The organism is Variovorax sp. FW301-JW7 (assembly GCF_058788795.1).
On record NZ_JBYTBC010000005.1, the window covers coordinates 1 to 113005 of the forward strand.

The window sequence follows — 113005 nt, forward strand, 5'->3', positions numbered from 1 at the left end:
TCGCCTTTCTTTTGCCTACGTTTCTTTGGCGAAGCAAAGAAAAGTAGGTCGCCTGCCGGGGCGAGACCCGGCCTCGGAACTCAAGACGATCAGCGCGCGTGCGTAACGCCCCCGTCCACCACAAGCGTAGACCCCATCACATAGTCCCCAGCCCGAGAGGCCAGGTAGATAGCGGCACCAGCCATGTCCTCAGGCGTACCAATGCGCCCAGCAGGAATCCGTCCTTTGACCTCATCCCCATGATCCCGCGCATCCTTATTCATATCTGAAGCAAACGCCCCAGGAGCAATCGCACTCACCACGATCCGATCCTGCGCCAACCGCAGCGCCATCCGCCGCGTCAACTGAATCAACCCCGCCTTGCTCGCCGCATACGAATAAGTCTCCTGCGGATTCACAGAAATCCCGTCGATAGAAGCAATGTTGATCACCTTCGACAGATGATCCGTAGCAGCCTTCTTGAGCATCGGCGTCAACGCCTTCGTCAGGAAGAACGGCGTCTTCAAGTTCAGGTCGACCACCTTGTCCCACCCACTCTCAGGAAACTCCTCATACGGCGCCCCCCAGGCAGCCCCAGCGTTGTTGACCAGGATATCCAGCGACCCTTCATGCTTCGCATAAGCATCGACCAGCGCCTGAGCGCCTTCCACAGTAGAAACATCCGCCGGCAGCGACACGCAATGCCCAAACGCCGACAGCTCCTTCGCCGTCTGGTCGCAAGCCGCCGCCTTGCGCGCCGAGATGTACACGCGCGCCCCCTGCGCCAGGAAGCCTTCGGCAATCATGCGGCCGATGCCGCGCGAGCCGCCGGTGATCAAGGCGCTGCGGCCCTTCAGTGAGAAGAGTTGGGTGGTGTCCATGTGCGTTTGTCTCCTGAGTGGTGGAAGAGAGGAAGTTCAATTCCCGTCAGGAGAAAGCTTAGTCCGCGACGCGCCCGCGCCGCGTCACCTAGGCGGCAGCAGGAGCAGAAGGCAGCGCCAACCGGCGCGGGCTCTCGAAGGTGCGCAAGGCGCCGTTCAGCGGGTCGATGAAAGACAGCGACCGCGCCAGCAGCTGCAGCGGCCTGTCGAAGTCGTCATTCCCCGCAGGCTGCAGCGTGGGATAGAACGGATCGTTCACGATCGGCAAACCCAGCGCCTGGCAGTGCACGCGCAATTGGTGCTTGCGGCCGGTGACAGGCGAGAGTTCCAGCAGCGCATGGCCGTCGCGCGCCTCGCGCAGCACGATGCGGGTCTCGGAATTCGGCTCGCCGGGCGCTTCGCGCATGCGCATGAAGTGGTCGTCGTCCACCAGCCGGCTGCGGTACACGGCGGGCACCGACGACACGCCCTCGTGCCACGGCACGACGGCCTCGTAGTGCTTGTCGATGCGCCGCTCGGGAAACATCGCCTGGTAGGCGCCGCGCGTCTCGCGGCGCACCGAGAACAGCACCAAGCCCGAGGTGTTGCGGTCGATGCGATGCAGCGGCACGAGGTCGTCCAGGCCGAGCTTGCGCTTCAGGCGCACCAGCAGGCTCTGCTGCACGTACTTGCCGGTGGGCGTGACGGGCACGAAGGGCGGCTTGTCGACCACCACGAGGTCGTCGTCCTGGTGCAGCACCAACTCTTCGAAAGGGATGGGCGTCTCGGCGTCGAGCGCGCGGTAGTAGTACACGCGCAGCGGCGACTCGTAACGCCGCGTGGCGGTGATGGGCACGCCGTGCTCGTCGCACACGTCGTTCGCTTCGATGCGCGAGAGCCAGGCTTCGCGCGAGATGGCGGGAAAGCGCTCGACCAGAAACCCGGCGATGGTGGGCCAGGGGCCGTAAGGCAGCGAGACACAACTCGGGCTCACGCCGTCGCGCGTGGGCATCGGAACGGGGAAGCGGGGGCGCGTCATGGCGCGGCGGCGTCCAGCACCGACAGCACCTCGGCGAACAACGGCCGTGCCGCGACCTCGGGCTGCAGGCAGCGCGCCGCGAGCGTGGTCAGGGGCGAAGAAGACGCCGCATCGTCACAGCGCTCCGCCAGCTCTTCGAGCAGGCAGCCGAAGGCGCGCATTTCCACGCCCTGCAGGGCCTTCGCCAGTGCCGGGTCGAGCGCGCCGGTCATCCAGCCCGCGCCGAAGTCGCCGAGCCGCCCGCCGTCCTGCGCGTGCCACAGGATGTTGTGGGCATACAGGTCGCCATGCAGCAGGCCGCGCGCATGCAGGTGCGCCATGGCCGCCGCGATGTCGCGCGCAATGCGCAGGGCGGTGCGAGTGGTCCAGCGCGCATCGTCGGCGTAGACGTCGCGGGTGCACGAGGCCAGGCTCGGCGGGCCCGCCAGCGTGCGGAACGAGGGCGGCACCAGCGCCATCACCAGGCCTTCGGTGCCGTCGGGGTGGCCGTCGATGCGGCCCTGCGCGGCGATCAGCGTCGGGTGCGCGCCGGCCGCGATGCAGGCCGCCATCTCGCTGTGCGGCCAGCCGTCGCTGGTGACGGCGCCCTTGAACAGCTTCACCGCCACGGGCAGCGCGGCGTCGTCCGGCGTGGCCAGCGTGGCGCGGTGGATCACGCCCGAGGCGCCTTCACCGAGCTTCGGGCCGAGCGTCAGGTCGCGCCAGTCGACGTGCGGCACGGTGGGGGCGTCGATGGCCGCGTCTTCGGTCGGCGCATCGAACGGGTTGCCCGCGCAGGCCAGCCAGGCCAGGCGCGGCAACGTGTGCAGCCAGTCGGGCAGCGCCTCGAAGCGGTTGGCCGACAGGCGCAGCAGCTCGAGCTGGCGGCAGCGGGCCACCGACGGCGGCAGGGCGCGCAGGCGGTTGCCGGCCAGCATCAGCTTCTGCATGCGGGTGCAGTCGCCGAGGGTGTCGGGCAATTCTTCGATGGCGTTGTCGGTCAGGATCAGCCAGCGCAGCGAGGGCGGCAGCGCTTCGGCGGGCACATGGACGATGCGGTTGGCCTTGAAGCCCACGATGTCGAGCTGGCGGCACTGGCCGATGGACGCCGGCAGTTCGGTGAAGCGGTTGTCGGAGCCGAACAGCACGCGCAGCTTGTGCAGGCGGCCGAGGTCGTCGGGCAGCGCGCTGAGCGCATTGCCCGTGAGGTTCAGCGTTTCGAGGGTGTCGGCGAGCGCAAAAATCTCGCGCGGGAACTCGGTGAGTCCGCACGAGAGGTCCAGTCGTCGTGCGCCAGCCAGCCGGCCGGCGCGCAGCTCAGCCAGCGTGTTCGACATTGTCATTCCCAGAGTCTATGCGGCCGCCGCCGGGCCGCCCCAAGGCGAGCCGTGCCTCCCCCTCGGGGGGTGGAGTTACACGCAGCGAAGCGAAGTGAAAAGCCGGGGGGGGCCTCAGGCTGCGCCGAAGCGGTAGATGCCGTCGGCGTCCAGCGTGCGCTTCACCTGCCCCGAGAACCACAGCAGGTGCAGGTGGGCCACGGTCTCGCCCATGGCGAAGGTGATCTGGTGCAGGTCGAGCTCGCGCTTGAACAGGATCGGCAGGCCTTCCGACGCCGTGATCGGGCGCGCGAGGCAGGCTTCGAGCAGTTCGGCCAGGCGGTCGCGGTGGTGCTCCTGCAGCTGGTCGACGCGGCGGTGGATGCCGGTGAAGGGCTTGCCGTGCGAGGGCAGGCCCAGCGTGTCGGCCGGCAGGGCCTTGAACTTGTCGATGCTGTCCAGGAACAGGCGCAGCGAATTGGCCTCGGGCTCACCCGCGTGCACGCTCACGTTGGTCGAGATGCGCGGCAGCATCATGTCGCCGCCCAGCAGCAGCTTCGGCTCGGCGCAGTACAGCGCGATGTGCTCGGGGGCGTGGCCGTAGCCGCTGATGCAGCGCCAGTCGCGTCCGCCGATGCGGACGATGTCGCCGTCCATCATGCGCACGTAGCGGGCGGGCACGCTGGGCACCATGTTGGTGTAGTAGCTGGTGCGCGCGCGGATCTTGGCGATCGACTCGGGGTTGGTGAGGCCGTGCGAGGCGAAGAAGTCGGCCGCCGCGTCGCCGCCCGCGAGCGTGTCGCCGGCGCTGCACAGCACGCGCGCCACGTGGTAGTCGGTGGCGCTGATCCACAGCGGCGCGTTCCAGCGCTGGCACAGCCAGTCGGCCAGGCCGATGTGGTCGGGGTGCATGTGGGTCACGATCACGCGCAGGATCGGCAGGCCCTGCAGCTGGGTCTCGAAAATCTGCTCCCACTGCGCGCGGGCCTCGTCGTGCGCGATGCAGCAGTCGACCACCGTCCAGCCCTCGACGCCGTCGATCGTGTCGCGCAGCAGCCAGAGGTTGATGTGGTCCAGCGCAAAGGGCAGCCGCATACGGATCCAGCGCACGCCGGGCGCGACTTCCAGTGCTTCGCCGGCGGCGGGCAGGGTGTCGCCCAGGGGGTAGTGGAGTTCGCGTTCGAGGAGGTTCATGTATGATTGACGTTTACGTAAACGTCATGGGTTGAGGCATCATTGTAGAGAATGCGCCGCCAACCTGCTGTCGCCCCCGCAACCCTTGCCGCCCATGCCCGCGCAGACCTTCACCATCAGCCAGCTCGCCAAGGAGTTCGATCTCACGACGCGCGCCATCCGCTTCTATGAAGACATGGGCCTGCTGTCGCCGGAGCGGGCCGGCCTGCAGCGCGTGTACAGCGCGCGCGACCGGGCGCGGCTCACGCTCACGCTGCGCGCCAAGCGCCTGGGCCTGACGCTGGTCGAGGCGAAAGACATCCTGGACATGTACGACAGCCCGCGCGACACCGTGCCGCAGCTGGAAAAATTCCTCGGCGTGCTCGGTACCCACCGCGCGCAGCTCGAGGCGCAGCTGGCCGAGCTGCAGGCCAACCTGGCCGAAGTGCGAGAACACGAGAAGAAAGGCCGCGCCACCCTGGTCAGGGCGCAGAAGGCCGCCAAGGGAGGGCCGAGCGCCCTGGGTACCGAGCCCGCAACCACTCACCGACAATAGATCACCATGTCCTCAGACAATCTCGACGACCTCTTTGCCCACAACCGTGCCTGGTCCGCCCAGATGGAGCGTGACCGGCCCGGCTTCTTCACCGGCCTTGTCAAGCAGCAGACGCCGCGCTACATGTGGATCGGCTGTTCCGACAGCCGCGTGCCCGCCAATCAGATCACCGGCCTGGAGCCGGGTGAAGTGTTCGTGCACCGCAACGTCGCCAACATCGTGGTGCACTCCGACCTCAACGCGCTCTCGGCGATCCAGTTCGCGGTCGAGCACCTGAAGGTCGAGCACATCATGGTGGTCGGCCACTACGGCTGCGCCGGCGTCAAGGCCGCGCTCAGCGGCAAGCGAATCGGCCTGGCCGACAACTGGATCCGCCACATCCAGGACGTGCGCGACCGCCACAGCGTGATGCTCGACAGTCTGCCCGAAGACGTGCGCGTCGATGCGCTGTGCGAACTCAACGTGGCCGAGCAGGTGGTCAACGTGGCCGTCAGCACCGTCATGGTCGACGCCTGGGCGCGCGGCCAGAAGGTGCGCATCCACGGCTGGACCTTCGGCGTGCACGACGGCCTGCTGCAAGACCTCGGCCTGAGCGCCGACGGCGACAAGCCGCTGGACGCCATCTACAAGGCCGCTGTGCAGCGCATCCGCTACAAGTGGAGCAAGCCGGCCGGCGCCTCGCCGTCGGCGCAGGCGGGTGCCGACGGCACCGAAGGCAACGAGACCCCGCCAGCCGCCTGAGCGAACCCGTCGCTGCCATCGCCGGTACCGTCGCCATGTTCCCGCAGCGCCTCGATTCCCCGCTGGCCTACGACATCGCGAAGGCGATGATCGACGGGTTCAACCGGCACTACCGGCTGTTCCGGGCCGAATCGGCGCGCGCCAAGCACCGCTTCGAGACCGCCGACTGGCACGGCCAGCAACGCGCGCAACGCGAGCGCATCGAGTTCTACGACCTGCGCGTGAACGAGGCCGTGGCCCGGCTCGAAAAAGAGTTCAAGGCCGGCGACCAGCCCATGGAGGTCTGGCACCAGGTCAAGCTGCACTTCATCGGCCTGCTGGTGAACCACCACCAGCCCGAGCTGGCCGAGAGTTTCTTCAACTCGGTCACCACGAAGATCCTGCACCGGGCCTACTTCCAGAACGACTTCATCTTCGTGCGCCCGGCCATCAGCACCGAGTACATCGAGCCGCGCGGCGCACCCACCTACCGGCCGTACTACCCGTCGCAGGCCACGCTGCCCGACATCATCGAGCAGATGCTCGACGACTTCGCGCTGCAGGGCAGCTACGCCAACAAGCGGCGCGACGCCGAGCGCGTGGCGCACGTCATCCTGAACCGCTTTCACCAGGTCAAGCTGCGCGCCAACTTCCAGCTGCAGGTGCTGTCGGGCCTGTTCTACCGGAACAAGGGCGCCTACGTGGTCGGCAAGATCATGAACGGCTTCACCGAGATCCCGTTCTCGCTGCCCATCCTGCACGACACCCACGGCAAGTTCTACATCGACGCGGCGCTGTTTGGCGAAGACGACCTGCAGATGCTGTTCAGCTTTGCGCGCGCCTACTTCATGGTCGACATGGAAGTGCCCTCGGCCTGGGTGCAGTTTTTGCGCTCGCTCATGCCGCGCAAGCCGCGCGCCGAAATCTACAACGCGCTCGGCCTGGCCAAGCAGGGCAAGACGCTGTTCTACCGCGACTTTCTTTCGCACCTGAACTACTCGAGCGACCGCTTTCGCATTGCGCCCGGCATCAAGGGCATGGTCATGCTGGTGTTCGACCTGCCCTCGTTCCCCTTCGTGTTCAAGGTCATCAAGGACTTCTATCCGCCGCAGAAGGACACCACACGCGAGCAGATCAAGGGCAAGTACATGCTCGTGAAGCAGCACGACCGCGTGGGCCGCATGGCCGACACGCTCGAGTACAGCAACGTGGGCTTTCCGCTCGACCGCTTCGAGCCCGAGCTCATCGAAGAGATCCGCAAGTTCGCGCCCAGCCAGCTCGAGATCGGCGACCGCGACGGCAACGGGGAGATGGAAGTCGTGCTCAAGCACGTCTACATCGAGCGCCGCATGATCCCGCTGAACATCTACCTGCAGGAAGCCTTCGACACGCTGGCCCACCCCGAGAGCCCGGCCCAGGCCCGGCGCGCCAAGGACCAGCTGGAGCACGCGGTCATCGAGTACGGCAACGCCATCAAGGACATGGTGGCCGCCAACATCTTCCCCGGCGACATGCTGTGGAAGAACTTCGGCGTCACGCGCGGCGGCAAGGTCGTGTTCTACGACTACGACGAAATCGAATACGTCACCGACTGCAAGTTCCGCAAGGTGCCCACGCCGCGCAACGAAGAAGACGAGATGAGCGGCGAGGTCTGGTACTCGGTCGGCCCGAAAGACGTGTTCCCCGAGACCTTCGAGCCCTTTCTGCTCGGCAACAAGGACGTGCGCGCCGCCTTCATGGCGCACCACGCCGACCTGCTCGACGCCGCCTTCTGGCAGCACCACAAGGAACGCATCCAGGCCGGCCAGATGCTCGATGTGTTCCCGTACGAAGAGTCGCAACGCTTCCAGCACGAAGGCCACGCGACGCATTTCTGACCGCCCGTTTCCGATTTCCGTTTCGTTTTGTCTTTGATTTCACTTTCACATCATTGAAGGAGACCTCCATGTCCGAATCCATCGTCATCGTCGGCGCCGCCCGCACCCCCATGGGTGGCTTCCAGGGCGATTTCTCGTCCCTCTCCGCGCACGACCTGGGCGGCGCGGCCATCAAGGCGGCCGTCGAGCGCGCCGGCATCGCGCCCGAGAGCGTGGGTGAAGTGCTGTTCGGCAACTGCCTCATGGCCGGCCAGGGCCAGGCCCCGGCGCGCCAGGCGGCCTACAAGGGCGGCCTGCCCGATAGCGCGGGCGCCGTCACGCTCAGCAAGATGTGCGGCTCGGCCATGAAGGCCGCGATGCTCGCGCACGACCTGCTGCTGGCCGGCACGCACGACGTCATCGTGGCGGGCGGCATGGAAAGCATGACCAACGCACCCTACCTCATGCTCAAGGGCCGCGGCGGCTACCGCATGGGCCACGACAAGATCTATGACCACATGATGCTCGACGGCCTCGAAGACGCCTACCAGCCGGGCCGCTCCATGGGCACCTTCGGCGAAGACTGCGCCGCCAAGTACAACTTCACGCGCGAGCAGCAAGACGCCTTCGCCATCGCCAGCGTGCAGCGCGCCAAGGCCGCCACCGAATCGGGCGCCTTCAAGGACGAGATCACGCCCGTCACCGTCAAGGGCCGCGGCGGCGACACCGTCATCTCCATCGACGAAGGCCCGGGCAAGGTCAAGCTCGACAAGATCCCCACGCTCAAGCCCGCGTTCAAGAAAGAAAACGGCACCATCACCGCCGCCTCGAGCTCGTCGATCAACGACGGCGCCGCCGCGCTGGTCATGATGACCGAGTCGCATGCCAGGAAGATCGGCGCCAAGCCGCTGGCGCGCATCGTCGGCCACGCCACGCACGCGCAGCAGCCCGAGTGGTTCTCCACCGCGCCGGTCGGCGCCGTGCAGAAGCTCTTCGCCAAGACCGGCTGGAGCGTGAAGGACGTCGACCTGTGGGAAGTGAACGAAGCCTTCGCCGTCGTGCCCATGGCCCTCATGCACGAGCTCGACGTGTCGCACGACATCGTCAACGTGAACGGCGGCGCCTGCGCGCTGGGCCACCCCATCGGCGCCAGCGGCGCGCGCATCATGGTTACGCTGCTGCACGCGCTGAAGGCGCGCGGCAAGAAGCGCGGCGTCGCCACGCTGTGCATCGGCGGCGGCGAAGGCACCGCGGTCGCGCTCGAATTGCTATAACGCCAGGAGCCGCCGGCGCCCGGGAGAGGGCGCCGGCCGGTTTCCACCCCGGACAGTTCAAACAAAACCATGCGTAGAGCAGGAGATTTCATGCGCCCATCCATTCACCGTACCGCCGTTGCCGCCGTGCTCGCTACCGCCTTCGTGGCAGGTGGCGCCTGGGCCCAGAAACGCGACAACGTGCTGTTCCAGGCCGCCACCGACGAGCAGCCGGCGGTGATCAAGACGCTCGAGAAGCTCGTCAACATCGAGACCGGCACCGGTGACGCCGAAGGCATGGCCGCCGCCGGCGCGTACCTCGAAGGCGAGCTGAAGAACCTCGGCTTCACCGTCACGCGCAGCAAGTCGGCCGGCCTCGTGGTCGGCGACAACATCGTCGGCAAGCTCAAGGGCCGCGGCGGCAAGAACCTGCTGCTCATGTCGCACATGGACACCGTGTACACCAAGGGCACGCTCGCCAAGGCGCCGTTCCGCATCGAAGGCGACAAGGCCTACGGCCCCGGCATCGCCGACGACAAGGGCGGCAACGCCGTCATCCTGCACACGCTCAAGCTGCTGAAAGACTACGGCGTGCGCGACTACGGCACCATCACCGTGCTGTTCAACACCGACGAAGAAAAAGGCTCCTTCGGCTCGCGCGACCTGATCCAGGAAGAAGCCAAGCTGGCCGACTACGTGCTCTCGTTCGAGCCCACCAGCGCCGGCGACGAAAAGATGTCGCTCGGCACCTCGGGCATCGCCTACGTGCAGGTCAACATCACCGGCAAGGCCTCGCACGCGGGCGCCGCGCCCGAGCTGGGCGTGAACGCGCTGGTCGAGGCCTCTGACCTCGTGCTGCGCACCATGAGCATCGACGACAAGTCGAAGAACCTGCGCTTCAACTGGACCATCGCCAAGGCCGGCAACGTGTCGAACATCATCCCGGCCAGCGCCACGCTGAACGCCGATGTGCGCTACGCACGCAACGAAGACTTCGACGCCGCCATGAAGACCCTCGAAGAAAAGGCGCAGCAGAAAAAACTGCCCGAAGCCGACGTCAAGGTGCTCGTCACGCGCGGCCGTCCGGCCTTCAACGCGGGCGAGGGCGGCAAGAAGCTGGTCGACAAGGCCGTGGTCTTCTACAAGGAAGCCGGCGGCAGCGTGGGCGTCGAAGAGCGCACCGGCGGCGGCACCGACGCAGCCTACGCGGCGCTCTCGGGCAAGCCCGTGATCGAAAGCCTGGGCCTGCCCGGCTTCGGCTACCACAGCGACAAGGCCGAGTACGTCGACATCAGCGCCATTCCGCGCCGCCTGTACATGGCCGCGCGTCTCATCATGGACCTGGGCGCCGGCAAGTAAGCCTCGCACCCACCGACAAGAAAGAACTGGAGACAACGCCATGCTGCTCAGCGCAGACCAGGAAGCCATCCGCGACGCCGTGCGCGATTTCTCGCAGGCCGAGCTCTGGCCCAACGCCCCGAAGTGGGACCGCGACCACAGCTTTCCGAAGGAAGTGCACCAGGGCCTGGCCGCGCTGGGCGCCTACGGCATCTGCGTGCCCGAGGAGCATGGCGGTGCGGGCCTCGACTACCTCACGCTCGCACTCGTGCTCGAGGAAATCGCGGCCGGCGACGGCGGCACCAGCACCGCCATCAGCGTGACCAACTGCCCCGTCAACGCCATCCTCATGCGCTATGGCAACGCGCAGCAGAAGAAGAAGTGGCTCGAGCCGCTGGCCCAGGGCCAGATGCTCGGCGCCTTCTGCCTCACCGAACCGCAGGCCGGCAGCGACGCCTCGAGCCTGCGCACCACCGCACGCAAGGACGGCGACGGCTACGTGATCGACGGCGTCAAGCAGTTCATCACCAGCGGCAAGAACGGCCAGGTCGCCATCGTCATCGCGGTGACCGACAAGGGCGCCGGCAAGCGCGGCATGAGCGCGTTCATCGTGCCCACCGACGCGCCCGGCTACAACGTCGCGCGCTTGGAAGACAAGCTCGGCCAGCACAGCAGCGACACCGCGCAGATCAACTTCGACAGCTGCCGTATTCCGGTCGAGAACCTCATCGGCGCCGAAGGCGAGGGCTACAAGATCGCCCTCGGCGCACTCGAAGGCGGGCGCATCGGCATCGCCGCGCAGAGCGTGGGCATGGCCCGCAGCGCCTTCGACGTGGCCGTGGCCTACGCCAAGGAACGTCAGGCCTTCGGCGGCGCCATCTTCGACCAGCAGGCCGTGGGCTTTCGCCTGGCCGAATGCGCCACGCAGATCGAAGCCGCGCGCCAGCTCATCTGGCACGCCGCCAGCCTGCGCGACGCCGGTCGGCCCTGCCTGAAAGAAGCCGCCATGGCCAAGCTCTTCGCCAGCGAGATGGCCGAGCGCGTGTGCAGCGCCGCCATCCAGACCCTGGGCGGCTACGGCTACGTGAACGACTTCCCGCTGGAGCGCATCTACCGCGACGTGCGCGTGTGCCAGATCTATGAAGGCACGTCGGACATCCAGAAGCTGTTGATTCAACGCGCGCTCGCCTGAGATCGTCTGATCACGTGAACCAACGCCGCGACCTGGGTGGGTGATGTTTCGGGTGGGGCGGTGCGTTCCAGTCGCTGACGCTTGACGGGCGTCCGAGCGACCGCGTACATTGCTTTTGCCTCGTGATGAGCGAGGCCGGGATTGGCGTCCCGCTGACATCCTGCGACGAAAGCCGCAGTTACCGCACAAGGTCTGCGGCTTTTTCATTCGCGCTTCTTTTTTAGGCGGCTCGAATGGGAGGGCTCGCGCCCTGCCGGTTTCCGCAAGGATGTCCCGGTACGCCAACCCGTTCGAGCTGCCGCCCCCGATTGGCGTCGGGTGCGTCGGTTGTTGCAAATCGACATCCTTGGAGGCCTATGGCCCATGCTTCAAACGCTCGCACTGACGCCGGTTGCCCTTGTGCGTCCGATCGACCCACTGCCTTGTTCAAGCCCTTCGAATGGGTTGAAGGCGAAGGGCTCTCTTCTTCACTGCAAAGCCATGCTGCGTTCCTCAACGATGCGCGCGATGTAGTGCAGGGCGCTCAGACGTTGGTAGAGCTGCTCGGCTGGGACGAGGATCGGCGCGACGCCGCTTCTTCTGATGCGAGCGCCGCTCCGCTTTTCGATGCATGCCAGCGCAGTTCGTTGCAGCGGTTTCTTGCGGTCTCGCTGGGGCTGCTTCATGCGCGGATTGAAGCGCAGTGCGAGGTTTTGACTGAGTAGGAGCATGACGCGAGGGCGTTCTTCTCGTTTCAGAAGACGTGGGCCTGGGCACTCTTTCGTTGCCCTGCTTGTGGCCTGGAGCGGGCATCCAAGTGTGTGAATCCGTTTGGGTCGCAAAGCCACCCAAACAGGTCGGATGCGCCGCAAGACTTCATTCGGACTTCATCAAGCTCGAACCCACCCGCGATAGCCTGCGGCAGCAATGTCGCTCTTCGTACGTAGGCTCAAACCAAATGGCACAAGCTCGGCAAGTTGAGGGCAACCGAACGCCGATCTTGGCACGCCTGCTGGAGCTCCTTTGCGTGGCGATTTCTTGGTTCGCTCTGATCCTCGCGGCACCGATTTTTTTCATCGCGTGTTTTGATGCCACGCACCTGACGCATCGAATCAGCCCCTCCGAGCAAGATCACATCGAAATCGTTTCCCGTTACGCACGGACTTTCATCGATCAGAACAAAAGGCTCCCGGACCACGACGAGTACCGAAATTGGGTGGTCGCCACCGACAAACAGCAAGGGACGCATCTCGATGGGCTCGGGTACTCCTTGCACACGGAATGCGCGAAAGAGATCGGGGACTTCTGTGTGGGCTTCTTGGCCGACGATGTCTGGGTGACCTACAGGTCAGGGCAGGCAAGCCTTGCGGAGGTGGCGATCGATGGCCGTCTGGGCGAGGCATGGCTCGAAGGAGTTGCCCTTGCAGGATTGCTGGCCATCGCCGTCGTCTTCAGGTGGGCAGCTAGTATCAAGCGGAGGTCTTCGCAAATTGAATGATTTCTTCAGAGGTGCTGCGATGTCTCTTGTAAGCCCGAAGCCGAAGTTCATTTTGCTCCGAATCTCAACGAATGAAAAAATGCACGCGTCGTGAGATGGAACTCGGGTTGAACTTACTCGAGCGCCATCGTTGGCGGCCGTAATGCGGGCACGGTTTGAGTGCACAACAGCAACCCGTTTTTTCCTGTCCAATGGGAAGCATGGCTTACTTCTTCGCTAACCAAGGTTCGTCCTTTGAATTCCTTCGAGATGAGGGGTACATGTTCACCACGTACCTTGATCGCGACGGCGCGCCAACACCGAATGTGCCGCCGCTGGAAAACATGGAGCCGGGTGACACGGTCATCATTAACCTTGACGGCCTCGTCGGCGTAGCCAAGGTCATCTCCAAGGTGCCTGACTTCCCGATGACAAAAGAATTCGCCTTCGCGACCAACAAGCTCGAAGGCAGGTTTCGAAGGCCCGAATCAGCGCAGTGGATGGCAGGCATGAAGGGGCTGCGTGTGAATGCCGCGTATGAGCCGCTCCCGTCCAAAATCAGGTACCAAGATTTCGTCCCGCAGATCCTAAAAGCACAAGCCGAATCCCCAAACTCGCGGCAACCATTCGACGTCAACGGCAACGCCAATCAAGGGACCTTCTACTGGCTCGACATGCCGCTGGCGCGTGTGCTTCTGGAGATTATTGGTCGGCCTCTGCCGACGATTCCTGGACCGCCGCCATTGCCTCCAGAGGCGCCTGGTCCTTACGTGGCGAAGTTCGCTTCGCGCGAGATTCGTCCGGAGCAGAGCGCTTTTCGCGATCTCATGTTGAAGATCTGGAAAAAATGCCCAGTGACGGGGATCCAGAACCCGGCTCTCCTTGATGCCGCGCACTTCGAGGATTGGCGCCAGCACAACGGCGAGAGCGCCGGGATGCTGCTCAATCCACTGATTCATCGTGCAGTGGATCGCGAGATCATGGAGATTCAGCTCGATCCGTCATGCAAAAAATGGCGTATTCGTGTGCTCGTGAAGGACGATCCGTACATCAACAAGTTTGATCGGATGGAGTTTCCAAATCCGCTGGCGTTGTAGGCGACTCGCTCGATAGCTGCCCCGCTTCCAATGACTGCTCCTGGCCGGTTGCAGGCAGACAAACCTATTGCGCGTGAACTCTAAATCCCAAGTAGAGAAAAAACGCCACAACCGCCCCGACGATGGCAAGCCCAATCGACCACGGAATGTCCATGTCACTGCGCTCGCGACGCGAGACGCCATCCATACGGGTCAGCATCGTGCGTCGCTGGTCTGGCGTGTTGATGAGGAACTTGACGACGCCTGCAATGCCGCAAAGGGCAACGGCGCCCCCGATGATCATCAATCCCCAAACTTCCATATTGAACGTGATGGGAAATGCACCATCGGCGCTTGCGACAAAGGGTTCGCGTCCCCGTCGCGTGACAACGATTTGTCCGGCGCGCCATGCGTTGAATCCGTGCAGAAAGGCGAAGACGCCCAAGGAGAGGGTCGCAGCGAGCAGGAAGAACAGCTTGAGGAATCGCAAAAGCATGCTTTGGTGTTCAGCTTGAAGGAACGAAACGCCAGACGACTGTAGCGACACAAGCCATTGGCGCAAGAGGCCCCGGCGCCTTTGGCCCCGGCAGGTCCTCGCAAAGCGGGCATGCCCGGAAGCCCCCCTTCAGCCCCCACCGCGCCAAGTGTTCCAATAGACCCCTTCATGAGCGCCACCGACCCCACTCCCGGCCCCTGCCCCTGCGGCCGTACCGACCGTCGCGACAAGCCCATCGGCTACGCCCTGTGCTGTGGGCGCTACCTCGACGATTTCGAGAACACGCCGGCGCCCGACGCCGAATCGCTGATGCGTTCGCGCTACTCGGCCTTCGTGCTGGCGCGAGCCGACTACCTGCTCGCCACCTGGCATGCGTCGAAGCGGCCAGCCTCGGTCGAGTTCGAGCCGGGCGTCAAATGGCTGGGGCTGGACATCCGATCGCGTTCGGTGCTCGACGCCGACCACGCCGAGGTCGAGTTCGTCGCCCGCCAGCGCGGCGCGACGGGCGTGGCGTTCCGCCTGCACGAGCGCAGCCGCTTCGTGCGCGAGAACGAGCGCTGGTTCTACGTCGACGGCGACCTGCACCAGCCCCCGGGTTGACGGCGGCGGGCTTCGGCCCGCACAATCGGCCCCGCTCCGGGGTGCACACACGTGGTGTGCTGAGATGGCAAAGCTGCCGACCCGCGAACTTGATCCGGGTCATACCGGCGTAAGAAGAGCTGCACTCCCTGACTTCGGTCCGTCACTCCCTTTTCTGGTGGCGGGCCTCCCGAGGTCCACTGAGCGATTGCGGAGCACCCTTTCTCTCAACAAGGAGTGCCTCCGATGAATGCCCCCGACAAGTTCACCTCGCTGCTGTCGCTGACGCGCGAACCCTTTCCTGCCTCGCACAAGTGCGTCATTCCGGGCAGCCGGCCCGACCTGTTCGTGCCCGTGCGCGACGTGGCGCTGACCAACGGCGAAACCGTCTCCCTGTACGACACCTCGGGCCCCTACACCGACCCGAAGGTCGAGATCGACGTGCGCCGCGGCCTGCCCGACGTGCGCAGCGCCTGGGTCATCGAGCGTGGCGACACCGAAAGCTACGAAGGCCGCACGCACCACGCGCTGGACGACGGCGCCAAGAACGAAGACCGCGACGCGCAGCGCCTGGCCGAACTGCGCGCCGGTGCCTCGGCACTGCAGCGCACGCCGCGCCGCGCCAAGTCGGGCGCCAACGTCACGCAGATGCACTACGCGCGCCGCGGCATCGTCACGCCCGAGATGGAGTACGTGGCGCTGCGCGAGAACGGCAAGCGCGAGTGGATGGCCGAGTACCTGGCCAACGAGGAGCGCGCCAAGCGCGTGGCGGGCAACCCGATGGGCGCGAGCATTCCGCGCATCATCACGCCCGAGTTCGTGCGCGACGAAGTGGCCCGTGGCCGCGCGATCATTCCCGCGAACATCAACCACCCCGAGGTCGAGCCGATGGCCATCGGGCGCAACTTCAAGGTGAAGATCAACGCCAACATCGGCAACTCGGCCGTCACCTCGAGCATCGAGGAAGAGGTCGAAAAGCTGGTGTGGGCCATCCGCTGGGGCGCCGACAACGTGATGGACCTGTCGACCGGCAAGAACATCCACACCACGCGCGACTGGATCGTGCGCAACTCGCCGGTGCCCATCGGCACGGTGCCGATCTACCAGGCGCTCGAAAAGGTGGGCGGCGTGGCCGAGGACCTCACCTGGGAAATCTACCGCGACACGCTCATCGAGCAGGCGGAGCAGGGCGTCGACTACTTCACCATCCACGCGGGCCTGCGCCTGCCGTTCATCCATCTCACGGCCGACCGCATGACGGGCATCGTGTCGCGCGGCGGCTCGATCATGGCCAAGTGGTGCATCGCGCACCACAAGGAGAGCTTCCTCTACACGCACTTCGAGGACATCTGCGACATCATGAAGGCCTACGACGTGAGCTTCTCGCTCGGCGACGGCCTGCGCCCCGGCTCGGGTGCCGACGCGAACGACGAGGCCCAGTTTGCCGAGCTGCGCACGCTGGGCGAACTCACGCAGATCGCCTGGAAGCACGACGTGCAGACCATGATCGAAGGCCCGGGCCACGTGCCGATGCACATGATCCAGGCCAACATGGACGAGCAGATCAAGCACTGCCACGAGGCGCCGTTCTACACGCTCGGCCCGCTGACCATCGACATCGCACCGGGCTACGACCACATCTCCAGCGCCATCGGCGCCGCCATGATCGGCTGGGCCGGCACGGCGATGCTCTGCTACGTGACGCCCAAGGAGCACCTGGGCCTGCCCGACCGCGACGACGTGAAGCAGGGGATCATTGCCTACAAGATCGCCGCGCACGCGGCCGACGTGGCTAAGGGCCATCCGGGCGCGCGCTCGCGCGACGACGCGCTGAGCAAGGCACGCTTCGAGTTCCGCTGGCAAGACCAGTTCAACCTGGGCCTGGACCCCGACACGGCGCGCGAATTCCACGACGAGACGCTGCCGAAAGACTCGAGCAAGGTGGCGCACTTCTGTTCGATGTGCGGCCCCAAGTTCTGCTCGATGAAGATCACGCAGGAAGTGCGCGAGTACGCGGCCAAGAAGGGCGTGGCCGAGACGGCTGCCATGGCCGAGGGCATGGAAGAGAAGTCGAAAGAATTCATGGCCGGTGGCGGCGAGATCTACATCCCGATCCGCCCCGTGGCCTGAGATGACCCGATAGCTTGAGTCTCCCCGTGCGGAAAGGGGGCGTTGCTACCATGGGGCCAGACCCCTGAACTCCTGCCTCGCAATGACCCCTTTCCCCTTTTCCGCCGTTCTCTTCGATTGCGACGGCGTGCTCGTCGATTCCGAACCCATCACCAACCGCGTGCTCGCCGACATGCTCGGCGAGCTCGGCTGGCAGCTCACGGCCGAGGAATCGATGAACATCTTCACCGGCAAGGCCGTGAAGGACGAGACGGCGCTCATCGAGGCCAAGACGGGCTTCAAGATCACCGACGACTGGCTGCGCGGTTTCCGCGCCCGCCGCAACGAGGCGCTGGACCGCGACCTCGTCGCCATTCCCCATGCGCCCGCCGCCATCCGCGAGATCCATGCGCGGCTCAAGGGCCGCATCGCCTGTGCCTCGGGTGCCGACCGCCACAAGGTCGAGCTGCAGCTGGCCAAGGTCGGCCTGCTCGACTGCTTCGAGGGCCGCATCTTCAGCGGCCACGAGATGCCGCGCTCCAAGCCGCATCCCGACGTGTACCTGGCCGCGGCGGAAGCGCTCGGTGTCGACCCGAAGCGCTGCGCGGTGGTCGAAGACACGGTCACCGGCGCGATGGCCGGCGTGGCCGCGGGTGCCACGGTGTTCGGCTACAGCACGGGCGAGTCGGGCCACAGCGGCCCGGGCGCGCTGCGCGCCGCGGGCGCCGTGGCCGTGTTCAGCGACATGACCGGGCTGCCCGCATTGCTGGCTGGCTACGGCCTGCAGGCGGCCTGAGTTTCTGGTGCAATGACGCCCGTCAGCGTGTGGTGCGCCCGTCGCCTTCACGCGCTCCTTCCCACGAATTCGCAAGGACCCAGCCCATGACCTCCGAGTACCAGACCGAGCAACCCGACCGCAGCGAGATCGACGCGCTCCAGGGCCCGGCCGTGGTGGAGTTCGGCACCAACTGGTGCGGCATCTGCAAGGCCGCGCAGCCGAACATTGCCGAGGCCTTTGCCCGGTACCCGAACGTGCGCCGCATCAAGGTGGAAGACGGCAGCGGCCGCCCGCTGGGACGCTCGTTCAACGTGCGGCTGTGGCCCACGCTGGTGTTCATGCGCGACGGGCAACAGGTCGCGAAGCTGGTGCGGCCGGAAGACAGCCAGTCGATCGCCGATGCGCTGGCGTTGATCGATTCGCCGGCCTGAAGTCCGGCGTTCAGGGCGCGCGCCCTGAACAAGCGCCCTACAACCCCAGCTGCCGGAAATCCCGGGGCGCGTGCCCCGTCCACTGCAGGAACGCACGCGAAAAGCTCTTCTCGTTGCGAAAGCCCACCGCCAGCGCCACCTGCTTGATCGGCCGCGTGGTCCGGCGCAGTTGCTCCACCGCGAGCTCGTGCCTCACCTCGTTCTTCAGCACCTGCAGCGAGGTTCCCTCTTCATGCAGCTGCCGGTGCAGCGTGCGCCCCGACACATTCAGCAGCCCCGCCAACGCCTCCGCCGTGGTGGCCTCGCCGGCGCGCGCGCGCAGCAGTTCGCGCACGCGCTGGCCCAGCAGGCGGTCGCGGCGGTACTGCAGCACCGTGAGTGGCAGGGCGCGCTTGAGCATGGTGCGCAGCGCGCGCTCGTCGCGCAGCAGCGGCAGCGCGAGATAACGCTCGTCGAAGCTGATGCTGGCCTGCGGCGCGTCGAAGTGCACGTCGGGCGTGAACATCAGCGGGTAGGCGTCGCGGTGCGGCGGCGCCGCGAACGGAAAGGTGGCCTGGCGCAGCGAGATGCGCGAGTCGATGGCCCAGCACACGTACCCGTGCATGAAGCGCAGGCTGGTCACCAGGCAGAACTCGCGGAACGTGGGGTCGAGCGGGCGGTTCTCGGTGATGCGCAGCGTGGCCACGCCGCCGGTCACTTCCAGGGCGAGCGTGATGTCCTCGGTCAGCAGGCGGTGGTGGCGGCACCAGCGCTTGATGGCCACGCCCAGGTCGGGCGAGGTGAGCGAGGCGCGGCACAGCATGCCGTAGCTGCCCCAGGGCAGGCGGCGCGAGAACCAGCCCAGCGCCTCGTCGTCCAGCTCCTGCATCGCGTGGCCCGACAGCGCCTCGAACTGCGCGGCCGTCACCCGCGCGCCGGGGCGGGCCAGTTCGCGCGGCGCGATCTGTGCCGCCTGCAGGGCCTGCGCCGGGTCCTTGCCGTAGCGGGCATACCCTTGCACGATGGCTCGCACGAAGGCCATCGGCGTGACGGCGCGGGCGGGTCGCAGGAAGGCGGGGGACGACGTGGTGGAGGGCATCGGTCGTGGCGCAATTTGCAACCATTGTGGCGCCAATTGCGGCGCCACGAGGCGTAAGCTGCGTTTTTTCAAGCGCCATCCGCGCGGGCAGCCCTGCGCGCCGACCCCTTCAGAGGAGACAAGACTCATGCACGATTTCGGCCTCAACTTCGACCTGGGCGACGACATCGACGCGCTGCGCAGCGCGATCCAGGACTTCGCCGCCAACGAAATCGCGCCCCGCGCCGCCGAGATCGACCGCGACAACCTGTTCCCGCACGACCTGTGGCAAAAGCTCGGCGAGCTGGGCCTGCACGGCATGACGGTGAAGGAAGAGTTCGGCGGCACCGAGCTGGGCTACCTGGCCCACATCGTGGCCATGGAAGAAGTCTCGCGCGCCTCGGCCTCGGTGGGCCTGTCGTACGGTGCGCACTCCAACCTGTGCGTGAACCAGATCCACCGCAACGGCAGCGAAGCGCAGAAGAAGAAATACCTGCCCAAGCTGGTGAGCGGCGAGCACGTGGGCGCACTGGCCATGAGCGAGCCCAACGCCGGCTCCGACGTGGTGAGCATGAAGCTCAAGGCCGACAAGAAGGACGGCTACTACGTGCTCAACGGCGGCAAGATGTGGATCACCAACGGCGGCGACGCCGACACGCTGGTCATCTACGCCAAGACCGAACCCGAGATGGGCGCGCGCGGCATGACGGCCTTCATCGTCGAGAAGAACTTCAAGGGCTTCTCGGCCGGCACCAAGCTCGACAAGCTCGGCATGCGCGGCTCCAACACCTTCCCCCTGTTCTTCGACAACTGCGAAGTGCCCGAAGAGAACGTGCTCGGCGGCGAAGGCATGGGCGCCAAGGTGCTGATGAGCGGCCTGGACTACGAGCGCGCCGTGCTCTCGGGCGGCCCGCTGGGCATCATGGCCGCCTGCATGGACGCCGTGATTCCCTACATCCACGAGCGCCAGCAGTTCGGCCAGAGCATCGGCGAGTTCCAGCTGATGCAGGGCAAGATCGCCGACATGTACTCGACCTGGCAGGCCACCCGCGCCTACGTGTACGCCGTGGGCAAGGCCTGCGATCGCAACGACCATGCGCGCACCTTCCGCAAGGACGCGGCCGGCGCCATCCTGTACTCGGCCGAGAAGGCGACCTGGATGGCCGGCGAGGCGATCCAGACGCTGGGCGGCGTGGGCTACACCAAGGACTTCCCGGTCGAGCGGCTGTGGCGCGACGCGAAGCTGTACGAGATCGGCGCGGGCACGAGCGAAGTGCGGCGCATGCTCATCGGGCGCGAGCTGTTCAGCGAAACGGCGTAAGTTGTTTTTCTCCCTCCCCCGCCGGGGGAGGGCAGGGGTGGGGGCAAGCGGCGTTCGATGAAGCACTGCGCCAAGCAAGCGTCGCCTGCCCCCATCCCAACCTTCCCCCAGCGGGGGAAGGAGCCAGACAAGGAGACAAGGAAGGAAATGAACATGACCGCTTCGTTGACCGAGAGCTACGGCCAAGGCGCCACGGACGTCCCCCTCATCGAGCAAGCCATCGGCGACTTCTTCGACGACATGGTCGAGAAGCAGCCTGAACGCGAAGCCCTCGTCAGCCGCCACGAAGGCCAGCGCTTCACCTACCGCGAGCTGCAGACCGCGTCGAACAAGCTGGCCAGCGCGCTGCTGAACCTGGGGCTCGTGCCCGGCGACCGCGTGGGCATCTGGTCGCACAACAACGTGCCCTGGGTGCTGATGCAGATCGCCACCGCCAAGGTCGGCCTGATCCTCGTGAACATCAACCCCGCCTACCGCACCTCGGAGCTCGAGTACGCGCTCAACAAGGTCGGCTGCAAGGCGCTGGTGACGATGGCGCAGTTCAAGACCAGCGACTACCTGGGCATGCTGCGCGAGCTGGGCCCGGCCAAGCTGCCGCTGCTGCAGCACACCTTCTGGATCGACAAGCCCGGCCAGGGCGACGAGCAGCCCGGCATGCGCCGCTTCAGCGAACTGCTGGCCGGCGGCGATGCGGCCGACGCGCGCGTGGCCGCCACGCAGAAGACGCTGAAGGCCACCGACCCGATCAACATCCAGTTCACCAGCGGCACCACGGGCTTTCCCAAGGGCGCGACGCTCACGCACCGCAACATCCTGAACAACGGCTTCTTCATCGGCGAGTGCATGAAGCTCACGCCAGCCGACCGCCTGTGCATTCCGGTGCCGCTGTACCACTGCTTCGGCATGGTGCTGGGCAACCTGGCCTGCCTCACGCACGGCTCGGCCATCGTGTACCCGAACGACGGCTTCGACCCGCTCACGGTGCTCGAGACCGTGCAGGCCGAGAAGTGCACGGGCCTGCACGGCGTGCCCACGATGTTCATCGCCGAGCTGGACCATCCGCGCTTCAAGGAGTTCGACCTGTCCACGCTGCGCACCGGCATCATGGCCGGCTCGCCGTGCCCCATCGAGGTGATGAAGCGCGTGGTGAACGAGATGCACCTGGGCGAGATCACCATCGCCTACGGCATGACCGAGACCAGCCCCGTGAGCTGCCAGAGCAGCACCGACACGCCGCTCGACCGCCGCGTGTCGACCGTGGGCACCGTGCAGCCGCACCTCGAGGTGAAGATCATCGACCCCGAGACCGGCGCGATCATGCCGCCGGGCCAGTCGGGCGAGCTGTGCACGCGCGGCTACTCGGTGATGCACGGCTACTGGGAAGACGAGCCCAGGACGCGCGAAGCCATCGACGCCGAGCGCTGGATGCACACCGGCGACCTCGCCACCATGGACGCCGAGGGCTACGTGAACATCGTCGGGCGCATCAAGGACCTGGTGATCCGCGGCGGCGAGAACATCTACCCGCGCGAGATCGAAGAATTTTTGTACCGCCACCCGAAGGTGCAGGACGTGCAGGTGGTCGGCCTGCCCGACAAGAAGTACGGCGAAGAGCTGTGCGCCTGGATCATCGTCAAGCCCGGCCAGACGGCCACCGACACCGAGATCCGCGATTTCTGCAAGGGCCAGATCGCGCACTACAAGGTGCCCAAGTACATCCAGTTCGTCTCCGAGTTCCCGATGACGGTGACCGGCAAGATCCAGAAATTCAAGATCCGCGACGCCATGACCGAGCAGCTCGGTCTCAGCCAAGAAAAGACAGCATGAGCAAACTCGAAACCAAACTCAACGCACGGTCGGCCGACTTCCAGGCGAATGCGGCCGCGATGCGCGCGCTGGTCGACGACCTGCAGCAGCAGTTCGCGAAGGTGGAGCAGGGCGGCGGCGAGGCCGCGCGCGCCAAGCACACGGCGCGCGGCAAGTTGCTGCCGCGCGACCGCGTGGCCGAACTGCTCGACCCGGGCACGCCCTTCCTCGAGATCGCGCCGCTGGCCGCGCATGCGATGTACCTCGACGGCAAGGGGGCCGAGTCGGCACCGGGCGCCGGCATCATCACCGGCATCGGCCGCGTGAACGGTGTCGACTGCATGATCGTGTGCAACGACGCGACCGTGAAGGGCGGCACCTACTACCCGCTGACCGTCAAGAAGCACCTGCGCGCGCAAGAGATCGCCGAGCAGAACCGCCTGCCCTGCATCTACCTCGTCGACTCGGGCGGCGCCAACCTGCCGAACCAGGACGAGGTGTTTCCCGACCGCGAGCACTTCGGCCGCATCTTCTACAACCAGGCCAACATGAGCGCCCAGGGCATTCCGCAGATCGCGGTGGTCATGGGCTCGTGCACGGCCGGCGGCGCGTACGTGCCGGCGATGAGCGACGAATCGATCATCGTGAAGAACCAGGGCACCATCTTCCTGGGCGGCCCGCCGCTCGTGAAGGCGGCCACCGGCGAGGTCGTGTCGGCCGAAGACCTGGGTGGCGGCGACGTGCACACGCGCCTGTCGGGCGTGGTCGATCACCTGGCGCAGAACGACCTGCACGCGCTGGCGCTCGCGCGCTCGGCGGTGGCCAACCTGAATGCGAAGTCGGCCGAGAAGCCGGAAGGCGCCGCGGTGCGCGCGCCCGATTTCCCGCGCGAAGAGCTGTACGGCGTGATCCCCACCGACACGCGCAAGCCCTTCGACGTGCGCGAGATCATTGCGCGCATCGTCGACGGCAGCGAGTTCCACGAGTTCAAGGCCCGCTTCGGCGCCACGCTGGTCTGCGGCTTTGCCGAGATCGAGGGCATGCCGGTCGGCATCATCGCCAACAACGGCATCCTGTTCAGCGAGTCGGCGCAGAAGGGCGCGCACTTCATCGAGCTGTGCTGCCAGCGCAAGATCCCGCTGGTGTTCCTGCAGAACATCACCGGCTTCATGGTCGGCCGCAAGTACGAGAACGAAGGCATTGCGCGCCACGGCGCCAAGATGGTGACGGCCGTGGCCACCGCCAACGTGCCCAAGTTCACGATCATCATCGGCGGCAGCTTCGGCGCCGGCAACTACGGCATGTGCGGCCGCGCGTACAGCCCACGCTTCCTCTGGATGTGGCCCAACGCACGCATCAGCGTGATGGGCGGCGAGCAGGCCGCGAGCGTGCTGGCCACCGTGAAGCGCGACGGTATCGAACTGAAGGGCGGCAGCTGGAGCGCCGACGAAGAAGAAGCCTTCAAGGCCCCGATCCGCCAGCAGTACGAAGACCAGGGCCACCCCTACTACGCCACCGCGCGCCTGTGGGACGACGGCATCATCGACCCAGCCGACACGCGCCGCGTGCTGGCACTGGGCCTGGCCGCCTCGCGCAACGCGCCCATTCCCGAGCCGAAGTTCGGCATCTTCCGCATGTGACCAGGGGCACCGCATGAGCAGCACCTTCACCAAGCTGAACCTCGCCATCGACGGCGCGGTGGCACGCATCTGGCTCGACCAGCCCGACGCGCGCAACGCCTTCGACGACGTCGTGATCGCCGAGCTGACGCAGGCCTTTCTCGAAGCCGGCGGCGCGCCGCAGGTCAAGGCCGTCGTGCTCGGCGCGAACGGCCCGGCCTTCTGCGCGGGCGCCAACCTGAACTGGATGCGCCGCATGGCCGACTACACCCGCGACGAGAACCTCGCCGACGCGGGCAAGCTGGCCGACATGCTGCGCACCATCGCCGAGTGCCCCAAGCCCACCATCGCGCGCGTGCAGGGCGACGTGTACGCGGGCGGCATGGGGCTGGTCGCGGCCTGCGACATGGCCGTGAGCGTCGACACCGCGTGGTACTGCCTCAGCGAAGTGAAGATCGGCCTCGTGCCCGCGACCATCAGCCCCTACGTGCTGCGTGCGATGGGCCCGCGAGCCTCGCAACGCTACTTCCTCACAGCCGAGCGCTTCACCGCCGCCGAGGCGCACCGCATCGGCTTCGTGCATGAAGTGGTGGCCGCCGACGCGCTCGACGCCAAGGTCGACGAGCTGCTGAAGGCCCTCACCGGCGCCAGCCCCGCCGCCGTGCGCGCCTGCAAGCAGCTGATCGCCGACGTGGCCGGCCGCGAGATCGACAGCGCGCTCATCGCGAAGACGGTCGAAGGCATCGCGGACATCCGCGCCAGCGACGAGGGCCGCGAGGGCGTGCAGGCCTTCCTGCAGAAGCGCAAGCCGTCCTGGCTCGCCGGCTGACAGCCCACCAAGGACCGCCATGAACGCACTCGACATGCCGCAACTGCTCGCACTGGCCGCCGCCATCGGCTGGGCCAGCGGCGTGCGTCTGTACCTCGTCGTGCTGCTGACCGGCCTGGTCGGCTACTTCGGCTGGGTGCCGCTGCCTGCGGGGCTGCAGATGCTCGCGCATCCGATCGTGCTCGCGGTCAGCGGCTTCATGGTGTTCGTCGAGTTCTTCGCCGACAAGATCCCGGGCCTGGACTCGCTGTGGGACGTGGTGCACACCGCCATCCGCATCCCCGCCGGCGCGGCGCTCGCGGCCAGCGTGTTCGGTGCCGACCATGGCGCCATGGCCGTCGTTGCGGCGCTGCTGGGCGGCGGCTTCGCGGCCACGGCGCATGCGGCCAAGGCCACCACGCGCGCGGCCATCAACACCTCGCCCGAGCCGTTCTCGAACGTCGGTGCGTCGCTGGTCGAAGACTCGATGGTGCCGGCCGGGCTGTGGCTCGCGGTGGCGCATCCGCTGGTCTTTCTGGTGCTGTTCGTCTTCGTGCTCGTGCTCAGCGTGTGGCTCATCCGCAAGAGCTGGCGTTTTCTGCGCGCGCTGTTCAGCCGCGTGGCACGCATCTTCAGTGGCCGGCCCGATCCGGGCGTCACGTCCGCCTTTCAACTGAAAAAGAATCCTCCGGGAGACACTCCGAATGTTTAAGAAGATCCTGATCGCCAATCGCGGTGAAATTGCTTGCCGCGTTGCGGCCACTGCACGCCGCATGGCGGTTCGCACCGTCGCCGTGTACTCCGATGCCGACGCGCACGCCAACCATGTGCGCGCCTGCGACGAGTCGGTGTACCTCGGCGGCAGCGCCCCGAAGGACAGCTACCTGCGCTGGGAAAAGATCCTCGAGGCCGCCAAGGCCACGGGCGCCGAAGCGGTGCATCCGGGCTACGGCTTCCTCAGCGAGAACGAAGAGTTCGCACAGGCCTGCGCCGACGCCGGCCTGGCCTTCATCGGCCCGCCGCCCTCGGCGATCAAGGCCATGGGCCTGAAGGCCGAGTCGAAGCAGCTGATGGAAAAGGCCGGCGTGCCGCTGGTGCCCGGCTACCACGGTGCCGACCAGGACCCGGCGCTGCTGCAGCGCGAAGCCGACCGCATCGGCTATCCGGTGCTCATCAAGGCCAGCGCCGGCGGCGGCGGCAAGGGCATGCGCGCGGTCGACAAGGCCGCCGACTTCGAGGCCGCGCTGGCCTCGTGCAAGCGCGAAGCCATCAACAGCTTCGGCGACGACGCGGTGCTGATCGAGAAGTACGTGCAGCGCCCGCGCCACATCGAGATCCAGGTGTTCGGCGACACGCAGGGCAACTACGTCTACCTGTTCGAGCGCGACTGCTCGGTGCAGCGGCGCCACCAGAAGGTGCTCGAGGAAGCGCCCGCGCCCGGCATGACCGAGGCGATGCGCAAGCAGATGGGCGATGCGGCCGTGGCTGCCGCTCGTGCTGTGAACTACGTCGGTGCAGGTACTGTCGAGTTCATCGTCGAGCAGCGCGAAGGCGGCGAGATGAACTTCTTCTTCATGGAGATGAACACGCGCCTGCAGGTGGAGCACCCAGTGACCGAAGCGATCACCGGCCTCGACCTCGTCGAATGGCAGCTGCGCGTGGCCTCGGGCGAGCCGCTGCCCGCCAAGCAATCGGAACTGCAGATCCACGGCCACGCCATCGAGGCGCGCATCTGCGCCGAGAACCCCGACAACAACTTCCTGCCCGCCACCGGCACCTTGCGCGTGTACCGCAAGCCGCAAGCCACGGCCTTCCAGCGCAGCCGCGTGCGCATCGACGACGGCGTGCGCGAGGGCGGCGAGATCTCGCCCTTCTACGACTCGATGCTCGCCAAGCTCATCGTGCACGGCAGCACGCGCGCCGAGGCGCTGGCCCGGCTCGATGCCGCGCTGGCTCAGGTGCAGATCGTGGGCGTGTCGACCAACGTGCAGTTCCTGCGCGGCATCCTGGCGACCGAGTCGTTCTCGAAGGCCAACCTCGACACCGCGCTCATCGAGCGCGAGCGCGCCGTGCTGTTCGACCGCGAGCCGCTGGGCCTGCCGTTGGCCGCAGCCGCCGCCATCACGCGCACGCTGGTCACCGAGTGGCCGACGCAGCTGCCCGACCCCTTCGAGCGCCGCGACGGCTGGCGCGCGCACGGCGAGTACAAGCGCCGCTTCGACTTCGAGTTCCGCGGCGCCGAGCACAGCGCACTGCTGACCTACCGCCGCGACGGCGGCCTGAACCTCGCCGTGGGCGGTGTCGAAGGCCCGCTCACCATCGGGCGCTTTCCCACGGGCGAGTTCGAGCTCGAGTTTGCCGGCACGCGCCAGACCCTCGACGTGCACTTGGACGGCGCCACCGCCCACGTGTTCGCGGCCAAGGGCGCCACGCGCCTCACGGCCATCGACCGCCTCGCCCACGCGGGCGACACCCACGCCGAAGGCGGCCGCCTCACGGCGCCGATGCCCGGCAAGGTCGTGTCCTTCGCGGTCAAGGCCGGCGACAAGGTCAGCCGCGGCCAGCCGCTGGCCGTGATGGAAGCCATGAAGATGGAGCACACCATCGCCGCGCCGGCCGACGGCACGGTGGAGGAACTGATGTTCTCGCCGGGCGAGCAGGTGGCGGAAGGCGACGAATTGTTGCGAATGGCGGCGGCCGCTTAACCCCGATCCGGGCGCTCGCCCGTATCAGCGGTGGTAGTCATTCTTTTCAAGGAGTCCTGATGATCCGCCGCACCCTTTCCCTGTCGACACCCCGCGCCGCCGTGCGCCACCGCGCGGGCGCTGTCCTGCTGGCCCTGGCGGCTGCCCTGTCGCTGGCCGGCTGTGGCCGCGAGCGCGGCGCCGAGTCGGTCGCGCCGGCCTCCGCGCCTGCGCCCATGCAGGCCCCGCCGATGGGCTATGGCGGCGGCATGGCCATGAAGGAGCAGCAGAGGGCGCGTGCGCCGCAGGCCGAGATCGCCGCGTCGCAGTCCGACGAGGCGCGGGGCGGCAGCGGCGAGACCGCGCTGCAGCGCTTCCTGGCCGTGCGGCAGGACCTGAACGTCGAAGTGCCGGCCGAGCAGCTGGCCGATGCCTGGGGCAAGGTGCGCGACCTGTGCGGCACGCTGAAGTGCGAGCTGCTGTCGTCTTCGCTGCTGCGCGAGACGCCGCAGCAGCCGGGCAACGCCCTGCTCGAGATGCGTGTGGAACCCGCCGACGTCGACAAGCTGCTCGGCGGCCTGGCCGGCGTGGCGAACGTGGTCTCGCACACCACCACCAGCGAGGACAAGACCTCCGAGGTGATCGACGTCGAGGCCCGCATCAAGAACCGCACCGAGTTCCGCGACAGCCTGCGCGTGATGCTGCGCGACACCGTCACCAAGCGCACCATGGCCGACCTGCTGGCGATCCAGCGCACGCTGTCGGACACGCAGGCTGAGCTCGACGCCATCGCCACCCAGCGCAAGGTGCTGGCGCAGCAGACCAGCAAGCAGCATATCCAGATCCAGTTCACGCCCAAGCGCGCGTTGGTCAGCGGCAGCGACGGCTACAGCCCGATGGCGCACGCGCTGCGCAACGCCGGCGACGTGCTGGCCGAAAGCGTGGGCGCGCTCATCACCTTCGTGGCCGCGGCGCTGCCGTGGCTGCTGCTGGTGGTGCTGCCCGTGGGGTGGCTGGTGCGGGTGCTGTGGCGTCGTCGCCGCCCTAAGATCGCGTAAGGGCCGCAACCGGGTCCGCCGCCATCCCCAGGAGCCTTCCGCGATGCAAGACCCGATACGCCTGTACGTCGATGCCCAGTTCGCCAGCCCTTACGCCCTGTCGGTGTTCGTGGCGCTGCATGAAAAGCAGCTGGACTTCGAGATGACACCGCTCGACCTCGCCGCCCGGGAGAACCGGGCCGCCGGTTTCTCGCAGCTGTCGCTCACGCAGCGCGTGCCGACGCTGGTGCATGGCGACTTCGCGCTGTCGGAATCGTCCGCGATCACCGAGTACCTCGACGAGGTGTTTCCGGGAACACCGCTGTATCCCAGGGACGCGCGCAGCAAGGCCCGGGCCCGCCAGGTGCAGGCCTGGCTGCGCAGCGACCTGATGCCGATCCGGCAGGAGCGTTCGACCGAGGTGGTGTTCTACGGGCCCACGCACGCGCCGTTGTCCGCGGCGGCGCAGGCGTCGGCCCGCTCACTGTTCGATGCGGCCGAAGCGCTGCTGCCCGTGGGGTCGGAAGACCTGTTCGGGGCTTGGTCGATCGCCGATGTCGACCTCGCGCTGATGCTGAACCGGCTGGTGCTGAACGGGGATGCGGTGCCGCAGCGGCTGGCATCCTATGCAAAGCGGCAATGGCAGCGGCCCTCGGTGCAGCGTTGGGTTCGGCAAGCGCGACCGCCGCTGATGGCATGATTTCGGCCGGCTGCCAAGGGGCGGTGCGGCGGAGGTGGGGCATGGGGCGATTTCGAGAATTCCCTGCACGCACATCCGTCGATAGCCGATACGGGCGACGCAACCACAACGAGGGCGCTGCAAGACAATGACCGATCTCAAGATATCTGAAGGCAGATGCCAGTTTTGCCATCGTGTTGCGAGCGACGTACCTCGCTTGATCGCCGGGGATTCGGCCTTCATTTGCAGTGACTGCGTGGAATCCTGCAGCGCGCTGCTGAACCCGAAGGAAGGCGTTGCGGAAGACAGCCAGTTGGCGGAGTACTACCTGTTCGAACGTCTGGCGCGACACTTCGCCCCGTTGCGGCCACAGGAACTCATCGCGACATCGCGTACGTACCCCTTGCGCCAGCAGGCCGACCTTCAAATGGCCCTGGACGACATCTTTGGCGAGCGGCGCATCCCCGAGAACTTCATCGGCATCCACCAGCAATATCGGCATGAGGTGCTGGGTTTTTCCAAGGTACTGGAACAAGGGCGCGGCGCGGTGGAAGCTGCGCCCGCGCAGTACGAAGAGGTCGACATCGGCCGGGGCGAAACCGTTCGCTGTCTCAAGAACGGTTTGTGGCTGATGCGCGATGGCGGCGAAGCCTTCGCCGTGCTTCTTGCGCAGCACCACGATTACGGGGGCAGTGGCGACACCAACATCGAAATCATGGCGGCCCCCGGTGAACACGGCGCGGCCCTGTGCACCCGTGTGTTCGATGCCCTGGAATTGCGATTGTCCAAGGGGAGTTGCTACCGCGGCCGCGTGCTCTCGCTGGAGCGGCAGGACCAATATTCGGGGCATGCACCGCGCATCTTCGTGCACGAATTGGAAACGGTGTCGCGAGGGGACGTGATCCTGCCGGAGGCCACCCTGGCGGCCGTGGAGCGAAATGTGCTCGGCTTTGCCGGGCAGCGGCAGGCGCTGCGCGCGCTGGGCCTGTCCACGCAGAAGGGCCTGCTGTTTCACGGCACGCCAGGAACAGGCAAGACGCATTGCATTCGCTATGTGGCAGGGCGCTTGCCGGATCACACGACCCTGCTGATCACCGCTGAAGGCGCGGGACTGTTGCCGCAGTACATGGCGTTGGCGCGGCTGCTTCAGCCGGCGCTGGTTGTCATCGAGGATGCGGACCTTATCGCCCGCGATCGGAGCGAGCGTGCCGACGCCTGCGATGAAGTCATGCTCAACCGACTGCTCAACGAGATGGACGGTTTACGCGAGCGTGCCGACGTGTTCTTCATCCTGACGACCAACAGGCCAGAAACGCTGGAACCAGCACTGGCCAGCCGGCCGGGGCGCATCGATCAGACCATCGAGTTTCCCCTTCCCAATGGGGACTTGCGAAAGCGATTGATCGCCTTGTACGCAAAGACCTTGCCGGTGCCCGCTGCGCTGGTGGAAGAACTCGCGCGGCGAACGGATGGCGCCAGCCCGGCGTTCATCAAGGAATTGCTCAGGCGCATCGCCCAACATCACCTGGAGGTTGCGCAAGGCGGCGACGTGGCTCACGACACGGCCGAGGCCGCCCTGCATGAGATGCTGTTTTCGGGGGGCGCCCTCAATGCGCGTTTGCTGGGCGGCGCTGTACCGGAGGCGCCCAACTGAGACGCCTCCCTATGGAGTTCGGCAGCGAGCAACGCCCGCGTGTTCGCTACCCCACCACCACTTCGCTGATCTGCATCACCGGCGCGATGTCGGTGTAGTTCTTCACGTCGCCCATGATCTCCTTCATGTGCGGGCCGAAGGCCTTCTGGAAGGACTCGACCGATTCGGCGAACACGTGGCACATGCCGACATACGTGGGCGGCGAACCCGGTGCGCCGCCGCCCAGGCCCTTGTCGATGGTGTACGAGAGGCAGGCGTCGCCCATGCGGGCCTTGAGCATCGGCATGTGCTGGTCGCGGTAGTAGTCGTGGTCGAACCGCGCGCCGGGAGTGTGGGGGTACATCACGCTGACTTTGATCATTCGAGGGGTCTCCTTGGTGGCTGAATGCGGTCGAGCATAGGAGATGGCGCGCGACGCAACAAGCCGGTGCCTTCTAAGATGGCGCCCATGCGAATCTCCGTCTACCTCACCGACAACCGTCCCGATCCCTGGATCGATGGCCTGAAGGCCGAACTCCCCGACGCCACCATCGAAGCCTGGACGCCCGGCGCGCCGCAGGCCGACCACGGCGTGGTGTGGGCACCACCCCAGCAGTTCCTCGACGAGCAGCCGAACCTGCGCGGCCTGTTCAACATCGGCGCGGGCGTCGATGCGCTGCTCAAGCTCAAGGTGCCGGCGCACACGCGCATCGTGCGCCTGGACGACGCGGGCATGTCGGTGCAGATGGCCGAGTACGTGTGCCACACGCTCATTCGCCACTTCCGCGAATTCGACGTGTACGAGGCCGATGCGCGCGAAGGCAAGTGGAGTTACCGCAAGCCGAAGCTGCGGCGCGACTTCCCGGTCGGCATCATGGGCCTGGGCGTGCTCGGCGAGCGCGTGGCCAAGGCCGTGGCGCAGTTCGAGTTTCCGGTGCTCGGCTGGAGCCGTTCGCCCAAGGCGCTCGACGGCGTGCAGGTGTTCAGCGGCGAGGCGCAGTTCGAGGAGTTCCTGGCGTCCACGCGCGTGCTGGTCAACCTGCTGCCGCTGACCGAGTCCACGCGCGGCATCCTGAACCGCACCACGCTGGGCAAGCTCAAGCCCGAGGGCTACCTCATCAGCATCGCGCGCGGCGGCCACCTGGTCGAAGACGACCTGATCCCGATGCTCGACGCCGGCCAGCTCGCGGGTGCGACGCTCGACGTGTTCCAGGTCGAGCCGCTGCCGGCCGACCACGCCTTCTGGCGCCACCCGAAGATCACCGTCACGCCGCATGGCTCGGCGCGCACGCTGCGCGAGGAGTCCATCGCCCAGATCGCCGGGAAGATCCGCGCGATGGAGCAGGGGCTGCCGATCGCCGGCATCGTCGATCCCGTCCGGGGCTACTGACGCCCCGGCGCCGACGACGATCCGGCCGGAACGCGGCCGGCGGGGGAAAACCCCGACGCTTTTGTTTTTCACATACGAGAAAATTTCTTCATGGTTGTGAAAACGGCATTCCGCGTGATCGAGATCGTCGAGCTCTTTGCCCGGGAGAAGCAGCCGCTGGCCCTGTCCGAGATGGCGCGGCTGCTCGACATGCCGGTGTCCAGCTGCCTGGGCCTGATCCGCACGCTCGAAGAGCAGGGCTACATGTACGAGACCGGCCGCCGCCAGGGCTACTACCCGACGGGCCGGCTGCTGGCCATGGCGCAGGTCATCGCCGCGCACGACCCGGTGCTCGACCGGGTGAAGGCCACGCTCGAGGAACTGCGCGACGCCGCCTGCGAAACGGTGGTGTTCGGCAAGTTCCGCGATGCCGAGCACGTCGTCTACCTCGATGTGCTGAGCGCGCCGCAGCGCATCCGTTACACGGCCGAATCGGGCGAAACGCGCCCCGCGTACGCCAACTCGCTGGGCCGCGCGCTGCTGTCCACGCTCGCGCCCGAGGCGCGCCGCAAGCTGCTCGAGGGCATGACGCTCGCGCCGCTCACCGACGCCACGCTCACCACCGCCGATGCCATCGAAGCCGAGCTGCAGCGCGGCGCCGCGCGCGGCTGGTACGGCAACCTCGGCGAAAGCATTCCCGACCTGATCGGCCTGGCCTGGCCGCTGCGCATCGGCGGCGAGGCCTACGCGATCTCGGTGGCCGGCCCGCGCTACCGCATGGAGCCGCGCATCGAGGAGATCGCGGCGATGCTGCGCTCGGCGTGCCTCGCGATCGAACCCAAGACAGAAAGCCCCCGATGACTGCCACCGCTGCACGCTACTTCGTCCGCGAGGACGAGATCACCGGCTACCACCCCGCCAACCACACCGGCACGCTGAACAAGCGCCTGATCGGTCCCGAGACGGTGGGTGCGAAGCAGCTCGAGGTGCTGGTGGGCCACATCCAGAAGGGCAAGGGCGCGCTGCCGCATGCGCACCCGGGCATCGAACAGGTCTGCTACATGCTCGAAGGCCGCGCGGTCGCCGAGGTGGGCGGCCAGCGGCAGGAGCTGCACCCTGGCGACAGCTGCTTTTTTCCGGCCGACGCGATGCACACCTTCACGGTGGTGAGCGACGAGCCGGTGCGCGTGCTGGTGATCTACAGCCCGCCGTACGAGGAATCGCCGGAGCGCGTGATCCGGCCCTGAACGACAACCCCGGAGACACAACCATGCAGACGAAGAACGCGACAGAAACAGTCGCGGTGGAAAGCCGCCGCCGTTTCATTTCCATCGGTGCTGCGGCGGGCCTCGTGGGCGCCGCGCCCTGGGCCTTCGCGCAGGACGGCGGCTACCCGAAGCAGCCGATCAAGCTCATCGTGCCCTTCGCCGCTGGCAGCGGCACCGACGCGGTGGCGCGCATCACCGCGCAGATGCTGGGCGAGGCGCTCAAGGCCTCGGTGATCGTCGACAACCGGGCCGGCGCCAGCGGCGTGATCGCGGCCGAGTTGGTGGCCAAGGCGCCGCCCGACGGCTACACGCTCTTCATGACGACCAACACCACGCACTCGGCCAACCCGAGCCTGATGAAGTCGCTGCCCTACGACCCGGTGAAAGACTTCGCGCCCGTCAGCCGCATGGGCAACCTGCCGTTCATGCTGGTGGTGAACAACGACCTGCCCGTGAAGAGCATCGCCGAGCTGCTGGCCTGGGGCCGCGCGCATCCGGGCAAGCTGACCTACGCCAGCGGCAACAGCACCGGCATCGTGAGCGGCGCCACGCTGTCGCGCATGAGCGGCATCCCGATGCTGCACGTGCCCTACAAGAGCACGCCGCCGGCCATCGCCGACCTGATCGGCGGACAGGTGTCGATGATGGTGGTCGACCTCGCCGCGGGGCTCGCCACGGTCAAGGCCGGCAAGATGCGCGCCATTGCGGTCACCACGCAGGAGCGCACCAAGCTCTTTCCCGAACTGCCGCCGCTGGCCGACACGCCCGAGCTCAAGGGTTTCGACATCACCTCGTGGAACGGCGTGTTCGCGCCGGCCGGCACGCCGCGCGATGTCGTGCTGAAGCTCAACAAGGCGCTCGCGGAGATGGCGAACGGCACGGTCTTTCGCGAGCGCGTGAGCAGGCTGGGCTTCGATGCGTTCGGCAGCACGCCGGAAGAACTCGGGGCGTTCACCGTGACGGAGCTGGCGAAGTGGAAAAAGCTGATCCAGGCTGCGGGCATTCAACCGGAATGAGCGCTGAACCGACTTTCTCCCTCCCCTTCCGGGGGAGGGCCGGGGTGGGGGCACGCGGCGTATCCATCGGGCGCTCTGCCTGCCCCCATCCCAACCTTCCCCCGGAAGGGGAAGGAGCCAAGACATGAACACCACGGGACCACTTCACGGCATCCGCATCCTCGACCTCACGGCTGTGGTGATGGGCCCGTACGCCACGCAGACCCTCGGCGACCTCGGCGCCGACGTCATCAAGGTCGAGCCGCCGTCGGGCGACAACCTGCGCGCCGTCGGCCCGATGCGCCATGCGGGCATGGGCGCGATGGCGATGCACCTGAACCGCAACAAGCGCTCCATCGTGCTCGACCTCAAGCAGCCCGAAGGCCGCGAGGCCTGCCTGCGGCTCGCGGCGGGCTGCGATGCGCTCATTTACAACACACGCCCGCAGGCGATGGCGCGGCTGGGGCTCGGCTACGAGGCCGTGGCCGCGGTCAATCCGAAGATCGTGTACCTCGGCGCCTTCGGCTACGGCGAAGAAGGCCCGTACGCCGGCAAGCCCGCGTACGACGACCTGATCCAGGGCGCGGCCGGCGTCGCCTCGCTCTTCGCGCAGCAAAGCGGCGGTGCGCCGCGCTACGCGCCCGTCACGCTGGCCGACCGCGCCGTGGGGCTGCAGGCCGCCATCGCGCTGCTCGCCGCCGTGCTCAGCGCGCAGCGCACCGGCAAAGGCCAGGCGGTGGAAGTGCCGATGTTCGAGGCGCTCTCGCAGTTCGTCATGGGCGACCACCTCGGCGGCCACAGCTTCGAGCCGCCGCTCGGGCCCACCGGCTACGCGCGCCTGCTCGCGGAGCACCGCAAGCCCTACGCCACGGCCGACGGTTACCTCGGCGTGCTCATCTACAACGACAAGCACTGGCAGGCCTTCTTCGACGTGATCGGCCGGCCCGAGCTGCGCAGCTCGCCGATGTTCGGCACGCACACGGCGCGCGCCGCGAACATCGGCGCGGTCTATGCGTTCGTGGCCGAGGTGATGGCCACGCGCGGCAGCGACGAATGGATGGCGCTGCTCGAAGCCGCCGACATCCCGGTCGCGCGCCTGCACACCACCGAAAGCCTGCTCGACGACCCGCACCTGCGCGCCGTCGATTTCTTCCCCGAGTTCGACCACCCGAGCGAAGGCCGCATCCGCACGCTCGCGCCCGTCGGCCGCTACAGCGCCACGCCCGCGGCCATCCGCCGGCCCGCGCCGCGCATCGGCGAGCAGAGCGTCGAGCTGCTGCGCGAAGCGGGTTACGCGGACGACGCCATCGACCGCCTGCTCGCGCGCGGCGTCACGCTGCAGCCGGAACCCATGAAAGACAGCAGCAAATGAATTTCTCCCTGAACGAAGACCAGCGCTCGCTCGTCGCGGCCATCGAGCGCCTGTGCGAAGACTTCCCCATCGACTACTGGCGCGACCACGACGACCGCGCCGTGTTCCCGCACGAATTCCACCGCGCCGTCGCCGACAGCGGCTGGCTCGGCATCGCGATGCCCGAGGCGCAGGGCGGCGCGGGGCTGGGCATCACCGAGGCGGCGCTGATGATGCGTGCCATCAGCGCGTCGGGCGCGGGCATGTCGGGCGCGTCGTCGGTGCACATGAACATCTTCGGCCTCAACCCGGTGGTGGTTTTCGGCACCGAGGCGCAGCGCCAGCGCTTTTTGCCGCCGCTGATCGCGGGCACCGAGAAGGCCTGCTTCGCCGTGACCGAGCCCGATGCGGGGCTCGACACCACCAGCCTCAAGACGCAGGCGGTGCGCCAGCCGCATGGCGGGTACCTGCTGCACGGCCGCAAGATCTGGATATCGACCGCGCAGGTGGCCGATCGCATGCTGATCCTCACGCGCACGACACCGCTCGACCAGGTGAAGAAGCCCACGCAGGGCCTCACGCTGTTCTATACGCCGCTGGACCGCAGCAAGGTCGAGGTGCGCGAGATCCACAAGCTGGGCCGCGCGGCGGTCGACTCCAACATGCTCTTCATCGACGGCCTCGAAGTGCCCGAAGAAGACCGCATCGGCGAGGAGGGCCGGGGCTTCGAATACATCCTGCACGGCCTGAACCCCGAGCGCATATTGATCGCCGCCGAAGCCATCGGCATCGGCCGCGCCGCGCTGCGCATCGCTTCGCAGTACGCGCAGGAGCGCGTGGTCTTCGGCCGCCCCATCGGCCAGAACCAGGGCGTGGCGCACCCGCTCGCGCGCGCCTGGGCCAACCTGGAAGCGGCCGACCTGATGATGCTCAAGGCCGCCACGCTGTACGACGCGGGCGAGCCTTGCGGCATCGAGGCCAATGCCGCCAAGTACCTCGCGGCCGAGGCGGCGCACGATGCTTGCCAGAACGCCGTGCTCACACTGGGCGGCATGGGCTACGCGAAGGAATACCATGTCGAGCGCCTGCTGCGCGAGAGCTACATCCCGCGCATCGCGCCGGTCAGCCCGCAGATGATCCTGAACTTCATCGCCGAAAAGGCACTGGGGCTGCCGAAGTCGTACTGACCCACTTTCCATGAACGCCCACGCCACCATCACCCGCCACCTCGTCGTCCACGGCCTCGTGCAGGGCGTGGGCTATCGCTGGTCGATGGTGCAGGCCGCGCAGCGGCTCGGCGTGCGCGGCTGGGTGCGCAACCGGCGCGACGGCAGGGTCGAAGCGCTCGTGGCCGGCGAGGCCGATGCGGTCGAGGCGCTGGTGCACTGGGCGCGCCAGGGGCCGGCCGGTGCGCGCGTGGCGGCGGTCGATGTGAGCGAGGCCGACGCCACGAGCGATCTGCCCGACGGCTTCACGCAACGCGAAACCGTCTAGCGGCCGTTTTCCTGCAGGGCCGACCGGTTGGCACCATTTGCAACCCCGCAGGCGCGCATTGCTACCTTCCGCGACTTGTGTACCCAGCAGGGCATTGCCATGTGTCGGACAATCGAAGCCGGTTTTTCATCCTTCCGCGACAGCGACACAAGAGACACCCCATGAAACTCCCCACCCGCGTCAAGCTCGTCGACGTCGGCCCGCGCGACGGCCTCCAGAACGAAAAGCAACCCGTGTCCGCCGAGGTCAAGATCGGCCTCGTGCACCGCCTGCAGGACGCCGGCCTGAAGGAGATCGAGGTCACCAGCTTCGTCTCGCCCAAGTGGGTGCCGCAGATGGCCGACAACGCCGAAGTGATGCACGGCATCGTGCGCAAGCCGGGCGTTCTCTACTCGGTGCTCACGCCCAACATGAAGGGCTTCGAGGCCGCCATTGCCGCGCCGCGCGAAGAGTGGCCCGACGAGATCGTGGTGTTCGGCGCCGCGAGCGAGGCCTTCAGCCAGAAGAACATCAACTGCTCGATCGCCGAGAGCATCGAGCGCTTCGCGCCCGTGGTCGAGGCCGCGCGCGCCAAGGGCATCGCCGTGCGCGGCGCCATGTCGTGCACCGTGGGCTGCCCCTACGAAGGCGAGATCGCGCCGGCCAAGGTCGGCTACCTCGCGCAACTGATGAAGGGCATCGGCGTGCAGCGCGTGGACGTGGCCGACACCATCGGCGTGGGCACGCCGCGCAAGGTGCAGGCGGCCATGGAGGCCACGCTGGCGCACTTCGAGGTCGACGCCATTTCCGGCCACTTCCACGACACCTACGGGCAGGCACTCGTCAACACGCTGGCGGCGCTCGAACTCGGCGTGTGGAACTTCCAGTCGTCCTCGGCCGGCCTGGGCGGCTGCCCCTACGCCAAGGGCGCGACGGGCAACGTCGCGACCGAGGACGTGGTCTACATGCTGCACGGCATGGGCATTGAAACCGGCATCGACCTGGACAAACTGATCGACGCAGGCGTGTACATCAGCGAAGCGCTGGGCCGCGAGCCGAACTCGCGCGCCTCGACGGCCATCCGCACCAAGCGGGCCGGCTGAAACATACAACCGCACAGGCGTTTTCATGGACCTGCATCTCTGGCTCGCGTTTCTGGTGGCCAGTTGCGTCATCGCGGTGTCGCCCGGTTCGGGCGCGGTGCTCAGCATGAGCCACGGGCTCAGCTACGGCGTGCGGCGCACCACGGCGACCATCGTCGGCCTGCAGCTGGGGCTGGCCGTGATCCTGCTGGTGGCGGGCCTGGGCGTGGGCGCGGTGCTCACCGCCTCGGCCACCGCGTTCACGGCGATCAAGGTGGTGGGCGCGTGCTACCTGCTGTGGCTGGGCTGGCGCCAGTGGCGCGCGCCGGTCGCCAAGGTCGAGGGCGACACACCGGAAGCCGCCGGCGAACCCGACCTCACGGCGCGGCAGCGCGTGCTGCGCGGCTTCCTGACCAACGTGACCAACCCCAAGGGCATCGTCTTCATGGCCGCGGTGCTGCCGCAGTTCATCCAGCCGACGCGCCCGCTGTGGCTGCAGCTGCTGGTGCTGCTGGCCACGACGGTGGCGGTCGACGTGACCGTGATGCACGGCTACGCCTGGCTGGCCGCGCGGCTGCAGGGCGTGCTGCGCAGCGTGCGTGCACGTCGCGCGCAGAACCGCGTCTTCGGCGGCGTGCTGATGGCGATGGGCGCGTTCCTGTTCATGTTCAAGCGCAACGCCTGATGGGGGGCGGTCCGCGGCCTGATAGATTCGAATGCATGTGCGGCTCTGAACTCCACTCCCTCCCCGAAGGCGTCCAACGCGTCTCCCGCGTGCTCCAGGACGCCGGCCATCCCCATGCGCCCCGCATGCTCGACGACGCCTGCCGCACCGCGCAGCAGGCCGCCGACGCGCTCGGCATCTCGGTCGGGCAGATCGCCAAGAGCATCATCTTCCGCCGCAAGAGCGACGAGGCGGCGGTGCTGGTCATCACCTCGGGCGACAAGCGCGTGGACGAGAAGAAGGTCGATGCCATCGTCGGCAAGACCGGCCGTGCCGACGCCGAGTTCGTGAAGGCGCGCACCGGCTTCACCATCGGCGGCGTGTCGCCGGTGGGCCATGTGACCAAGCCCGTGGTGCTGATCGACCGCGAGCTGTTCCGCTTCGAGGAGATCTGGGCCGCCGCGGGCCATCCGCACGCCGTGTTCCAGCTGCACCCAAGCGATTTAGAGAAGCTCACCGGCGCGCCGGTGGCCGACGTGGTGTGAACTTCGACGAAGCGCAGGCGCTCGCCGAGCGCGCCACCGCCGTGCAGCGCACGGACGGCGAGGTGCCTTCGCCGTGCTCGTCGGTGTGCCGCATGGACCGCCTGAGCGGCTTCTGCGAAGGGTGCCTGCGCACCATCCCCGAGATCGCGGGCTGGAGCAAGATGGAAGACGACAGCCGCCGCCAGGTGTGGCGCGCGATCGAACTGCGCGCCCAGGCCGGCATCTGGCGCGTGCCCGAAGCCACCACCGGAGACCACGACGCATGAAGCACATCGACTTTTATCTCGACTTCATCTCGCCCTACGCGCACCTCGCGTTCGAGCACCTGCCCGAGGCGCTCGAAGGCCTGAGCGTGAGCGTGGCCTACAAGCCCGTGCTGCTGGGCGCGCTGCTCAAGCACCACGGCCAGCTCGGGCCGGCCGAGATTCCTTCCAAGCGCAGCTGGACCTACCGCCACGTGCTGTGGCTGGGCCAGGCGCACGGCATCCCCATCGAGATGCCGGCCTCGCACCCCTACAACCCGCTGCCGCACCTGCGCCTGGCCGTGGCCACGGGCGACGACGGCAGCATCAATCGCCTCGCAGCCGAAACCCTCTTTCGCCACGTGTGGCGCGGCGGCGAAGAAGCGGGCGACGCCACGCGGCTGGCCGCGCTCACGGCGCAGCTTCAACCGAAGCGCGACGTGAACGGCGACGACAACAAGGCCCTCCTCAAGCGCAACACCGACGAGGCCGTGGCGCAGGGCGTGTTCGGCGTGCCTTGCTATGTGGTCGACGGGCGCCTGTTCTGGGGCTTCGACGGCCTGGCGATGCTGCGCGCCTACCTGCAGGGCGATGCCTGGTTCGACGGTCCGCAATGGACCGGCGCCGACCAGCGCCCCTCCTTGCTGCGCAGCAGCAAGAGCTGAGGTCTTTTGCTGCCTTGCAGCAAGGACCGAGGACAAACCCGCACAGGGTCCTTGTTTCTTACAAGCTGAAACGTGCGGCGCGGGTTTCACCCTAAACCGTAAGCGCCCGTTCAGTTTCGCGAAAGCCTCGGGTCAGTCGCGCCTCCAAGAATGCCTCCACGGTCCCGAATGCCGGGCACCGATGGACGCATACATACACACCAGGAGACGACGATGGCAGCCACGCTAGATTCAAGGGGAGTGCCGCATCCGGCCCCCCGGCCCATGTCCGCGGAGGAGAAGAAGGTCATCTTCGCCTCCTCGCTCGGCACTGTGTTCGAGTGGTACGACTTCTATCTGTACGGTTCGCTCGCCGCGATCATCGCGAAGCAGTTCTTCAGCGGCCTGGATGCGGGCGCGGCCTTCATCTTCGCGCTGCTGGCGTTTGCCGCCGGCTTCCTGGTGCGTCCGTTCGGCGCCATCGTGTTCGGCCGCCTGGGCGACATGATCGGTCGCAAGTACACCTTCCTGGTGACGATCCTGATCATGGGCCTGTCGACCTTCATCGTCGGCCTGCTGCCCAGCTACGCGACCATCGGCGTCGCGGCGCCGGTGATCCTGATCGCGCTGCGCATGCTGCAGGGCCTGGCGCTCGGCGGCGAGTACGGCGGTGCCGCCACCTACGTGGCCGAGCACTCGCCGCACGGCAAGCGCGGTGCGTACACCTCGTGGATCCAGACCACGGCCACGCTCGGCCTGTTCCTGAGCCTGATCGTGATCCTGGGCGTGCGCACCTGGCTCGGTGAGCAGGCCTTCGGCGAGTGGGGCTGGCGCATTCCGTTCCTGGTCTCCATCCTGCTGCTGGCCATCTCGGTGTGGATCCGCCTGACGCTGTCGGAGTCGCCGGCCTTCCAGAAGATGAAGGCCGAGGGCAAGACCTCGAAGGCACCGCTCGCCGAATCGTTCGGCCAGTGGAAGAACCTGAAGATCGTGATCCTGGCGCTGATCGGCCTCACGGCCGGCCAGGCCGTGGTCTGGTACTCGGGCCAGTTCTATGCACTGTTCTTCCTGACGCAGCAGCTCAAGGTCGATGCGACCGCGGCCAACCTGATGATCGCCGCCGCGCTGCTGCTCGGTACGCCCTTCTTCGTGATCTTCGGGACGCTGTCCGACAAGATCGGCCGCAAGCCGATCATCATGGCCGGCTGCCTGCTGGCCGTGGTCACCTACTTCCCGGTCTTCAAGATGCTGACCGAAGCCGCCAACCCCGACCTGGCCCGCGCGCAGGCCACGGCCGGCGTCACCGTGACGGCCGACCCGAAGACCTGCTCGTTCCAGGGCAACCCGGTGGCCCGCGAGATCGACTTCAAGAGCTCGTGCGACATCGCCAAGCGCTACCTCGTGCAGAACTCGGTGAGCTACGAGAACGTGGCCGGCGCGCCGGGCTCTGCCGCCGTCGTGAAGATCGGCGACAAGACCGTGGAAGCGCCCACCGGCGTGGTTGCGAACTCCAAGTTCGACGAAGCCAGCGTCAAGGCCATTGCCGCCTTCAAGAAGGGCGTGGCCGAAGACCTGAAGATCGCGGGCTACCCGGCCAAGGCCGACCCCGCCAAGATCAACAAGGTGCTGACCATCGTGCTGCTGTTCTGGCTGGTGTTGCTGGTGACGATGGTCTACGGCCCGATCGCCGCGATGCTGGTCGAGATGTTCCCCACGCGCATCCGCTACACCTCGATGAGCCTGCCGTACCACATCGGCAACGGCTGGTTCGGCGGCCTGCTGCCGACCACCGCCTTCGCCATCGTGGCCTCGACCGGCAACATGTACAACGGCCTGTGGTACCCGATCATCATCGCGGGCATCACGCTGGTGATCGGCACGCTGTTCATCCGCGAGACCAAGGACGTGGACATCTACGCCAACGACTGATCGGCGGCATCTGGAGGGGGCCGCGCGACGGCTGCCCTCCGTTCAACAAAGAGGCTTCATGCCCCGCGGCATGAGGCCTTTTTCTTGAACCCTTTCTTGCCTCTTCCTCACCTTTTCAGGAGACAGTCCCCATGTGGAAAATCGTTGTCGGCTTCGTCATCTTCGCCGCCATTGCCCTGTATGTGATTTCGATGGGCGGCGACAAGATCGACATGTCCGGCGAGAAGCACGGCGGCGACACGACGCACGCCCCCGCACCGGCGGCCACGCCGGCGCCTGGCGCGTCGGCACCGGCCGCCGCGGCCTCTGCCGCGAAGTAACGCAACAGGGTCGCGTCAGCGCTTGAAGCGGCCTTCGCTGATGATCGCGAGGTCCGCGAAGTCGATGCCGCTGTGGTCCTGCGGCGAGTAGCTCACCTCGAGCCCGCCGCCCAGGTCGTAGCCCTTGAGGCTTTCGAGCGCCGCGAGCACCTTGGCGCGCGTGGGCTTGGGGCCGGCGCGGCGCAGCGCTTCCACCAGCACCTTGGCCGAGGCGAAGCCTTCGAGCGCGGCCGGCGAGAGTTCGGCCTGGCCCTTGGCGCGTGCCAGCGTCAGCGCTTCCTTCACCATCGGCTGGCCCATCGAGCGTTCGCTGGGGAACACCTGCGTCACGATCACGCCGCGGCTGGCGTCGCCCAGCTGCTTGATGAAGCCCGACGAGGCGTTGTTCGACAGCGTGACCACCTGCGCCGCCGAGCCCGCGGCGCGCAGCGCCTTGATGCCGTCGACCACCGCCACGCCCGAGCCGATCCACACCACCGCCTGCGCGTCGGCCTTCATGATGGCGGGCACGATGGTTTTGTAGTCGGGCTTCTCGCGGTCGGCCGGCACGGTCGCGATCGGCTGGGCCTTGCCCTTGGTGAAGCCGTTCATGGCGCCCTGGAGCGCGTCGGCGCCGAACGAGTCGGTCACGTGGACCACGGCGATGCGCGTGAGGCCGATGGTCAGCAGGTGTTGCACCGCCTTCTCGGCCTCGCGCTGGTAGGTGGCGCGCACGTTGAACACATGCTTTTGCAGCGGCTTGTGCAGCACCATCGCGCCGGTCGAGGGGCCGATGAGCGCCACCTCGTTCTTGTCCAGGTACGGGATGATGGCCTGCGAGTGCGGCGTGCCGCGGCTCATGAAGAGCGCGAGCACCTTCTTGTCTTCGATGAGCGCGCGCGCGTTATCGCCCGCGCGCTTGACGTCGAAGGCGTCGTCCATGCGGATCACCTCGATCTTCTCGCCGTGGATGCCGCCCTGGGCATTGGCCGCGTCGATCACCAGCTGCGCGCCGCCGATGGTCTCGTTCACGCTGGCGGCCACCGAGCCGGTCATGCCGGCGGTCTGGCCGATCACGATCTGGGCCGAGGCGCCCATCGCGCACAGCGCCAGCAGGGCCGCCACGCCGAGCGCGTGCCGTGAACCTGCCACTTTCTTCTTCGTCATGAAAGCCTTTCGGAGCCTTCGGGAGACTCGCTGAACAATTGTGAAAACAAATGTCGCATTTGTTTCATAAAGTGTCTTTGGACACATCCAGACAAACCCCTGCGCGAGCGCCGCCCATGCGGCGGGGCGGGCCGGAGCGTCACGAAGCTCTCCCTAGAATGTTTGCCCCACCCCTCAAGGCATCCATGACACAGGGCTCCATCCGGATTCGCGGCGCGCGCCAGCACAACCTCCAGAACCTCGACCTCGACATCCGCACCGGCGAGATGACCGTGGTCACCGGGCCCAGCGGCTCGGGCAAGTCGAGCCTGGTGTTCGACACCCTCTACGCCGAAGGCCAGCGTCGCTACGTGGAGACTTTTTCCGCCTACGCGCGCCAGTTCCTGGACCGCATGGACAAGCCCGCCGTCGACAAGGTGGAGGGCGTGCCGCCCGCCATCGCCATCGACCAGACCAACCCGGTGCGCTCCTCGCGCTCCACGGTCGGCACGATGACCGAGCTGAACGACCACCTGAAGCTGCTCTATGCGCGCGCGGCCCAGCTGTTCGACCGCGAGACCGCGCTGCCGGTGCGCCACGACTCGCCCGACAGCATCTATGCGCAGATCGCCGAGCGCGCGGCGGCGGCGGGCGACCCGCGCATCGTCATCACCTTCCCGGTCGAGCTGCCGGCCGGCACCACGGCGGACGAAGTGACGCAGTGGCTGTCCGCCAGCGGCTTCACGCGCGTGCAGGCCGAGCGCGAGGTGGCCACGCCCACCGGCCCGCGCAAGGTGCTCGACGTGGTGGCCGACCGCTTCCGCATCTCGAGCGCCGAACGCGCGCGCGTGGTCGAAGCGATCGAGGTGGCGCTCAAGCGCGGCAGCGGGCGCGTGACCGTGCATGCGACCGGCGCCGAGGAAAACGCACCGACCGAGGTGTGGAAGTTCTCGACCGGCCTGCATTGCCCCGAGAGCGACATCCGCTACACCGACCCGATCCCGTCGATGTTCTCGTTCAACTCGGCGGTGGGCGCCTGCGACACCTGCCGCGGCTTCGGCCGCGTGATCGGCGTCGACCTGGGGCTCGTGATCCCGAACGACAAGCTCACGCTGCGCGCCGGCGCCATCAAGACCATCCAGACGCCTGCGTGGAAAGAAGCGCAGGACGACCTCATGCGCCACGCCGAGGCCGCCGGCATTCCGCGCGACACGCCGTGGAACAAGCTCACCGAGGAGCAGAAGCACTGGGTGATCGAGGGCACGCCGAACTACAAGGAAGGCAACTGGAACAAGCAGTGGTACGGCGTGCGCCGCTTCTTCGGCTACCTGGAGAGCAAGGCCTACAAGATGCACATCCGCGTGCTCTTGTCGAAGTACCGCAGCTACACGCCGTGCCCCGTATGCAGCGGCGCGCGCCTGAAGCTCGACCCGCTGCTGTGGCGCATCGGCAGCAAGGACGACGCCGACGCGGTGCTGCCGCCTGAAAAGCGCTTCCTGCCCACCGGCGCGAAGTGGAGCCGCGCCCAGCTCGAGGCGCTGCCCGGCCTGTGCCTGCACGACCTGATGCTGTTGCCCATCGAGCGGCTGCGCAGGTTCTTCGACCGCGTGGAGCACCACGGCAACGGCAGCCCCGCCAGCGAAGGCGAGGCGCAGGCGCTGAAGCTGCTGTTCGAAGAAATCACCACGCGCCTGCGCTACCTGCACGACGTGGGCATCGGCTACCTCACGCTCGACCGCCAGAGCCGCACGCTCTCGGGCGGCGAGGTGCAGCGCATCAACCTCACGACGGCGCTGGGCACCTCGCTGGTGAACACGCTGTTCGTGCTCGACGAGCCCAGCATCGGCCTGCACCCGCGCGACATGAACCGCATCACCGAGGCCATGCTGCGCCTGCGCGATGCGGGCAACACGCTGGTGGTGGTCGAGCACGACCCGGCCGTGATGCTCGCCGCCGACCGCGTGATCGACATGGGCCCCGGCCCCGGCGTGCGCGGCGGGCAGATCGTGTTCGACGGCGGCACCGACCAGCTGCGCGACGCCGACACGCTCACCGGCCAGTACCTGGGCGGGCGCAAGAAGATCGGCATGGGTTTCAAGCGGCTCGTGAGCGAGAACACGCACCGGCTCATTCTCGAAGGCGTGCGCGAGCACAACCTGAAGAACATCACGGTCGACTTTCCGCTCGCGCGCCTCGTGTGCGTGACCGGCGTGAGCGGATCGGGCAAGTCCACGCTCATCCAGGACGTGCTCGCGCCCGCGCTCATGCGCCACTTCGGCAAGGCCACCGAGACGCCGGGCGCGCACGACCGCATGCTCGGCGCCGACCACCTGGGCGACGTGGTGTTCGTCGACCAGTCGCCCATCGGCAAGACCGCGCGCTCCAACCCCGCCAGCTACGTGGGCGCGTGGGACGCCATCCGCGAGATCTTCGCCACCGCGGCACTGTCGCGCCAGCGCGGCTACACGGCGAGCAAGTTCAGCTTCAACTCCGGCGACGGGCGTTGCCCCACCTGCGGCGGCTCGGGCTTCGAGCACGTCGAGATGCAGTTCCTGTCGGACGTGTACCTGCGCTGCCCCGACTGCGACGGCAAGCGCTACCGGCCCGAGATCCTCGAAGTGAAGATCGAGCGCAAGGGCCGCGGCTACAACGTGGCCGACATCCTGGAGCTCACCGTGGCCGAGGCCGCGGCGCTGTTCGACACCGACCGCGACGTGCTGCGCGTGCTGCAGCCCATCGTCGACGTGGGCCTGGACTACGTGAAGCTCGGCCAGCCCGTGCCCACGCTGTCGGGCGGCGAGGCGCAGCGCCTGAAGCTCGCAGGCTTCCTGGCCGAGGCCGCCAAGAGCGCGACCGCGAGCCGCCAGATGGTGGCGCGCAAGGGCACGCTGTTTTTGTTCGACGAGCCGACCACCGGCCTGCACTTCGACGACATTGCGCGGCTCATGCGCGCGCTGCGCAAGCTGCTGGATGCCGGCCATTCGCTGATCATCATCGAGCACAACCTCGACGTGATCCGCGCCAGCGACTGGCTGATCGACCTCGGCCCCGAAGGCGGCGAGGGCGGCGGCCAAGTGGTGGCCGAAGGCACGCCCGAGCAGCTGCGCGAGAACCGCGCCTCGCTCACGGGCGCGGCGCTGGCCGACTACGAACTCGCCATCGGCCCCGGTGCCTACAAGGTGGCCGAGCGCGCCGCACGGCGCTACATCGCCAACGCGAAGACGGCGCCGGGCAGCAACGCCATCGAGATCGTCAATGCGCGCGAGCACAACCTGAGGAACCTCAGCGTGGACATTCCGCGCGGCAAGTTCAGCGTGGTGACGGGCGTGAGCGGTTCGGGCAAGTCGACGCTGGCCTTCGACATTCTGTTCAACGAAGGCCAGCGCCGGTACCTCGAATCGCTCAACGCCTATGCGCGCAGCATCGTGCAGCCCGCGGGCCGGCCCGAGGTGGACGCGGTGTACGGCATTCCGCCCACGGTGGCCATCGAGCAGCGCCTGTCGCGCGGCGGCCGCAAGAGCACGGTGGGCACCACCACCGAGGTGTGGCACTTCCTGCGCCTCTTGTACGTGAAGCTGGGCATCCAGCACTGCGTGCACGACGGCGCGGCCGTGCAGCCGCAGACGCCCGACAGCATCGCCGCGCAGCTGATGCGCAACTTCAAGGGCCAGCACATCGGCCTGCTCGCGCCGCTGGTGAGCAACCGCAAGGGCGTGTACACCGAGCTGGCCGACTGGGCGCGCCCGCGCGGTTTCACGCACCTGCGCGTGGACGGCGACTTCCTGCCGACCACGGGCTTTCCGCGCATCGACCGCTTCAAGGAGCACAGCATCGAGCTGCCCGTGGCCAGCCTCGACGTGCTGCCCTCGCAGGAGAACGAGCTGCGCGCGGCGCTCACCAGGGCGCTCGAGCACGGCAAGGGCGTGGTGCATGTGCTGAGCGAGCTCGACGGCCTGCGCGCCGCCATGATGGCCGGCGTGTCCGCCGTGGGCATCGGCCGCGTGCAGGTGTTCTCCACGCTGCGCGCCTGTCCGATGTGCAGCACCAGCTACGCCGAGCTCGACCCGCGCCTGTTCAGCTACAACAGCAAGCACGGCTGGTGCCCCGACTGCGTGGGCACGGGCGTGAAGCTCAGCAAGGACCAGCGCAAGGTCTTCGACGATTCGATCCGCGACGACGACAGCAAGGGCCGCGAACAGACCTTCGCCGAGCCCGAGGTGGAAGACCTCGCCGACGTGGCGTGCCCGACCTGCGAAGGCACCCGCCTGAACGCCACCGCGCGCGCCGTGGGCTTCGGCACCGCGGCCGACGGCTCGGGTGGCATCGGCATCACGCAGCTGGCGCGCATGAGCGTGACCGAGGTGCGCCAGTGGTTCCAAGGGCTGGTGCTCAACGGCCGTGAAGCCGAGATCGCGCGCGACCTCGTGCCCGAGATCAAGAGCCGCCTCGAATTCCTGGAAGAGGTGGGCCTGGGCTACCTCACGCTCGACCGTGGCGCGCCCACGCTCTCGGGCGGCGAGGCGCAGCGCATCCGCCTGGCGGCACAGCTGGGCAGCAACCTGCAGGGCGTGTGCTACGTGCTCGACGAGCCGACCATCGGCCTGCATGCGCGCGACAACCAGATTTTGCTGAACGCGCTGCACAAGCTCGGCGAGAAGGGCAACACGCTGGTGGTGGTGGAGCACGACGAAGACACCATCCGCCGCGCCGACCACATCATCGACATCGGCCCCAGCGCCGGCAAGCGCGGCGGCCGCCTCGTGGCCGAGGGCACGGTGGCCGACATCCAGAAGGCCGGCGATTCGCAGACCGGCCGCTACCTGCGCGACGCCATCAAGCACCCGCTGCAGGCGCGCCGCCTCATTCCCTCGCCCGATCCGAAGGCGGAAGACAGCGGCAACTGGCTCACCGTGCACGGCGCCGACCTGCACAACCTGCAGGACGTGACCGCCACGCTGCCGCTGCACCGCCTCGTGGTGGTCACGGGCGTGAGCGGCTCGGGCAAGTCGACGCTCGCGCGCGACGTGCTGCTGGCCAGCGTGCAGGGCATCGTGGTGCAGCGCATGACCAAGGCCGGCCGCGACGCCGATGCCGCGGGCAAGCGCCCGGCCTGGACCGGCTGCCGCGGCGTCGACGGCTACGAGGTCATCGACCGCGTGCTCGAGGTCGACCAGACCCCCATCGGCAAGACGCCGCGCAGCTGCCCCGCCACCTACATCGGTTTCTGGGACACCATCCGCAAGCTCTTCGCCGACACCCTCGAGGCGAAGGCGCGCGGCTACGGCCCGGCACGCTTCAGCTTCAACACCGGCGAAGGCCGCTGCCCGGGCTGCGACGGCGCGGGCGTGCGCACCATCGAGATGAGCTTCCTGCCCGACGTGAAGGTGCCCTGCGAGGTCTGCCACGGCGCGCGCTTCAACCCCGAGACGCTGGCCGTGAGCTGGCGCGGCAAGAGCATCGGCGACGTGCTGAAGATGGAGGTCGACGAGGCGGTCGAGTTCTTCGCCAGCATGCCCAACATTGCGCACCCGCTGCAGCTGCTGAAGGACGTGGGCCTGGGCTACCTCACGCTGGGGCAGCCGTCGCCCACGCTGTCGGGCGGCGAGGCGCAGCGCATCAAGCTGGTGACCGAACTGAGCAAGGTGCGCGACGACATCACCCGCCGCGGCCAGAAGGCGCCGCACACGCTGTACGTGCTCGACGAGCCGACCGTGGGCCTGCACATGGCCGACGTCGAGAAGCTGATCCACGTGCTGCACCGGCTGGTGAACGGCGGCCACAGCGTGGTGGTGATCGAGCACGACCTCGACCTGATCGCCGAAGCCGACTGGATTCTCGACCTCGGGCCCGAGGGCGGCAACGCGGGCGGACGCATCGTGGCGGCGGCGCCGCCGGAGGAGGTGGTGCGATTGGGTACGCACACTGGCGTAGCTCTTAAGGCCGTGTTGGCACGTTGACGCGCACAGGCGCACAATGGCTCGAACCCTTGGCGCAGGCGCATCCTGAATCAGCCATGGTGGAGACCGTGTGAACGGATGAAGCGCCGTGTCAGGGCTACGCAAGGAGCCGCGCCATGACCCGCTTCATCGATGTGCACAGCCTGGTTCGCCTGGTGGATGAGACCGGCGTCCCGGAATTTCTCGTCACGCTGGCCGACGCGCTGCGCGACGACTTCCTGCGCTGGCGCGAGTTCGACAAGAAGGCGCGGGTGGCCAGCCATTCGCACCTGGGCGTGATCGAGCTCATGCCCGTGGCCGACGACGGCGCCTATGCCTTCAAGTACGTCAACGGCCACCCGCACAACACGCAGGTCGGCCTGCCCACGGTCATGGCCTTCGGCGTGCTGGCCGAGGTCGACACGGGCTACCCCGTGCTGCTGTCCGAACTCACGCTCACCACCGCGCTGCGCACGGCCGCCACCTCGGCCATGGCCGCCAAGGCGCTGGCGCGGCCCGACGCGCGCAGCCTCGCAATCATCGGCAACGGCTCGCAGAGCGAGTTCCAGGCGCTGGCTTTCCATGCGCTGCTGGGCATCGAGCAGGTGCGCGTGTTCGACATCGACCCGCGCGCCACCGACAAGCTGGTGCGCCACCTCGCGGCCTGCACGCCGATGGAGATCGTGCGCGCCGACTCCACCGCCGAGGCGGTGCGCGGCGCCGACATCGTGACCACCATCACCGCCTACCAGGGCCACGCGACCGTGCTCACGCCCGAGATGATCGAGCCCGGCATGCACATCAACGCCGTGGGCGGCGATTCGCCCGGCAAGACCGAGCTGCATCCCGACGTGCTGCGCGGCGCGCGCGTGTTCGTCGAGTACGAGCCGCAGACCCGCATCGAGGGCGAGATCCAGCAGCTGGCGCCCGACTTCCCGGTGCACGAGCTGTGGCGCGTGCTGCTGGGCGAAGTGCCGGGCCGCGAGCGGCCGGAGCAGGTGACGGTGTTCGACTCGGTCGGCTTCGCGCTGGAGGACTACACGGCGCTGCGCTGCATCCAGCAGCTGGCGCTGGAGCGCGGCGTGGGCCGGCAGATCGCGCTGGTGCCCGAGCTCGACGACCCGAAGGACCTGTTCGGCCTCACCGCCTCGGGGCGGCGCCGGGCGGTGCTGCGGCGTGCGGCATGATGGCAGGCTCTGTCGTCACGCCCTTCGCCGCTTCATGCTCACCATCTACAACGACCAGCACGCACTGCACCAAGGCCAAGTCGAAATGTTCCGGGGCGAGCTGGTGCCCTGCTTCGAGGTGCCCGCCCGCGTCGACCATGTGAGGCACGAACTCGAGCGGCGCGGCCTCGGCCCGCTGCAGGCGCCCGACGCGTTCGACGAAGCGCTGCTGGCGAAGGTGCACGCGCCGCGTTACCTCGACTTCATCGCCCATGCCTGGGACGAGTGGGTGGCGCTCGACGCCGCCAACGCCACACGCGACGCGCTGCCCTCTTACTGGCCCACGCGCGGCATGCGCACCGACGTGTTGCCGAAGAGCTTTCCCGCGCGCCTGGGCCTCTTTTCGTTCGATGCCGGCACGCCGCTGATGGCCGGCAGCTGGGCCGCCGCGCGCCACGGCGCCGCCTGTGCGTGGACGGCGGCGCAGCGCGTCATCGGCGGCGAGCGCAGTGCCTTCGCGCTCACGCGCCCGCCGGGCCACCACGCGGGCGCCGACTTCTTCGGCGGCTACTGCTTCGTCAACAACGCCGCTGTCGCCGCGCAGGCGCTGCGCGATGCGGGCGTCGAACGCGTGGCCGTGCTCGATGTCGACTACCACCACGGCAACGGCACGCAGGCCATCTTCTACGAACGCAGCGACGTGCACTTCGCCAGCCTGCACGGCGACCCGCTCACCGACTACCCGTACTACCTGGGCCACGCCGACGAGCGCGGCGCGGGCGCGGGCGAGGGCTTCAATCACAACCTGCCGCTGCCGCGCGGCACCGACTTCACGGCCTGGAGCGCGGCGCTGCGCACAGCGCTCGACGGCATCGCGAAGGTCAAGGCCGGCGCGCTCGTGGTCTCGCTCGGTGTCGACACCTTCGAGGGCGACCCGATCTCGGGCTTCAAACTGAAGAGCGACGACTACCTGCGCATGGGCGAAGACCTTGCGCGCGCGGGCCTGCCGACGGTGTTTGTGTTCGAGGGCGGCTATGCGGTGGCCGAGGTGGGTGTGAACGCGGTCAACGTTCTCGAAGGCTTCGCACAAGCTGCAGGTTGAGGGGCGAGTAGCTCCGGCGACAGCAGTCGGGTGAGCCCCGATTGCTGCACCGGACGGGGCAAGGCCCAATGCGCGGCTCGATCCACGCTTCAGGAGCCTTCCGTCATGTTTCGCCGTTCCCTTCTCCGTGCCGCCACGCTGGCCGCCTGCGGCCTCGCCGCGCCGCTGGCGGTGCTTGCACAGGCCTTTCCCGCGAAGCCCATCAAGCTCGTGATCGCCTTTCCCGCGGGCGGCCCGACCGACATCACCATGCGCCAGCTGGCCGACAACGCCAGCAAGATTCTTGGCCAGCCCGTGATCATCGACAACAAGCCCGGCGCCGGCGGCACGCTGCCCGCGCAGGCGCTGCAGACCGCGCAGCCCGACGGCTACACCGTCGCGCAGATTCCGCTGGGCGTGTTCCGCCTGGGCTACACCACCAAGATCAACTGGGACCCGCTCAAGGACATCACCTACGTGCTGAACGTCACCGGCTATGCCTTCGGCATCGTCGTGCCGGCCGACAGCCCCTTCAAGACCTGGGCCGACTTCGTCGCCTACGCCAAGGCCAACCCCGGCAAGCTCACCTACGGCTCGACCGGCAACCTGACCAGCCCGCACCTCACGACCGAGATCGTGGCGCAGAAGGCCGGCATCACGCTGCAGCACGTGCCCTACAAGGGCAGCGCCGACCTGATGCTCGCGGTGGTCAGCGGCCAGCTCATGGCGGCGGCCGACAGCACCGGCTTCGCGCCGCAGGTCGAGGCCGGCAAGCTGCGCGTGCTCAACACCTGGGGCGAGAGGCGCCTGGCCAAGTTCCCCGACGCGCCCACGCTGAAGGAGCTGGGCTACGACGTGGTGCAGAACTCGCCCTTCGGCATCGGCGCGCCCAAGGGCACCCCGCCCGAGGTCGTGAAGAAGCTGCACGACGCCTTCAAGCAGGCGATGGAAGAGCCCAGCTACGTGGCGTCGCTCGGCCGCTACGACATGCTGCCCAACTACATGAGCTCGGCCACGTACACCAAGTTCGCGCAGGACACGGTGGTGCGCGAGAAGGTGATCATCGACAAGCTGGGGTTGGCGAAAGAGAAGTAAGCGCCCGCCGGAAAAGGGGAGGCGTGCGCTGCGCCTACCCCGATCCACGACCGTTGTCCTGAACTCACCCCCTATATCCCTCCGTAATCTAGGCGTTAACCCTATGTAATCCCTTTGTCTTCCAGTGAAGGAAAACTCGGACCCAGTCTCGCGGCAACAAGGCCCGGACGTCCCAAAGTCGCGCCCGGTTTCGGCGCAGCGACATCCCCCTCCTGGAGTGACATAAATGAAAAAATCCCTGCTTGTTCTGGCTGCCATCGCAGCCTGCGGCGCCGCGTCGGCGCAATCGACCGTGACCCTGTTTGGCGTGGTCGATGCCGCCTACCGCAACGTAGCGAACAAGAGCGTTTCGACCACCCCCTTCGGTCCCGCCTACAGCGTGAAGGCCAGCCGCACCGAGCTGGCGAATTCGGGCCTGAGCTCGAGCCGCCTCGGCTTCCGCGGCGTGGAAGACCTGGGCGGCGGTCTGTCGGCCAGCTTCTGGCTCGAAGCCCCGATCACGAATGACGACGGCGCCACCGGCGTGTCGAACTTCACGCGCCGCTCGACCGTGAGCCTGGCTGGCAGCTTCGGCGAACTGCGCCTGGGCCGCGACAAGACCGCGACGGTGATGAACGAAGAACAGTTCGACCCGTTCGGCGACACCGGCATCGGCGGCTCGCTGATCATCGACGCCAACGAAGCCAGCGTGCCGGGCAGCGGCTACGGCAGCAACGGCACCTACAAGCGCGCGAGCAACATGGTGCAGTACTTCCTGCCGCGCCTGGGCGGCTTCTACGGCAACGTGGCCTACGGCCTGGCCGAGCAGACGCGCCTGTCGCCCGACACCGCCGCCAGCACCAACACCGGTCGCCACATCGGCGGTCGCCTGGGCTACACGACGGGCCCGTTCGACATCGCCGCCAGCTACGCGCAGAACGACACCAGCTTCACGACCGGCAGCGGCGCCGCCGCGGTGGCACGCCCGGGTAAGGTCAAGACCTTCAACCTCGGCGCGACCTACGACTTCGGCGTGGCCAAGCTGTTCGGCGAGATCTCGCGTTCGAAGGACGAGCGCAACGCGCTGAACATCTTCACGCCCGGCCAGGACGTGGACCTCACCGGCTACCTGCTGGGCGTGACCGTGCCGGTCGGCCCGGGCGTGATCCGCGCGTCGTATTCGCAGGTCAAGTACGACTTCAATCGCGTGCCCGTGTTCGGCGTGAACAACGCCGATCCGAAGGCCAACAAGCTCGCGCTGGGCTACGTGCACAACCTGTCCAAGCGCACCGCGCTGTACGGCACGGTCGCGCGCGTCAGCAACAAGAACGGCGCAGGGCTCACGGTGGGTGCAGGCCCGTCGTACGCCACCACGTTCAACCGCACCGCGCTGCAGGCCAAGAGCTCGATGGGCTACGAGTTCGGCATCCGCCACACGTTCTGATGTCCTGAAGGGTCGCGCATCGCGCGACCCTCACCCCTGCAAGTTTCTCCAAGGGTCGTTCAACCGGTCCATTCGGCCCGCCCTGCGCGGGCCTTTTTTTCGTGCGCGACGCCCGCGCGGTGCGCGGCTCAGCGCGCCGACAGAACCGCCTGCGCGGCCTGCGCAAACCCCGTGCCGCGCTCGCCCTGTGTCACGTAGCGCGGCAGGTGCTCCAGCTGCGGCACGAAGCGCGCGACGTTCGCCACGCCGATGCTGTGCGCGAAGCTGCGGAACATCAGCTGGTCGTTGGTGGAGTCGCCCACGTAGGCCCAGCGGTCCATCTCGTCGTCGAGTGTGCGGCTCCACAGTTCGCGCACGATCCAGCGCGCGCCCTCGAGCTTGTCGTTGTCGCCGTACCAGCCGTTGATGTGGATGCTGCTCACGGTGGCATGCATGCCTTCGCCGCGCATCAGCGCGACGACGCGCGCGATGGTGTCGTCGCTCAGCGTCACGAACTCGCTGTGGTCGATGGCGATGTCGGTCTCGCGCCCGGGCGAGTCGGTGGCGCGGCCGGCGCCCGGAATCTCGCGCTCGATGCGCGCCAGCACGGCCTGCATGCGCGCGAAGTTGGCGGCGCGCGTGGCGGCGTCCTGCTGGTAGCGCTTCTCGACGCCGCCATCGGCCGTGGGCCGCAGCGCCACCGCGCCGTTCTCGGCCACGATGGCATCGACCGGCCAGCTGTTCACGAAGGGCAGGCTCCAGCCCACGGGCCGGCCGGTGATGGCCACCACCGCGAGGCCCGCGGCCTTCAGGTCGGCCAGCGCCTTCAGCGCGTCGGGTGTGATCGCGCCGTCGGTGGTGAGCGTGTCGTCGATGTCGGTGAACACGCCGACCAGCGCCGCGCGCGCGTCGGCGGGCCAGCGCGTGAGCGGCAGCAGGTGGTGGGGCGAGGCGGGCAGGGGAGGCGAAGACATGGACAGGATTCTCGAAGAGGCCCGTGATCGTACCGGCTGCTTTCGTGTAGCATCCCGCCCCCGCCGCGCTTTCAGGCCGGCGCGGCACCTTCCACCATGCCTCACATCCTCGTCGACAACCTGCGCAAGACCTACCGTGTGTCCGAGCGCGACCCCGGCCTGCGCGGCGCGTTGCGCGGCCTGCTGCAGCGCCGCCACCGCACGGTGGAGGCGCTGTCGGGCGTGTCGTTCGCGCTGGAGCGCGGCGAGCTGCTGGGTTTCATCGGGCCCAACGGCGCGGGCAAGTCGACCACCATCAAGATCCTGTCGGGCATCCTGCGGCCCGACGGCGGGCGCGTGGAAGTCGACGGCCGCGACCCCTTTGCCGACCGCGAGCGGCATGTGGCGCGCATCGGCGTGGTCTTCGGCCAGCGCACGCAGCTGTGGTGGGACCTGCCCGTGGGCGACGGCTTCGACCTGCTACGCGACATCTACCGCGTCGATCCGCAGCGCTACCGCCGCACGCGCGACGAGCTGGTCGCGCTGCTGCACCTGGAGCGCGTGCTCGACCAGCCGGTGCGCCAGCTGTCGCTGGGCCAGCGCATGCGCGCGGAGATCGCGGCGGCGCTGCTGCACGAGCCCGACATCCTGTTCCTCGACGAGCCGACCATCGGCCTCGATGCGCCCTCGAAGCTCGCCGTGCGCGACTTCGTGCGCCGCGCCAACCGCGAGCGCGGCACCACCGTGCTGCTGACCACGCACGACATGCACGACATCGAGGCCCTGGCCCAGCGCGTGATCGTCATCGGCCACGGCCGCGTGCTGGCCGACAGCCCGGTCGAGGCGCTGCGCGCGCAGGTGATGGCCGAGCGCCGCCTGGTGGTCGACTTTGCACAGGACGCCACGCCGCCCGCGCACGTCGACGGCGCCACCGTCCATTCGCGCGACGGCCAGACGCTGGTGCTCGACTTCGACCCCAAGCAGACCCCCGCGCCCGCGCTCATCGCCCGTATCGCCGGCGCGCACGCCGTGGAAGACATCCGCCTCGAAGGCCTCGCGATCGAAGCCGTGATCGCGCGCTTCTACGCCATGCACGGAGCGGCCGAGGCGTGAGGCCGGCCCTGGGCCCGCGCGACCTCGCCCGGCCGTATGTCGCGGCCTTCGTCTCACGCTTTTTGCAGATGCTGCAGTACCGCACCGCGGCGCTCGCGGGCTTTGCCACGCAGTGCTGGTGGGGCGGCATCAAGGTGATGGTGTTCGCTGCGTTCTACAGCGGCAGCGCCATCGCGGGCGCGGCCTCGTCGATGTCACTGGCCCAGGCCATCACCTACACCTGGCTCGCGCAAGGTTTGTTGGTGCTGATGCCCTGGCTCGGCGACCCGGAAGTGGCGCAGGCCGCGCGCACCGGCGCCGTCGCCTACGACCGGCTGCGCCCGGTGGACGCCTACGCGCTGTGGTTCGCGCGCACGGCCGGCTGGATCGCTGCGCGCCTGCTGCCGCGCGTGGCGCTGATGGCGGCCTTCGCGGCGGTCGCGCTGCCTCTGGTGGGGCTGGGCGACTGGGCCTGGCAGTTGCCCGCGAACGCGGTGGCCGGCACGGCGTTCCTGCTGTCGGTGGGGCTCGGCCTGTTGCTTTCGACCGCGATGGTGATGCTGCTCAACGTGGCGACCACGGCGGCGCTCAACGAGCGCGGCATCCAGGCGGTGGCGACGCCCGTGGTCATCGTGTTCTCGGGCAACCTGCTGCCGCTGGCGCTGCTGCCCGACGCCTGGCAGACCGCGCTGCTGGTGCAGCCGCTGGCGGGGCTGTTCGATATTCCGGCGCGGCTGTACTTCGGGCAGTTGGGCGGCTGGCATGCGCTCGGTGCGCTGGGTCTGCAGTGCTTCTGGATCGTCGCGCTGGTTGCGTTCGGGCGGATGGCGATGGGGCGCACGATGCGCAGTCTGCAGGTGCAGGGGGGCTAGGGCGCGCATGGGGTCGCTCTCTCTTTTCTTCCGCCTCATGGCTGCTTCGGTGAGCGGCCAGGCCAGGTACCCCGCGTCCGCACTGCTGCTGACCCTCGGCCAGTTCCTCGGCACAGGCATCGAGGTGGTCGCCGTCTGGGCACTGTTCCATCGCTTCGGCGAGGTGCAGGGCTGGGGCATCGGCGAGGTCGCGCTGTTCTATGGCCTCGTGAACTGCATGTTCGCCCTCGCCGACGCATTGGGCCGCGGCTTCGACGTGCTGGGCACCGAGTTCCTGCGCACCGGCACCTTCGACCGGTTGCTGCTGCGCCCGCGCCCGCTCGCGTTGCAGCTCATGGGCCACGACGTGCGCATCAGCCGCCTGGGCCGCCTGCTGCAGGGCCTGCTCGTGCTGGCCTTCGCGACCGTGCAGGCCGACATCGCATGGACCCCCAGCGCCGTGGCCATCGCCATGTTCGCCATGGCCGGCGGCATCGCGCTGTTCCTCGGCATCCTCGTGCTGCAGGGCACGCTGTCGTTCTGGACCGTCGAGAGCCTGGAGATCGCCAACGTGCTCACCTACGGCGGCGTGCAGGCGGCGCAGTACCCGCTGGCGCTCTATGCGCAGTGGTTCCGCCGCGTGCTGACCTTCATCGTGCCGCTGGCCTGCGTGGCGTACTACCCGGTGCTGGCGATCCTGGGCAAGCCCGATCCGCTGGGCGCGCCGGCCTGGGTCGGATGGGTGTCGCCGCTCGCGGGCTTCGTGTTCCTCGCGGCGGCGTTCGGTGCGTGGCGCCTCGGGCTGCGCCACTACACCTCGTCGGGCAGCTGATCAGCCGGCGCTCTGCAGCGCCAGGCCTGCGTGCTCGCGCAGCGGATGGAAGTGGATCTTCGGAAAGCGCTCCTGCGCCAGCCGCACGTCGTACGGCGAGGTGCACAGGAAGGCCAGCGTGTCGGCCGCATCCTTGGCCATGCGCACCGGGTAGGCGTGGACGAACTCGCGCAGCTCGGCCGGGGTGTCGGCCGTGATCCAGCGCGCGCCCGTGTACTGGCAGCCTTCGAGCCGCACGTCGGCGTCGTACTCGGCCTTCAGGCGGTGCTGCACCACTTCGAACTGCAGCTGGCCGACCGCGCCCAGGAGCATCGGGCCGCCGACCTCGGGGCGGAAGACCTGGATCGCGCCTTCCTCGCCCAGCTGGGCGAGGCCCTGCTGCAGCTGCTTGGTGCGCAGCGGGTTCTTCAGGATGACGGTCATGAACAGCTCGGGCGCGAAGAAGGGCAGCCCGGTGAACTGCAGGTTCGCGCCGTCGGTGATGGTGTCGCCCAGCTGCACGCCGCCGTGCGTGGTGAAGCCCACGATGTCGCCGGCGTAGGCCTCTTCCACCGCCTCGCGGCGCTGGCTCATGAAGGTCACGACGCTGGTCGGGCGCAGCTCCTTCGCGGTGCGCTGCACCTTCAGCTTCATGCCCGGCGTGTACTTGCCCGAGGCCATGCGCACGAAGGCGATGCGGTCGCGGTGGTTGGCGTCCATGTTGGCCTGCACCTTGAAGACCACGCCCGCGAAGTCCTTGTCCTCGGGCTGGATCTCTTTCACCACCGGCTGGCGGTTGACCAGCGTGGTGCTGGTGCGCGACTGCGGCGAGGGCGCCAGGTCGACCAGTGCGTCGAGCACTTCCATCACGCCGAAGTTGTTCACGCCGGAGCCGAAGAACACCGGCGTCTGCTTGCCCGCCAGGAAGGCCTCGCGGTCCCAGGTGGGCGAGGCGCCGGTGGCCAGTTCCATGCTTTCCATGGCGTGCTCGAAGTCGGCGCCGAAGCGCTTGACGAGCGTGTCGCGCTCGCTCAGCGGAATGGTCTCGAAGTCGTGCGGCAGCCGCTCGCTGCCCGACTCGAACACCGTCATCGCCTGCGTGCGCAGGTTCATGATGCCGCGGAAGCTCTTGCCCTGGCCCACGGGCCAGGTCATGGGCACGCAGGGCATGCCGAGTTCGCGCTCCACCTCGTCCAGGATGTCCAGCGGCTCGCGCACTTCGCGGTCCATCTTGTTGACGAAGGTGATGATGGGCGTGTCGCGCTGGCGGCAGACCTCGATCAGCCGGCGCGTCTGCGCTTCCACGCCGTTGGCCGCGTCGATCACCATCAGCGCCGAGTCGACGGCCGTGAGCACGCGGTAGGTGTCTTCCGAGAAGTCCTTGTGGCCGGGCGTGTCGAGCAGGTTGATCACGTGCTCGCGGTACACCATCTGCATCACCGACGAGGCCACCGAGATGCCGCGCTGCTTCTCGATTTCCATCCAGTCGGAGGTGGCGTGGCGCGAGGCCTTGCGCGCCTTCACCGAGCCGGCGATCTGGATCGCGCCCGAGAACAGCAGCAATTTTTCGGTCAGCGTGGTCTTGCCGGCGTCAGGGTGGGAAATGATCGCGAAGGTGCGACGGCGGCGGGTTTCGGCGAGAAAAGACAAGGTGGGCAATCTGCAGGGGAATCCCCCGATTTTAGGAGGCCGCCCCGCCAACCCCCTCAATCCCCCGCCGATGGGCCTAAAACGCCTCCGTCACCCCGTACGCCCGCATCTGCGCCTCGACCTGCGCCGCGTCCTGGCTCAGCACCACGAGGTCGTGCGCCTTGCCCTCGCGGTCCTTCACGTGGCGCGTGAGCAGGGCCTCGGGCCGGAAGCCCAGGGCCTGGAAGACGGCGATGGCGCCGCGCTGGTCGACGGTCATCTGGGCGACGATCTTTTCCTGCCCGTGGGCGAAGGCCAGCGCGCAGCCCTCCTGCGCCAGCTGCTGGCCCAGGCCGCCGCCGCGCAGCGTGGGCGACACCAGCACGCGCAGCTCGGCCACGTGGCCCGACCACGAGTGCGGGTCGCGGATGACGGCGGCGCAGCCCAGCACGGCGCCGTCGCGCACGGCGAGCACGCTGTCGATGTCGCCGCGCTCGATGGCGCGGACCCAGGCGGCCATCACCTTGGGCTCGGTGATGTCGCGCGGCAAAAAGAGCAGGTCGTGCGCCGGCAGCGCTTGCGCGAAGGCCAGCACGGCGGGCGCGTCGGCACCGGTCATGAGGCGCAGGGCGATGTCGCCGTCCGCGTGGGCGACGGTGCGCGGGTAGGTGCGGGAAGAAGAGGCGGTCATGAGCGTAGGGGGATGGTTGTGTTCGTCAGGTGGAGCGCACGCCCAGCCACTCGTCGAGCTTGGGCCACAGCCGCCGCACGGCGTTGGTGCCGGCCGCCAGGCTCACGTGGCCGCCCTTGAGCACCACCTCTTCCTTGTCGGTGGAGCCGATGCCGGCGATCAGCGGCTGGCCCGCCTCGTAGGGCACGATGTGGTCGTGCTGCGCCAGCGCGTGCAGCACCGGCACGGTGATGTTCTTCAGCAGCACCGGGCGCCCGCCGAGCACCAGCTCGCCCTTGTGCAGCTTGTTGTCCCACATGAGCTCCTTCACGGTCTGGCGGAAGTACTCGCCGGCCAACGGCAGCATCTCGGCGCCCCAGCGGTCGAACATGCGGTACGACTTGACGAACTCGTCGTTGGCCATGTTGTCCCACAGCTGCACCAGCCCGGCGCCGCGCCCGGCGGGGCGCAGCATGTCGAAGGAGGCGAACAGCATCTCGGGCGGCACGTTGCCCACGGTGTCGATGAGGCGGTCGACGTCGAAGTAGCGCCGGTCGGACCACGCATGAAAGAGCTTCATGCGGCTGAAGTCGATCGGCGTGGTGAAGAGCGCGAGGTTCTTCATCGGCCCGCCGGGGTGCAGCGCCGCGTACAGCGTGGAGAGCACGCCGCCCATGCAGTAGCCGGCGATGGTCACGTCTTCCTCGCCCGAGTCTTCCTGCACGCGGCGGATCGAATCGGGAATGAAGTCGAGCACGTAGTCTTCGATGCGCAGGCGCTTCTCGTCGGGGCGCGGTGCGTTCCAGTCCATCACGTAGACGTCGTAGCCCTTGAGCAGCAGGTACTCGACCATGCTCTGGCCCGGCGCGAGGTCGAAGATGTAGGCGCGGTTGGTGGTGGCCATCACCATGAGCACCGGCACGCGGTAGATCTCGTCGACCATCGGGCGGTAGTGGTACAGGCTCAGCGTGCCGCGCCGGTGGATCTCGTCCTTGGGCGTGAGGCCGACGGCCGGCGCGGTCGAGGTCAGGAAGTCCAGCCCCTTGATGTTGCGCTGGATCGTGCGCTCGATCTCGCCGCGGATGTCGGGCAGCTGGAAGGTGTCGGGCGGCGCGCTCATGGGCGGCGCTTTCCGGCGGGGCGTTTCTTGGGGGCTGCGGTCTTGGCTGCCGGTGCAGGCGCTGCCGCCGCCGTGGGCGGCTGCTTGGTGCGGCGCGGCCGGGGCGGGGCAGCAGCTGCATCGGCGGTTCGCGCGGCAGGCCCGGCCCCGCCTTCCAGCGCGCGCCGGATGCCCGCCAGGTGGTCGTCGATGCGGTGCAGTTGTTCGCCCAGCGCCTGCAGGTCGCCGCGCGTGGGCAGGTTCAGCAGCGTGAGGTAGCGCGCCATCAGGTCGCCCACTGCCTTCTGCGCGGTGAGCGAGGCGTTCATGCCGCCGTGCATGCCCTGGCGGAACGGGTCCGAGGCCATGGTTTCGTTGGCGAATTCGTTGGTGCTTTTTTCCCACTGGGCCGTGAGCTCGCGCCACAGGGCCATGGGATCGAGGGACGGAAACTGGCTCATCAAAACACCTCCGTCTGGGTTCGTTGTCGTGTCTGTTTTTTCTTCAGTGATCGTCGCGCCGCGCCGCCCGTGCGGTGTGCGCGGCGATGGCCTCGATGATCTGCGGCCACATTGCGATCGGCAGCGCATGGCCCATGCGCGGAATGCGCAGCAGCGTCGCGCCGGGAATGGCCTCGGCCACGTCGATGCCGCAGGCCACGGGCACCAGCGGATCGACGTCGCCGTGGATCACCAGCGTGGGCACCTGCACCGCGCGCAGCGCCGGCTTGCGGTTGCCCGACGCGAACACGGCCGCCAGCTGCCGCGCCACGCCGCCCGGGTTGAGGCCGCGCAGGAAGGCCAGCTGCGCGCGCTCGGCATCGCGCGCCTCATCGAGCGGAAAGGCGTCGGGCCCGCGCAGCACGCGCCACAGCTTGGCGTGGTGCGGCAGGTAGGCCTCGAAGCTCGTCGGCGCGGGCGCGAACAGCACCGCCAGCGCCTCGGGCGTGGGCGGCGGCAGGGCCGGGTCGCCGGTGCTCGACATGATGCTGGTGAGCGAGCGCATCCGGCCCGGGTGGTGGATGGCCATCTCCTGCCCGATGGCGCCGCCCATCGACGCGCCCACGACGTGGGCGCGCGCGATGCCCAGCGCGTCGAGCAGGCCGGCGCAGTCGTCGGCCATGTCGCGCAGCGTGTAGGGCACCTGCAGCGGGCGCCCGGCCATGGCCTGCAGCATCAGCGCCTGGATGTCGGGCACGCCGGCGTGCGGCAGGTGGGTGGAGTGGCCGATGTCGCGGTTGTCGAAGCGGATCACGTGGTGGCCGCCGGCCTGCGCCAGGGCGGCGCAGAACGCGTCGTCCCACGCGACCATCTGGGCGCCGAGGCCCATGACCAGCAACAGCGGCGGCGCCTCGGGGTCGCCGAAGCTGTCCCAGGCCAGTTCGATGCCGTTGGCGCGGGTGCGCCGTTCGGTGCGGGGCGCGACGGCGGTCATGCGGGCCTTTCTTTGCTTCTTGTTACTTGCGCTGCAGCAGCTTCGTGACTTCGTCCACGTTGGCCTGGATGCGCTGGCGCACCACGTCGAAGGCGTCGGCCTGCGATTTGGCGGCCAGGGTGGCCAGTTCCTTGATGTCGTCGACGGCGCGCTGGAACGACTGGCGGCCCAGCTCGTCGAGCTTGGCCAGGTTTTCCTTCGGGTCCTTGCCCGGCATCGCCTTGGCGGCGGTCTGCCATTCGGCAATGGCCGTCTTGATCATCTCGGTCTGTCGCTGCACCACGGTCTGCAGGCCCTGGTAGGACTTCTCGTTGGCCTGCATCAGTGCCTGCAGGTCCTTGCGGCCGCTGTCGAGCAGCTTGCCGGCGCCGCCGGTGAGGTTCAGGTTCTGCAGGCGCTCGGCCATGCCCTTGAGGTTCTTCATCGGATCGAGCATGTCCGCGGCGGACGGCGCCGCCTGCTTCGCGCCGGCGCTGCTGGCGGTGGTTTTTTTCGCGGCGGCTTTCTTGGCAGTGGCCATGGTGCGGAATCTCCTGTGTCGGGTGATGAAAACAATCGAACGGGTGGATGCAGGCAGCGGCCGGGCGGCCGGGGCCCGCCGCCACGATACGCCGGGCCGGCGCGGCTCAGGGCGCTCCAAGCGCGGATTTGCCTGCGGAGTTTCCCGGGGTGGCCCGCGCCGTCCGGCCCGGCCTGGCGGGCGCCGGCGCTTTCCGTGATGTGGGATGCCCCGGTCGATTGGCGGGCCGGGCGGGCGCGACTACAATCCGGCGCTCCGAGGAGCGTTGCAGCGCCGTCAGGCGTGAGGCTCGGACCACATCGCAACCACGCTCACCCGCTGTTCTCGCGGTGAGTTTTTCTTCCCCGTACGCAGTGGCATCTTTCAAACCAGTTTTGGAGTTCTCATGAGCGCTGTACTCAAGCCCACCCCCGTCTCGACCGCCGACCAGGCGATTGCCGACCTGTCCCTTGCCGCCTGGGGCCGCAAGGAAATCAAGATCGCCGAAACCGAGATGCCCGGCCTGATGGCCATCCGTGAAGAGTTCTCGAAGGGCCAGGCCCTGAAGGGCGCGCGCATCACGGGCTCGCTGCACATGACCATCCAGACGGCCGTGCTCATCGAGACGCTGCAAGCCCTGGGCGCCGAAGTGCGCTGGGCCTCGTGCAACATCTTCTCGACGCAGGACCACGCCGCCGCCGCCATCGCCGCCGCCGGCACGCCGGTGTTCGCCATCAAGGGCGAGTCGCTGAAGGACTACTGGGACTACACCCACGCCATCTTCGACTTCGGTCCCAAGGGCTCGAAGGGCGAAGGCCCGAACATGATCCTGGACGACGGCGGCGACGCCACGCTGCTCATGCACCTGGGCCAGCGCGCTGAAAAAGACCTGGGCGTGCTCGCCAACCCGACCAGCGAAGAAGAGCGCATTCTGTACGCCGCCATCAAGGCCAAGCTGGCCGTGGACGACACCTGGTACACCCGCAAGTCGGCCGAGATCATCGGCGTGACCGAAGAGACCACCACCGGCGTGCACCGCCTGAACGAGATGAGCGCCAAGGGCACGCTGCTGTTCCGCGCCATCAACGTGAACGACTCGGTCACCAAGAGCAAGTTCGACAACCTGTACGGCTGCCGCGAATCGCTGGTCGACGGCATCAAGCGCGCGACCGACGTGATGATCGCCGGCAAGGTGGCCTGCGTGGCCGGCTACGGCGACGTGGGCAAGGGCTCGGCCCAGGCCCTGCGCGCCCTGAGCGCCCAGGTGTGGGTCACCGAAATCGACCCGATCAACGCCCTGCAGGCCGCGATGGAAGGCTACAAGGTCGTGACCATGGAGTACGCCGCCGACAAGGCCGACATCTTCGTGACCACCACCGGCAACAAGGACGTCATCACGCACGACACCATGGTCAAGATGAAGGACCAGGCCATCGTCTGCAACATCGGCCACTTCGACAACGAGATCGACGTCGCGTCGATCGAGAAGTACGAATGGGAAGAGATCAAGCCGCAGGTGGACCACATCACCTTCCCGGACGGCAAGAAGATCATCCTGCTGGCCAAGGGCCGCCTCGTGAACCTGGGCTGCGGCACGGGCCACCCGAGCTTCGTGATGTCGTCGTCGTTCGCCAACCAGACCATTGCCCAGATCGAGCTGTTCACCAAGCCTGATGCGTATCAAGCCGGCAAGGTCTACGTCCTGCCCAAGCACCTGGACGAGAAGGTCGCGCGCCTGCACCTGAAGAAGGTCGGCGCCATGCTCACCGAGCTGACCGACGCCCAGGCCGCCTACATCGGCGTGAGCAAGAACGGCCCTTACAAGCCGGACACCTACCGTTATTGATCCGCGTGCGCGCCGATCAACTGTTGGTAGAACGCGGTATGGCCGCGTCGCGTTCGCAAGCCGTCCGGCTCATCGCCGGCGGCATGCGCTGGCGTGACGCGGGCACGAGCGACGCGTGGCGCAATGTCGTCAAGAACAAGGACGAAGTGCCCGAGTCGGCCGAGCTCGAGCTCGCCGACGCCGCCGAGGCACGCTACGTGTCGCGCGGCGGCCTCAAGCTCGAAGGTGCGCTGAAAGCCAGCGGCGTGGACCCGACGGGCAGGCTCTGCCTGGACGTCGGCCAGTCGACCGGCGGTTTCACCGACTGCTTGTTGCAGCACGGTGCCGCCAAGGTGGTGGGCATCGATGTGGGCCACGGGCAGCTGCATCCGCGCATGCGCGAGGACGAACGCGTGGTCGCCATCGAAGGCGTCAATGCGCGGGCGTTGTCGCCGGCCGATCTGCAGGTGGACGATGAAGAAGGCGCAGAAACTGGCGAGGCGGTCGAAGTTGTCGAAGCCCCGCCTGAACCCCGCTTCGACCTCATCGTCGGCGACCTGTCGTTCATCTCGCTCACGCTGGTACTGCCGGCCGTGGTGCAGTTCCTGGCCGACGACGGCCAGTTGCTGATGCTGGTCAAGCCGCAGTTCGAGTTGCAGCCCGGCCAGGTCGGCAAGGGTGGCATCGTGCGCGACGAGGCGATGTACCCTGTGGTCGAGAAGCGCCTGCACGACGCCTGCGCGGCGCTCGGGCTGAAGGTGCTGCGCTGGTTCGACAGCCCGATCGCCGGGGGCGACGGCAACCGCGAGTTTTTCATTCACGCCGTTCGTGCTGCTGCCAAGGCGGGCGACGGTTCCTAAGGAGACGCAGGTGCGCCTTCCGCTGAGTTTCGAATTCTTCCCGACCAAGACGCCCGAAGGCGCGGTCAAGCTGCGCGCCGTGCGCCAGCAGCTGTATGTGCGCAAGCCGCAGTTCTGCTCGGTCACCTACGGCGCGGGCGGCTCCACGCACCAGGGCACCTTCGGTGCGGTGCAAGAGATCCTGGCCGAGGGCGTGGACGCCGCCAGCCACTTCTCGTGCATCGGCGCCACGCGCGCCACTGTGCGCGAGCAGCTGGCCGAGCTGAAGGCCATCGGCGTGAAGCGCCTCGTGGCGCTGCGCGGCGACCTGCCCAGCGGCTACGGCATCGGTGGCGAGTTCCAGTACGCGAGCGACCTCGTCGCCTTCATCCGCGAAGAGACCGGCCGCGACTTCCACATCGAGGTGGCCTGCTACCCCGAAATTCACCCGCAGGCGCGCTCGCCCGAAGCCGACCTGCAGGCCTTCGAGACCAAGGTGAAGGCGGGGGCCGACTCGGCCATCACGCAGTATTTCTTCAGCCCCGAGGCCTACTTCCGCTTCGTCGACGACGCGCGCAAGCTGGGGCTCGACACGCCGATCGTGCCGGGCATCATGCCCATCACGAGCTCGACGCAGCTCATGCGTTTCTCGGACGCCTGCGGCGCCGAGATTCCGCGCTGGATTCGCCTGCGCCTGCAGGGCTTCGGCGACGACACGGCCTCGATCAAGGCCTTCGGCCTGGACGTGGTGACCGACCTGTGCGAGCGCCTGCAAAAGGGCGGCGCACCCGCGATCCACTTCTACACGATGAACCAGTCGGCGGCCACGCTGGCGATCCTGGAGCGCCTGGATTGAGAGGGCTGCGCGCGGTCGCCGTCGCGGTCTCCTGCGTGCTCGCAGGGTGCACCATGCCGCCTGCCACGCAGGAGAAAGACGCGGACACCGCCGCCGTGCCGGCGGCGTCCGGCAAGCGGCTGCAGCCGCTGGGACGCGGCCTGGCCGTGCCGCCCGGCGCCGCCCCGCGCTCGGCCGTGCCGTCGGTGCGCTACGACCTCGCGGTGTCCGGCACCGGCGAGGCGCTGGACGACGGCGTGCCTGGTGATGAGCCGCGCGAGATCTTCGAGCGCGGCGGGGCCTCGTGGTACGGCATCCAGTTCCATCAGCGCAAGACCGCCAACGGCGAGCGCTTCGACATGGGCGCCATGACGGCGGCCCACAAGACGCTGCCCTTCAACACGCGCGTGTGCGTGCGCAGCCTGGTCAATGGCAGCGAGGTGCTGGTGCGCGTCAACGACCGCGGGCCCTTCACGCCGGGCCGCATCATCGACCTGAGCCGCGCCGCGGCCGACCGCATCGGCCTCACGGGGCTGGGCATCAAGCAGGTGGCGCTGTCGGTCATCGACCGCGAAGGCATGCGCTGCGGCGGCGAGGCCGTGGCCGCGGGCGACCTGCAGGCTGCGCCGGAAGCGCCGACGTCGCGCGTGCGTGCGCCGGCCCCTGCGCGCAAGCGGGCGGTCGTGCCGCCGCGCAAGCGCCGCTGAGCGGCCGGCCTCAGCCGCCGCTCTCGAGCGAGTAGGCGGCGTTGCGGTCTTGCGCCAGGCGCTCGGCCAGCTGGGGCAGTGCCTCGGCCAGTTGCGCCTTCAGCGTGTAGGGCGGGTTGATCAGGAACATCCCGCTCGCCGGCAGGCCCGGACGCTGCGTTTCGCCCGAGGCGGCGTCCTTCGTGATCTTGCTCGACTTGACGGTCAGCGTGGCGTGCAGCCACGACTTGCCGGCCTTGGTCGCCATCGTCTTCAGGCGGCGCGGCAGGTCGTGCGCCTCGGGGCGCGGAATGATCGGGTACCAGACGGCATACGTGCCCGTGGCGAAGCGCTTGAGCGCCTCGGCCGCGAAGTCGAGCACGCGGCCGTAGTCGGTCTTCATTTCGTAACTCGGGTCCATCAGCACCAGCGCGCGGCGCGAGGGCGGCGGCAGGAACTTGGTGGCGCTGCCGAAGCCGTCTTCGGTCAACACGGCGATCTGCCGGCCGGCTTCGAGCTGCGCGATGTTGGCGCCGAGCGTGCGCGAATCGGTCGGGTGCAGCTCGAACAGCTTGAGCTTGTCGTGGTCGCGCAGCAGGTGCTGCACGATGAACGGCGAGCCGGGGTAGACGCGGGCGCCGCCCTTGGGGTTGAAGTCGTGGATCACGCTGAGGTAGCGGGCGATGGCTTCGGCGACCGGCTTTTCCTCGGCGGGGGCTGCCGCTTTCTTGCCAGCCGTTTTCGCGGCTGGCGCGGGCGTTTCGGCCGCTTTTGTCGGCGCGGGGAAGAAGCGCAGCACGCCGTCGGCCGCTTCGCCGCTGGTGCCGGCGTAGTCGCCGTCGAGCCGGTACAGGCCGGCGCCTGCGTGGGTGTCGACGACGGTCAGCGCGGCGTCTTTTTCAAGCAGGTGGTCGAGGGTGGCAATCAGGACCGTGTGCTTGAGCACGTCGGCGTGGTTGCCGGCATGGAACGCGTGGCGGTAACTGAACATGGAATGAGGCCTGAAAAAGTGAAAAGGGGAGCGCTAGACTCGCGCGGCGCTACATTGATTTACAAAACACAACGAGGGGCAGCAATGCGAGGAGCCGGATGGCGATTTTGGGGCCTGTGCGTCGGCGCGGGCGTTTTGTCTATTTTGACGGGCTGCGCCTCGGTCACCCACGGGACGACCCAGAACGTGAAGATCGAGACCCTTTCGCCCGAGGGCAAGGTGGTCGACGGCGCCCGCTGCAGGGTTTCGAACGATCGCAATGATGCGGTGGTGCGCTCCGGCCTGACCCTGCCGGTGCGGCGCTCGGGCGAGAACCTGAGCATCGAATGCACCCAGGTCGGCCAGCCGCCGGCGCGCGGCCAGGCGATTTCGCGCGCCAACGTGGGCCTGGTCGGCAACGTGATGATCGGCGGCCTGATCGGCGTGGCGATCGACACCGGCACCGGGGCGGGCTTCAACTACCCGAGCTGGATCCGGCTGATCTTCGGCGAGGTGCGCAGTTTCGACCGCAGCGCGCAGACCGGCGACGAGGCGACGGTCGGCATGAAGATCGGCACGACCGAGATGGCAGCCGCGCCGGCGCCGAAGACCGCCGCAGCCCCTGTGCCTGCGCCCGCGCCGGCCGTGGTGGCGCCTCCTCCACCTCCTTCTCCTCCCGTGGCGGTCGCACCGGCCGCTCCAGTGCGCCCCGCGCCTGCAGCACCGTCCGCCGCGCCCGACGCCCGGGTCTCGATGGACGACCTGCGCGGCCTGCTGCCTGCCAAGCCGTGAAGCCGGTCTGGACGAACCCCGCGCCGTGGCTGTGTGCCGCAGGCGCCTTGCTGGCCGCCGGCCAGGCCGCCGCGCTGGAGCCCGACGCCCTGTTCGCCAAGCTGACGGGCAGCGTCTGGGCCGTGCGCACCTTCGACGCGCAGGAGCGCCCGCTGCGCGCCGGCAGCGCCGTGGTGATCGCGCCCGGCCGCCTCGTCACCAACTGCCACGTGCTCGCCAAGGCCAGCAATTTCGTGGTCAAGCGCGACAACGTCACCTACGGCGCCACGCTCGAATACCCGGACCCGGGGCGTGACCTGTGCCAGATCAAGGTCGCCAACTTCACGGCGCCACCGGTGGCGCTGGCGTCTGCTGGCACCGCGCGGGTGGGGCAGCGCGTGTACGCCATCGGCAACCCGCGCGGGCTGGAAAACACCCTGAGCGAAGGCCTGCTGTCGGGCCTGCGCGGTGGCGACGGCGAGGCGCGGCTGCTGCAGACCACGGCCGCCATCGCCCCCGGGTCGAGTGGCGGCGGGCTGTTCGACAGCGACGGCCGCCTGCTGGGCATCACCACCTTCGCCGCCCGCGACGGCGGCAACCTGAACTTCGCCATGCCGGCCGAGTTCCTGGCGGAACTGCCGGCCCGCGCCCAGGCGCAACTGGCGGCGCGGGCCCGGGAACCTGCGGGCGCTGCCGCCCGCCGGGTGGCCGACGCCGGTGGGGCGGGCATCCCGCTGACCGAGCCGCTGCGCGCCGGCGACGCGCTCGAGTACCTGCGCACCGACCGGCTGACGGGCAACCGGGTGCCGGTGATCTACCGGGTCGACCGGGTCAGCGGCGACGAGGTGTCCTTCAATGCCGGCAGCCGGATCGAGAAGGCCAACGGGCAGCTGGTGTCCGTCACGTCGCCGATCGGCGGCCTGTTCGACAGCGCGTCGCCGCCGGGTGGCTGGGCGCCGAAGGACGACATCCAGCCCGGCATGCGCTGGCACCTCGACTATGTGACGACCACCGACGATCGGCTGCGACATGAACTCAACGCCTCGGTGGGCGCTGAACACACGACGCGCGTGGACGGTGTGGACGTCAACGTGATGCGCATCAGCTACGACGGCTGGATCTACGCCTCCTATGGCACGGGCGCCTCGCCCGTGGGTACGCCGCTCAACGTGGCCGTCCTGTACAGCCCCGAACTGAAGCGGATCGTCAGATTCGAGGCCACGTACCGGCGCGCCTATGCCAGCGTGACCAACGAGATCCTGGAACTCGTCCGCATCCAGCGCTGAGGCCCCCGGAAGCCCGGAAATTGGCCGTTTGGCCATTTCTTCATATAATCGCGGGCTTCGCAGCGTTTTTGTAGCCCCGCGGCGAAGGCATGTTCACCTGCTCATCACTGGGCGGGCAGGCATGAAAACCCACCTAAGAGATTCCCAGCAGAGGAACGCCGACCGTGGAAAAGGGCTCGCCAAACCCTCTTTCAAGAGAAAAACTCATGACCAAAACGTTCAGCGCCAAGCCCGCTGACGTGACGCACGAGTGGTTTGTGATTGACGCGACCGACAAGGTCCTCGGACGAGTAGCCAGCGAAGTTGCTCTCCGTTTGCGCGGCAAACACAAGGCCATTTACACGCCTCACGTCGATACCGGTGACTACATCGTCATCATCAACGCCGCGCAACTGCGCGTCACCGGCGCCAAGTCGATCGACAAGGTGTACTACCGTCACTCGGGCTACCCGGGCGGTATCACGGCGACGAACTTCCGCGACATGCAGAACAAGTTCCCGGGCCGTGCCCTGGAAAAGGCTGTCAAGGGCATGCTGCCCAAGGGCCCGCTTGGTTACGCGATGATCAAGAAACTCAAGGTGTACGGTGGTGCTGAGCACCCGCATACCGCCCAACAGCCCAAAGTGCTGGAACTGTAAGGAGCCTTGAGAATGATTGGTGAATGGAACAATGGCACCGGCCGTCGCAAATCCAGCGTCGCCCGTGTGTTTCTGAAAAAAGGCACCGGCAAGATCACGGTCAACGGCAAGGACATCCAAGCGTTCTTCGGCCGTGAAACCTCGATCATGATCGCCAAGCAGCCCCTGGCGCTGACCAACAACCTCGAAGCTTTCGACGTGATGGTCAACGTGAACGGCGGCGGCGAATCGGGTCAAGCCGGCGCCACGCGCCACGGCATCACCCGTGCCCTGATCGACTACGACGCTTCGCTGAAGCCCGTCCTGAGCCAAGCCGGCTTCGTGACGCGTGACGCACGTGAAGTCGAGCGTAAGAAGGTCGGTCTGCACTCCGCCCGTCGCCGCAAGCAGTTCAGCAAGCGCTGATCCCCTGCGCGTTGCGAGACAAGAAGCCGCCCTCGGGCGGCTTTTTCGTGGCCGCGTCCCCCGGGTGCTCTTGGCGGATGCGGCGCCCGACCCCACTTGCGATGGGTGCTCGCCACAGTCGGCCTGCCGAAAATGCGGCATTGCAGTAGCATCCGTCCCATTGGCCGCTCAAGCGGCCCCCCAAGGAGTTTCACCCCATGAGCGCTGTTGCCGAAAACATCCAGACCCAGATGCCCGAGCCGATCGTCTTCACCGACAGCGCGGCCGCCAAGGTCGCCGACCTGATCGCCGAAGAGGGCAATCCCGACCTGAAGCTGCGCGTGTTCGTGCAGGGCGGCGGGTGCTCGGGCTTCCAGTACGGTTTCACCTTCGACGAGATCACCAACGAAGACGACACCACCATGACCAAGAACGGTGTGTCGCTGCTGATCGACGCCATGAGCTACCAGTACCTGCTCGGCGCCGAGATCGACTACAAGGAAGACCTGCAGGGCGCCCAGTTCGTCATCAAGAACCCGAACGCCACCAGCACCTGCGGCTGCGGTTCCAGCTTCTCGGCCTGATGCCTGGATGCTGCTGACCAGCCCCCTCGAAAAAGCCGCCTCCGGGCGGCTTTTTGCTGCCTGTCGTTTTTCCTTCTGAATCCGCGCCTTCCCGATGAGCCCCGAAACCGCCGTCCCCGTCGATCCCTCCCGCAAGAGCCTGCTCTGGCTCGTGGCCGTGGGCTTCTTCATGCAGACGCTGGACGCGACCATCATCAACACGGCGCTGCCCGCGATGGCCGCCAGCCTGGGCGAGAGCCCGCTGCGCATGCAGTCGGTGGTGGTGGCCTACGCGCTCACCATGGCGATGCTGATCCCGGCCTCGGGCTGGATCGCCGACCGCTTCGGCACGCGGCGCATCTTCTTCTGCGCCATCGTGCTGTTCGCGGCCGGCTCGGTGCTGTGCGCGCTCTCGCAGGGGCTGGGGCAGCTCGTGGCGGCGCGGGTGGTGCAGGGCCTGGGCGGGGCGCTGCTGCTGCCTGTGGGGCGCCTGGCGCTGCTGCGCACGGTGCCGCGCGGCGAGTTCCTGCAGGCGATGAGCTTCGTGGCCATTCCGGGGCTCATCGGGCCGCTGCTGGGGCCCACGCTGGGTGGCTGGCTGGTGCAGTACGCCTCCTGGCACTGGATCTTCCTGATCAACGTGCCGGTGGGGCTGGCGGGCTGCATCGCCACGCTGCGCTACATGCCCGACCTGCGCGGTGCGATCCAGAAGCGCTTCGACAGCGTGGGCTATGGGCTGCTGGCCTTCGGCATGGTGGCGATCTCGCTGGCGGTCGACGGCGTGTCGGGGCTCGGGCTGCGCCAGGGCGGGGTGATGGCGGTGTTGATCTTCGGCTTCGCCAGCGTGGTCGCCTACTGGCTGCGCGCGGCGCGCACGCCCGAGCCGCTGTTCTCGCCCGCGCTGTTCGGCATCCCGACGCTGAGCATCGGCCTGCTGGGCAACCTGTTCTCGCGCCTGGGCAGCAGCTGCATGCCCTTCCTGGTGCCGCTGCTGCTGCAGGTGTCGATGGGCTATTCGCCGGTGCGCGCCGGGCTGATGATGCTGCCGGTGGCGCTGGCCGGCATGGCGATGAAGCGCTTCGCCACGCCGCTGATCACGCGCCACGGCTACCGCCGCGTGCTGGTGGCCAACACGGTGCTGGTCGGCTGCACCATGGCCAGCTTCGGCCTCACGGCGCCGGGGCAGCCGGTGGCGCTGCATCTGTTGCAGCTGCTGGTGTTCGGCGCGGTCAACTCGCTGCAGTTCACGGCCATGAACACCATCACCCTGAAGGACCTCGACGGCGGCATGGCCAGCAGCGGCAACAGCCTGCTGTCGATGGTGCAGATGCTGGCGATGAGCCTGGGCGTGGCCGCGGCCGGCGCGGTGCTGGCGGGCTACAACGGCGTTTTCGGTACCACGACGGCGGTGCAGACGCTCGATGCGTTCCAGGCCACGTTCGCGACCATGGGGCTCATCACGGTGGCTTCTGCGTTGATCTTCTGGCATTTGCCCGCGGAAGTGCGGGCGGCGCAGCCTGCGCAGCCGGAAGTCTCCGGCCAGGGCTGACGCAATTCAGGCGGGGTAGATCGCCCCGAGCACCCGCGCCCCGCGCGCGCCGGTCACGCTCGCGAGGTTGCCGGGTTCGCGCCGCACGGTGCGCCGAGCCAGCCATGCGAAGGCGGCCGCCTCGACCTGCTGGGGCGGCAGGCCGTGTTCCGACGACGCCTGCACCTGCACGCCGGGCAGCAGGGCGCGCAGGCGGCCCATGAGGTGGTCGTTGAGTGCGCCGCCGCCGCAGACGATCAGCAAGGCGCTCTCTTTTTGATAGCTGACCAAGGCCGCCGCGCAGGTGCTCGCGGTCAGCTCGGCCAGCGTGGCCTGCACATCGGCAGGCGCCCACGCGGCCGTACCCAGATGGCCCGCAAGCCAGTCCGGATGGAATAAATCGCGCCCCGTGCTCTTCGGCGGCGCCTTGGCGAAATACGGTTCGGCCTGCAGCCGGGCCAGCAGCTCGGGCAGCACACGCCCGCTCGCGGCCCACTGGCCGCTCCGGTCGAAGGGCTGGCCGAGGTGGCGCTGGCACCAGTGGTCCATCAGCGCGTTGGCGGGGCCGCAATCGAAGCCCAGCAGGGGCGCGGTGCCTGCCGGCGCGTTCTTGGCGGGCAGCAGGCTCAGGTTGGAGATGCCGCCGAGGTTCAGCACGGCGACGGGCGCGTCGGGCCGGGCGAACAGCGCCCGGTGAAAGGCCGGCACCAGCGGGGCGCCCTGGCCGCCGGCCGCGAGGTCGCGGCTGCGGAAGTCGGCGACCACGTCGATGCCGCACAGCTCGGCCAGCAGCGAGGGGTTGTTGACCTGCAGCGTGTAGCCCGTGCCGTCGAATTCGAGCGGCCGGTGGCGCACGGTCTGGCCGTGGGCGCCGATGGCGGTGACGGCGCTGGGTGCCGTGCCGGTGCTGGCCAGCAGCTGCGCGACCACGTCGGCATACGCCCGCGCCAGGCCGTTGCCGGCCAGGGCTGCGCGGTGCAGTTCGTTGTCGCCGGGGGTGTTGAGCGCCATCAGCTCGGCGCGCAGCGGGGCGGGAAAGTCGGCGCTGGCGTGGCCGATCACCGCGAGGTGGCCGTCGTCGGAGAAATCGGCAATGACGCCGTCGACCCCGTCGAGCGAGGTGCCCGACATCAGGCCGATGAAGCGTTGCTGCGGCTGCTGCGGTGCGGCGGCCATGCCTTGGGGAGCGAGGCTCAGTCGGCGCTGGCCTGGATCACCGAGAAGGCGGCGGCCAGCTCGGTGCGGGCGCCCACGGCGATGCGTTCGAAGGCCGGACGCATGGCGGCGGTGATCGGTGCGCCGCCTTCCTGCGCGATCGTGGTCGGGTCCTGGTAGGCCCCGGCGACGCGGTATTCGAAGTGCAGGTGCGGGCCGGTGGCCCAGCCGGTCGAACCGACGGCGCCGATGGTCTGGCCCTGGCTCACGCTCTCGCCGGCCTTCACGTTGATGCGGCTCAGGTGGGCGTAGGCCGTCTGCTGGTTGTTGCGGTGGTTGATGATGACGATGTTGCCGTAGCCGCTTTGCGTGCCGGCGAAATCGACCGTGCCATCACCGACCGTGCGCACTGCGGTGCCCGTGGGCGCCGCGTAGTCGATGCCGTTGTGCTGGCGCCAGCTGTTCAGGATCGGGTGCATGCGCATCGCGAAACCGCTGGACACGCGCGAGAACTCGACCGGCGTGGCCAAGTAGGCCTTGCGCAGGCTGTCGCCGTTCGGGCGGTAGTAGCTGCCCTTCTGGCCCGCGCCCGGGGGCTGGAACCAGACCGCCTGGTGGACCTTGCCGTTGTTCTCGAACTCGGCCGAGAGCACGCGGCCGCTGCGCAGCGCCTGGCCGTCGGCTTCGAAGGTCTCGTAGACCACGGCGAAGCGGTCGCCCTTGCGCAGTGAGCGCACGTCGACGTCGCCCGCGAAGATGTCGGCCAGCTGGCTGGCCACGGCGTCGGGAATGCGCGAGTCGTCGGTGGCGGCGAACAGCGAGCTGCGGATGGTGCCGCTGGCCAGGCGCGTGCCCGGCGTCAGCATGTCGCGCTCGGTGCGGGCCACGAAGCCGGTGGGCGTGCGCTCGACGACGAAACGCTTGAAGCCGCCGTCGGCGTCGGGAATCCAGCGGGCGCTGAGCTTCTGGAGCTGGTTTTCCTGCGTGGCTTCGGCCGTCACGGTGCGGCCCACGCGCGCGAACAGCGCCATGCGCGCTTCGGCGTTGCCGCGCACGAAGGCGGTGGCGGCGGGGTCGGAAATGCCCAGGCGCTTCATCAGCGTGTCGGCCGTGTCGCTCGAACGCGAGACGTCGGTGCGGAACAGCGTGAAGCTGAAGTTCTCGAGCGACGCCGACTGGTCGGCGAAAGACACCGGCGCGGTGGCTTCGAGCACTTGCTGGATGGGGAGGTCGGACGCGTCGGGACCGAGCGAGGCGACCGCGAGGGTGCCGGCGCTGAGCAGCATCGCAGCGATCGCTGCGGTGATCTGCTTGGGGTACGTCCGGAATGTGTAGGCCACGCGGGAAGCGAGAAGCTCCTCGGCGGCGAGAATGCCGTTGATCAAACTGTGGATTCCAACTCAGGTTCTGCAGGTCCGTGCTGCAAGGCCCAGTGCGGTCAGGGCGGCAGGAGACGGTGCGGAAAAAAAGCGCCGCTTAGAATCCGGCGCTTGAAAAGTCGGGCTGAGTATAGCTTCGGCCACCGGAAAAACCGCCAAAAAAGCCCATGAACGCCGAATCTGTTACATCCACCAGCCTCTCCGATGGTGTAAGACAAGCCCTCGAAATCTCCCTCCGTGGCGCTGACGAGCTGCTGCCGCAGGACGAGTGGGTCAAGAAGCTCCAGAAGGCGGAAACCAGCGGCAAGCCGCTGCGCATCAAGCTGGGCCTGGACCCGACCGCACCGGATATTCATATCGGACACACGGTGGTGCTCAACAAGATGCGCCAGCTCCAGGACCTGGGGCACCGCGTGATCTTCCTGATCGGCGACTTCACTTCCCTGATCGGCGACCCCTCGGGCCGCAACAGCACCCGCCCGCCGCTCACGGCCGAGCAGATCCGCGCCAACGCCGAGACCTACTTCGCCCAGGCCAAGCTGGTGCTGGACGAGTCGAAGACCGAGATCCGCTACAACTCCGAGTGGAGCGACCCGCTGGGCGCGCGCGGCATGATCCAGCTGGCGGCCAAGTACACGGTGGCGCGCATGATGGAGCGCGACGACTTCAACAAGCGCTTCAAGGCCGGCCAGTCGATCTCGGTGCACGAGTTCCTGTACCCGCTGATGCAGGGCTACGACTCGGTGGCGCTCGAAAGTGACCTCGAACTGGGCGGCACGGACCAGAAGTTCAACCTGCTCGTCGGTCGTCACCTCCAGCAGGAATACGGCCAGGAGCCGCAGTGCATACTTACTATGCCGCTGCTCGAAGGGCTCGACGGCGTCGAGAAGATGTCCAAGAGCAAAGGCAACTACATCGGCATCAGCGAAGACGCCAACAGCATGTTCGCCAAGGTGCTGTCGATCTCCGACACGCTGATGTGGCGCTGGTACACGCTGCTGAGCTTCCAGTCGGTGGCGCAGATCGAGGCGCTGAAGGCCGAGATCGCGGCCGGCCGCAACCCGAAGGACGCCAAGGTGGCGCTGGCCAAGGAAATCACCGCGCGCTTCCACAGCGCGGCGGCGGCCGATGCGGCGGAGCAGGACTTCATCAACCGCAGCAAGGGCGGCGTGCCCGACGAGATTCCCGAGGTGGCGCTCGGCGGCGCTCCGCTGGGCATCGGCCAGCTGCTCAAGCAGGCCAACCTGGCGTCGTCGTCCGGGGAGGGCAACCGCCTGATCGACGGCGGCGGCGTGCGCATCGATTCGGTCGTGGTGTCCGACAAGGGCCTGAAACTGCCCGCGGGCAGTTATGTGGTGCAGGTCGGCAAGCGCAAGTTTGCGCGGGTGACCCTGAGCTGATCGACAAAAAAGGCCCCTCGGGGCCTTTTTCAATGGGAGTCAGCGTGTGGGGGTCAGCGGACCTCGATGGTCACGCGCCGGTTGCGGGGCTCGTCGACCTCGTCGGCGGTCGGCACGGCCAGGTCGCGTTCGCCGCGGCCCACGGCCTCGATGCGGGCGGCCGGGAACTGGCGCTCCACGAAGAGCTGGGCCACTTCCTGTGCGCGGCGGCGCGACAGCTGGTCGTTCTGCTCGCCGGCACCCTTGGTGTCGGTGTGGCCGGTCACCACGATGTCGCCGCCGCTGCGGGCCAGCGCGGCGGTCAATGCCTCGGTCATGATCTGCTGCGACGCCGCCGTCAGCGTGGTGGTGCCCACTTCGAAGAACACCGTGTAGCGCTGCGGAAGCGGCGGGCGCATGTCGAACAGGGGCTTGTTCTCGGCCTGGACCTTGGCCGCGTCGGCCTGGTCGATCACCGGTGCGCCGCTCGCGCCTACGGCGGCCGTGGCGCGCTGGTAGGGCTTGGAGAGCACTTCTTCGCCGTCCTTGGCGCGCACCACCACGGCGGAGGGTGTGCCGTCAGCCTGGGGCAGCAGCACCACGCGCGTGCCCGGCGAGGAGCAGGCGGCCAGGAGCAGGGCGACCGTGGTCGCGAGAAGAAGGGAGGAGCGGCGTAACAGTGTCTGCATCTTTTCAGGGTTGGCCGTCGGTCTGCACGATGAAGTCCGTGCCCCGAATGCCGATGGTGGCGGTCTGGGTTTCGACGCGCACGGCGTCGGGGTTGGTCTTGCCGATGAGGCCGGTGATCATGCGCATCGAGCCGCGCAGCAGCGACACCAGCATGCCGCCGTCGCGGGTGGTGCCGTCGAAGTGGAATTCCTTGAGGTCCATGCGCGAGGACGGGCCGACCATCAGCGTGGTGTTGTCGCGCAGCACGACGGCGGCGGAAGAGTCGGGACCGGTCACGATGCGATCGACCGCGCCCAGCGCGTCGCCGGGGGCCGCGTTGCGCGTGGCGCCGGCGGCGTCGAGCAACTGGACGCTGCCGCGCACCGTCTTCACGAACCCGGCCTGCGGGGGCGTGGCCGGGGCTGCCGCAGCGGGTGCCTGGGCCTGGGCCAGGGTGGCGGCGCCGACGATGGCGAGCCCGAGGGCGGCGGTCAAAAATTTCTTCATCATTTGCCTCTCTGTGACTGATTGCTTCGCAATGAGCGCAAATATTAAGCCGAAGGCGTTACATATGGTCACGCGGCTGATAATTCAGTCGATTCCTGCGACGTAATGCCCGCGCGCAGAGGCCCTTTTTACCTGATCTTGTTCTTTCTGCATGACGTTGACCCCTAAAACGCTGCTTCGCGTCTCCGTCGCGGTGGCCCTGCTCACCATCCTCCTGAAGGGATGGGCCGGCTACCTGACGAACTCGATGGGCCTGATTTCGGACGCGATGGAGTCCTGCGTCAACCTCGCCAGCGCCATGTTCGCGCTGGCGATGGTCACCATCGCCGAGCGCCCGGCCGACGAGGACCACCCCTACGGCCACCACAAGGCCGAGTACTTCTCGTCCGGCTTCGAGGGCCTGCTGATCGTGGCCGCCGCCATCGCCATCCTGTGGGTGTCGGTGCTGCGGTTGATGGCGCCGCAGCCGCTCGAGCAGCTGGGCTGGGGCCTGGCGCTGTCGGTGATCAGCTCGGGCTTCAACGCGGCGCTGGCGTTCGTGCTGTTCCGCGCGGCGCGCGCGCACCGCTCCATTGCGCTGGAGGCCGACGGGCGCCACCTGATGACCGACGTCTGGACCTCGGTCGGCGTGCTGGTCGGCATCGTGGCCGTGCATTTCAGCGGCTGGCTCTGGCTCGACCCGCTGATCGCCATCGGCGTGGCGCTCAACATCGTGCGCGAGGGCTTCAAGCTCGTGTGGCGCTCGTCGCAGGGCCTGATGGACGAGGCGCTCGACGCCGAGACGCTCGCCACCGTGCGCGCCACGCTCGACGCCTTCGCCGCCAACCATGCCGAGGGCGACCGGCTGCGCTTCGACGACATGGTGACGCGCGGCGCCGGCCAGCGCCGCTTTGCCGACCTGCACATGCACGTGCCCGGCGACTGGACCCTGCAGCGCGCCGCCCACCTGCGCGACGAGCTGGAGCAGGCGCTCATGGACGCCGTGCCCGGCCTGCGCGTGACCATCCAGCTGCTGCCGCTCACCATGGAAGCGCGCGCCACCCGACTCGAGGACCACCATTCATGAAAGCCGTGCTCCAGCGCGTCGCCCACGCCCGCGTCGACATCGCGGGCCAGACCGTCGGCGCCATCGAGGCCGGCCTGCTGGTGCTGCTGTGCGCCGAACGCGGCGACGGCGACAGCGTGGCCGACCGCCTGCTCGCCAAGATCCTCAAGCTGCGCATCTTCTCGGACGAGGCCGGCAAGATGAACCGCAGCGTGCAGGACATCGGCGGCGGCCTGCTGGTCGTGAGCCAGTTCACGCTGGCCGCCGACGTGAGCGGCGGCAACCGTCCCAGCTTCACGCTCGCGGCGCCGCCCGACGAGGGCCGCCGGCTCTACGAGTACTTCGTGGCGCAGGCGCGCGGCGCGCACCCGGTGGTGGCGACGGGCGAATTCGGCGCCGACATGCAGGTGCACCTGCTGAACGACGGGCCGGTCACGATCCCGCTGCAGATGACGGCGTAGGCCGGATCACCGCTTCCCACGCCACCTTCGGCGCGTCGTAGCGCAGCACGCGCACCTCCTCGAGGTGCTGCAGCTGCCAACCATCTGCAAACAGCCGCTCGACCGCGGCGCGGTCGAAGAAGCGCTTGGGGATGCCTCCGCCACGTAGAAGAAATCTTCGTCCCGCCCGCTGGCCGACGGGCCGCGCGCGCCGTGGTGCAGGTCGTTGACCGAGTTGAGGCGGCACAACAGCACGCCGCCGGGCCGCAGCACGCGGTGGATGCGCCGCACCAGCGCCAGCGTCTCGTCCCACGCGAAGTAGTGCAGCGACAGGCTCGCGAGCACGGCGCCGACCGTGGCGCCCTCCGCCAGCGGCCACGCCTCGCGGAAATCGCCGCAGTGGAACTCGGCCCATGCCGGCACGCGTTGCCGCGCCTGCGCCAGCGCGTCGGACGACAGCTCGACCGCCACCACCCGCAAGCCGGCCTCGACCAGCGTGGCGGTGTCGCGACCGGCCGCACAGCCCAGTTCAAGCACCGGCCCGTCGCCGGCACATGCGCGCAGCAGCGGCAGCCAGCGCGGCAGCCAGGGATCGGTGTCCGACGCCATCGCGGCCTGCGCTCAGCGCCCGTACGGGCTGCGGATGCCCAGGCCCGCGAGGATCTCGACTTCGTACGCTTCCATCTCGTCCGCGTCGGCTTCGCTGGTCTCGTGGTCCCAGCCCTGCGCGTGCAGCGTGCCGTGCACCAGCAGGTGCGCGTAGTGCGCGGCGAGCGTCTTGCGGTTTTCCTTGGCCTCGCGTGCCACCACAGGCGCGCACAGCACCAGGTCGGCCATCACGACCGGGCCTTGCGCATAGTCGAAGGTGAGCACGTTGGTGGCGTAGTCCTTGCCGCGGAACTCGCGGTTCAGGCGCTGGCCCTCGTCGGCATCGACGATGCGCACCGTGATCTCGCCGTCGATGTCCAGCGCGTGGCGAATCCAGCGGTTCACGCTGTGGCGCGGCAGCGCGGCGCGGTGGCGCTCCACGCCCTTGAAGCGCCCGAACTGCAGCGACAGCGACAGGGCCGGAAGCAACGAGGCCGCCATCTCAGTGGCCTCCCGAGCGCTTGCGCTGCCCGTCGTAGGCATCGACGATCTTCGCCACCAGCGGGTGGCGCACCACGTCGGCGCTCGTGAAGTGCGTGGTCGCAATGCCGGCCACGCGCTTGAGCACGCGCTCGGCGTCGATCAGGCCGCTGAGCTGTTGCTTGGGCAGGTCGATCTGGCTCACGTCGCCCGTCACCACCGCCTTGGCGCCGAAGCCGATGCGCGTGAGGAACATCTTCATCTGCTCCACCGAGGTGTTCTGCGCCTCGTCGAGGATCACGAAGGCGTTGTTCAGCGTGCGTCCGCGCATGAAGGCCAGCGGCGCAATCTCGAGCACGTTGCGCTCGAAGGCCTTCTGCACCTTCTCGTAGCCCATGAGGTCGTACAGCGCGTCGTACAGAGGGCGCAGGTAGGGGTCGACCTTCTGCGTCAGGTCGCCCGGCAGAAAGCCCAGGCGCTCGCCCGCTTCGACGGCCGGGCGTGTGAGCACGATGCGCTGCACTGCCGCGCGCTCCAGCGCATCGACCGCGCAGGCCACCGCCAGGTAGGTCTTGCCGGTGCCGGCCGGGCCGATGCCGAAGGTGATGTCGTGCTTGGCGATGTTGTCCAGGTACAGCGCCTGCGTGGGCGTGCGCGCGCGCAGGTCGGCGCGGCGCGTGACGAGCATGGCCGCGTCCTCGTCGCTCATCGAGCCGTCGCCGGCCAGCGTGAGCTGCACCACGGCCGGGTCGATGGCGCGCTGGGCGATCTCGTACAGCGCCTGCAGCACCTCCATGGCGCGCTGCGCCGGGGCCTTGGGGCCGTCGACCTTGAACTGCTCGTGGCGGTGCGCGATCTTCACGCCCAGGGCGTCCTCGATGCGGCGCAGGTGCGCATCCAGCGGGCCGCACAGGTGGCCGAGGCGCGAATTGTTCAGGGGGGTAAAGGTGTGTCGCAGAATCACGCCGGACATTTCAAGGAAAAAGGGCACCCATGATAGGCAAACTGACCGGCACGCTCGCAGAGCGCAACCCCCCGCAGGTGGTGGTGGACTGCAACGGCGTCGGCTACGAGGTCGACGTGCCGATGAGCACGTTCTACAACCTGCCCAACGTCGGCGCGAAGGTGTCGCTGCTCACGCACTTCGTCGTGCGCGAGGACGCGCAGATTCTCTACGGCTTCGGCACCGCCGAGGAGCGCGCGGCCTTCCGCCAGCTCATCAAGATCACCGGCGTGGGCCCGCGCACCGCGCTGGGCCTGCTCTCGGGCATGAGCGTGGGCGAGCTGGCGCAGGCCATCACCACGCAGGAGCTGGGCCGGCTCGTGAAGATCCCGGGCATCGGCAAGAAGACGGCCGAGCGGCTGCTGCTGGAGCTCAAGGGCAAGCTGGGCGCCGACATCGGCCTGCCGGCGCATGCCGCGTCCGACGCGCAGGCCGACATCCTGCAGGCGCTGGTGGCGCTGGGCTACAGCGACAAGGAGGCCGCGCTGGCGCTGAAGGCGCTGCCGAAGGACGCGAGCGTGAGCGACGGCATCAAGATGGCACTGAAAGCCCTGGCGAAGTAACCGCAGGCCACCGAAGGCAGGCACGACATGCCGAACTGCGACTTCTACGCCACGCCCGAAGACCATGAGGGCCTGCTCACGTGGCTGCTGGCCGAGGGCAGCTGCGAGGTCCATGAACTGGGCTCCGACTTCGGCCAGCCCCTGAAACGCTTCCATTCGGCCGCCGAGGTGCTGGCGCAGTTCGAGCGGCGCTACCCCAATGGGAGGAAGTGGCGCGCTGTGCACTTGCAGCTCTACGTGCTGGGGGCCGGGCCGCCCTTCGTGCCTCGTCGCGTGGCGCTCGACCCGAAGGCCTGCGATGGCGCCACCTTTCGCTACAGCGCCGACGGCTGGGGCCTGGTGCAGCTGTACCTGAGCGCGCTGTCCGAGGGCGACGCGCGGCTCGAAGACTCTCACACCAACCACAACACGCTCAAGCGTGCCCAGGCCTGGTCGGGCACGGTGAGCGAGATGGGCGACGTCGGCGCCTGGGACTTCGGCAAGATCACCGCCTTCTCGTCGCGCCTGAACCGCGAGATCCGCAAGCAGGGCGTGGCAAAGGTCGGCAGCCGCGCCATACTGCCGGGCGCACTCAAGCTGTGGAAGTCCGGGGTGGCCCTGGGCCCCTGGAAGCCCGGCGAACATGCGTTGCAAGGAGACACCTCGTGAGCGCTTCCTCTTTCGCCCCCCTGTCTGCAAGCATGACCGGCGGCCCATTGACGCCGCGGATGCGTGCCGAGATGCCGTTCGAGCTCGTCGGCCCGCGCCTGCAGGCCGTGTGCGGCAACTTCACCCCCGTGCCCATGCCGCGCCAGCAGACCGTCTCGGGCGGCATCGAGGTGCGGCGCGCCGGCGGGGTCGACGTGGCGCTCATCGGCCAGAACCTGCAGCGCGTGCACCGCGACGCGCAGGCCATCCGGCGCGACGACCGCGAACATTTCTTCCTCGTGTTCCAGGACCATGGCGGCGCGCTCATGTGCCAGGGCGCGCAGCAGATCGCGGTGCAGGCCGGCGACATCGTGCTGATCGATTCGGCGCGGCCCTCGGAGTTCGTCTACGACGGCGCCAGCTCGCAGCAGGTGTCGGTGCACCTGCCGCGCGCCGACATGCTCGCGCGTTTCGGCCCCACGCTGCAGGGCGGCGTGTGCGTGCGGCGCGGCGACGCGCTGGGCTTCGCGATGCGCGCCATCCTCGCGCGCCTGCTCGACAGCGGACAGTCCGACGACGCGCACCTGGTCGAGGCCTTTCTTGGTGTGTTCGGCTCGGTGCTGGTCGAGCGTGCGCGGCAGGCGCCCGCGCTGCTGTCGCGCAACGCCGGCGAGGGCGTGCTGCGCCGCGCGATGGACCACGTGGCACTGCAGTTCCACGACCCGGCCTTCCACGCGGGCGAACTGGCGCGGCACCTGGGCGTGTCGCCGCGGCTGCTGCAGCGGGCCTTCGAGGCGCTGGGCGTGTCGCCGAGCCGCCACATCCTCGACACGCGGCTGGCGGCGGCGCGCGCCGCGCTCGACGCGGCGGCCCGGCAGGGCGGCCCCGCGCCGGCCATCGCGGTGGTCGCCTACGACTGCGGCTTCAACGACCTGTCGTTCTTCTACCGCGAGTTCCGCAAGCGCTACGGCGTGCCGCCGGGGCGCCTGGCGCTTGGACCCCTGACGCACTGACTGACGCCTGAGTCCATTCGCTGACGCCTGGCTCCAAGACGCCGGCCCCTGCTTTTCCTACATTGGCCTGGCGCGCCCGCCCTGCGGCGGCGCGCGCCAGCGTCAACCCAACCAGGACAAAGCAATGCAAGAGACAAGAATGACGATCGGCGGTCGCGCGGTGCCAGGCACGGCCTCCTTCGAAGTGCGCAACCCCGCCAACGGCCAGGTGATCGGCACGGCGCCGAACGGTTCGCGCGACGACCTCGCCGCCGCCGTGGCCGCCGCGCAAAAAGCCTTCACGAGCTGGTCGCGCAAGTCCGACGACGAACTGGCCGCCGCCTGCCGCGCCGTCACCGAGAAGATCGGCGCACACGCCGAAGAGCTGGCGCGCCTGCTCACGCTGGAGCAGGGCAAGCCGCTCAACGGCCTGGGGTCGCGCTGGGAGCTGGGCGGCGCCGCGGCCTGGGCCGGCGCCACCGCGGCGCTGTCGCTGCCGCCGCGCGTGCTGCAGGACAACGCGCAGGGCCACGTCGAAATCTTCCGCAAGCCCGTGGGCGTGGTCGGCTCGATCACGCCGTGGAACTTCCCCGTGCTGATCGCCGTGTGGCACGTGCTGCCGGCGCTGCGCACGGGCAACACGGTCGTCATCAAGCCCTCGCCCTACACGCCGCTGGCCACGCTGCGCTTTGTCGAGCTGCTCAACGAGGTGCTGCCCGAAGGCGTCGTCAACAGCGTGAGCTGCGACGACCGCACGTCGAACCTCGGCGCCGACATGGCGAGCGACCCCGTCATCCGCAAGATCGTGTTCACCGGCTCCTGCGCCACCGGCAAGAAGGTGATGCAGTCGGCCGCCAGCACCATGAAGCGGCTCACGCTCGAACTCGGCGGCAACGACGCCGGCATCGTGCTGCCCGACGCCGACCCCAAGGCCATCGCCGAAGGCCTGTTCTGGGGCGCGTTCCTCAACAACGGCCAGACCTGCGCGGCCATGAAGCGCCTGTACGTGCACGCCAGCATCCACGACGAGGTGTGCGAGCACCTCGCGGCCTTTGCGAAGCAGGTGCCGATGGGCGACGGCATGGACGAGAAGAACGTGCTCGGCCCGGTGCAGAACCGCATGCAGTTCGACAAGGTCGCGCGGCTCGTGGCCGACGCGAAAAAGAAGGGCCAGGTGCTCACCGGCGGCGAGCCGGGCGAGGGCCTGTTCTTCCCCGCGACCATCGTCGCGGGCCTGAAGAACGGCGATGCGCTGGTCGACGAAGAACAGTTCGGGCCCGCGTTGCCCGTCATCCGCTACACCGATGTCGAAGAGGCCATTCGCGCCGCCAACGACAGCGAGAACGGCCTCGGCGGTTCCGTGTGGTCCAAGGACATCGAGCACGCCAAGCGCATCGCGTCGCGCCTGGAGTGCGGCTCGGTGTGGATCAACAAGCACGGCGCCATCCAGCCCAACGCGCCTTTCGGCGGCGTGAAGGGCTCGGGGCTCGGCGTGGAGTTCGCGGAAGAAGGGCTGAAGGAGTACACCGACGCGCAGGTGATCTTCTCCTGACGCGTTGCAGAGCGTGGCGTGCGCCACGCTCTGTTCAGGTGCGCAGCGCGGTGGTCAATGCGCCGAGCAGCGCATCGGTCTCGACCAGGCTCGGCGGATGGATCGGCGCCGGCCAGGTGCTGTGGATCGCGACCACGAGCCGTTCCTTCGGGTGGATGTAGACCTGCTGGCCGAAGATGCCGAGCGCGGCGAACAGGCCGCCGTCGAGTTCGGGCAGCGCTTTCTCGCCGGTCGGGAAGGTCCACCACTGGTAGCCGTACCCCATCGGTTCGAAGCCCGCGAGCGTGCCGGGCGCGAGGTGGCTGGCCGCGTCGACGCGCGTGGCATCGGCCACCCAGCCGTCGGGCAGCACCTGCCGGCCGCCGGCCATGCCGCCGCCGAGCACGAACAGGCCGAAGCGCCCGAAGTCGCGCAGCGTGGCGTTCACGCCGCTGCCGGTGAACTCTTGCCCATCGACCGCATCGAGCTGCCAGTAGGCGTCGGCCTCCATGCCGAAGGGCGCCCAGATCTTTTCCGAGAGGTAGTCGCTGATCGGCCGGCGGATCGCGCTGGCCAGGATCTCGCCGACCAGGCAGGTCTCGCCGGTGCTGTAGTTGAAGCGCGTGCCGGCCGGCGCCACGCGCGGGCGCTGTGCCATGAACTTCAACACCGCGCCCTTCTCGCGCGTGAGCTGCACGCGCATCAGCTGGCGCCGGTCGGAGCCGGCGTCGAGGTAGTCCTCGTTCCAGGCCACGCCGGAGCTCATCTGCAGCACCTGCTTCACCGTCACGTCGTCATACGCCGAGCCACTCAATGCGGGCAGGTAGCGCACGACCGGGTCGTCGAGGCTGGCGATGTGGCCATCTTTCACGGCCGCGCCGACCAGCGTGGAGGTCAGCGACTTCGCGACCGAGAACGACAGCCACTTCGTCGCCGCGTCGTTGCCCATGGCGTAGCGCTCGAGCACGACATGGCCGTCCTTGATCACCAGCAGCCCGGCCGTGTGGTTGCGCGCCATGAACTCGCTGATGCCGAAGCGCTGCACGTCGACCGGCGTGCCTTCGGGCAGCGGATGCACCTGCGTGCCGCGCCGGATCGCGCGCGTCGCATAGAGCCGGTCCATCTGGCGGTAGGTCGGCGCCTGCAGCGCGGGCGCCAGCGTCATCAGGTCTTCGTAGCGGCCGATGGCCTCGTCGGACGCACTCATTTCGCAGCAGGCCGGTTCAGCCCCAGCGTCGGCGTCTCGTCGAAGAAGTTCCAGGGCTTGAGCAGCGCATGCACCCACTCGGTGGGCATGATCGGCCACTCCTCGGCGCGCGCGACGTGCGTGGTGCCGGTGGTGAGCCACACCACGTTGTCGGTGTTCACGATCTCCTGGTTGTCGGCCGTGAACTGGCCCAGGCCCGTGTCCTTGTTGGAGCGGTTCGGGTACTTGCCTTCGGGGAACAGCTCCTCGGGGTCGTAGCGCGTCACCCAGAGCTGGCGGTCCATGAAGCTCAGGCGGTGGTTGATCCACTCGTCCTTCGCGAAGTTCGCGCCCTTGGCAATCGGGTGCGTGCCGCCCGCGTACGGAATGAGCTGGTATGACACCGGGTTGCCGACCTTGTTGTTGCGCGACGGGTTGCTCAGCAGGCGGATGGTCGACGGGTCGAACTTCTGCGCCGCCTCCTGCTCGGTGCGCACCGTGCGCTGCACCGTCTGCATGGTGCTGGTGCGCGGGCCGCCGCGCGTGTTGGGCAGCACCACGGGGTCGACCTCGGTGAGCGTGTTCTGCTCGCCGTCCACGTCCAGGTCGAGGCGGAAGTTGTAGATGTGCTGGTGCGTGGTGCCGACGATGTGGTGGTCCAGCAGCGTGCCGTAGCGCGTGTCCTCGGCGGCCGTGGGGTCCTGCATGGTGCGCGACTTCACACCCTTCACGGCCTCGATGCCGGTGGCGCCGGCGTGGATGCCGATGGTGCCGTTCTCGGCGAAGACCCAGTCGAACAGGTAGTCGTAGTTGCCCACCGTGCTGATCCAGCGCACCACCAGCTCGCGCCGCTCGGTGCTGATGTTGGGCTTGCCCATTTCCTGGTGCTTGAACTCGGGGTCGGCATAGCGCTCGAAGACGGCGATGGCGCGCGGCACCTTGGTGGGCGCGCCGGTGTAGTCGGCCAGCGTGGCGTCCAGCAGCACGGCGTTCTGCGGCGCGTCCTTGTTCGGCTCGATGGGCGAGGTGAGCGTGCCCATGCCGTACTCGCCCGAGTCGAGGTAGGCCTTGAAGTACCAGCCGGTGTCGGGGTCGCCGTAGGGCACGATCATGCCGCCCAGCGAACCTTCGTACATCACCTTGCGCTTCGTGCCCTTGTCGTTGTACGTGACGGTAGAGAGCACCAGGCCCACGCGCGAGTCGAGCCGCACGTGGAAGTCCCAGTTGCGCCAGTGCATCGTGTGGCCGGTGATCGTGTAGTTCTTGCCCTCGGGCTCGGTGATCTCCAGCGGCTTGGGCGCGGGCGTGGCCGCGCGGTCGCGCCCGTCGTAGGGCGTGGGCTTGAGCGGCACGGGCACCAGGCCGCCGTCCTCGATCTTGATGACCTTCTTCTGCTCCAGGTCGACCACCGCCACCAGGCCCTCGATGGGGTGCGCCCAGTAGTTGCCGTCGCCCACGTCCAGGTAGCTCACCACCTTCAGCAGGCGGTCTTCCTGGCGCAGCGAGTCCTTGCCGTCGAAGTAGCCCACGGTGAGCGGCGTGGCCACCACCTTCTTCACGTCGGCGATGCCGCGCGTGGCGAGGGCCTTGGCGTAGTCGGGGCTGGCCTCGATGGCACTCTGCACGCTGGCGAAGTCGTCCAGCAGCACCATGCCGTGTGCGCCCTCGATCGGCTTCCATGCGGTGAGCGTGCGCGCCGCGAGATCGACCGTGCCCTCGATCACCTTCTTGCCGTCCAGCGCCACGAAGGCCGCCTGGCGCGGCGCGCGCACGGGCTGGCCGGTGAGCGCGAAGTTCCAGACCTCGTCCTTGGGCGGGCGCTTCACGCTGATCTCGGTGAAGCGCAGGCCGGCCTTGTGGCGCCCCGAGGCCTTGAGCACCTCGAGCGTGGCCTGGATCTCGGCTTCGGTCAGCGGGTTCAGCGGGTTGGGCACGCGCTCGACCACGAAGGTCTTGTCCAGGCTGGACTGGAACACCTGGTTCACGAAATCGTGCGGCACGTAGGCCGCGCCCTTGCGCATGACGACGGGCACGTCCAGCTGCATCGGCTGGCCGTTGACCAGCGCCGTCTTCGAGCCCGGCTTCAAGCGCACCAGCGTGCCGTTGCGCGCCACGGTGAACACGTTGGCAAAGCTGTCCCAGCGCAGCGTGCCGCCGAAGTCTTCCACCGTCTTCTTCAGCGGCACCATGTGGGCCGCGCCGCCGTGGGCCCGGGCCGGCTCAGTGCTCAGGGGGCCGAGGGCGAGCGCCAGGGCAGAGGCCAGGGCGGTGCCCAGGAGACGCCGTGCGGCGCCGCGGCCGGGCGTTCGGTGGTAGCTGCTGCGCATGGCTGCATCCTTCTTCGCGTGTGGTGGTGGACAACCGCGAAGGTAAGAGCGCCGCCGGCGCGGGCGTTATCAAGATTTGGCAAACCACCGCGCGCGCGTGGCGGACGGCAGCTCGCCGAACAGGCGCGCGTAGTCGATGGCAAAGCGCGACAGGTGCCAGAAGCCCCAGCGCGCGGCGATGTCGCCGATGGTGTCGTCGCGGCAGGCCTGCATCTCGCAGCGCACGCGGTTCAGGCGCATCACGCGCAGGTAGGTGACGGGGCTCAGGTGCAGCACGTCCTCGAAGGCGTACTGCAGCGAGCGGCGCGACACGCCGGTGGCCGCGCACAGGTCGGGCACGCTGATGGGCTCGTCGGCGTGCGCCTGCATGTACTCGCGCGCCTTGGCCACGATGTGGCGGCGCGCCGCCGAACTGGCGGGCAGCCGGGCCTCGAAGGCCTCGGAGCCCATGCACTGCAGCACCGCGTCGGCCAGCGACAGCGACAGCATGTGGCGCGCGGCCGGCTGCTCCAGCTGCGCGAGGTTGTCGCGCGCCAGCGACAGGGCGGCGCCCAGCAGGCGGGTGAAGGCGGTTTCGTCGAAACCGGGGTGCTGCACCGGCGCGGGCGCCGGCATGCGCAGCGCGAAGTCGGGGCCGAACAGGGTGGTGGCCAGCTTCGCCAGCGGTTCGGTGTCGACGCACACGGCCATCAAGTCCATGCCGGCGCCGGCCAGCAGCTCGAACTCGCGCTGCGGCGACAGCGCGATGAGCCGCCGCCCGTCCAGGTCATGGCCGCAGTACCAGCTGCCCGGGGCCGTCACGTCGATCACGGCCAGGCACAGGGCGCCTGGGCGGCCGTGGCCGTGCTGCAGCACCGTCTGGTTGGCGTGTTCGTGGAACACCTGCACGAAATCCAGGTGCAGGTCTTCGGACAGCCCCTCGAAGCGGCCGTTCGACAGCTGCTCGTAGTGCTGCTTCCAGGTGCCCACGCCCGAGGCTTGGGCCTGGGCTTCGGCGGTGAGTTGTCGGCTGAAGTGAAGAAGCTCGGTCATGGTGCGCGGTGGCGCAGTTGCCATCGCCCCACCGATGAGCAGAAACCGTGCCTGTCACGGCGCAGTGTGTGGGAAGCGCCGCCGGCCGACCATGTTGCTTACCCTTGGTCAGGGCCGCTCAGGCGGTCATTCGAGCGTCAGCCCGATGTCCTTCACCAGCGCGCCCCAGTCGCGCAGGTCGCTGCGGATGGTGGCGGTGAACTGCTCGGGCGTGTTTTGCGGCAGGTCGTTGAAGTTCAGCTCGTACATGCGGCGCACCACCGCGGGGTCGCGCAGCACCTGGTTCACGGCTTCGTTGAGCTTCTTCACGATCGCCGGCGGCGTCTTGGCCGGCGCCATCAGGCCGTACCAGGCGTAGGTGGTGAAGGGGTAGCCGCTCTCGGTCATGGTCGGCACGTCGGGCAGCATCGGGATGCGCGAGGGGCCGCTGTTGGCCAGCGCCCGGATGCGGCCGGCGCGCACGATCTCCACGGTCGAGGAGATGTCGGCGAAGGCCGCATCGACCTGGCCGCCCACGAGGTCCTGCACGCAGGGGCCGCTGCCCTTGTAGGGCACGTGCGTCATCACGAGGCCGGCCTGCTTCTTCAGGCTTTCCATCGCCAGGTGGCCGCCCGAGCCGTTGCCCCATGAGCAGTAGCTGAGCTTGTCGGGCCGCGCCTTGGCGTAGGCGACGAACTCCTGGATCGTCTTCACCGGCAGGTCCTTGCGCACCAGCAGCAGGTTGCCGCCACGCCCGACCTGGGCGACGGGCATGAAGTCCTTCAGCGGGTCGTAGGGCAGCTTCTTGTAGAGGCTGGGGTTCACCACCATCGTCGCGGCGTAGGTGAACAGCAGCCGGTAGCCGTCGGGCGTGGAGCGCGCCACCACCTCGCTGCCGAGGATGCCGTTGGCGCCCGGGCGGTTGTCGACCACGAAGGGCTGCTTCAGGATCTTGCCGAGGCCGTCGCCGATGATCCGCGCCATGGTGTCGGTGCCGCCGGCCGGTGCGGTGGGCACGACCAGCGTCACGGGCTTGTCGGGGTAGCTGCTGTCGCCCTGCGCGTGGCTGGCAACGGCCAGCGTGGCCAGGGAACAGGCGACCAGCATGCGCAGGCCGAAGCGGAATGGTGTTGTCGTTGTCATGGTCCGTGTCTCCGATGGAAAGGCCTCAGCGGATGCCGAAGCGCGCCTGCGTGCCTTGTTCGATCATGTCCGCGCCCACGCGATACAGGTTGCGCGAGACGTAACTGGGCACTTCGCGTGCCCGCTCGCGCAGCCATTCGGCCTTGAGCGAGCGCGCCTCGGCGATCTCGGGCGCGTCGCCCTCGGCGGTGGCCAGCAGGTCGATCACGTGCAGCGCGAGCTGCCACTGCTTGTTTGCTGCCAGCGCACGTGCCTGGTCGATCACGCCGCGCTTGTCGGTGATGGCGTCGGCCACCGCGCGGCCGATGGCCTCGGGCGCGGCCGGGTGCAGCGAGGTCGGGTTGCGGTCCCACCAGCCGTTCTCCGAGCGGTAGATGTCGCGCACGATGTAGCCCGGATCGCCGTAGGTGGGCTTCATCCACTCGACCGCGAACAGCTCGTCGGGGAAGCGGATGCGCGCCAGGATGTCGCGCTCGTTGAGCCCTTCGTTCATGAGCCGCACCACCTCGGCGCGCACCCAGCGCAGCGCGCGGGCCGTGTGCACGAGCACGTGCTGCACCTGGTCTTCGCCCTCGAGCGTGGCGCCGAATTCGCGCACCGCCTTGCGCGGCTTCAATGCCGCCAGCGCCTCCAGCGTGTCGGCCCAGCGCACCGTGTCGCGCATCGTGCGAAAGGGCGTGCCGATGTTGGGAATGGAGTCGATCAGCGCCGCACCGCCGTACAGCACGCGCTGCGCCGGGCTCCACAGCGCGATCGCGTCGTCGGTTTCCGAGGGCGCCCAGCGCAGCTCGATGCGGCGCTCGCCGCTGCCGATCTGCAGCACGTCGTCGAAGGTCTCGGTGGGCGGGTGCGTCACCAGCCGGTGGTCGAAGAAGCCGGCGGGGCGGTTGAACTGGATCTCGGCCATGCGGTGCTGCAGCGCCAGCGTCTCGCGGTAGCGCGCCAGGCGGCGCGGCACGTTGCGGTGCGCAATGATGCGCGGCGGCGCATCGCCGCGCGCGGCGGCATGGGCCAGCCACATCGGCACGCCGGCGTTGTAGCCGATGTGGCCGTGGCTGAAGCACAGCGCATGCACCGGCGCGTCGCTGAGCTGGCGCAGCGCGTCGATCATGCCCTGCGTCACCGAGCCGCCCGGGCCGGCGTCGATCACGACCAGGCCCACGTTGGTCTCGGCCACGAACGATTGGCCCTGCCCGCGCAGGATGTGCAGGCCCGGCGCGACGGTCTCGGTGCCGGTGCCGACGATGAGGAAGGGCTTTTCTTCTTCTGTGGCTTTGGGTTTTTCAGCGGTGGCGCTCATGCGGAATCCTTGGTGACGGTGAGGGGCGGCAGCTGGTAGCGGCCGTCGAGCAGTTCGGCGCGCGGCACGTAGGCGCGCAGGCACAGGTAGAAGCTGCCTTCGGGGGCCGGCAGCCAGTTCGCGCGCGCGGCCTCGCCTTCGGGCGGTGCGTGCTGGATGTGCAGCGTGAGCCCGCCGTCCGCATCGCGCCGCAGCCCCGGCGTGCGGTCGCCGACGGCGTAGCGGTCGATCGGGTTGTCGACCAGCATGTAGTCGCGCGTGTCGTACATCGTGAGCGACCAGAAGGCGTCGACCGGCGGCAGCGCGTCGGGCGCGAAGCGCAGCGTGTAGCGGCGCTGGCCGGTGAGCGCTTCGCTCGTGGCGTCGTGCCAGGCCATCGGGTAGGTGGCCTCGCGGCTTTCGAGCATGCCGATGTACTTGAGCGCGATCAGCGCGCGTGCCAGGTGGTCGTCGCCGAAGGAACCTTCCACCAGCGGCATCTGCACCCAGCCCGAGGCCGTGGTGCGGCCCGACTGCGCTTCGCGCAGCCGGGGCAGCACGGTGTCGAGCGCGGCCTGCAGCGCGGCGCGCTGGCCGTCGTCGAGTGGGCCCGCGCCAGGCCCGATCCCGAGCGCCGCATGGCGCGCAAGCTGCGCCGCATCACCGGCCGGCGGCGCGTTGTCGCGCAGCGCCGCATTCACCTGCGCGGCGAAGTGCGCGGCGGTGAGCGGCGCCTTCGGGTCGCAGGCCGGATCGAAGGCGCGCGGCACCGAGGCGCGGCCGGCTTCCCAGTCGGCCAGCGTGCGCACGAGAAAGCCGTCCTGCAGCGCGTTGACGGCCGGCACGTCCTGTGGGCCGTCGACCAGCAGGCGCCCGATGATCCACAGCCAGCGCGTGGGCGCCTCGATGCGCGCGCCCGGCGCGTCGAAGGCCGCGGGCAGCGTGCCGCGCCATCCCGGCGGCGTGACCACGAAGGCGCGCGCCGCCGTGCCCGTGAGGCGCTGCCCCAGGTGCGCGAAGGGGTTGGTGAAGAAGTCGAGCAGGCCCAGCACGTAGTAACGGCCGGCGGTGTCGGGCACGTCGATCACGAGCGGGCCCTCGCCCAGGTCGAGCCAGGCGTTGGTGTAGAGCGTGTCGTTGTTCGGCGTGACGACGCGGCTCTTGCCCGCGCCCAGCAGCTGGCGCGCGTGCGTGAACACGTTGCACCAGCGCAGCGGCTTGGGCGCCTCGCCGGCGGCGTCGGTGCGCTGCGGCGAGGTGGCCGCGCGCATGCGGCACATCTCGTACAGCGGGTAGGCGTAGACCACGGCCTCTTCGGCCAGGGCGTGAAGGGTGTCGGTGTGCGGCTGCATCGTGCTCAGCCCTGTTGTGCCTGCAGCGCCGGGATGCGCCAGCCCTGCACGCCTTCGCGCGGGTAGTACATGCGCAGGATCAGGTAGAAGCGCCCGGCTGGCGCAGGCAGCCAGTTGGCGGCGTCGGCGGGGCGCGCGTGGCTCACCACCAGCTCGAGGCTGCCGTCGGCGTTGCGCTTCAGCCCGGGCGTGCGGTCGCCGATGGCGTGGCGGCGGATGTCGTTGGGGTAGAGGAAGCGGTCGGTGTCGTACAGCGTGACCGACCAGAAGGCGTCCGCGGGCGGCATGTCGCCGGCCTCGAAGCGCATCGTGTAGCGGCGCTGGCCGTCCAGCGGCTCCTGCGTGGCGTCGTGGTGCGCGGCGGCGTACACCGCCTCGCTGGTGGCCAGCGCGCCCAGGCCCAGGTAGGCGGTGCGTGCGCGGCCGAGGAACTCGTTGCCGTAGCGGCCGGTGGCCGGCGTCATCGACCAGGGCTTGGGCCGGCGGTTGCGGCCTACCGCGCCCACCAGCTGCACGCCCTCGGCGAAGCCTTCGATGAGGCCTTCGCGCAGCGGTGCTTCGAGTGCGTCCCACGAGAACGCGGCATTCGCCAGCAGCCCGCCCTGGCCGAACCACGCCACGAGGCCGCGGTCTTCCACGCGGCCCGGCGCCTCGGCCAGCGCATGGCACACGTTGGTGAAGAAGCGCGGCGCCACTTGCGCGGCCGGCTCGCCGTGCTCGAAGGCGGCGGCCATGGCGTCCTCGTGCGGGCCGGCCCACTGTTCGATGGCGGCCGGGCGGCCCTGCAGCACGGTGCCGGGCGCGGGTGTCAGCTGGATCTCCGACTGCAGCGCGCGCGCGGCCGGCCAGTCGCTTTCATCACCCACCAGGATGCGGCCGATGAGCCAGACCAGGTCGGTCGGGCAGCGCACCACGCGGTGGGCGGCGGCGAGCGATGCCGGCACCGTGCCGCCGGGGCCCACGAGCACCACCGTCTCGCCCTCGGGGTTGCAGTTGCGCGGGCCCAGGTTCTCGAAGTTCTCGGTGTAGGCGTCGTACAGCGGCAGCACGAAGTAGCGCCCCGGGTGCCGTGCCGACGCAGGCACGGTCAGCAGCATTGGCCCGCGCGCCAGATGCAGCCAGGCCATGGTGTAGAGCAGGTCGTTGGCAGGCGTGACCACGTCGCGGTCTTCGTGGGTGGACGGGCGCGGCGCGTGGTGCAGCGTGTTCAGCGGCGCGCGCACGTCGGAGCCGGCCGAGGCGCCGCTGCGGCGTTCGGCGCGCGGCGCGGTCTGCAGGGCGCAGGTGCGGTAGGTCTCGGTGAGCGGATAGCCGTAGACGAAGGCGGCCAGGCCGATGGAGCGGGCGAGCGCCTTGCGGGCGGCGGCGATGTCGGGTACGGGAGCGGGAGCGTTCATGGGAGAGACCTCGGGGTTCGGAAAAAAAGGGAGAGGGGAAGGCGGTTCAGTCGAGCTTCACGCCCGTGGCCTGCGTGAGCTTCAGCGTCACGGGCAGGAAAGCCTTGTAGGCCGCGGCGGCCTCGGGCGGCAGGTTGCCCACGGGCTCGGCGCCGAGCTCCTCGATGCGCCGGCTCACCTCGGGCTGGCGCACCACCGCGCTGACCTCGCGGCCCAGGCGCTCGACGATGGCGTCGGGCGTCTTGGCCGGCGCCATCAGCGAGGTCGGGCCGGTCATGGCGTAGACCTCGTCGGCATAGCCCTGCTCGGCGAAGGTGGGTACGTCGGGCAACGCGCGGGCGCGCCGGGGGCCGGCCACGGCCAGCGGACGCAGCTTGCCGGCCTTGATGTACGGCTGCAGCGTGGTGACCGAGCCCACGGTCATCTGGATCACGCCGCCGATCAGGTCGATCGCCATCGGGCTCTCGCCCTTGTAGGGCACGTGCATCGTCTGCAGGCCGTAGGCCTTGTCCATGTACACCTGCACCTGGTGCGGCTGCGTGCCCGGGCCCCACGAGCCCATCGAATACTTGCCGGGCGCGGCCTTGGCGGCGGCGATCAGGCTCTTGAAGTCGGTCGCCGGCACCGAAGGGTGCACCGCCAGCACGGTGCGCGTGGTGGCGATGTCCGACACCATGCGCAGGTCGGTGCGCGGGTCGTAGGGCAGCTTGCTGTAGAGCACCAGGTTCGCCGTGACGGGCCCCGGCACCGTGAGCAGCAGCGTGTGGCCGTCGGGCGGGCTCTTGGCGACGTAGTCGGTGCCGATGATGCCGCCCGCGCCGCTGCGGTTCTCGACCACCACCGGCTGGCCCAGCCGCTTGGACAACCCCTCGGCCACGAGCCGCGCGAGGATGTCGGTCGAGCCGCCCGCCTGGTACTGCACGATGATGCGCACGGGCTTGGAGGGGAAGGGCGCCTCCGTGGCTGCCGCCGCGCCGGCCGCGAGCACCAGTGCCGCGCCCAGGCCGAGCGCGCGCGAAAGGCCGTTCTTCGATGTCGTCGTCATGCGATGTCTCCGGTGGTTGTTGTTGTGCTTCAGGGCGCGCGGCCGACGACCAGCGCGTCGACCGCCACGCAGCCGCCCTCGGCCCGCGGGCGTGCGATCAGCGGGTTGATCTCGGCGCTGTCGAGCGAGTCGCCTGCGCGCTGCGCGAAGTCGGCCAGCGCGCACAGCGCGTCGGCGATCGAACCGAGGTCGACCGGCGGCCGGCCGCGCGCGCCGTTCAGGATCGCGAAGGCGCGCAGCTCGCGCACCATGGCCAGCGCGTCGTCGCGCGCGATCGGCAGTGCGCGCAGCGACACGTCGCGCAGCGTCTCGACGTGGATGCCGCCCAGGCCGAACATCAGCACCGGCCCGAACACCGGGTCGCGGTGCACGCCCGCGATGCATTCGACGCCGCCGCTCAGCATGCGCGCCACCAAGGCGCCGTCGAGCCGCGCCTCGGGCCGTGCGGTGCGCGCGAGGTCGCGCGTGCGCTCGAAGGCCGCGCGCGCCTGCGCCGCGCCGCGCAGCCCGAGCGCCACGCCGCCGACGTCCGACTTGTGCGGGATGTCGGCGCTGACGATCTTCACCACCACCGCCTCGCCGAGCGCCTCGGCGGCGGCTGCGGCTTCGTCGGCGCTGCGCACCACGCGGTGCGCGACCACCGGCACGCCGGCGTCGGCCAGCAGCGCGAGCGCGTCGGGCTCGGACAGGGTGCCGGGCGCGAGCGTCAACGGCACCCGGGTCGTCGCAGGCGCCGCAGCCACCGCCGCCGCAGGCTTCAGCCCCGCCAGCGCGGCGATCGTGCGGATGCCGTCCGACGGGTCGGCGAACACCAGGCAGCGCATGGCCTCGAGTTCGGCGCGGCGTTCCGGCGTCAGCAGCGTGCTCACCGCCAGCAGCGTGTCGGGATAGGCCTCGCGCAGCGAGCTCACCAACGAGCGCAGCACCGGCCAGAACGCGTCCGACGCGCCCGCGGCGGCCAGGAAGCCCATCCACGACGCGAAGCCCTGGTCGTCCAGCATCACGCGCGCCGTGCGACCGATCAGCGTCATGTCGTTGGTGACCTGGCCCGTGATGTCGACCGGGTTGCGCGGCGCCGCGAAGGGCACCCAGCGGCGCAGTGTGTCCTGCGCGGCCTCGCTCAGCGGCCGGGCGTCGAGGCCCTGGGCCGAGGCCTCGTCGGCCATCAGCGCGCCGACGCCGCCCGAGAGCGTGAACAGGCCGATCGAGCGGTCGCGCGGGCGGCCCGCCACGGCCGCGCTGTGGGCCAGGTCGAAGAACTCCGTGAGGTTGCGCGCGCGCAGCACGCCGTACTGGCGGAACACGGCGTCGTACACCGCGTCGTCGCCCGCCAGCGCGGCGGTGTGCGAGGCCGCGGCCTCGGCGCCCAGCGCGGTGCGCCCGACCTTGACCATCACCACCGGCTTGCCGTTGGCCTGCGCCAGGGCCAGCGCGGCGCGCAGGCGGGGGCCGTCGCGGCAGCCTTCCATGTAGGCCATGATCACGTCGGTGTCGGGGTCCTGCGCGAGCCAGGCCAGGCAGTCGGCGACCTGCACGTCGGCCTCGTTGCCGGTGGTGGCCCACAGCGACAGGCCGACGCCGCGTGCCCGCGCCATCGCGTAGGCATAGGCGCCGAACGCGCCCGACTGGCTCACCAGCCCGATGCGCCCGGGCATCACGCGGCCCACGCCGGGCGCCGGCGAGAAGGTGGCGTACACGTGGCGCGCGATGTTCATGAAGCCCAGGCAGTTGGGGCCGACCAGCCGTACGCCCGCGGCACGCGCCTTGTCGCCCAGCCGCGCCTGCGCCGCCGCGCCCTCGGCGCCCACTTCGGCGAAGCCCGAGGAGAACAGCACCACGCCCTTCACGCCCGCCGCGATGGCGTCGTCGAGTGCGCCGTCGACCAGCGCCGACGGCACCGCGAGGATGGCCAGGTCCACCGGCTGGCCGATGGCGCGCAGGCTCGGGAAGGCGGGCAGGTCCTGGATGCGGTCGGCGTTCGGGTTGACCGGGTAGAGCGCGCCCTCGAAGCCGAAGCGGCGCTGGTAGTCGACGGGAATGCCGCCGATCTTCTGCGCGTTGGACGAGGCGCCGACCACCGCGATGGCGCGCGGCGCGAACAGCGCCGAGAGGGATTCGGCTTGCGAAGAGAAGAAGTCCATGGGCATGGCGGAGGGTTCGGAAGTCAGAAGTTGTGGCGGATGCCGGTGGCGAGCACGCGCACGTCGTTGCCGCTGTTGGCCACCACCGGGATGGTCGCGAGCGAGGCCGAGGCGCCGTGCCGGTTCAGCAGGCGCAGCCAGCGCGCGTAGACCACGGTGCGCTTGCTCAGGTAGTAGTCGTAGCCCAGCGTCCAGGCCAGCTGCGAGCGTTCGCTCTCGGCCACCTTGCGCTGCGTGGCGCCGAAGATCAGGTTCGAGGCCGGCGTCACGTTGTAGGTGACGCCCAGGTTCACGAGCTTCGCGGTCGGCACATGGGGCAGGCTCGAGGCGTTGCGCACGTAGCTGGCGTACAGCTGCAGGCCGATCGAGGGCATCTCGTAGGAGCCGGTCAGCGCCTGGTAGGTGGTGGTGGAGGGCGAGGCCACGGGCGCCGCCGCCGAGCCCGAGCGCGCGCGCTGGAAGGCGTAGGCGATGTAGTAGGGCTTGCGCGCCCAGCCGATGTTGCCGCCGTAGACGTTGCCGCTCTGGTGGCTCGGCGCGCTCGATTCACCGGGCGCGTAGGCCAGGTCGGCAAAGAACTCCATGCTGGCCGGCGTGCGGTAGCGCACCATGTTGCTGGCGCGTGCCGCGAAGGGCGTGAGGCCCGGCTGCGCGTCGGTGGCCGCCACCAGGTTGATGGGCGAGAACACCGAGTTCAGGCCGTAGGGGTCGGCCTTGAACAGCGCGTAGAACATCGGCGTGTACATGCGGCCCGCGTCGATCTGCCCCCACGGCGCCGAGAACCCGACGAAGGACTGCCGGCTGAACGACATCGCGGGGCCGGGCAGCGTGCCGTTGCCGGTGTCGGGCGCAAAGCCGCTTTCGAGCGTGAAGTGCGCGCCCAGGCCGCCGCCCAGGTCCTCGGTGCCGCGAAAGCCGATGCGCGAGGCGGTCTGGCCGCCGTCCTCCAGCCGCATGGAGGAGGCGGGGCCCGACTTGGCGTGCGCCACGTACAGGTCGAGCGTGCCGTAGACGCTCACGGTGCTTTGCGCGGACGCAAGGGCGCAGGCCGCGAGCGCGAGGGCCGCGGTGGCTGTCTTCTTCATTTGGGTTGTCTCCGGTGTGGCTGGTCGCCTGCGGGTGCAGGGCGGTGCCGCCTGTGTGCTTGTCGATGTCCGGGGCTTACGATAGAAATGAAGGGCCCCCGAATCTGTCAACGCTTTGACAGATTCGTGAACACCAGGGCAGGGAGAACCCGCTGACCCGACCACCTGCAACCACCCCCCCCGACGCCGAAGACAGCGCCGAGCTGCTCGACCGCGCGCTGCGCTGGAACGAACTGTTCTCCCAATGGCCCGACGCGCGCCGCGCCGAGCTCATGAAGTCGGCGCGGCTGGTGCGCTACCGCCGCCGCACGCAGGTGCTGGCGCGCGACCGCCACAAGCGCGAGCTGCTGGCGGTGGTGTCAGGCTGCCTGGAGATCAGCAGCATGAGCCCGCAGGGGCGCAAGTACGTCAACGCGCTGCTCGGGCCCGGCCAGGTGGCGCCGCTGGTGCGCCTGCTCGAGGACGTGCCGCTGCCCTACGACTACCACGCGCACGAAGACTCGGTGATCGTCCACCTGCCCAGCGACGCCGTGATCGCGGTGCTCGACGCCGAGCCCGCGCTGTGGCGCGGCGTGGCCCGGCTGGGCCTGAAGCGCCAGCGGCTGAGCGTGGTGCTGCTGCAGAACCAGATGCTGAACTCGGTGCGCGGGCGCGTGGCCGCGACGCTGATGAGCGTGATCCACTTCTACGGCATGCAGGTGGAGGCCGCCGCGAGCCTGCCGGTGCGGCTGTCGCAGAACGACCTGGCGGCGATGCTGGGGCTGTCGCGCCAGACCATCAACAAGGAGCTGGGGCGCCTGGTCGCGGAAGGCGTGATCGACATGAGCTACAAGCGCATCCGCATCGTGGACCCCGACCAGCTCGCGGTCATCGCGACGGGCACCGGGCCGCAGTGAGCGGCGGGCACCGCAAGGCGAAAGCTCAGGGGTGGATCTTCTCGCCCTTGGCGAGCATCTCGACGAACTGCGCGATGCGCCGGGCGCGCGTCTCGGGCTTCTTCGCGCCCTGCGTGCGGAACAGCACGGCGAAGCGGTTGCGCGCATCGAGCGTGGCGAAGAAGGCCTTGGCCTTGCGGTTGGCGTCGAGCGCGGCCTGCAGGTCGGGCGGCACGGTGGCCACGCTCGGGGCGTCGTAGGCCGCCTCCCAGCGGCCGTCGGCGCGGGCGCGCTCCACCTCGGCCAGGCCGCCGGGTTGCATGCGGCCGTCGTCGATGAGCTTCAATGCCTTGTCGCGGTTGATCTTCGACCAGGTGCTGCGCGCGGTGCGCGGCGTGAAGCGCTGCAAAAAGAACTGCGCGTCCTGGCTCTTGCGCTGGCCGTCGATCCAGCCGAAGCACAGCGCGATCTCCAGCGCCTCGGGGTGGCCGACGGAGGCGATGCCGCTGGCCTTCTTCGCGATGCGCAGCCAGACGCCGGCGTGGCTCGCATGGTGTTTCTTGTACCAACGCAGCAGCGCGGCGGCGTCGGCGCATTCCAGCGGCGTATCGTCGACGATGCGGTCCACTTTGACCGCGGTCTTCTTCGCCGCCGGGCTCACGGCACCCACCAGTAGCGCAATGCGTGGAAGTAGATCGGCGCCGCGAAGATCACCGAGTCGAGCCGGTCGAGCATGCCGCCGTGGCCTTCGATCATGGAGCCCCAGTCCTTCACGCCGCGGTCGCGCTTGATGGCCGACATCACCAGCCCGCCGAAGAAGCCCAGGAGGCAGATCATGAAGGCCATGAGCGCCGCCTGCCACGGGTTGAAGGGCGTGGCCCAGTACAGCGCCGCGCCCATCGCGGTGGCGCTGGCCACACCGCCGATCAGGCCTTCCCAGGTCTTCGAGGGTGAGAGCTCGGGCGCCACCTTGCGCTTGCCGAAGAGCTTGCCCCACACGTACTGCAGCACGTCGCTGCCCTGCACCACGATGACCAGGAAGGCGATGAGCAGCAGGTTGCGGCCCTCGAAGCCCGGGATCTGTAGCGTGAGCAGTGCCGGCACGTGGCTGATGCAGAACACGCACACCATCAGGCCCCACTGGATCTTCGAGGTGCGCTCCAGGAAGCGCTGCGTGTCGCCGCCCACGGCCGCCAGGATGGGCAGCAGCAGGAAGGCGTAGACCGGGATGTAGATCGAGTACAGCCCGTACCAGTCGATCCAGATCAGGAAGTACTGGCCCGGCAGCGCCACGAAGAAAGCCAGCGCGATCGCGCCGTGGTCGCCGCGCCGCGTGTAGGCCAGGCTGATGAACTCGCGCAGCGCATAGAACGAGATCAGGTAGAACAGCACGATCACGCCGCCCTTGCCGAAGGCAAAGGCCAGGCCGATCACCGCCACCATCACCCACCACGCATTGACGCGCGAGTTGAGGTTGTCGATCACCGAGTGCGGCTGGCCGTTCGCCACGCGCCACTTGAGCAGCGCACCGATGGCCGAGGCCAGCACGAGCACGCCGAAGACGCCGCCGAAGAGCTTGAAGGTGGTCCAGGCGAAGGGGGACATTTCGATCACGAGGCGGTCCCTCCGTTTTGTTCGATGCGGTCGTACTCCGGGCGCAGGTCGAGCATGGCCGTGCGTGCGCGGGCGAGGAAGGCGACCTTGTCTTCGCCTTCCTCGAGCTGGATCGGCGCGCCGAAACGCACCGTGCAGGCCAGCGGGATCGGCACCAGCGTGCCCTTGGGCAGCACGCGCTTGAGGTTCTCGATCCACACCGGCACCAGCCGCACGGTGGGGCAGGCGCGTGCCAGGTGGAAGAGGCCGCTTTTCAGCGGCAGCAGGATGTCGTCGCCCGTGTTGCGCGTACCCTCGGGGAACATGATGAGCGAGTCGCCGCCTTCCAGCGCCTCCTTCATCTGGTCGACCGGGTTGCCGCCCTGGCCCGAGCCGTCGCGGCGGATCATGAGCGCGTTGAACACGTCCTTGCCGATGAAGTTGCGCAGCTTCGAGGCCTCCCAGTAGTCCTGGCCGGCCACGGGCCGCGTGAGCGCGCGCAGGTCGGAGGGCAGCGTGGCCCACAGCAGCACGAAGTCGCCGTGGCTCGTGTGGTTGGCGAAGTACAGCGTCTGCTCGGCCTTGGGCGTGGTGCCCGCCCAGATGGCGCGCACGCCGGTCAGGAGGCCGGCCGCGCCGATGATGAGCTGGCCCGCCACCACCGCGAGCCCGCGGCGCACGATGGCGCTTGGCCGGGCGCTGTCGTCGCTGCTGCTGTCGTTCTTGTTGTTGCCGTTGTCGTTGTTCAAGCAAGTTCCTGTGTCATGAGGGCGAGCAGGAAGAGCGCGTTCTGGCAGGCGATCACGATGGCGTGGCGCTGCATCAGTTGGCGGGTTCCCTGCACGCGGTCGGCGAGCGCGCGGGCGTTGGGCTGCGGCGGCGGGTCGCGCAGCCCGAGCACTGAAAGGGCGTTGTCCATCGCGCCCAGCGAGGCGATCTGGCCGTTGGCCAGGCCTTCGAACAGCGCCTGGTCCAGCCGCAGCCGGAAGGCGAAGTAGCGTTCGAGCACGCCCAGCACCATCACCGCGGCGAAGGCCAGGATGGCGGTGTTGGAGAGCCCACGCAGCGTGAGCGCCAGCACCAGCGCAGAGATGCAGGTGAGCGCGAGGCCCAGGAAGGCGAGCACGGCCGCCGCGCGCAGCAGGCCAGCCAGGGTGGTGCAGGTGGCGCGTTCGTTGTCAGTCATGGCGCGAAGGTGTTCCAAGGGGTTCAAGCGCGGCACGCCAGGCGGCGCGCAGCACGATCTGCGGGCGTGCGCGGCGCACGGTGTCTTCGGCTTGCGCCAGGCCATGGTCGCGGCCCAGCCAGGCGATCACGGCGGCGGCGCTGCGCGAGAAGCCCAGCGCGCAGCAGACCCACACGGCCGAACCGTCGGCCGCCGCCGCGCGGCGCTGGCCTTCGATGACGGCCGCGGCGCGGCGCAGGCGCACGGGCGGCGGCACCACGAGGTCGAGCAGCGGCACGCAGCGCGCACGGGCGGGCGGCATGCCGGCCGGCAGTTGCAGCTCGGCGCACAGGCTCACGAGCCGGGGCTGGCCGGCGGCGAGCCATTCGGCCTGCGTGGGGCGACGGCCCAGGCGCAGGCCGGGCACCACCTCGACCGAGGCGGGCAGCTTGCGCGTCCAGAGCCAGGCGTTGAGGGCCGCGGCCAGGCGGTAGGGCGCGAACAGCCAGCGCGCCGCCCAGCCCATGCGGCCGTGGCCGTCCATCTGGAAGCCGCGCGCGCCGAAGCCGAGGTAATTGAGCGCCACCAGCGCGAGCGCCGCCGCCGGCCACGCCAGCCACAGCGCCACGCCGCCGGTCGCCAGCGCCGCGAACAGGCACAGCGCCGCGCCCACGGCATAGAAGCCCGCGAGCTTCAGCCGCTGCGGGTCGCGCGCCAGGCGCCATGCGCGCAGCATCGACACCCGGCGTGCCATCGGCCACAGCCAGACGCAGAAGATGCCCAGCAGCGCACCGGTCGGGATGTCGATGAAGTGGTGCTGCCAGGTCGTGAGCACCGAGGCGCAGATCGCGAAGGCCCACACATGCAGCACGAGCCGCGCCCACAGCGGCCGGATGAAGCGCCGGTACCAGTCCCACAGGATCACGGCCAGCGCGATGTGCAGCGAGGGCGCCTGGTTGTACGGCTGGTCGAAGCCGCGCAGCGCGTTGAAGAGGAAGGCCGGCGCGCCCTCGACCGGCGGCTGGCCGAAGCTGAAGTGCAGCGGCCAGAGGATGAAGCAGGTGCAGGCGATGAGCGTGGCGCTCACCAGCCGCAGCGCATGCCGGTCGAGCGTGTGGCGGTCGCGCGCCAGGAACAGCGACAGCGCGTAGAAGACGTTGATGGTCCAGTACGGAAAGATCGTCCAGGCCCAGAAAGGCACCTGCCGCTCCCAGTCGAAGGCCATCGAGGGCACGCTGGCGCGCGTGGTGGCCCACCAGTTGGCGAAGCCGTAGGTCGCGTAGAACAGCGGCCCCAGAAACACCAGCCACGCGGCGGCGCGTTTCCACGGCCGGGGCGCGCGCCGGGCGGTCATTGCGCGACGCGCACCGCCAGCGACACCGTGAAGATGCCCCACTCGTCGACGCGCTGGTCGATCTTGCGGAAGCCCGCCTCCTCGACCAGCTGGTCCATCTCGGCCTGCGTGCGCCGGCGCATCACCCAGGCTTCGCCCTGGCGGTGGCTGGTGAGCGCGCGGGCGATCATTTCGAGCTGCGGGTGCCAGGGCTGGCCGGTGTAGACCAGGTAGCCCCGGTCTTCCACCGCGTCGCCCACGCCCGCGAGCGAGCGGCGCACCATCTCGTTGTCGGGGAACAGCTCGTACAGGCCCGACACCACGGCCAGCGTGGGCCGCGGCGTCACGCTGGCCAGGCTGATGCGGTCGAAGGCGTCGGCCCGCACGAACTGGGCGACGTCTTCCAGGCCCTTCTCGGCGATCAGGGCCGTGCCGTCGCGCACGTTGATGTCGCTGTAGTCGCGCAGCAGCACCGAGCTGGCCTTCACCGGGCTGGCCAGCACCGCGTCGAGCACGTAGCGGCCGTGGCCGGCCGCGATGTCCATGAGCCGCACCTCGCGGTGCATCTCGACCAGCCGCTCCATCGCGATGCGCAGCAGCTCTTCCACGTGGATCTTGCGCTGGCGGATGCCGCGCCAGCCGATGGAGTCGAGGTAGGTGCGGTCGACCGAGCGGCCCAGCGCGCCCTTGCCCTGCGGCTGGTTGCGGTAGACGTAGTCGAGCGTGCTGCCCGAGTCGAAGCCCGTGGCGTGGCCCAGCGCGATGCCGCTGGACAGCGCGCCGCCCACGCGCAACCCGCCGCGCGTGATCGCCCAGTAGGCGCCGCGTGGCGACAGGGGCGAGAGCGGTTCGGCCAGCGCGCGCGACTCGTCGGCCGTGTTGCCGTTCAGGTGCGCCTCGCGCAGGTCGACCGGCACGGCCGGCTCGTCGAAGCGCTGCAGGATGAATTCGCGGATCGACGCCACCGCGGGCGCCCGGTCTTTTTCGCCCAGCGTGTCGTGGAAGAAGCCCGGCAGCACCGTCTTCGTCTTCACGGCGCTGCCCAGCCGCTCGAAGAACTGGTGCTGCGGCTTGTGGTGCACCACCCAGTCGGCGCCCGAGATGAGCAGCTGCACCGGCAGCGTGATCGCGTTGGCGTCGGCCACCACGCGGTCGGCCGCCTCGTACAGGCCCAGCAGGATGTTGACGGCGATCGGGCGCGAGATCAGCGGGTCGTTCTTGTAGCTCTCGATGCGCGCGGGGTCGTGCGTGAGGAACTTCGGCTTCACGTAGCTGTTCACGAAGAACAGCCCGCGCAGCTTGTGCATGAGCGCCAGCCCCGGCCGCGCGAACGGCACGTAGAGCTTGACCTTGAAGGCCGGCGAGGCCAGCGTGAGGCCGCGCACCTTGGGTGCGTAGTCGTGCGCCCAGGTGGCGATCAGCACCGCGCCCACGCTCTGCGCCACCACGTGGATGTCGTGCTCGGGCACGCCGTGGGCGGCGGCGATGTGCTGCACGAAGGTCTGCACGTCGCGCACCGAGGTGCCGAAGCTGGGGCTGTAGCCGCGCTGGCCCGGCGACAGGCCGTGGCCGCGCGCGTCCCAGGCGAAGAAGTCGAAGTCGGGCAGGTTCAGCTCGTCGACCAGGTGCGCCATGCGCGCGCCGTGCTCGTGGCCGCGGTGGAACAGCAGCACGGCACCACGTCGTGCGCCGCTGGTGGCCGGCCAGTGGCGGTAGAACAGCGATTCGCCGTCGTGCGTGCGGAAGTGGTGTTCGGCGGCGACGCGGGGTGTGGAAAGGGTCATGAAGAAGGGTCTTCTTTACTTATTTGTATGGGGGTGTTTCAGGCGGCGGGCGCTTCAGCCTCGGCCAGGGCGCGGCGGATGCGGTTGACGACCGTCCAGGCCACCAGCGCGGCCACGAGCGGCATCAGCAGGGCGGTCCAGCCCGGCAGCGGCCCGCCGAGGGCGACATACAACCCGAGCGCGCCGAACACGAAGGCCCGGTCGCTCTTGCCCATCGGCCCGTCGTAGCGGCGCGAGGCGCCCACCGTGGGGCCCAGCGCGCCGGCGAATTCGCTCAGCCCGGCCAGCACGATGACAGTGCCGACCCAGAACGGCGCGAACGGCGCCACCAGCGCGAAAGGCAGGTAGAGCGCGGCGTCGGAGACCACGTCGGTGAGTTCGTTGAGGAAGGCGCCCAGCTTGCTCTGCTGGTGGTGTTCGCGCGCCAGCATGCCGTCGATGGCGTTGAAGGCCATGCGCAGGAACATCCAGGCGGGGATCAGGCCGAAGGCCGCCAGCGAGGGCGCGGCGAAGAACAGCCAGAGCCCGAGCCCGACCGACACCGCGCAGGCCGCCAGCGTCACCTGGTTGGCCGTCACGCCCATCGCATGCAGCCGGACCACGAGCGGTCGCAGCAAGGCCTGGAAACGCGGTTTCAGTTCGTAGATGGACACGTTCTGACTTCCCTCTCTTGTTATGTTCTACAAGCATTCTGCCAGTGTGGCCAGGGACTAAACTCGTCTGTGCAGACCCACCTCCAATGACCATCCAGACCGACGATTTCGCCCCCGCCCCGCAACGCGTGGTGTCCGCCGCCCCCGCCTCGCCCAACGAGGAGGCGATCGAGCGGGCGCTGCGGCCCAAGCTGCTCGACGAGTACGTCGGCCAGGCCAAGGTGCGCGAGCAGCTCGAGATCTTCATCGGCGCGGCGCGCAAGCGCAAAGAGGCGCTCGACCACGTGCTGCTGTTCGGCCCGCCGGGCCTGGGCAAGACCACGCTGTCGCACATCATCGCGGCCGAACTGGGCGTCAACCTGCGCCAGACCTCGGGCCCCGTGCTCGAAAAGCCCAAGGACTTGGCGGCGCTGCTGACCAACCTCGAGCCCAACGACGTGCTCTTCATCGACGAAATCCACCGCCTGAGCCCGGTCGTCGAGGAAATCCTGTACCCCGCGCTGGAGGACTACCAGATCGACATCATGATCGGCGAGGGCCCCGCGGCGCGCAGCATCAAGCTCGACCTGCAGCCCTTCACGCTGGTGGGCGCCACCACCCGCGCCGGCATGCTCACCAACCCGCTGCGCGACCGCTTCGGCATCGTGGCGCGGCTGGAGTTCTACACGCCCGAAGAGCTGGCGCTCATCGTGCGCCGCAGCGCGGGCCTGCTCAAGGTCGAGACCGACGCCGCCGGTGGCTTCGAGATCGCGCGCCGCTCGCGCGGCACGCCCCGCATCGCCAACCGCCTGTTGCGCCGCGTGCGCGACTACGCCGAGGTCAAGGGCAACGGCCGCATCACCGAAGACATCGCGCACAAGGCGCTGGCCATGCTCGACGTCGACCCGCAGGGCTTCGACCTCATGGACCGCAAGCTGCTCGAGGCCGTCATCCACCGCTTCGACGGCGGCCCGGTCGGCCTGGACAACGTGGCCGCCAGCATCGGCGAGGAGCGCGACACCATCGAGGACGTGATCGAGCCCTACCTCATCCAGCAGGGCTACCTGCAACGCACGCCGCGCGGGCGCATCGCCACGCTCGCGGCCTACCGCCACCTGGGCGTGGTGCCGCCCTCGGGCCGCGCCGACGGCCCGGACCTGTTCGGCGCCTGAAGAGAATTCCATGCACACCCACGACCTGAGCGCCTGGCAGCACGACCACCACTTCGGCGCCGGCAACGCCGCCGCCGAACGCAGCACCCGCCTCGTGATGTGGATCACCGCCGCGATGATGGTGGTCGAGATCGGCGCCGGCTGGTGGTTCAACTCCATGGCGCTTTTGGCCGACGGCTGGCACATGAGCTCGCACGCGCTGGCCATCGGCCTGAGCGCCTTTGCCTACGCCGCCGCGCGGCGCTACGCCCGCGACCCGCGCTTTGCCTTCGGCACCTGGAAGATCGAGGTGCTCGGCGGCTTCGCGAGCGCGCTGCTGCTGCTCGGCGTCGCCGCGCTCATGGTGATCGGCTCGCTGGAGCGGCTGTGGTCGCCCGTGGCCATCCATTACCCCGAAGCCATCTCGATCGCGGTGCTGGGCCTGGTGGTGAACCTGGTCTGCGCGCGGCTCTTGGGGCATTCGCACGATCACCACGGCCACGACCACCACGGTCATGACCATCACGATCACGGCCACGACCTCAACCTGCGCTCGGCCTACCTGCACGTGGTGGCCGACGCCGCCACCTCGGTGCTCGCCATCGCGGCGCTACTGGGCGGCTGGTTCTACGGCTGGTCCTGGCTCGACCCGGCCATGGGCATCGTCGGTGCCGTGCTCGTCGCCGTCTGGGCCAAGGGCCTGCTGAAGGAAACCGGCAAGGTCCTGCTCGACCGCGAGATGGACCACCCCGTCACCGCCGAAATCCGCGAAGGCGTCGAGACCCTGCTGGCCGATTCCGAAACCCGCGTGGCCGACCTGCACGTCTGGCGCGTCGGCCGCGATGCGTATGCCTGCGCGCTCACGGTGGTGACGCATTCGGCCACGCTCACGGCCGACCAGGTGCGGGCGTGCTTTTCGATGCATGAGGAGATCCGGCACTCGACGGTCGAAATCCAGCGCTGCGCGGACTGAGACGCCGGGTTGCTTTGTCGAACCAAGGCTGGAATCCATGACCCTCGATCCGTCCCCCGAAGCCGTGGTGCAGCGCCAGCTGGCCGCCTACAACGCCAGGGACCTCGACGCGTGGCTGGCCACCTACGCCGAGGACGCCAGGCAATTCGAACTGGCAGGCAAGCTGCTGGCGGCCGGCCATGCCGAGTTGCGCGCCCGGACCGCGATTCGCTTTGCCGAGCCTGACCTGCATGCACGCCTGTTGCAGCGCTCGGTCATGGGGCATGTCGTTGTCGATCACGAGGTGGTGACGCGCAACTTCCCGGAGGGGATCGGCACCGTGGAGATGGTGTGCGTCTACGTGGTCCGCCAGGGCCTCATCCAGACGGCATCGTTCGAGATTGGCCCGCCGACGGTGGCATAGAAGCGCGTCGCTTTCTTGCTCCTTCCCCCTCTGGGGGAAGGTTGGGATGGGGGCGGGCAGAGCGCCCGATGGATGCGCCGCGTGCCCCCACCCCGGCCCTCCCCCGGAAGGGGAGGGAGAAAGACAGAAAGTCAGGCCGTTGGCCGCCGGACGTGCCGCACGATCAACATCTGCGCCACGTAATAGGTAGACAGCACCCACAGCGACGCCAGCGGCAGCGGCGACACGAACCGGTTGATCGCCAGCAGCGCGTCGCTCAGCATGAAGAAGCAGGCGCCCACCGCCACCCACAGCGCGGCCGGATCGCTCGCGCGCAGCACCGCCGCCCGCCCGATGGCCTGCGCCGCCATGCAGGCGATCACCACCACGTAGAACCCGACCGGAATGCGCAGCGCCACCGGCAGGCCGCCCTGCCACAGGAAGGCGTACATGCCCGCGCCGATCAGCAAGGTGGCCGCCAGCGCGCGGGGCCGCGGGAACAGCCCGACGCCGATGCGGAACAGCGCGATGTACGCCAGGTGCGCGAGCAGGAAGCACACGAGCCCGGGCACGAAGAGGTTCGCCGGCCCCATCAGCAGCACGTCGCCTGCGAGCGAGAAGACCAGGCCGGCCAGCAGCAGCGCATCGAAGCGCGTCATGCCGCTGGGCTGGCGTTGCGCACGACGGGCCGCGAAGGCGATGGCGATCGCCAGCGCCAATGGCTTGAAGAGGAGGTGCAGCCAGCCGATGCCCAAGGCCGCGCTCGCCGTGGCCAGCGCGGCGGCCTCGACCAGCAGCACCTCGGTGACCGACAGCCGGCCCTGCAGCACCGCGCCGACGGCCCACAGCCCGGCCGTCAGCGCGGCCAGCCAGACGGCGGCCTGCGGCAGCGGCACGGCGTCGGAGACCCAGAGGAACACCGTCACGCCGGCCAGCAGCGCGAGGAACTGCAGGCCCGCGAACCACTGCACGCCGCGGCTCACCGCGGGCTCGTAGCGCGTGACTTTCGCGATGTCGAAAGCGGGCTTCGGGTAGCGCGCCGCCACGTCGGCCGGGCGCCAGCCGGGCGGCTTGAACCACACGCGCAGCTTGTCGGACCAGCGGCGCGCATGCCATGAATCCCTGGCGAGCGCCCAGTAGACCTCGGCGTTGGCCCACAGCGGGTCCCAGCTTTTCAGCTCGCCGCGCGTGCCGTACACGCAGCGCTCGTCCTCCTCGCGGAAGGTGCCGAAGAGGCGGTCCCACACGATCAGCACACCGCCGTAGTTGCGGTCGAGGTAGCGGTCGTTCACCGCGTGGTGCACGCGGTGGTTCGAGGGCGAGCAGAACCAGCGGTCGAACCAGCCGAGCTTGCCGACCTGTTCGGTGTGGACCCAGAACTGGTAGAGCAGGTCGATGAGCGACACCACGACGAACACCAGCGGCGGCACGCCGGCCGCGGCCATCGGCAGGTAGAAGATCCAGCCCAGCAGCGCGCCGCTCGAGGTCTGGCGCAGCGCGGTCGACAGGTTGTAGTGCTGGCTCTGGTGGTGCACCACGTGCGCGGCCCACAGCACGGCCGACTCGTGGCCCATGCGGTGCAGCCAGTAGTAGCAGAAGTCGTAGAACACCAGCGCCAGCAGCCAGCCATACCAGGTGGTCCAGAACTCGCCCGCCGCCTCTTGCGGAAAGAGCGCCACCGCCGAGTACACGGCGGTGTAGATGCCGACGCGCAAAAGCCCCGTGAGCACTGCGCTGATCTGGCTCAGCATGCCCAGCCCGATGCTGTTCACGGCATCGGCCAGGCGGTAGGTGTCCTGCCCGGTGCCGCGCCGGGCGCGTGCGCGGCCGACCGCGAACTCGATCGCGATCAGCAGGAAGAACACGGGGGACACGAGAACGATGATCTGGCCAGAGCGCATCGTCCGATTGTGGCGTTGCCCCGGTGCCACGCGTCACCGGGATGTCACGGAGTCGCCATCGCGCGGTCACGTGCGGCTGCGAACCTGCCGGACCATGCAACGCGACGACGCTTTCCTTCGCGCCTGGCGCGACACCGCGATCCAGCCTCCCGAGCCGGAGGACGACGATGCGGCGCGTCCGGCGCTGCGCTATCGCACCCTCTGGATCTCCGACCTGCACCTGGGCACGCCCGGCTGCCAGGCGCGGGCACTGCTCGACTTCCTGAAGTACACCGAGTGCGAGACCCTGTTCCTGGTCGGCGACATCATCGACGGCTGGCAGCTCAAGCGCCACTGGTACTGGCCGCAGGCGCACAACGACGTGATCCAGAAGCTGCTGCGCAAGGCGCGCAAGGGCACGCGCGTGATCTTCATCCCGGGCAACCACGACGAGTTCGCCCGCAAGTACCTGAACCACAACTTCGGCGGCATCGACGTGGCCGACGAGTGGATCCACGAAACCGCCGACGGCCGCAAGCTGTGGATCATCCACGGCGACCTGTTCGACGGCGTGATCCAGTGCGCCAAGTGGCTGGCCTACGTGGGCGACTCGCTCTACGAGTTCACGCTCAAGCTCAACCGCCACCTCAACTCGCTGCGCGCGCGCATGGGGCTGCCGTACTGGTCGCTCTCGAAGTACCTCAAGGGCAAGGTCAAGCGCGCCGTGAGCTACGTGGGTGACTTCGAGAACGCCGTAGCCCGCGAGGCCCGCAACCGCGGCGCGCAGGGCGTGGTGTGCGGCCACATCCACCACGCCGAGATGCGCGACATCGACGGCATCCTGTACTGCAACGACGGCGACTGGGTGGAAAGCCTCACCGCGCTGGCCGAGCATGCCGACGGCACGCTCGAGATCCTCGACTGGGCGCAGCACATGCCCGTCGGGACGCAAGCGGTGCCGGCGCGCGAAGCGGTCGCGGCCTGAACGTCCGGCCCTGCACGGGCCCCGACGCAAGAACTGAAGAAAAAAGCG

Annotated in this window: 107 protein-coding genes and 2 riboswitches; of the genes, 66 read left to right on the forward strand and 41 right to left on the reverse strand. The window is 68.6% G+C overall.

All coding sequences use genetic code 11. The features are described 5' to 3' along the window. Positions 1–89: 89 nt before the first annotated feature. From AC3WQM_RS15145 to AC3WQM_RS15160, 4 genes are all read right to left on the reverse strand, one after another. Positions 90–860, reverse strand: a complete 771-nt coding sequence (locus AC3WQM_RS15145; protein WP_062478757.1) for an SDR family oxidoreductase — start codon at positions 858–860, stop codon at positions 90–92. Between the two features lie 88 nt (positions 861–948). Next, the gene (locus AC3WQM_RS15150) at positions 949–1878 is read right to left on the reverse strand and encodes a pseudouridine synthase (protein ID WP_492679820.1); all 930 of its coding nucleotides are present in this window, start codon (positions 1876–1878) and stop codon (positions 949–951) included. Continuing rightward, on the reverse strand, positions 1875–3194 hold the full coding sequence (locus AC3WQM_RS15155; protein ID WP_492680372.1) for a leucine-rich repeat-containing protein kinase family protein: 1320 nt from the start codon (positions 3192–3194) through the stop codon (positions 1875–1877). Before AC3WQM_RS15155 ends, AC3WQM_RS15150 begins: the two co-directional genes overlap by 4 nt. Positions 3195–3308: 114 nt before the next feature. Beyond that, positions 3309–4367, reverse strand: coding sequence for an MBL fold metallo-hydrolase (locus AC3WQM_RS15160; RefSeq protein WP_062478751.1), 1059 nt, complete (start codon positions 4365–4367; stop codon positions 3309–3311). A 94-nt stretch (positions 4368–4461) separates the two neighbouring features. Between AC3WQM_RS15160 and AC3WQM_RS15165 the strand changes: the two genes are divergently transcribed. The 9 genes from AC3WQM_RS15165 (at position 4462) to AC3WQM_RS15205 (ending at position 13814) form a co-directional block, all read left to right on the forward strand. Then, positions 4462–4902, forward strand: coding sequence for a MerR family transcriptional regulator (locus AC3WQM_RS15165; RefSeq protein ID WP_489062936.1), 441 nt, complete (start codon positions 4462–4464; stop codon positions 4900–4902). A gap of 6 nt (positions 4903–4908) precedes the next feature. Next, on the forward strand, positions 4909–5643 hold the full coding sequence (gene can / locus AC3WQM_RS15170; protein ID WP_492679822.1) for a carbonate dehydratase: 735 nt from the start codon (positions 4909–4911) through the stop codon (positions 5641–5643). A gap of 35 nt (positions 5644–5678) precedes the next feature. Next, on the forward strand, positions 5679–7499 hold the full coding sequence (gene aceK / locus AC3WQM_RS15175) for a bifunctional isocitrate dehydrogenase kinase/phosphatase (RefSeq protein WP_062478759.1): 1821 nt from the start codon (positions 5679–5681) through the stop codon (positions 7497–7499). 68 nt (positions 7500–7567) lie between these two features. Beyond that, positions 7568–8752: an acetyl-CoA C-acyltransferase gene (locus AC3WQM_RS15180; RefSeq protein WP_307638126.1), complete on the forward strand. Its 1185-nt coding sequence runs from the start codon at positions 7568–7570 to the stop codon at positions 8750–8752. A gap of 90 nt (positions 8753–8842) precedes the next feature. Continuing rightward, positions 8843–10090: a glutamate carboxypeptidase gene (locus AC3WQM_RS15185; RefSeq protein ID WP_487850637.1), complete on the forward strand. Its 1248-nt coding sequence runs from the start codon at positions 8843–8845 to the stop codon at positions 10088–10090. Positions 10091–10130: 40 nt separating this feature from the next. Beyond that, positions 10131–11261, forward strand: a complete 1131-nt coding sequence (locus AC3WQM_RS15190) for an acyl-CoA dehydrogenase family protein (protein ID WP_492679824.1) — start codon at positions 10131–10133, stop codon at positions 11259–11261. Between the two features lie 422 nt (positions 11262–11683). Then, positions 11684–11965, forward strand: a complete 282-nt coding sequence (locus tag AC3WQM_RS15195) for a hypothetical protein (RefSeq protein WP_492679826.1) — start codon at positions 11684–11686, stop codon at positions 11963–11965. A gap of 275 nt (positions 11966–12240) precedes the next feature. Continuing rightward, complete coding sequence (locus tag AC3WQM_RS15200; protein WP_492679828.1) at positions 12241–12738, forward strand: hypothetical protein; 498 nt, start codon at positions 12241–12243, stop codon at positions 12736–12738. 260 nt (positions 12739–12998) lie between these two features. After that, positions 12999–13814, forward strand: a complete 816-nt coding sequence (locus AC3WQM_RS15205; protein WP_492679830.1) for a hypothetical protein — start codon at positions 12999–13001, stop codon at positions 13812–13814. 64 nt (positions 13815–13878) lie between these two features. On the opposite strand, the gene AC3WQM_RS15210 is transcribed toward AC3WQM_RS15205, so the two are convergent. After that, a complete protein-coding gene (locus AC3WQM_RS15210; protein WP_492679832.1) occupies positions 13879–14289 on the reverse strand; it encodes a hypothetical protein in 411 nt (136 codons plus the stop codon). Positions 14290–14457: 168 nt separating this feature from the next. Here AC3WQM_RS15210 and AC3WQM_RS15215 point away from each other — a divergent pair, with 168 nt between their 5' ends. From AC3WQM_RS15215 to AC3WQM_RS15230, 4 genes are all read left to right on the forward strand, one after another. Next, positions 14458–14889, forward strand: a complete 432-nt coding sequence (locus tag AC3WQM_RS15215; RefSeq protein WP_492679834.1) for a YchJ family protein — start codon at positions 14458–14460, stop codon at positions 14887–14889. Positions 14890–14916: 27 nt separating this feature from the next. Then, positions 14917–15022, forward strand: a riboswitch (TPP riboswitch). A gap of 92 nt (positions 15023–15114) precedes the next feature. Beyond that, the gene (gene thiC / locus AC3WQM_RS15220; RefSeq protein ID WP_492679836.1) at positions 15115–16998 is read left to right on the forward strand and encodes a phosphomethylpyrimidine synthase ThiC; all 1884 of its coding nucleotides are present in this window, start codon (positions 15115–15117) and stop codon (positions 16996–16998) included. Between the two features lie 82 nt (positions 16999–17080). After that, positions 17081–17773, forward strand: coding sequence for an HAD family hydrolase (locus AC3WQM_RS15225; RefSeq protein WP_062478714.1), 693 nt, complete (start codon positions 17081–17083; stop codon positions 17771–17773). Between the two features lie 86 nt (positions 17774–17859). Further along, positions 17860–18186 (forward strand): thioredoxin family protein, encoded by a 327-nt coding sequence (locus AC3WQM_RS15230; protein ID WP_307638119.1) that lies wholly within the window; start codon positions 17860–17862, stop codon positions 18184–18186. 37 nt (positions 18187–18223) lie between these two features. Here AC3WQM_RS15230 and AC3WQM_RS15235 read toward each other — a convergent pair whose 3' ends face one another. Continuing rightward, entirely contained in the window at positions 18224–19264 is a 1041-nt protein-coding gene (locus tag AC3WQM_RS15235; protein ID WP_492679838.1) for an AraC family transcriptional regulator, read from the reverse strand. A gap of 127 nt (positions 19265–19391) precedes the next feature. Here AC3WQM_RS15235 and AC3WQM_RS15240 point away from each other — a divergent pair, with 127 nt between their 5' ends. From AC3WQM_RS15240 to AC3WQM_RS15280, 9 genes are all read left to right on the forward strand, one after another. Continuing rightward, positions 19392–20564 carry an isovaleryl-CoA dehydrogenase gene (locus AC3WQM_RS15240; protein WP_062478706.1) on the forward strand — a complete coding sequence of 391 codons (1173 nt, stop codon included), beginning with the start codon at positions 19392–19394 and terminating at the stop codon, positions 20562–20564. 147 nt (positions 20565–20711) lie between these two features. After that, positions 20712–22391 carry an AMP-binding protein gene (locus tag AC3WQM_RS15245; protein ID WP_492679840.1) on the forward strand — a complete coding sequence of 560 codons (1680 nt, stop codon included), beginning with the start codon at positions 20712–20714 and terminating at the stop codon, positions 22389–22391. Beyond that, positions 22388–24010, forward strand: coding sequence for a carboxyl transferase domain-containing protein (locus tag AC3WQM_RS15250; protein WP_492679842.1), 1623 nt, complete (start codon positions 22388–22390; stop codon positions 24008–24010). The genes AC3WQM_RS15245 and AC3WQM_RS15250 overlap by 4 nt, the downstream gene beginning before the upstream one ends. A gap of 13 nt (positions 24011–24023) precedes the next feature. Next, entirely contained in the window at positions 24024–24818 is a 795-nt protein-coding gene (locus AC3WQM_RS15255) for an enoyl-CoA hydratase/isomerase family protein (RefSeq protein WP_492679844.1), read from the forward strand. A 19-nt stretch (positions 24819–24837) separates the two neighbouring features. Next, positions 24838–25509, forward strand: coding sequence for a DUF4126 domain-containing protein (locus AC3WQM_RS15260; RefSeq protein WP_095947914.1), 672 nt, complete (start codon positions 24838–24840; stop codon positions 25507–25509). Further along, positions 25502–27502, forward strand: a complete 2001-nt coding sequence (locus AC3WQM_RS15265; RefSeq protein WP_492679846.1) for an acetyl/propionyl/methylcrotonyl-CoA carboxylase subunit alpha — start codon at positions 25502–25504, stop codon at positions 27500–27502. Before AC3WQM_RS15260 ends, AC3WQM_RS15265 begins: the two co-directional genes overlap by 8 nt. Positions 27503–27561: 59 nt before the next feature. After that, entirely contained in the window at positions 27562–28539 is a 978-nt protein-coding gene (locus AC3WQM_RS15270) for a DUF4349 domain-containing protein (protein ID WP_492679848.1), read from the forward strand. A gap of 43 nt (positions 28540–28582) precedes the next feature. Then, complete coding sequence (gene yfcF / locus AC3WQM_RS15275) at positions 28583–29218, forward strand: glutathione transferase (protein WP_492679850.1); 636 nt, start codon at positions 28583–28585, stop codon at positions 29216–29218. Positions 29219–29345: 127 nt separating this feature from the next. Then, positions 29346–30851, forward strand: a complete 1506-nt coding sequence (locus tag AC3WQM_RS15280; protein WP_492679852.1) for an AAA family ATPase — start codon at positions 29346–29348, stop codon at positions 30849–30851. Positions 30852–30897: 46 nt separating this feature from the next. Here the strand turns inward: AC3WQM_RS15280 and AC3WQM_RS15285 are convergent, their stop codons facing one another. After that, positions 30898–31212: an EthD family reductase gene (locus tag AC3WQM_RS15285; protein WP_492679854.1), complete on the reverse strand. Its 315-nt coding sequence runs from the start codon at positions 31210–31212 to the stop codon at positions 30898–30900. 87 nt (positions 31213–31299) lie between these two features. Between AC3WQM_RS15285 and AC3WQM_RS15290 the strand changes: the two genes are divergently transcribed. The 14 genes from AC3WQM_RS15290 (at position 31300) to AC3WQM_RS15355 (ending at position 42712) form a co-directional block, all read left to right on the forward strand. Beyond that, positions 31300–32220, forward strand: coding sequence for a 2-hydroxyacid dehydrogenase (locus AC3WQM_RS15290; protein WP_492679856.1), 921 nt, complete (start codon positions 31300–31302; stop codon positions 32218–32220). A gap of 90 nt (positions 32221–32310) precedes the next feature. Then, on the forward strand, positions 32311–33060 hold the full coding sequence (locus AC3WQM_RS15295) for an IclR family transcriptional regulator (protein WP_369630253.1): 750 nt from the start codon (positions 32311–32313) through the stop codon (positions 33058–33060). After that, positions 33057–33446, forward strand: a complete 390-nt coding sequence (locus tag AC3WQM_RS15300; RefSeq protein WP_095746917.1) for a cupin domain-containing protein — start codon at positions 33057–33059, stop codon at positions 33444–33446. Before AC3WQM_RS15295 ends, AC3WQM_RS15300 begins: the two co-directional genes overlap by 4 nt. A gap of 23 nt (positions 33447–33469) precedes the next feature. Continuing rightward, entirely contained in the window at positions 33470–34483 is a 1014-nt protein-coding gene (locus tag AC3WQM_RS15305) for a Bug family tripartite tricarboxylate transporter substrate binding protein (RefSeq protein WP_492679858.1), read from the forward strand. A gap of 124 nt (positions 34484–34607) precedes the next feature. After that, positions 34608–35834 (forward strand): CaiB/BaiF CoA transferase family protein, encoded by a 1227-nt coding sequence (locus AC3WQM_RS15310; RefSeq protein ID WP_492679860.1) that lies wholly within the window; start codon positions 34608–34610, stop codon positions 35832–35834. Beyond that, on the forward strand, positions 35831–37000 hold the full coding sequence (locus AC3WQM_RS15315) for an acyl-CoA dehydrogenase family protein (RefSeq protein ID WP_492679862.1): 1170 nt from the start codon (positions 35831–35833) through the stop codon (positions 36998–37000). The genes AC3WQM_RS15310 and AC3WQM_RS15315 overlap by 4 nt, the downstream gene beginning before the upstream one ends. Positions 37001–37010: 10 nt before the next feature. After that, entirely contained in the window at positions 37011–37307 is a 297-nt protein-coding gene (locus AC3WQM_RS15320; protein ID WP_492679864.1) for an acylphosphatase, read from the forward strand. A 161-nt stretch (positions 37308–37468) separates the two neighbouring features. Then, positions 37469–38389: a hydroxymethylglutaryl-CoA lyase gene (locus AC3WQM_RS15325; RefSeq protein ID WP_492679866.1), complete on the forward strand. Its 921-nt coding sequence runs from the start codon at positions 37469–37471 to the stop codon at positions 38387–38389. A gap of 25 nt (positions 38390–38414) precedes the next feature. Continuing rightward, a complete protein-coding gene (gene rhtB / locus AC3WQM_RS15330; RefSeq protein WP_492679868.1) occupies positions 38415–39053 on the forward strand; it encodes a homoserine/homoserine lactone efflux protein in 639 nt (212 codons plus the stop codon). 35 nt (positions 39054–39088) lie between these two features. Further along, complete coding sequence (locus AC3WQM_RS15335; RefSeq protein WP_492679870.1) at positions 39089–39577, forward strand: YbaK/EbsC family protein; 489 nt, start codon at positions 39089–39091, stop codon at positions 39575–39577. After that, positions 39574–39843 (forward strand): DUF1289 domain-containing protein, encoded by a 270-nt coding sequence (locus AC3WQM_RS15340; protein ID WP_492679872.1) that lies wholly within the window; start codon positions 39574–39576, stop codon positions 39841–39843. Before AC3WQM_RS15335 ends, AC3WQM_RS15340 begins: the two co-directional genes overlap by 4 nt. Then, positions 39840–40484, forward strand: a complete 645-nt coding sequence (locus tag AC3WQM_RS15345; RefSeq protein WP_492679874.1) for a 2-hydroxychromene-2-carboxylate isomerase — start codon at positions 39840–39842, stop codon at positions 40482–40484. Before AC3WQM_RS15340 ends, AC3WQM_RS15345 begins: the two co-directional genes overlap by 4 nt. Before the next feature lie 213 nt (positions 40485–40697). Further along, a complete protein-coding gene (locus AC3WQM_RS15350) occupies positions 40698–42392 on the forward strand; it encodes an MFS transporter (protein ID WP_492679876.1) in 1695 nt (564 codons plus the stop codon). Positions 42393–42523: 131 nt separating this feature from the next. Next, a complete protein-coding gene (locus AC3WQM_RS15355) occupies positions 42524–42712 on the forward strand; it encodes a hypothetical protein (RefSeq protein ID WP_056577413.1) in 189 nt (62 codons plus the stop codon). Positions 42713–42727: 15 nt separating this feature from the next. On the opposite strand, the gene AC3WQM_RS15360 is transcribed toward AC3WQM_RS15355, so the two are convergent. After that, positions 42728–43858, reverse strand: coding sequence for an ABC transporter substrate-binding protein (locus AC3WQM_RS15360; RefSeq protein WP_489062512.1), 1131 nt, complete (start codon positions 43856–43858; stop codon positions 42728–42730). A 185-nt stretch (positions 43859–44043) separates the two neighbouring features. Here AC3WQM_RS15360 and uvrA point away from each other — a divergent pair, with 185 nt between their 5' ends. The 5 genes from uvrA to AC3WQM_RS15385 all read left to right on the forward strand — a co-directional run bounded on the left by uvrA (position 44044) and on the right by AC3WQM_RS15385 (position 54538). Further along, positions 44044–49794: an excinuclease ABC subunit UvrA gene (gene uvrA, locus AC3WQM_RS15365; protein WP_492679878.1), complete on the forward strand. Its 5751-nt coding sequence runs from the start codon at positions 44044–44046 to the stop codon at positions 49792–49794. A gap of 116 nt (positions 49795–49910) precedes the next feature. Further along, positions 49911–50960: an ornithine cyclodeaminase gene (gene ocd / locus AC3WQM_RS15370; RefSeq protein WP_492679880.1), complete on the forward strand. Its 1050-nt coding sequence runs from the start codon at positions 49911–49913 to the stop codon at positions 50958–50960. Positions 50961–50994: 34 nt separating this feature from the next. Further along, entirely contained in the window at positions 50995–52041 is a 1047-nt protein-coding gene (locus AC3WQM_RS15375) for a histone deacetylase family protein (RefSeq protein WP_492679882.1), read from the forward strand. Positions 52042–52146: 105 nt separating this feature from the next. Continuing rightward, complete coding sequence (locus AC3WQM_RS15380) at positions 52147–53115, forward strand: Bug family tripartite tricarboxylate transporter substrate binding protein (RefSeq protein WP_492679884.1); 969 nt, start codon at positions 52147–52149, stop codon at positions 53113–53115. A 226-nt stretch (positions 53116–53341) separates the two neighbouring features. Further along, positions 53342–54538 (forward strand): porin, encoded by a 1197-nt coding sequence (locus tag AC3WQM_RS15385; protein ID WP_492679886.1) that lies wholly within the window; start codon positions 53342–53344, stop codon positions 54536–54538. 128 nt (positions 54539–54666) lie between these two features. Here AC3WQM_RS15385 and AC3WQM_RS15390 read toward each other — a convergent pair whose 3' ends face one another. Next, positions 54667–55491: an HAD-IIB family hydrolase gene (locus tag AC3WQM_RS15390; protein ID WP_492679888.1), complete on the reverse strand. Its 825-nt coding sequence runs from the start codon at positions 55489–55491 to the stop codon at positions 54667–54669. 96 nt (positions 55492–55587) lie between these two features. Between AC3WQM_RS15390 and AC3WQM_RS15395 the strand changes: the two genes are divergently transcribed. From AC3WQM_RS15395 to AC3WQM_RS15405, 3 genes are all read left to right on the forward strand, one after another. Then, positions 55588–56583, forward strand: a complete 996-nt coding sequence (locus AC3WQM_RS15395) for an ABC transporter ATP-binding protein (protein ID WP_492679890.1) — start codon at positions 55588–55590, stop codon at positions 56581–56583. A gap of 68 nt (positions 56584–56651) precedes the next feature. Further along, positions 56652–57434, forward strand: coding sequence for an ABC transporter permease (locus AC3WQM_RS15400; protein ID WP_492680374.1), 783 nt, complete (start codon positions 56652–56654; stop codon positions 57432–57434). A gap of 7 nt (positions 57435–57441) precedes the next feature. After that, positions 57442–58245, forward strand: coding sequence for an ABC transporter permease (locus AC3WQM_RS15405; RefSeq protein WP_492679892.1), 804 nt, complete (start codon positions 57442–57444; stop codon positions 58243–58245). Here AC3WQM_RS15405 and AC3WQM_RS15410 read toward each other — a convergent pair whose 3' ends face one another. From AC3WQM_RS15410 to phaP, 6 genes are all read right to left on the reverse strand, one after another. Further along, positions 58246–59874, reverse strand: a complete 1629-nt coding sequence (locus AC3WQM_RS15410) for a peptide chain release factor 3 (protein ID WP_062482912.1) — start codon at positions 59872–59874, stop codon at positions 58246–58248. A 76-nt stretch (positions 59875–59950) separates the two neighbouring features. Continuing rightward, positions 59951–60544 (reverse strand): GNAT family N-acetyltransferase, encoded by a 594-nt coding sequence (locus tag AC3WQM_RS15415; RefSeq protein WP_307638094.1) that lies wholly within the window; start codon positions 60542–60544, stop codon positions 59951–59953. Positions 60545–60569: 25 nt separating this feature from the next. Beyond that, a complete protein-coding gene (locus AC3WQM_RS15420) occupies positions 60570–61643 on the reverse strand; it encodes an alpha/beta fold hydrolase (RefSeq protein ID WP_307584315.1) in 1074 nt (357 codons plus the stop codon). Continuing rightward, the gene (locus tag AC3WQM_RS15425; RefSeq protein WP_492679894.1) at positions 61640–62083 is read right to left on the reverse strand and encodes a hypothetical protein; all 444 of its coding nucleotides are present in this window, start codon (positions 62081–62083) and stop codon (positions 61640–61642) included. Before AC3WQM_RS15425 ends, AC3WQM_RS15420 begins: the two co-directional genes overlap by 4 nt. Positions 62084–62126: 43 nt before the next feature. Beyond that, on the reverse strand, positions 62127–63056 hold the full coding sequence (locus AC3WQM_RS15430) for an alpha/beta fold hydrolase (RefSeq protein WP_095947938.1): 930 nt from the start codon (positions 63054–63056) through the stop codon (positions 62127–62129). 22 nt (positions 63057–63078) lie between these two features. Further along, a complete protein-coding gene (phaP, locus tag AC3WQM_RS15435) occupies positions 63079–63576 on the reverse strand; it encodes a TIGR01841 family phasin (RefSeq protein ID WP_062482351.1) in 498 nt (165 codons plus the stop codon). Positions 63577–63827: 251 nt separating this feature from the next. Next, positions 63828–63896: riboswitch (S-adenosyl-L-homocysteine riboswitch) on the forward strand. Between the two features lie 65 nt (positions 63897–63961). Between phaP and ahcY the strand changes: the two genes are divergently transcribed. The 4 genes from ahcY to AC3WQM_RS15455 are packed head-to-tail and all read left to right on the forward strand — an operon-like array spanning position 63962 to position 67761. Next, entirely contained in the window at positions 63962–65401 is a 1440-nt protein-coding gene (ahcY, locus tag AC3WQM_RS15440; RefSeq protein ID WP_095947939.1) for an adenosylhomocysteinase, read from the forward strand. Positions 65402–65406: 5 nt separating this feature from the next. Then, positions 65407–66240 (forward strand): TlyA family RNA methyltransferase, encoded by an 834-nt coding sequence (locus AC3WQM_RS15445; protein WP_492679896.1) that lies wholly within the window; start codon positions 65407–65409, stop codon positions 66238–66240. A gap of 10 nt (positions 66241–66250) precedes the next feature. Continuing rightward, entirely contained in the window at positions 66251–67075 is an 825-nt protein-coding gene (gene metF, locus AC3WQM_RS15450) for a methylenetetrahydrofolate reductase [NAD(P)H] (RefSeq protein ID WP_492679898.1), read from the forward strand. Between the two features lie 53 nt (positions 67076–67128). After that, positions 67129–67761 carry a septal ring lytic transglycosylase RlpA family protein gene (locus tag AC3WQM_RS15455; protein WP_492679900.1) on the forward strand — a complete coding sequence of 211 codons (633 nt, stop codon included), beginning with the start codon at positions 67129–67131 and terminating at the stop codon, positions 67759–67761. 10 nt (positions 67762–67771) lie between these two features. Here AC3WQM_RS15455 and AC3WQM_RS15460 read toward each other — a convergent pair whose 3' ends face one another. Continuing rightward, on the reverse strand, positions 67772–68731 hold the full coding sequence (locus AC3WQM_RS15460; protein ID WP_159272803.1) for a 23S rRNA (adenine(2030)-N(6))-methyltransferase RlmJ: 960 nt from the start codon (positions 68729–68731) through the stop codon (positions 67772–67774). Between the two features lie 186 nt (positions 68732–68917). Between AC3WQM_RS15460 and AC3WQM_RS15465 the strand changes: the two genes are divergently transcribed. From AC3WQM_RS15465 to mdtD, 6 genes are all read left to right on the forward strand, one after another. After that, on the forward strand, positions 68918–69502 hold the full coding sequence (locus AC3WQM_RS15465; protein WP_492679902.1) for a hypothetical protein: 585 nt from the start codon (positions 68918–68920) through the stop codon (positions 69500–69502). After that, positions 69499–70767: a S1C family serine protease gene (locus tag AC3WQM_RS15470; RefSeq protein ID WP_492679904.1), complete on the forward strand. Its 1269-nt coding sequence runs from the start codon at positions 69499–69501 to the stop codon at positions 70765–70767. The genes AC3WQM_RS15465 and AC3WQM_RS15470 overlap by 4 nt, the downstream gene beginning before the upstream one ends. Positions 70768–70973: 206 nt before the next feature. Next, entirely contained in the window at positions 70974–71405 is a 432-nt protein-coding gene (gene rplM / locus AC3WQM_RS15475; protein WP_056577471.1) for a 50S ribosomal protein L13, read from the forward strand. A gap of 12 nt (positions 71406–71417) precedes the next feature. Further along, the gene (gene rpsI, locus AC3WQM_RS15480; RefSeq protein ID WP_062479216.1) at positions 71418–71810 is read left to right on the forward strand and encodes a 30S ribosomal protein S9; all 393 of its coding nucleotides are present in this window, start codon (positions 71418–71420) and stop codon (positions 71808–71810) included. A 197-nt stretch (positions 71811–72007) separates the two neighbouring features. Next, positions 72008–72373 (forward strand): iron-sulfur cluster insertion protein ErpA, encoded by a 366-nt coding sequence (gene erpA / locus AC3WQM_RS15485; RefSeq protein WP_056577477.1) that lies wholly within the window; start codon positions 72008–72010, stop codon positions 72371–72373. Between the two features lie 94 nt (positions 72374–72467). Next, positions 72468–73901, forward strand: coding sequence for a multidrug transporter subunit MdtD (gene mdtD / locus AC3WQM_RS15490; protein ID WP_492679906.1), 1434 nt, complete (start codon positions 72468–72470; stop codon positions 73899–73901). Between the two features lie 6 nt (positions 73902–73907). On the opposite strand, the gene AC3WQM_RS15495 is transcribed toward mdtD, so the two are convergent. Together AC3WQM_RS15495 and AC3WQM_RS15500 are read right to left on the reverse strand one after the other, a co-directional pair. Beyond that, complete coding sequence (locus AC3WQM_RS15495; RefSeq protein WP_492679908.1) at positions 73908–75056, reverse strand: anhydro-N-acetylmuramic acid kinase; 1149 nt, start codon at positions 75054–75056, stop codon at positions 73908–73910. Between the two features lie 17 nt (positions 75057–75073). Further along, on the reverse strand, positions 75074–76420 hold the full coding sequence (locus AC3WQM_RS15500; RefSeq protein WP_492679910.1) for a peptidoglycan DD-metalloendopeptidase family protein: 1347 nt from the start codon (positions 76418–76420) through the stop codon (positions 75074–75076). Positions 76421–76581: 161 nt separating this feature from the next. Here AC3WQM_RS15500 and tyrS point away from each other — a divergent pair, with 161 nt between their 5' ends. Then, a complete protein-coding gene (gene tyrS / locus AC3WQM_RS15505) occupies positions 76582–77814 on the forward strand; it encodes a tyrosine--tRNA ligase (protein WP_489062536.1) in 1233 nt (410 codons plus the stop codon). Positions 77815–77867: 53 nt separating this feature from the next. On the opposite strand, the gene AC3WQM_RS15510 is transcribed toward tyrS, so the two are convergent. After that, positions 77868–78482 (reverse strand): OmpA family protein, encoded by a 615-nt coding sequence (locus AC3WQM_RS15510; protein ID WP_489062538.1) that lies wholly within the window; start codon positions 78480–78482, stop codon positions 77868–77870. Between the two features lie 4 nt (positions 78483–78486). Beyond that, entirely contained in the window at positions 78487–78972 is a 486-nt protein-coding gene (locus AC3WQM_RS15515) for a FecR family protein (protein WP_492679912.1), read from the reverse strand. Between the two features lie 148 nt (positions 78973–79120). Here AC3WQM_RS15515 and AC3WQM_RS15520 point away from each other — a divergent pair, with 148 nt between their 5' ends. Both AC3WQM_RS15520 and dtd read left to right on the forward strand, forming a co-directional pair. Then, positions 79121–80035 carry a cation diffusion facilitator family transporter gene (locus AC3WQM_RS15520; RefSeq protein ID WP_492679914.1) on the forward strand — a complete coding sequence of 305 codons (915 nt, stop codon included), beginning with the start codon at positions 79121–79123 and terminating at the stop codon, positions 80033–80035. Next, on the forward strand, positions 80032–80475 hold the full coding sequence (dtd, locus tag AC3WQM_RS15525) for a D-aminoacyl-tRNA deacylase (RefSeq protein WP_062479238.1): 444 nt from the start codon (positions 80032–80034) through the stop codon (positions 80473–80475). The genes AC3WQM_RS15520 and dtd overlap by 4 nt, the downstream gene beginning before the upstream one ends. Before the next feature lie 6 nt (positions 80476–80481). Here the strand turns inward: dtd and AC3WQM_RS15530 are convergent, their stop codons facing one another. Genes AC3WQM_RS15530 through AC3WQM_RS15540 form a run of 3 tightly spaced genes read right to left on the reverse strand, consistent with a single transcriptional unit; the run spans position 80482 to position 82495 of the window. Then, on the reverse strand, positions 80482–81063 hold the full coding sequence (locus AC3WQM_RS15530) for a class I SAM-dependent methyltransferase (protein ID WP_492679916.1): 582 nt from the start codon (positions 81061–81063) through the stop codon (positions 80482–80484). Between the two features lie 12 nt (positions 81064–81075). Continuing rightward, on the reverse strand, positions 81076–81543 hold the full coding sequence (ybeY, locus tag AC3WQM_RS15535) for an rRNA maturation RNase YbeY (protein ID WP_492679918.1): 468 nt from the start codon (positions 81541–81543) through the stop codon (positions 81076–81078). A gap of 1 nt (position 81544) precedes the next feature. Then, positions 81545–82495: a PhoH family protein gene (locus tag AC3WQM_RS15540; protein WP_172438305.1), complete on the reverse strand. Its 951-nt coding sequence runs from the start codon at positions 82493–82495 to the stop codon at positions 81545–81547. Positions 82496–82515: 20 nt separating this feature from the next. On the opposite strand from AC3WQM_RS15540, the gene ruvA reads away from it, so the two are divergent. The 4 genes from ruvA to AC3WQM_RS15560 all read left to right on the forward strand — a co-directional run bounded on the left by ruvA (position 82516) and on the right by AC3WQM_RS15560 (position 86259). Further along, positions 82516–83088, forward strand: coding sequence for a Holliday junction branch migration protein RuvA (ruvA, locus tag AC3WQM_RS15545; RefSeq protein ID WP_056577514.1), 573 nt, complete (start codon positions 82516–82518; stop codon positions 83086–83088). 27 nt (positions 83089–83115) lie between these two features. After that, complete coding sequence (locus AC3WQM_RS15550; protein ID WP_492679920.1) at positions 83116–83736, forward strand: hypothetical protein; 621 nt, start codon at positions 83116–83118, stop codon at positions 83734–83736. Then, complete coding sequence (locus tag AC3WQM_RS15555) at positions 83733–84728, forward strand: helix-turn-helix domain-containing protein (RefSeq protein ID WP_492679922.1); 996 nt, start codon at positions 83733–83735, stop codon at positions 84726–84728. Before AC3WQM_RS15550 ends, AC3WQM_RS15555 begins: the two co-directional genes overlap by 4 nt. A 124-nt stretch (positions 84729–84852) precedes the next feature. Beyond that, the gene (locus tag AC3WQM_RS15560) at positions 84853–86259 is read left to right on the forward strand and encodes an aldehyde dehydrogenase family protein (protein WP_062479257.1); all 1407 of its coding nucleotides are present in this window, start codon (positions 84853–84855) and stop codon (positions 86257–86259) included. A gap of 34 nt (positions 86260–86293) precedes the next feature. Here AC3WQM_RS15560 and AC3WQM_RS15565 read toward each other — a convergent pair whose 3' ends face one another. The 10 genes from AC3WQM_RS15565 to AC3WQM_RS15610 all read right to left on the reverse strand — a co-directional run bounded on the left by AC3WQM_RS15565 (position 86294) and on the right by AC3WQM_RS15610 (position 100204). Continuing rightward, a complete protein-coding gene (locus AC3WQM_RS15565; RefSeq protein WP_492679924.1) occupies positions 86294–87445 on the reverse strand; it encodes a serine hydrolase domain-containing protein in 1152 nt (383 codons plus the stop codon). Beyond that, positions 87442–89751, reverse strand: a complete 2310-nt coding sequence (tynA, locus tag AC3WQM_RS15570) for a primary-amine oxidase (protein ID WP_492679926.1) — start codon at positions 89749–89751, stop codon at positions 87442–87444. The genes AC3WQM_RS15565 and tynA overlap by 4 nt, the downstream gene beginning before the upstream one ends. A 69-nt stretch (positions 89752–89820) precedes the next feature. After that, positions 89821–90783, reverse strand: coding sequence for a helix-turn-helix domain-containing protein (locus AC3WQM_RS15575; RefSeq protein WP_489062549.1), 963 nt, complete (start codon positions 90781–90783; stop codon positions 89821–89823). 126 nt (positions 90784–90909) lie between these two features. Next, positions 90910–91905 carry a Bug family tripartite tricarboxylate transporter substrate binding protein gene (locus tag AC3WQM_RS15580; protein ID WP_492679928.1) on the reverse strand — a complete coding sequence of 332 codons (996 nt, stop codon included), beginning with the start codon at positions 91903–91905 and terminating at the stop codon, positions 90910–90912. Positions 91906–91930: 25 nt separating this feature from the next. Next, positions 91931–93205 (reverse strand): alkyl sulfatase dimerization domain-containing protein, encoded by a 1275-nt coding sequence (locus AC3WQM_RS15585; protein WP_492679930.1) that lies wholly within the window; start codon positions 93203–93205, stop codon positions 91931–91933. Then, entirely contained in the window at positions 93202–94536 is a 1335-nt protein-coding gene (locus AC3WQM_RS15590) for a DUF1254 domain-containing protein (RefSeq protein WP_492679932.1), read from the reverse strand. Before AC3WQM_RS15590 ends, AC3WQM_RS15585 begins: the two co-directional genes overlap by 4 nt. 5 nt (positions 94537–94541) lie before the next feature. After that, the gene (locus AC3WQM_RS15595) at positions 94542–95933 is read right to left on the reverse strand and encodes a DUF1254 domain-containing protein (RefSeq protein ID WP_492679934.1); all 1392 of its coding nucleotides are present in this window, start codon (positions 95931–95933) and stop codon (positions 94542–94544) included. Positions 95934–95979: 46 nt separating this feature from the next. Then, on the reverse strand, positions 95980–96978 hold the full coding sequence (locus AC3WQM_RS15600) for a Bug family tripartite tricarboxylate transporter substrate binding protein (RefSeq protein ID WP_159272817.1): 999 nt from the start codon (positions 96976–96978) through the stop codon (positions 95980–95982). 29 nt (positions 96979–97007) lie between these two features. After that, positions 97008–99119 (reverse strand): acetate--CoA ligase family protein, encoded by a 2112-nt coding sequence (locus AC3WQM_RS15605; RefSeq protein WP_492679936.1) that lies wholly within the window; start codon positions 99117–99119, stop codon positions 97008–97010. Positions 99120–99142: 23 nt separating this feature from the next. After that, entirely contained in the window at positions 99143–100204 is a 1062-nt protein-coding gene (locus tag AC3WQM_RS15610) for a porin (protein ID WP_492679938.1), read from the reverse strand. Between the two features lie 272 nt (positions 100205–100476). Between AC3WQM_RS15610 and AC3WQM_RS15615 the strand changes: the two genes are divergently transcribed. Beyond that, entirely contained in the window at positions 100477–101100 is a 624-nt protein-coding gene (locus tag AC3WQM_RS15615) for a Crp/Fnr family transcriptional regulator (RefSeq protein ID WP_223301435.1), read from the forward strand. A gap of 25 nt (positions 101101–101125) precedes the next feature. Here the strand turns inward: AC3WQM_RS15615 and AC3WQM_RS15620 are convergent, their stop codons facing one another. From AC3WQM_RS15620 to AC3WQM_RS15650, 7 genes are all read right to left on the reverse strand, one after another. Beyond that, the gene (locus tag AC3WQM_RS15620) at positions 101126–101698 is read right to left on the reverse strand and encodes a YdeI/OmpD-associated family protein (RefSeq protein WP_492680376.1); all 573 of its coding nucleotides are present in this window, start codon (positions 101696–101698) and stop codon (positions 101126–101128) included. 38 nt (positions 101699–101736) lie between these two features. Further along, a complete protein-coding gene (locus AC3WQM_RS15625; protein WP_489062625.1) occupies positions 101737–102684 on the reverse strand; it encodes a phosphatidate cytidylyltransferase in 948 nt (315 codons plus the stop codon). A gap of 5 nt (positions 102685–102689) precedes the next feature. Further along, on the reverse strand, positions 102690–103355 hold the full coding sequence (locus AC3WQM_RS15630) for a lysophospholipid acyltransferase family protein (protein WP_070062919.1): 666 nt from the start codon (positions 103353–103355) through the stop codon (positions 102690–102692). Positions 103356–103417: 62 nt separating this feature from the next. After that, positions 103418–103858, reverse strand: coding sequence for a hypothetical protein (locus tag AC3WQM_RS15635; RefSeq protein ID WP_070062860.1), 441 nt, complete (start codon positions 103856–103858; stop codon positions 103418–103420). Further along, the gene (locus AC3WQM_RS15640; RefSeq protein WP_492679940.1) at positions 103851–105191 is read right to left on the reverse strand and encodes a phosphatase PAP2/dual specificity phosphatase family protein; all 1341 of its coding nucleotides are present in this window, start codon (positions 105189–105191) and stop codon (positions 103851–103853) included. The genes AC3WQM_RS15635 and AC3WQM_RS15640 overlap by 8 nt, the downstream gene beginning before the upstream one ends. Further along, positions 105188–106954: a bifunctional alpha/beta hydrolase/class I SAM-dependent methyltransferase gene (locus AC3WQM_RS15645; protein ID WP_492679942.1), complete on the reverse strand. Its 1767-nt coding sequence runs from the start codon at positions 106952–106954 to the stop codon at positions 105188–105190. The genes AC3WQM_RS15640 and AC3WQM_RS15645 overlap by 4 nt, the downstream gene beginning before the upstream one ends. Positions 106955–106992: 38 nt before the next feature. Beyond that, a complete protein-coding gene (locus AC3WQM_RS15650) occupies positions 106993–107607 on the reverse strand; it encodes a CDP-alcohol phosphatidyltransferase family protein (RefSeq protein ID WP_492679944.1) in 615 nt (204 codons plus the stop codon). A gap of 86 nt (positions 107608–107693) precedes the next feature. Between AC3WQM_RS15650 and ruvB the strand changes: the two genes are divergently transcribed. Genes ruvB through AC3WQM_RS15665 form a run of 3 tightly spaced genes read left to right on the forward strand, consistent with a single transcriptional unit; the run spans position 107694 to position 110113 of the window. Continuing rightward, positions 107694–108758, forward strand: a complete 1065-nt coding sequence (ruvB, locus tag AC3WQM_RS15655) for a Holliday junction branch migration DNA helicase RuvB (RefSeq protein WP_062482092.1) — start codon at positions 107694–107696, stop codon at positions 108756–108758. A gap of 10 nt (positions 108759–108768) precedes the next feature. After that, positions 108769–109710 carry a CDF family Co(II)/Ni(II) efflux transporter DmeF gene (gene dmeF, locus AC3WQM_RS15660; protein ID WP_492679946.1) on the forward strand — a complete coding sequence of 314 codons (942 nt, stop codon included), beginning with the start codon at positions 108769–108771 and terminating at the stop codon, positions 109708–109710. 37 nt (positions 109711–109747) lie between these two features. Next, on the forward strand, positions 109748–110113 hold the full coding sequence (locus tag AC3WQM_RS15665) for a nuclear transport factor 2 family protein (RefSeq protein WP_492679948.1): 366 nt from the start codon (positions 109748–109750) through the stop codon (positions 110111–110113). A 131-nt stretch (positions 110114–110244) separates the two neighbouring features. On the opposite strand, the gene AC3WQM_RS15670 is transcribed toward AC3WQM_RS15665, so the two are convergent. Next, positions 110245–111993 (reverse strand): lysoplasmalogenase family protein, encoded by a 1749-nt coding sequence (locus AC3WQM_RS15670; protein WP_492679950.1) that lies wholly within the window; start codon positions 111991–111993, stop codon positions 110245–110247. Between the two features lie 94 nt (positions 111994–112087). Here AC3WQM_RS15670 and AC3WQM_RS15675 point away from each other — a divergent pair, with 94 nt between their 5' ends. Next, a complete protein-coding gene (locus AC3WQM_RS15675; protein ID WP_492679952.1) occupies positions 112088–112957 on the forward strand; it encodes a UDP-2,3-diacylglucosamine diphosphatase in 870 nt (289 codons plus the stop codon). Positions 112958–113005: the final 48 nt, after the last annotated feature.

Coding starts and splice junctions, on each gene's coding strand:
- AC3WQM_RS15300 (WP_095746917.1), top strand. CDS start 33,057: ATGACTGCCACCGCTGCACGCTACTTCGTCCGCGAGGACGAGATCACC.
- AC3WQM_RS15550 (WP_492679920.1), top strand. CDS start 83,116: ATGCCGAACTGCGACTTCTACGCCACGCCCGAAGACCATGAGGGCCTG.
- AC3WQM_RS15345 (WP_492679874.1), top strand. CDS start 39,840: ATGAAGCACATCGACTTTTATCTCGACTTCATCTCGCCCTACGCGCAC.
- ruvB (WP_062482092.1), top strand. CDS start 107,694: ATGACCATCCAGACCGACGATTTCGCCCCCGCCCCGCAACGCGTGGTG.
- AC3WQM_RS15430 (WP_095947938.1), bottom strand. CDS start 63,056: ATGACCGCCGTCGCGCCCCGCACCGAACGGCGCACCCGCGCCAACGGC.
- AC3WQM_RS15675 (WP_492679952.1), top strand. CDS start 112,088: ATGCAACGCGACGACGCTTTCCTTCGCGCCTGGCGCGACACCGCGATC.
- mdtD (WP_492679906.1), top strand. CDS start 72,468: ATGAGCCCCGAAACCGCCGTCCCCGTCGATCCCTCCCGCAAGAGCCTG.
- AC3WQM_RS15375 (WP_492679882.1), top strand. CDS start 50,995: ATGCTCACCATCTACAACGACCAGCACGCACTGCACCAAGGCCAAGTC.
- AC3WQM_RS15580 (WP_492679928.1), bottom strand. CDS start 91,905: ATGACAACGACAACACCATTCCGCTTCGGCCTGCGCATGCTGGTCGCC.
- AC3WQM_RS15335 (WP_492679870.1), top strand. CDS start 39,089: ATGTGCGGCTCTGAACTCCACTCCCTCCCCGAAGGCGTCCAACGCGTC.
- AC3WQM_RS15425 (WP_492679894.1), bottom strand. CDS start 62,083: ATGAGCCAGTTTCCGTCCCTCGATCCCATGGCCCTGTGGCGCGAGCTC.
- AC3WQM_RS15520 (WP_492679914.1), top strand. CDS start 79,121: ATGACGTTGACCCCTAAAACGCTGCTTCGCGTCTCCGTCGCGGTGGCC.
- AC3WQM_RS15565 (WP_492679924.1), bottom strand. CDS start 87,445: ATGAGTGCGTCCGACGAGGCCATCGGCCGCTACGAAGACCTGATGACG.
- AC3WQM_RS15280 (WP_492679852.1), top strand. CDS start 29,346: ATGACCGATCTCAAGATATCTGAAGGCAGATGCCAGTTTTGCCATCGT.
- ruvA (WP_056577514.1), top strand. CDS start 82,516: ATGATAGGCAAACTGACCGGCACGCTCGCAGAGCGCAACCCCCCGCAG.
- ahcY (WP_095947939.1), top strand. CDS start 63,962: ATGAGCGCTGTACTCAAGCCCACCCCCGTCTCGACCGCCGACCAGGCG.
- AC3WQM_RS15305 (WP_492679858.1), top strand. CDS start 33,470: ATGCAGACGAAGAACGCGACAGAAACAGTCGCGGTGGAAAGCCGCCGC.
- rpsI (WP_062479216.1), top strand. CDS start 71,418: ATGATTGGTGAATGGAACAATGGCACCGGCCGTCGCAAATCCAGCGTC.
- AC3WQM_RS15205 (WP_492679830.1), top strand. CDS start 12,999: ATGTTCACCACGTACCTTGATCGCGACGGCGCGCCAACACCGAATGTG.
- yfcF (WP_492679850.1), top strand. CDS start 28,583: ATGCAAGACCCGATACGCCTGTACGTCGATGCCCAGTTCGCCAGCCCT.
- AC3WQM_RS15605 (WP_492679936.1), bottom strand. CDS start 99,119: ATGGACTTCTTCTCTTCGCAAGCCGAATCCCTCTCGGCGCTGTTCGCG.
- AC3WQM_RS15585 (WP_492679930.1), bottom strand. CDS start 93,205: ATGAGCGCCACCGCTGAAAAACCCAAAGCCACAGAAGAAGAAAAGCCC.
- AC3WQM_RS15160 (WP_062478751.1), bottom strand. CDS start 4,367: ATGAACCTCCTCGAACGCGAACTCCACTACCCCCTGGGCGACACCCTG.
- AC3WQM_RS15355 (WP_056577413.1), top strand. CDS start 42,524: ATGTGGAAAATCGTTGTCGGCTTCGTCATCTTCGCCGCCATTGCCCTG.
- AC3WQM_RS15670 (WP_492679950.1), bottom strand. CDS start 111,993: ATGCGCTCTGGCCAGATCATCGTTCTCGTGTCCCCCGTGTTCTTCCTG.
- AC3WQM_RS15215 (WP_492679834.1), top strand. CDS start 14,458: ATGAGCGCCACCGACCCCACTCCCGGCCCCTGCCCCTGCGGCCGTACC.
- AC3WQM_RS15315 (WP_492679862.1), top strand. CDS start 35,831: ATGAATTTCTCCCTGAACGAAGACCAGCGCTCGCTCGTCGCGGCCATC.
- uvrA (WP_492679878.1), top strand. CDS start 44,044: ATGACACAGGGCTCCATCCGGATTCGCGGCGCGCGCCAGCACAACCTC.
- AC3WQM_RS15610 (WP_492679938.1), bottom strand. CDS start 100,204: ATGAAGAAGACAGCCACCGCGGCCCTCGCGCTCGCGGCCTGCGCCCTT.
- phaP (WP_062482351.1), bottom strand. CDS start 63,576: ATGGCCACTGCCAAGAAAGCCGCCGCGAAAAAAACCACCGCCAGCAGC.
- AC3WQM_RS15295 (WP_369630253.1), top strand. CDS start 32,311: ATGGTTGTGAAAACGGCATTCCGCGTGATCGAGATCGTCGAGCTCTTT.
- AC3WQM_RS15310 (WP_492679860.1), top strand. CDS start 34,608: ATGAACACCACGGGACCACTTCACGGCATCCGCATCCTCGACCTCACG.
- AC3WQM_RS15210 (WP_492679832.1), bottom strand. CDS start 14,289: ATGCTTTTGCGATTCCTCAAGCTGTTCTTCCTGCTCGCTGCGACCCTC.
- AC3WQM_RS15360 (WP_489062512.1), bottom strand. CDS start 43,858: ATGACGAAGAAGAAAGTGGCAGGTTCACGGCACGCGCTCGGCGTGGCG.
- AC3WQM_RS15590 (WP_492679932.1), bottom strand. CDS start 94,536: ATGCAGCCGCACACCGACACCCTTCACGCCCTGGCCGAAGAGGCCGTG.
- AC3WQM_RS15235 (WP_492679838.1), bottom strand. CDS start 19,264: ATGCCCTCCACCACGTCGTCCCCCGCCTTCCTGCGACCCGCCCGCGCC.
- AC3WQM_RS15385 (WP_492679886.1), top strand. CDS start 53,342: ATGAAAAAATCCCTGCTTGTTCTGGCTGCCATCGCAGCCTGCGGCGCC.
- AC3WQM_RS15225 (WP_062478714.1), top strand. CDS start 17,081: ATGACCCCTTTCCCCTTTTCCGCCGTTCTCTTCGATTGCGACGGCGTG.
- thiC (WP_492679836.1), top strand. CDS start 15,115: ATGAATGCCCCCGACAAGTTCACCTCGCTGCTGTCGCTGACGCGCGAA.
- AC3WQM_RS15380 (WP_492679884.1), top strand. CDS start 52,147: ATGTTTCGCCGTTCCCTTCTCCGTGCCGCCACGCTGGCCGCCTGCGGC.
- AC3WQM_RS15515 (WP_492679912.1), bottom strand. CDS start 78,972: ATGATGAAGAAATTTTTGACCGCCGCCCTCGGGCTCGCCATCGTCGGC.
- AC3WQM_RS15265 (WP_492679846.1), top strand. CDS start 25,502: ATGTTTAAGAAGATCCTGATCGCCAATCGCGGTGAAATTGCTTGCCGC.
- AC3WQM_RS15285 (WP_492679854.1), bottom strand. CDS start 31,212: ATGATCAAAGTCAGCGTGATGTACCCCCACACTCCCGGCGCGCGGTTC.
- AC3WQM_RS15240 (WP_062478706.1), top strand. CDS start 19,392: ATGCACGATTTCGGCCTCAACTTCGACCTGGGCGACGACATCGACGCG.
- AC3WQM_RS15615 (WP_223301435.1), top strand. CDS start 100,477: ATGAAGTCGGCGCGGCTGGTGCGCTACCGCCGCCGCACGCAGGTGCTG.
- dtd (WP_062479238.1), top strand. CDS start 80,032: ATGAAAGCCGTGCTCCAGCGCGTCGCCCACGCCCGCGTCGACATCGCG.
- rhtB (WP_492679868.1), top strand. CDS start 38,415: ATGGACCTGCATCTCTGGCTCGCGTTTCTGGTGGCCAGTTGCGTCATC.
- AC3WQM_RS15510 (WP_489062538.1), bottom strand. CDS start 78,482: ATGCAGACACTGTTACGCCGCTCCTCCCTTCTTCTCGCGACCACGGTC.
- dmeF (WP_492679946.1), top strand. CDS start 108,769: ATGCACACCCACGACCTGAGCGCCTGGCAGCACGACCACCACTTCGGC.
- AC3WQM_RS15325 (WP_492679866.1), top strand. CDS start 37,469: ATGAAACTCCCCACCCGCGTCAAGCTCGTCGACGTCGGCCCGCGCGAC.
- AC3WQM_RS15600 (WP_159272817.1), bottom strand. CDS start 96,978: ATGACGACGACATCGAAGAACGGCCTTTCGCGCGCGCTCGGCCTGGGC.
- aceK (WP_062478759.1), top strand. CDS start 5,679: ATGTTCCCGCAGCGCCTCGATTCCCCGCTGGCCTACGACATCGCGAAG.
- AC3WQM_RS15400 (WP_492680374.1), top strand. CDS start 56,652: ATGCTGCAGTACCGCACCGCGGCGCTCGCGGGCTTTGCCACGCAGTGC.
- AC3WQM_RS15575 (WP_489062549.1), bottom strand. CDS start 90,783: ATGACCGAGCTTCTTCACTTCAGCCGACAACTCACCGCCGAAGCCCAG.
- AC3WQM_RS15255 (WP_492679844.1), top strand. CDS start 24,024: ATGAGCAGCACCTTCACCAAGCTGAACCTCGCCATCGACGGCGCGGTG.
- AC3WQM_RS15145 (WP_062478757.1), bottom strand. CDS start 860: ATGGACACCACCCAACTCTTCTCACTGAAGGGCCGCAGCGCCTTGATC.
- AC3WQM_RS15395 (WP_492679890.1), top strand. CDS start 55,588: ATGCCTCACATCCTCGTCGACAACCTGCGCAAGACCTACCGTGTGTCC.
- AC3WQM_RS15455 (WP_492679900.1), top strand. CDS start 67,129: ATGCCGCCTGCCACGCAGGAGAAAGACGCGGACACCGCCGCCGTGCCG.
- AC3WQM_RS15250 (WP_492679842.1), top strand. CDS start 22,388: ATGAGCAAACTCGAAACCAAACTCAACGCACGGTCGGCCGACTTCCAG.
- AC3WQM_RS15390 (WP_492679888.1), bottom strand. CDS start 55,491: ATGTCTTCGCCTCCCCTGCCCGCCTCGCCCCACCACCTGCTGCCGCTC.
- AC3WQM_RS15165 (WP_489062936.1), top strand. CDS start 4,462: ATGCCCGCGCAGACCTTCACCATCAGCCAGCTCGCCAAGGAGTTCGAT.
- AC3WQM_RS15190 (WP_492679824.1), top strand. CDS start 10,131: ATGCTGCTCAGCGCAGACCAGGAAGCCATCCGCGACGCCGTGCGCGAT.
- AC3WQM_RS15635 (WP_070062860.1), bottom strand. CDS start 103,858: ATGACTGACAACGAACGCGCCACCTGCACCACCCTGGCTGGCCTGCTG.
- AC3WQM_RS15245 (WP_492679840.1), top strand. CDS start 20,712: ATGAACATGACCGCTTCGTTGACCGAGAGCTACGGCCAAGGCGCCACG.
- AC3WQM_RS15150 (WP_492679820.1), bottom strand. CDS start 1,878: ATGACGCGCCCCCGCTTCCCCGTTCCGATGCCCACGCGCGACGGCGTG.
- AC3WQM_RS15495 (WP_492679908.1), bottom strand. CDS start 75,056: ATGGCCGCCGCACCGCAGCAGCCGCAGCAACGCTTCATCGGCCTGATG.
- AC3WQM_RS15420 (WP_307584315.1), bottom strand. CDS start 61,643: ATGAGCGCGCCGCCCGACACCTTCCAGCTGCCCGACATCCGCGGCGAG.
- AC3WQM_RS15155 (WP_492680372.1), bottom strand. CDS start 3,194: ATGTCGAACACGCTGGCTGAGCTGCGCGCCGGCCGGCTGGCTGGCGCA.
- AC3WQM_RS15595 (WP_492679934.1), bottom strand. CDS start 95,933: ATGAACGCTCCCGCTCCCGTACCCGACATCGCCGCCGCCCGCAAGGCG.
- AC3WQM_RS15405 (WP_492679892.1), top strand. CDS start 57,442: ATGGGGTCGCTCTCTCTTTTCTTCCGCCTCATGGCTGCTTCGGTGAGC.
- AC3WQM_RS15625 (WP_489062625.1), bottom strand. CDS start 102,684: ATGTCCCCCTTCGCCTGGACCACCTTCAAGCTCTTCGGCGGCGTCTTC.
- tynA (WP_492679926.1), bottom strand. CDS start 89,751: ATGCGCAGCAGCTACCACCGAACGCCCGGCCGCGGCGCCGCACGGCGT.
- AC3WQM_RS15260 (WP_095947914.1), top strand. CDS start 24,838: ATGAACGCACTCGACATGCCGCAACTGCTCGCACTGGCCGCCGCCATC.
- can (WP_492679822.1), top strand. CDS start 4,909: ATGTCCTCAGACAATCTCGACGACCTCTTTGCCCACAACCGTGCCTGG.
- AC3WQM_RS15665 (WP_492679948.1), top strand. CDS start 109,748: ATGACCCTCGATCCGTCCCCCGAAGCCGTGGTGCAGCGCCAGCTGGCC.
- AC3WQM_RS15645 (WP_492679942.1), bottom strand. CDS start 106,954: ATGACCCTTTCCACACCCCGCGTCGCCGCCGAACACCACTTCCGCACG.
- erpA (WP_056577477.1), top strand. CDS start 72,008: ATGAGCGCTGTTGCCGAAAACATCCAGACCCAGATGCCCGAGCCGATC.
- ybeY (WP_492679918.1), bottom strand. CDS start 81,543: ATGGCGGCCTCGTTGCTTCCGGCCCTGTCGCTGTCGCTGCAGTTCGGG.
- AC3WQM_RS15230 (WP_307638119.1), top strand. CDS start 17,860: ATGACCTCCGAGTACCAGACCGAGCAACCCGACCGCAGCGAGATCGAC.
- AC3WQM_RS15415 (WP_307638094.1), bottom strand. CDS start 60,544: ATGACCGCCTCTTCTTCCCGCACCTACCCGCGCACCGTCGCCCACGCG.
- tyrS (WP_489062536.1), top strand. CDS start 76,582: ATGAACGCCGAATCTGTTACATCCACCAGCCTCTCCGATGGTGTAAGA.
- AC3WQM_RS15540 (WP_172438305.1), bottom strand. CDS start 82,495: ATGTCCGGCGTGATTCTGCGACACACCTTTACCCCCCTGAACAATTCG.
- AC3WQM_RS15530 (WP_492679916.1), bottom strand. CDS start 81,063: ATGGCGTCGGACACCGATCCCTGGCTGCCGCGCTGGCTGCCGCTGCTG.
- AC3WQM_RS15185 (WP_487850637.1), top strand. CDS start 8,843: ATGCGCCCATCCATTCACCGTACCGCCGTTGCCGCCGTGCTCGCTACC.
- AC3WQM_RS15320 (WP_492679864.1), top strand. CDS start 37,011: ATGAACGCCCACGCCACCATCACCCGCCACCTCGTCGTCCACGGCCTC.
- AC3WQM_RS15560 (WP_062479257.1), top strand. CDS start 84,853: ATGCAAGAGACAAGAATGACGATCGGCGGTCGCGCGGTGCCAGGCACG.
- rplM (WP_056577471.1), top strand. CDS start 70,974: ATGACCAAAACGTTCAGCGCCAAGCCCGCTGACGTGACGCACGAGTGG.
- AC3WQM_RS15270 (WP_492679848.1), top strand. CDS start 27,562: ATGATCCGCCGCACCCTTTCCCTGTCGACACCCCGCGCCGCCGTGCGC.
- AC3WQM_RS15290 (WP_492679856.1), top strand. CDS start 31,300: ATGCGAATCTCCGTCTACCTCACCGACAACCGTCCCGATCCCTGGATC.
- ocd (WP_492679880.1), top strand. CDS start 49,911: ATGACCCGCTTCATCGATGTGCACAGCCTGGTTCGCCTGGTGGATGAG.
- AC3WQM_RS15350 (WP_492679876.1), top strand. CDS start 40,698: ATGGCAGCCACGCTAGATTCAAGGGGAGTGCCGCATCCGGCCCCCCGG.
- AC3WQM_RS15640 (WP_492679940.1), bottom strand. CDS start 105,191: ATGACCGCCCGGCGCGCGCCCCGGCCGTGGAAACGCGCCGCCGCGTGG.
- AC3WQM_RS15180 (WP_307638126.1), top strand. CDS start 7,568: ATGTCCGAATCCATCGTCATCGTCGGCGCCGCCCGCACCCCCATGGGT.
- AC3WQM_RS15460 (WP_159272803.1), bottom strand. CDS start 68,731: ATGTTCAGTTACCGCCACGCGTTCCATGCCGGCAACCACGCCGACGTG.